Origin of the sequence: Desulfitobacterium chlororespirans DSM 11544, assembly GCF_900143285.1 — a bacterium.
Classification (GTDB): Bacteria; Bacillota; Desulfitobacteriia; order Desulfitobacteriales; family Desulfitobacteriaceae; genus Desulfitobacterium; species Desulfitobacterium chlororespirans.
The window spans coordinates 91,033-206,375 of record NZ_FRDN01000005.1 but is presented as its reverse complement, the minus strand read 5'-3'; the positions used below and the strand labels follow the sequence as shown (position 1 = coordinate 206,375).

The window sequence follows — 115,343 nt, the reverse complement described above, 5'->3', positions numbered from 1 at the left end:
GATGTAGAACTTATCCGAGACATCCCCTTCGAAGAAAAGGACCTGGCCCTTTTTATAACGTCGCCGTGTAATCAAGCCGCTGATCATCGCCAGCTGTTCATCGGCAAGCATAGAAAATATAGGAGCCTTCGCAGCGCAGAATTGCCCTTCAGAATGGCATCCACAGCTATGGCAAGCAGTACAAGATTTCATGGATATGCTCCCTTAATTCCATATTTAGATTCAATGCTATAATCCCTCGGTATGTTCTAATTATTCGCGAGACTAAGGCGATTCTCCTTTACTGCTTATTAAGCATGTGATCTTTTGCTTGCAGATTGCCATGCCCATAAGAAGCGCCGGCCCATGGGCCGGCGTTTCCATACTTTTCTTCTTAATGCAAGCCCAGCCCTTTGCGCTTCGCCACGATATGGGCCTCGATAGCATTGGCCACTTCCACAGGATCATCCCCTACCGCCACTTTGCCGCCAGTCAGTCCTTCCACATCTTCGGTCAGGAGCTTAACAAGCTGTGGAGCACCCGTTATAAAGGGTGTGGGGGAGAGATGGGTATAGGCTCCATAAGCTACGGCAAAGACACCGTCGATAGTCGCTTTTTGCTCCATCCATTCCGGAGCCGTGACAGCGATGGGAAGCTGGGGGATATCCACATCCAGATGATCCGCCAGGGCGGTAACCAGCATGCTGATTCGTCCCGTATCGGTACAGGTGCCAAAGCTCAGCACCGGAGGAATTTTTAAAGCGGAGCAAACCTCCTGCAGCCCGGAACCGGCTTCCTTAATGGCGTCCAAATTGCAAAGCCCGGCTACTTCCAGGGCGTGATTCCCGCATCCGCCGGCCACGACCAGAATATCCTTCTTGATCAGCTGTTTCGTCAGGTTAACCGTATTCCAATCCTGGGGACCATTCCTTAAGGTGGAACAGTTGGCCAGAGCCACCACGCCTTTGATCTTGCCGGCAGCAATCACCTCCACCAAGGGGTCCAGCTTATTCCCCAAGGCGCCCAGGACAGCTTCTGTGGAGAAGCCGGCAATGGCTTTCGCCTTATACTGAGGAACCTTGGGAGTGACTTTGCCTTTTCTTTTCTTGAAATTATCAATAGCTAAATCGATCAAAGCCTCCACGATTTTATCCGTTTCCGAAGGATCGTAAGGAAATTTATGCTGTAAGCCGGGGATATCGATGATGGTGCTGATAGAGGCCAGGGTGGCCTGGTATTTCTCCGCATACATATCGATAGCCGGAGGGGAGCAGTTTTCTTCCATAGCCAGGACATCCACTGTCCCGGTGGCCAGCAAGGGCTCAATGGCCATCCAGTTGCCCATCAAACCTACGAAGACATCATCCATCTCAAAGCGCTGCAGAAGCTCCTGCCCGGTTTCGATGGAACCCACCACACGCAGGCCTTTAGCACCCGCTGCCCTGGCCTTTTCCTGCACATCCGAAGAGCGGGCTCTTTCAATCATAGCCGCCCCAATCCAGGGTTGATGTCCATTAAAGACAATGTTAATATGCTCCGGGCACATGATCCCTAAGTCTACATCCACTTCATGGGGCTGAGGGGTGCCAAAGAGAATATCCTGGACCATTTCCAGCCCGATTTGGGAGTTGTAAATCGTCGCCAGACCCAAGCGCAGGGCCTTCAAGGCCAGGGAGGCATAGTTGCCGTCCACATTGGTGAGGCAGCTGGCCACGCAGTTTTGCTCTTCATGAACGGTTCCGGCAGGGTAAATATTTAAATCCCGCCAGACTTGTTTCCGTTTCTTCGGCGCAAAGGTTTCCACCATCAGGTTCTTCTCTTCTACTCCGATCTGCTGCTGATGCTCCAATAGATCGGCCAATTGAATAGCCATCTTATTCAGATCCTGATCAGTATCGATCCCCAGTTTTTCACACATCCATTGGAGTTTCTCCGGCTCCTTGATCTTAAAGGGGGTTTTTCCCTCCCCGGTAGCTTTCAGAGTGCGAAAAGCTTCATAAGCATGGTGGCTATATGTACCTGCTCCCATGATATTCTGCAGGAGCAGCTTGCGCATCGCCATAGCATCAGGACCAATGCCGCAAACGCCCCGATCCTGTTCCCCTTTTTCATTGATTCGGCAAGGGCCTTGGGAACATTGCTGGCAAGTTAAACCCTGCAGGCAAAATTTGCAGCGGATTTTTTCCTGGGCTTGATAGCGGTCAAAGACATTGGACATCCCGTCTTCACGAATTCTGACCAGCATCTCCTCCACAGAATCGTGATAACTCACCCGGCCTTCGGTTTTCTCCAGAACCGTTTCACTCATTGATTTCACTCCTTATCGAGGGGATGATACCTTGCTTCATCCTCTGTAACCTTCAACAAAGAGTTTGCTCCATTTCCCCTTTTCCTATGTATGGGAGCCGATATAGGTTTGTAATGTTACTCAATTTTTGTTAGAATGTGATTATGTTACATTCAGGAGGGCATGACCTGTGGAGTACGTCGATCCCATCAAAGATGTGGAGAGTATTAATGCGATTAAAAGAATATTGAGCAGTCACTCCCAACGGGATCTTTTACTTTTCGTTTTCGGTATTAATACCGGATTGAGAATCAGCGACTTGCTGGCTCTCAAACTCAGCGACGTGTGGGAGGATGGCCGGATTAAAGAGTTTTTACTGATTCAGGATGAAAAGAGCGGCGAAGAAAAAGCCTACTACATTAATAACCGGATTCAGGAAGAGTTATTGAAATACCTAGCCCTGGCCCGTTTGCGCGGAAGCGATTATCTCTTTAAATCCAAAAAAGACAACCTGCCCATTACCCGTCAGCAAGCCTATCGCATCATCAATCATGCCGCGCGGCAGGTAGGGATTCCCGGGAAGATCGGCACTCATACTTTAAGGAAGACCTTCGGCTATCATGCTTTCCGAGCCGGTGTAGCGGTTTCCCTATTGATGAAAGCCTTTCACCATCATTCTCCCTCGGAAACCTTAAAGTATATCGGCATCAATAAAGAAGAAACCCGCCTCATCAAAGTCAATGTCAATTTGTAAGCATTAAAAGCAAAAACTCCACTGTTTCCAGTGGAGTGTGTGTCAAAGGTCAGTCTTCATCATTCTCATTGGGTTCCATGTCTACATTGGTCAATTCGGTAACTATATCTTCAATGACCTGGACTTGTAAGGTTTCACCATCTTTAATGAGTTTGAAAATCCCGTTATTAAAGTCGGTGCCAAATTCTTTAAAAAAGATACCTTCATAGGCGATTTCTTTGGTGTGTTTAAAGACCAGCCGGAAATTTTCCCCTTCTTTCATAAGATAAGCCCGGATACCCTTTTCATAGTTGCAGTCCGGATCTTTAAGATAGCGGGCTACTGAGATGATGTGAAGATCCACGAAAGGGATTTCCTTTAAAAGCAAATTGACAATAGATTCTTTGGTAATCTGCTCCCAGCGGCTTTGAACGGTTTGCCCCATGATGATCTGGGTGGCTCTTTTTTCGCGGGCTGTTTCGGCGATCACCTTGTAGACGGGACGCTGCTCATTATCCTTGAGGATAAAACCGTCGGCTTCCACTTCCTTGGCCAGCTTTTTCCACTTGGTGATATACATGGATTTGTCCGCATCCAACTCATCAAACGGCTTGGCATCCACTGTCAATATATAGAGCGGGCAATCAAACATTTTCGCAATCTTGCTGCCACGTCGTATGAGTCGCTCACCGTTAGGGCCATAATAAAGACAAACCAGGAGCCCTTCGTCCATATGCTTTTTCTTTTTAAACATTTTGTACCACCTCAGAATCCAGCGACAGGAGTATGCTCCCTCTCACTGACTAACTTAAATATGACTATAGCTCATGAACCCTTTTCAGTCAACCACTATAAGAACATAAAAGAAAAGGAGGAGGATAGATGGTTTGGCTTTATCTTATTTTAGGGATACCCTTTCTGTTTGCTTTCCTGGTTCCGGTCTTACATAAGCGATTCACCCCCCGAATTCATACCGGCTGGTTCGTCCTTTGGATCCCCTTGCTGATTTTTGGCATTCTTTTATCTACGGTTCCCACTATATCTTCAGGAGGGATCATTGACCTAAGTCTGCCTTGGATTCCTGCCTATGATATTAATATCACCCTTTTCATAGATGGTTTATCCCTGATCTTTGGTCTGCTCATCAGCGGGGTAGGGTTTCTGGTGATTCTCTATTCTATCTATTATCTTTCCCAGCATAAAGAAGCCTTGCACAATTTCTATATCTATCTGCTCTTATTCATGGGGGCCATGCTGGGGGTTGTGCTTTCCGATAATATTTTTGCCCTTTATGTTTTTTGGGAAATGACCAGTATCTCTTCCTTTCTGTTGATTGCCTACTGGTTCGAACGGGAGAAGTCCCGCTCCGGTGCCCGTAAATCACTGCTGATTACGGTTTTTGGCGGCTTGGCCATGCTGGCAGGATTCATCCTGCTGACCATGATGACCGATACCTACAGCATTCGCGGGATGATCCATAATCTGGGCGGGATTCACTCTCATACCTTGTTCCTTCCGGCCATGGTTTTGATCCTGATCGGCGCCTTCACTAAATCTGCTCAATTTCCCTTCAGCATCTGGCTCCCTGATGCCATGGAAGCTCCCACTCCGGTGAGCGCCTATTTGCATTCGGCCACCATGGTGAAAGCAGGAATTTATCTGGTTGCCCGCCTTACCCCGATCTTCGGCGGGGGAGGAGTCTGGTTCTGGCTGGTTACAGGCATTGGTCTTGTGACCTTGTTCTATGGTTCTTTCAACGCCATAAGGCAGACCGATCTCAAAGCTTTATTAGCTTACTCCACGATCAGTCAGTTGGGGCTGATCATGAGCTTATTGGGACTGGGCTCGGCCGGGTTGGCCCCTGAGGCCGGGAATGCCCAGGCTGCCTATGCTCTCGCTATCTTTACGGCACTCTTTCATTTGGTGAATCACTCTACCTTTAAAGGCTGCCTCTTTATGGTGGTGGGGATTATCGACCATGAAACAGGCACCCGGGATATTCGGAAACTAGGCGGATTGATGCATATTATGCCCATCTCCTTTACTCTGGCTCTCATCGGCTGCTTATCCATGGCCGGGTTACCTCCTTTTAACGGTTTTTTAAGCAAGGAGCTGTTCTTTACTGCCGTATTGAATGCTTCAGAAATATCTGTCGTCATTCCTGTTGTGGCCTGGCTGGCCAGCGTCCTGACCTTTGTCTACTCCCTGATCATGGTCTTTAAGACCTTTACGGGCCAGCCGCGGGTCAAATCAGGGAAACAAGCCCATGAAGCTCCCCTGGGTATGTTGATCCCCCCTATGGTCTTAGCGGCATTGGTTGTGCTCCTGTTTTTCTTCCCCAATGTGCTGGTCCACTATGTATTGGCCCCGGCCTGGGCAGCGGTCCTGCCTTCTCTTGCCCAGGCAAATCTTTTAACCGTTCATGTCAGCCCCTGGCATGGGGTAACTCCCGAGCTGCTGATGACCCTTGGCGTAATTATCCTCGGCGGTACTCTCTACAAAACCTTGAAAAAATGGGTAAAGCTCTATCGCACTTATCCGCAAATCTTAACCTTGAACCATATCTATGAAACTGCTCTGGAACTCATGGAGTCCCTTTCCCTGTCTCTGACCAAACGGTATATGACAGGCTCCCTTCGGGACTACCTTATCTATATCCTCAGCTTTATCGTGGTGGCGGTGGGCGGAGCCCTGGTCCTGGCGCAGGGGATCGCTTTTGACCCTTCCCATGACGCTGCTTTGAGCATCTATGAGCTGGCTTTGCTGGCGGGCATGGTGGTGTGCGCCATCGCCGTTCTCCTGGCTGAAACACGCCTGGCTGCCGTGATTGCCGTGGGCGCTTTAGGCTTTCTTGTCGTCTTTTTCTTTGTCCTCTTCCGCGCTCCCGATTTGGCCCTAACCCAACTGGTGGTGGAGACCATTACCACCGTCTTATTTTTGCTTTGCTTTTACCATTTGCCCAAGTTGAAAAAAGAAACCACACCCCTTCCTTCTAAAGTGGTCAATGGTTTGCTTTCCCTGGCTGTCGGTCTGGTTATGACCTTAGTTGCTCTGTCAGCTAACGGCAATCCCCTCCCTGAATCCATTGCCGGTTATTACGAAAACGCCTATGAGCTGGCCGGAGCCAAAAATATCGTCAATGCCATTCTCGTGGATTTCCGGGGATTCGATACCATGTTGGAAATTTTGGTCCTGTCTATGGCCGGGTTAGGGGTCTATACACTGATCAAACTGCGTATGGCGGGAGGGAAAGAGAATGAAAGATCCTAATGATGTCATTTTACGGATGGTGACGAAAGTCGTCGTGATCATTATTCTGACCTTCGCCGTCAACCTTTTCGTTTCCGGCCATCACAACCCGGGCGGGGGCTTTATCGGCGGGCTGGCCTTTGTAGCGGCCATTGTCCTCCTCTTTCTCGTCTATGGAATCGAAAAAGTCCGCCAAAACTTCCCGGTGGATTTTAAAGCCCTGGCCGGAGCCGGCGTGTTGATTTCTGTCTTGACCGGAGCCCGGGGCATGTTCATAGGAGAGCCCTTTTTGACCCAGGCTTTTGGTTATGTTCACCTCCCTTTGTTCGGAAAGACCGAAATGGCCACCGCCGTGCTGTTCGATGTGGGAGTTGCCTTAGCGGTTATTGGCACGTCTTTAACCATTATTATGAGTATAGGTGATGATCGATAAATGGAAACATTGATGGCAATCGTGATCGGAATTTTATTTACTATCGGGACCTACTTAATCCTCTCCAAAACTCTGCTCCGCATTATTTTAGGAACCTCCATTATCGGACACGGAGTCAACCTGCTGATCCTGACCATGGGCGGATTGAAAAAGGGGGGACCCCCTCTGCTGGGTCTAAAAGAGAGTCTTTTCACCGATCCCCTTCCCCAAGCCCTTTTGCTGACGGCTATCGTGATTAACTTCGCCACCACGGCCCTCTTCTTAGTCTTGAGCTATCGCACCTATAAAGTGTTGGGGACCGATGATTTAGAAGAATTAAGGGGGTGTGATGATGAATAATTTAGTGATCCTGCCCCTTGTCCTGCCGGTTATGGCCGGAATGATCATGGTTATCCTGCGCAATCATATCCGCCTTCACCGCTTCCTGAGCCTCCTCACCACCACCCTGGTGGGGATCGTGGCCCTTGTGATTATGAGACAGATCCAGATAGCGGGCATCCAAACTCTGCAGCTGGGAGGGTGGGAAGCACCCTTCGGCATCAGCTTCGTAGCCGATATGACGGCGATTCTGCTGGTCTTGGTCACCGCCATCGTCACCTTTTGTTGTGTGTCTTATGCTTTCGCTTCCATCGGCAGCCAACGGGAACGGCATTATTTTTACCCCTTAATCCAATTTCTGATCGCCGGGGTCAACGGTTCCTTCCTGACCGGGGATATTTTTAACTTATTCGTGTGCTTCGAGGTCATGCTGGTTGCTTCCTATGTGCTGATTACCCTGGGGGGAACCAAGCTGCAGCTTAAAGAGTCCATTTCCTATATTCTGATCAATATGATCTCCTCCTTTCTCTTCCTGATCGCTCTGGCCTTTCTCTATCGCCTGACCGGAACCTTGAATTTAGCTCATTTGTCGGTACGGGTAGCGGAAGTCGGACAGGATGGCTTGATGACTGCGGTAGCTTTTTTGTTTTTGATTGTCTTCAGTCTCAAAGCCGGTCTTTTCCTTTTCTTCTGGGTTCCGGGGTCTTACAGCGCTCCCCCTGCAGCCATCGCCGCTCTGTTCGCCGCTTTATTGACCAAGGTGGGGATCTACTCCATCATGCGTTTGTTCTCCCTGGTCTTTTACCATGAACCGGAAGTTACTCATCTTCTCATCGGGGTTCTCGCCGCCGTGACCATGCTGCTGGGGGCTATGGGAGCTGTTGCTTTTGGCGATATCAAGAGCATCCTCACCTATAATGTGGTGGTTGGAGTCGGCTTTATTCTGGCAGGCTTTGCCTCCTTCACGGAAACGGGCCTGCGGGGTTCCATCTATTATCTGGCCCATGACATGATCGTCAAGGCTCTCCTTTTTCTTTTGGGAGGAACTATCCTGCATCTGACCGGCACGGGAAAACTTAAGGATATGAGCGGGCTCATCCGTTTACACCCTCAATTGGGCTGGATGTTCTTTGTCGCCGCTTTATCCATATCCGGCATCCCCCCCTTGAGCGGCTTCCTCGGCAAAATCTTTGTCACGGAAGGAACCTTTAGCGCCGGTTACTTCTGGCTTGGCGGCATCGGCCTGCTCACCAGTCTGATGGTCTTGTATTCCATGTTAAAATTGTTCATGAACGTCTTCTGGGGATACACCAACTTTACCGAGGAAACGGAAAAAGGAACCACCAAAGGACTGCTGCTTCCCATCGCCCTGCTTACCGCCTGTACCATCGCCTTAGGCCTGGGAGCAGAGGGTCTCCACGGGGTCGTGGATTTAGCGGCGGCAGGATTGCTGGATCCTCAGAGCTATATCGATGCCGTTCTCCAAGAGCAATACCGATAAGCGCTAACGAAGAAAAGAGGTGATTTCCAGTGCCAATGCAGGTATTAATCAATTTATTTATCGGGGTTTTATGGATGTTTCTTCAGGATGATTGGAGCATCCTATCCTTTGCCAGCGGGTATTTATTTGGCATATTGGTTCTCTTCATTCTGCGGCGCTTTCTTGACAGCAAATTCTACCTTTTTACCATGCACGCCGTTGTGCAGCTCTTTTTTCTCTTTATCTATGAGCTTTTCACCTCCAGCATCATGGTGATCCGGGAAATCATCAAACCGCAGATCGATATTAAGCCGGGAATTATATCCTTCGCAACCAGCCTGGAATCGGATCTGGAAGTCACCCTTCTGGCACTCCTCCTTACCTTAACCCCAGGCTCCGTGGTGATGGAGATTACTCCGGATAAGAAGCTGTTTTATATCCACGCCATGGATATTCCTGAGCTCAGTGATGCGGTAATCCGCTCTAAGGAAAAGTTCGAAGAAGCTATTAAGAAGGTGACGCGACCATGATCGAGGGAATCTTATTTTGGGTTATATTTTTATCCTTATGTTTCTCAACCCTTTCCATTCTGATAACGATTTACCGCTGCCTCAAAGGGCCCACGGCCTCTGACCGTGTGCAAGCCCTGGATGTGCTGGGCATTAATATTATTGCTGCGGTAGCCGTTTTTTCCGTGTTCCTCAGAACCACCGCTTTTTTTGAAGTGATTTTATTGATTGGAATTCTGTCTTTTATCGGAACCATCGCATTTGCACGCTTTATCGAGAGGGGGATTGTCATTGAACGGAAGCACCTTGATTGAGTTAGGTATCGGAATCATGATTTTAATGGGAACTATCTTTGGCTCCCTCAGTGCCATTGGCTTTATTCGCCTCCCGGACGTCTATAATCGTGCCCATGCCCTTGCCAAAAGCTCTACCTTGGGGGTATTATTTGTTCTGCTGGGGACCTTCCTCTTCTTCTTATTTGTGGAGGATTATTTCAGCATCAAATTATTCCTGGGCATTTTCTTTGTGTTCCTGACCTCTCCCGTTTCCTCCCATGTGATCTGCCGTTCTGCCTATCGTGCCCAGGTCCCTTTAGCCAAGGCAAGCGTTCGTGACGATTTGAAAGAGGTATTGGAGAAGGTTTAAATTTCTTATCGCTGAACATCTTGTTCAAAGCCTGAAAGGCAACCGCGGACCACTTAAACATTAATTAAGTGGAACCCAGGGTTGCTTTTTCTTTTCCCAGTTAAATAATTGAGAAAATATTTAAAAATTATGTATACTTATTCATTGCCTACTTATAAATCTCAATGTCTTATGCTATTATTATGTGTACTATAATAGTTTCATTATAGAGATAAACTTTTAAAATCGAGGAGAGTGATGTTGGAGTGGTTGCTTTTTCGGTCATTTTCTATATGGTCATGATGCTGGCCATCGGGTATTATTCTTACAAAAGAACTGCCAATCTATCCGATTACATGATTGGGGGACGGACCCTTGGCCCTGCGGTCACGGCTTTAAGCGCCGGTGCCTCGGATATGAGCGGCTGGCTCATGATGGGGCTGCCGGGGGCGATGTTTGTTTCGGGAATCAGCTCCGGCTGGATTGTCATCGGACTTACCGTCGGCGCCTATTTCAACTGGCTCTATGTAGCCCCCCGCCTGCGTTCTTACACAGAGATCGCCAGCAATTCCATCACCATTCCTTCTTTCCTTGGCCATCGTTTTCGTGATACGTCCCATATGATCCGTTTAGTTTCCGCACTTGTTATTATCATTTTCTTTACTTTCTATGTTTCTTCCGGTTTGGTTTCCGGCGCTGTTCTCTTCAATACTACCTTTGGCATCAGTTACCATACGGGGCTTTGGCTGATTCTACTGGTCATTGTGGGCTATACCCTGATCGGGGGATTCTTAGCGGTCAGCTTCACAGACTTCGTCCAGGGATTGATCATGGTCACCGCATTAGTCATGGTACCGGTTGTTACCCTCTGGCATAGTGGCGGCTTCGATGCCTTCACCACCATCCAGACCATTGATCCGGCGCTCTTGAATATCTTCACCGGAACCAGTGTCATCGGGATCATCTCTCTCCTGGCCTGGGGTTTAGGCTATTTCGGCCAGCCCCATATCATTGTCCGTTTCATGGCCATCTCTTCAGTGAGCGAAATCAAAAAATCCCGCCGTATCGGCATGAGCTGGATGGTCTTTTCTGAAGTAGGGGCTATGCTTACCGGTCTCCTGGGTATCGCTTACTTTGCCACCCATGGCCTGACCCTGGCCGACCCTGAGACGGTGTTTATCGAACTGGGGAAAATCCTCTTCCATCCCATCGTCACCGGCTTCCTGATCTCCGCTATTCTGGCCGCCATTATGAGTACAATTTCCTCACAGCTGCTGGTGACCTCCAGCTCCCTGACCGAAGATATTTACCGGGTTCTCTTCCATCGTGAGGCCAAAGATAAGGAATTGGTTTTCGTCAGCCGCCTCTGTGTTTTGCTTGTTGCTCTTTTAGCCACCTATCTGGCCTGGACCCAAAACGATACCATCCTCAATCTGGTAGGCTACGCCTGGGCCGGCTTTGGTTCCGCCTTTGGTCCCGTTATTCTCCTCAGCCTCTACTGGAAACGGATGAACAAATGGGGAGCTCTGGCCGGTATGGTTGTGGGCTCTGCCACCGTTATTCTTTGGGAACAATTCCCCGCCTTCGCTGCCGTCTATGAAATGATCCCCGGCTTTATCATGGGCTTGCTTTCGATCATTATCGTCAGTCTGCTGACTACTGAGCCCTCGCAAGAAATTTGGGATGAGTTCGAACGCTCTGCGGCGGAGACCAAAGTATTGTAAGAAACCTTAACGATGAACAATAAAAAGGGCTGATTGCGTCAATGGCAATCGGCCCTCTTTTTGTTGCTCTTTATTGTTTCTCTTCCAGAATATTTCGCGCGATCTTCACTCCGCAAGCCTCAGCCTGAGCCAGTCCCCGGGTAATTCCCGCTCCGTCTCCCCCGGCATAAAGTCCGGCAATCTCCGTCTCAAAGTTATTTTTCAACTTGGGACGGGAAGAGTAGAACTTGGCTTCCACGCCATAAAGCAAGGTGTGCTCAGAGGCTATACCAGGCGTCACTTTATCCAGCGCTTCAATCATCTCAATGATGCTCTTCATGGTGGAATAAGGCAGCACCAACCCTAAATTGCCGGGTACGGCTTCTTTTAGAGTGGGTTCCACAAAGCTTTCTTTGACCCGCTTCTCTGTAGAACGGCGGCCCTTCATGATGTCCCCAAAGGTCTGCAGCAGCACGCTGCCGTTGGATAAATCATTGGCCAGCCGGGAAATGTTCTTGGCATACTCCGTAGGCTTGTTGAAAGGATAGGAGAAGTTATGGGATACCAGCAGGGCAAAGTTAGTATTATTGCTGCCCAGATTCTTATCCCGATAAGCATGCCCATTGGCCAGCATAACCCCGGTATGATTCTCAATAACCACATGACCGGAAGGATTGCTGCAGAAGCTTCTCACCGTAGTCCCTACAGACGTTCGATAGAGGAATTTGCCTTCATACAAATTCTCGTTAATATCTTCCATGATGGTATCCAGGGTTTCTACACGAACCCCTACATCCACTTGGTTGCTGCTCATTTCCAGATTGTACTTCTTTAAGACATCCTTGAACCACTCTGAGCCATCCCGTCCGGGAACCACGACTACTTTAGGCGCATAGTACTCCTCTCCCTTATTGGTACGGATGCCTTTAACCTGCAGGTGTCCTTCCGCTTCAGCGGTCATAATATCGGCGACTTCCGTTTCGAACACCATGTCGATCTTTCCTTTGAGGTACTCATAAATATCCTTGAGGATTTCCAGGTTTAATTCTGTTCCCAGATGGCGGACTTGAGCCCGGAGCAGCTTTAAACCGGCTCCCAAGGCCTTTCTCTCAATCTCCTTTACCGTAGGGGTACTGGGATCCGTCAGTGAGCTGGTCGCCCCATGCTTTAAGTTAATCTGATCCACATAGTGAATGAGATTCAAAACCTCCGAAGGAGGCAAATACTCGGTGAGCCATCCGCCAAACTCGGTGGTGATATTGAATTTCCCATCAGAATAGGCTCCCGCACCGCCAAAACCGTTGGTAATAGAGCAGGCAGGAGTGCAGCTGGCAAACTCTCTCTGCTTATTGGGCGGCGGACATTTAGAAAGAGTCTTCTTCAAAATAGGACAACTGCGTTTATAGATATCCCGTCCCTTTTCAATCAAAAGAACAGCAGAGTCAGGAGCTTGCGTAGCTAATTCATAACTGGCAAAAATTCCGGCGGGGCCTGCCCCAACGATGATCACATCATACTTTTTCAAGGCTTATTCCTCCTCGGTTAAACTTAACGGCAGTCAAAACTTAACAGCAGCCAAACCCTAACAACTATACCTTATGCTCTTCAATAATTCAAGTCCAAAATCCGAACATTTTGTTGAAAAACTGACTTTTTGTTTGGATTTTAGGTTCTATTACCAAATCACTCACTTTAATTCGGTAATAGAGGTATTTTATGACAATAATAGAATATTTGTTTCTATTGATACAGAACATATATTCTATTATAATAGATAGCGCAGACCCTGGTCTCCCACTCCATTCACAAAGAGCGCTTCAATATGAATATGGTTTTTCTACATAGGTGGTGATTGGATCTTGAGCAAATCGATCATTTTTCATATTGATGTTAACTCAGCCTACCTTTCCTGGGAAGCCGTCTATCGCCTTCAGCAAGGAGATCCTCTGGATTTAAGGACTGTCCCTTCCGTAGTCGGCGGCGATCCTTTGACCCGGCACGGGATCGTTCTGGCCAAGTCGATCCCGGCTAAGAAATATGCTATTAAAACCGGGGAGACTTTATACTCCGCCCTCGCCAAATGTCCGGACCTGATCATCGCCAGGCCTAATTATCTCCTCTTCCGTCAGTGCAGCGAAGCTCTAAGTCTTATTTTAAGAGACTATTCTCCTCTAATCCAACAGTTTTCCGTGGACGAATATTTTCTGGACTTCACCGCCATGGACCTTCTCTTTGGCGATCCACTGGCTACCGCTTATAAAATCAAGGATCGAATCAGGAACGAGCTGGGCTTTACCGTAAATATCGGCATTTCCACCAATAAACTGTTGGCAAAGATGGCTTCCGAACTCCAAAAGCCCGACCAAGTCCATACCTTATTCCCTGAAGAGATTGCTGATAAAATGTGGCCCTTACCCGTCGGGGAACTCTTCATGGTCGGAAGGGCAACCACCCGCCAGCTGCTCTCCCGCAATATCAAAACCATCGGGGAGCTGGCACACACCGACCCTCGCCTTTTGAAAGCGATCATGAAAAGTCACGGCCTGCTGATTTGGAATTATGCTCACGGCATTGAAAACTCCCCCGTTCGCCGGGGCGGACGGGTAGCGGTCAAAGGCATGGGCAATTCCACCACCACATCCTTCGATGTGAAGAACCGCAGAGAGGCTCACCTGGTTCTCCTCTCCCTTGTGGAAACCGTCAGCGCCCGCTTAAGGCATGATCAATACTTTGCCCGGCTGATATCCATTTCCTTTCGAACCCATGAATTCCTCTCCTATTCCCATCAACGCCAACTCTCCCATGCTACCGACTGTACTAATGAGCTATGGGAGATTGCCTGCCAGCTCTTTGACGAATTATGGAAAGATCAGCCGCTGAGACATCTGGGAGTCCGGGCCTCTGAGCTTTGTCAAAACGATTTCCTGCAGTTTTCCTTTTTCACTAAAGATTACGAGCGGGATCGAAAAGTGGACCAGGCTGTCGATATAATTCGCCAGCGCTTTGGCTCTCAGGCTATTATGCGCTCCTCTTATCTCCACTCCGGCCTTAAGTCCATGACTGGGGGAGTCATCGCTGAAGAGGAGTATCCGGCCATGACCAGCCTGCTTTAGCTCTAAAAAGAAGGGAGCGCTTTTCGTGAAGGTAATGATGCAGCCCCTGGAGATGATCGCTCATTTCAATCAAGAGGGCATGCCCCGGCCCCTTAAATTCAAGGCTCACTTCGAAGATAGCCCTGTCGTCATTGCCGTCGACAAAATCATCTCGAAATCCGAAGAAAAACTGGCCGGCAATCCCATGCTTATTTTTCGCTGTCAAAGTATCAGCAACGGACTTCTTAAGATTTATGAGCTGAAGTATGAACTTCATACATGCAAATGGTTTTTATATAAAATGTGAGCAAGGGAGACCGGGAGCCGCCTTAACGCGCTCTCGATCCCCCTTGCTTAAGGTTCAATATTTTATTTTCAGGATCTTCTTCCTTTTTCCATCATGGGATCAGACTTCTTGAGGATGAGCCATACTCCGCCCGACGCTTTGAGCGATGGGCCGGAGCTCTGCGGCGAGCCGGCTAAACTGCTCCGGAGTCAGGGATTGCATCCCGTCGCTTTGGGCTTCCTCAGGATGGGGATGGACTTCAATCAGCAGCCCATCGGCTCCTACCGCTACAGCAGCCTTGGCTAAAGCAGGAATGATATCCACCCTCCCGGCCGCATGGCTGGGATCCACAATGACCGGCAGATGGGAAAGCACTTTCACCAGGCTCACCGCACTGAGGTCCAGGGTATTGCGGGTGCTGGGCTCAAAGGTGCGAATCCCCCGCTCGCAAAGAATCACCTGAGCATTCCCGCCGCTTAAGATATATTCTGCAGCTGAAAGCCATTCCTCTACCGTGGCCGCCAGGCCCCGCTTTAGAATCACCGGGTTTCTTATCTCCCCCAAAAGCTTAAGGAGATGGAAGTTTTGCATATTGCGAGACCCTACCTGCAGAATATCCACTTTATCCACCAGCACGTCCAGGCTGCGTTCATCCATAACCTCCGTTACGGTAAGAAGTCCATATTCTGCTGCAGCTTCCCGCAGATAGTCTATTCCTTCTTCCCCTAAGCCCTGGAAGCTATAGGGAGAAGTACGGGGCTTATAGACTCCCCCTCTTAAAATCTTGCCGCCGGCTGCTTTGACCCCTTGGGCAGCGGCCCGCATCTGTTCTCCGGATTCCACGGCACAGGGACCGGCCATCAGCACGATCTCACGGGCTCCGATAATCGTATCCCCCACCCTGATCATACTCCGTTCATCCTTTAACCCCACTAAAGGCAAATTCATAACTCCAAACCCCCTGATATAATAGTCCACAGCGCCCTCTTCCTGGGATGAAAGCCGTGGACTTTCTGTCTTACCGCTCACTGCGCAGAAAAATTTCTTTATATTATATCCCACAAACCATTGCCAATACAAGGTATCGCCAAGCTATCCCCTCTTAATAAGGAAGTCGTATCATTCCGAAAGGATCTGCTTCCAGGTCAAAGGCTTCTGCCTGACCGTTCCATTGTATACTGAAACTATGCTTGTCTTCAGCCTTTCCTACCAGACCGTTCCCTCTGCCCAGCCTGACCAGGCCATCAGGACTCAGAGTCTGCCGTGTTCCACTGTAACTGCCATAAGTCCCTTCAAGAGTATAGCTGAAAGATTTTATTTGCCCAGGGTCCCCCTTATACTTGGCTATGGCACTCGCTTCACTCCAGCTCTCATACCCCATACCATGGTCATCTTTATAAAATTGGCCAAAGCAGTCAAGCACTATCTCAACCATCCAGTATTGACCCTCTCCACGGAAAACCAGCGTCTTCCCGCCATTTAAGTCTCTCAGCACCAATTCCCTGATCGCTTTTGAGCGTTGTACATAGGAAGCATAGTCCGGCCCCATCGTCTTTAAGCTTTCTATGTACAGCAAAGGGCAGTAAACGATGAACATATTCTTCGCCGTCAGGGTCTGAAAAAACTGACTGTAAGGTAAAAACATCGCCATCATTTCATCGTTAAATCTCCAATAATGCCCGGCCAGCTGTTCCCGTTCCCTATGGGAGGAAAAGGGGTAGATCAATACTAAATCCTCAGAGCCATGGATGCGAAATATCTCAGGTTCAATGCCGAACAGCACCGTATCCTCAAATCCTTCTCCCGCCACCGCTTCAAGCTTAAGCCCTTTCTGAGCAAAAAGCTTTGTTACCTCGCTCAAGGTCAGGGGGCGATACTCCAGCTCTTCCTTGGTCATTCCTGAGGATAATCCTAGCGAACCGGCGATCATCAGAAAAGTCAAAGTGATGACAGCCAAGGATTGTACCGGTTTCGCACTGCTCATCATCATGCCCCTCCTCTTATCTTATTCCCAGGAAAAAATAAAGGAATTAACACTATTAACCAGTGTTAATTCCTTCTTCTATTTCAGAGCGGCAAAATCCTTTTTTAGTTCGATTCATTATTCGTGCTTACTTTGCGCTGGTTTCTCCCCTGCAGCCAATTCTTAATATAGGCATAAACAGCGGGAACAGCCGATATGCCAATGATCGCAAAGATCACCAAGGTAAAATTATCCTTTACAAAAGGCAGATTGCCAAAGAAATAACCTGCGCAAAGAGCTACCGTAACCCACAATAAGGCTCCTACGAAATTATAAGCCAAGAACCTCAGGTATTTCATGGTGCCAACACCTGCCACAAAGGGGGCGAAGGTGCGAATAATCGGCAGAAAGCGGGCAATGATAATGGTCTTACCCCCATGCTTTTCATAAAACCTTTGGGTCTTCATCAGATTCTCATGGTTAAGGAAACGCATTTCTTTGGAGAATACTTTCGGCCCTAAGAAACGGCCGACCTCATAATTCACCGTATCCCCGATGACAGCAGCCGCCAGCAGTAAGAAGAACAAAATCCACACATCCAAGGCACCGCTGGCTGCGAAAGTGCCTACCACAAAGATCAAAGAATCTCCGGGCAGAAATGGGGTCACGACCAACCCTGTTTCAGCAAAGATAATCAGAAAAAGAATGAGATATGTCCACACTCCATAAGAAGCTATGATTTCACCAATATGACTGTCCAAGTGAATAAAAAAGTCCAACACGGTCTGTAACACTTCCAAAGTTTAACCCCCTAAACCATCTCATAGAAAACCAATCTGTCAGCTAGTCCTCTCTTCCGAATTATCATAGCGTTTTATCGAAAAAAAATCAAATAAACTGCTCAAGATTTAAGAAAAGATTAATAAAAGAAAAAACCGCCTGAAAGAGACGGTTCAGCTTTGACAAGAGTTACCTCTTGTCTATATAAAAGGTAGGAGAAGAATGTCGTTACTTGTATACTATCACAACACCTTAAACTACAGGTGAAGAAACTGTAAACAAAATGTTAACATTATGTGAAAGAAATTGACAAATCCCCTTCACCTTCTCAACCTTCCTGGAATAAGACCGTGGAGAGATATCTTTCCCCCGTATCCGGGAGCAGAACAACGATATTCTTTCCTTTATTTTCCGGTCTCTTGGCGATTTGGGTGGCCGCATAAGCCGCCGCACCTGAGGAAATCCCAACCAGCAGACCTTCAGTCTTCGAAAGTTTTCGAGAGGTCTCAAAAGCTTCCTCATTTTTGACCTGGAAAATTTCATCGATGACTTCTGAGTTATAAACACCGGGTACAAATCCGGCGCCAATGCCCTGAATCTTATGAGCTCCGGGAGTTCCTCCCGACAGCACCGGTGAATCTGCCGGTTCCACAGCGATAACTTTTACCCCCGGTTTCTTCTTCTTTAAGGCCTCACCCACACCGGTTACCGTTCCGCCAGTGCCTACTCCGGCCACAAAGATGTCCACTTCTCCATCTGTATCTCTCCAGATTTCTTCAGCAGTGGTTGTCCTATGAATTTCCGGGTTAGCCGGATTGTTGAACTGTTGGGGTATAAAGGAATTCTGATATTCAGCAGCTAATTCCTCAGCTTTTTGAATAGCTCCTTTCATACCGGCCGGTCCTGGAGTCAGCACCAGCTCCGCTCCCAAAGCCTTGAGAAGGTTCCTTCTTTCCACGCTCATGGTTTCAGGCATGGTTAAAATCAAGCGATAGCCACGGGCAGCGGATACAAAAGCCAGGGCAATTCCTGTATTGCCACTGGTGGGCTCAATAATGACCGTATCTTTATTAAGCAATCCTTTCTCTTCCGCGTCTTTGATCATAGCGTAGCCAATTCTGTCTTTGACGCTGGAAAGAGGGTTAAAGTATTCAAGTTTTGCTATGACCTTAGCCTCTAATTCATGGGTCTTGTTATAATTGGAAAGTTCTAATAATGGGGTATTGCCAATTAGGTCAGTTAAACTCCTGGCGATTTTCGACATGTGGGTAACCTCCTTAAATATAAAATTAAGCTCTGCTTCCTGCACTGTTCCCTATACCGTCTCGTTATTCCTAGTATTCATATTTGTTTTGTTGTTTTTATTGTAATCCTTTACCTGGTCTGCTGTCAATATAAATTTAACTGAAGACTGTTCTCATGAGTATCCTGGCTGTAATGGCTTAATTCCATCAGAAAGGCCTCTGAAGCTTTCGTAAAATAAGTTTGCTGGCCTCTCGCAATAAGAAACTCCCGTGACAGGCGGGGCAAGTTTTCTTCCAGGGGTATAATGGCTATTTCTCCCGCCTTAATCTCTTTTTGAATAATCAGCTTTGATACTAAAGCGATTCCCAGCCCGCTCAGAACCGCTGCCTTAACCCCTGTGTTGCTGCTGAATCCATAAGAATGCTTTACCGGAATCTTTAGTGTTTCGATAAAGCGATCACTGAACTCACGGGTTCCGGAACCCGTTTCCCGTAAAATCCAAACCTGATCCTCAAGATCCTGAGCAGTGACCCCTTTTATTTTTGCCAAAGGGTGACTTGGCAGAGCAATCAAAACCATTTCATCCACCATAAAAGGCTCCAGAACAAACTCCTTACCGGTGATCTTACCCTCGACTAAAGCTACATCCAAACGGTTCTGCCTTAATCCTTGGGCAATCTCTTCCGTATTCCCGATGGTGACATTAATATTGAGATTGGGATACCTTCTGGCCGTTTGACTGACCAATTCCGGCAGAATATATTCCCCAATCGTAAAGCTCGCGCCAATGCGGAGATTTCCGGAAACAATGCTTTGAATCTGGTTAATTTTTTCTTTGGTCTCCTGGTATTGATTGATGATTCTGCAAGCCTGCTCATAGAGGATTTCTCCAGCCGGAGTCAGATCAACATGCTTTGAGGAACGGTAAATGAGCTTTGTTCCAAACTCATTCTCCAAATTGCGAATGTGTGAGCTGACGGCCGGTTGGGAAAGGAAGAGATCTTCGGCAGCTTTGGAAAAGCTTTTTTCTTCTGCTACTTTCCTGAAAATTTCTAAGGTTTCGATTATCAATGGGACTACCTCCTGTTTATAATCATTCGCTATGTATAGTATAACAAATCCGGATTGCGTTTAGTTCCTTGCCAAGGTTAAAGTAGAGATACGTTTTTTAATGCGTTTAAATATTTACCTTAGGAGGATACCATGGCCATCATAAATAATCCAGTCGAAAGAACAGAAAGAAAATTTCCCTCAGCTAAATTCCCGATCGCTCCCTTCCTGCCAGGACTACTTTTCACTATGGGAGTTGCTGCCTTTGCTACGGGAATAGCTAACCTACCCGGCATCAGCAAAATTGGCGCCATGCTTTGTGCGATTTTTATAGCCGTTCTTTATCGCAATACTTTAGGCTATCCAGAAAAATGCCGCCCCGGCATCCAGTTTACCGCTCAGAAAATTTTGCGCTTTGCAATTATCCTTTATGGCTTTCGCCTGAATATCCATCTGGTCCTGCAGCAAGGCCCCTCCCTTTTGTTTCAGGGGATCTTCACCATTGTCATCGCCGTCTTGACCACCCTTTTGGTGTCTAGGTGGCTTAAGGGTGATATGCAATTGTCCCTTCTCCTGGGCATTGGGACCGGTATCTGCGGGGCGGCGGCTATTGCCGCGGTTGCTCCTATCCTCAAAGCAAAGGACGAGGATACCGCGATCGGGGTGGGTATCATCGCCTTAATCGGTACCCTTTTTACCCTCGCCTATACCCTGCTTTATCCCTATCTGGGCTTAACCGCCCTCCAATACGGAACCTGGAGCGGGATCACCTTACATGAGATTGCTCATGCGGCGGCAGCAGCCAATTCAGTGGGAGCCGATGCCTTGACCGCCTCCTTACTGGCTAAATTGGCAAGAGTCTTCCTCCTTATTCCCGTAAGCTTCATTCTGCTTTGGTGGGTGCGCCGCCAAACCAAAGCAACTGAAGACTCCACCCAGGGAGCCTCCTTTCCCTGGTTTCTGTTAGGTTTCATCTTAACCAGCCTCATTGGCACCTATCTCCCTCTACCCACAGACGTCTTGAATGCCATTGCCTCCCTCTCCTCCTTTTTAATGGCTGCCGCCATGGTTGGATTGGGGCTTAATGTTCATTTAGCCAGCCTGCGTTCCAGAGCCCTGCGTCCCCTCCTCGCTATGCTCGTCGCTTCTGTCCTGGTTTCCGCCTTTTCTTATTTCACCCTGATACTTTAAATTCAGCATCATTGCCAATCATAAGGAACGCCCCTGTGTCTTTCTGAAAGGGTATATCTTCCTTTACAGATTTGCACAGGGGCAATTTCTTTCCTTATTCAAGAATCATGAAGAATACACTTCCTATGCTCAGCCGGCGGCTTTTCTTAGGGCCTGCTCGAGATCATAGATGAGATCCTCTGCATCTTCTATACCAATCGAGAGCCTGACCATATCCGGGGTAACTCCTGCCGCAACCAGATCCTCTTCCGATAACTGAGCATGAGTGGTGCTGGCAGGATGAATGACCAGGGACTTGGCATCGGCTACATTAGCCAGTAAGGAGAAGATTTCCAGGCTGTCAATGAACTTCTTACCGGCCTCGATCCCGCCTTTAATACCAAAGGTAAAGATGGAACCCGCACCTTTGGGGAGATATTTTTGAGCGAGTTCATAGTATTTACTCTCTTTAAGACTGGGATAGTTTACCCAGGCCACCTGGGGATGATCGCTTAAGAAATCCACGACTTTTTTCGTATTGGCCACATGCCTTTCCACCCGAAGGGAAAGGGTCTCCAGTCCTTGGAGGAACAAGAAGGAATTAAATGGACTCAAGGCTGCTCCCGTATCCCGTAAGAGCTGTACCCTGGCCTTAGTGATATAGGCTGCCGGTCCCAATGCTTCCGCATAGTTTAAGCCATGGTAGCTGGCATCCGGCTCAGTTAAGCCTGGGAATCGGCCGCTGCCGGCCCAATCAAATTTTCCTGAATCCACAATAACCCCACCGATGGAGGTTCCGTGTCCCCCGATGAACTTGGTAGCTGAGTGGACTACAATATCCGCCCCAAACTCAAACGGGCGAATCAGATAAGGTGTACCAAAGGTATTATCAACGATTAGGGGCACTCCATAATCATGAGCGATCTGAGCCACAGCCTCAATATCGATAAGATTAATACCTGGATTGCCTATGGTTTCAATATAGAGAGCCTTCGTCTTTTCAGTAACCGCTTTTCGAAAATTCTCCGGATCATCAGGATGGACGAACACCGTCTTGACCCCCAGCTTAGGCAAGGTTGTCGAAAAAAGATTGTAGGTTCCTCCATAAAGGGTACTGGCCGAGACAATCTCATCTCCCACTCCGGCAATATTTAAAATGGCATAGGTAACTGCAGCCGAACCCGAAGCGACGGCTAAGGCCCCAATTCCACCTTCCAAAGCCGCGATCCGCTGCTCGAAAACATCGGTAGTCGGATTCATAATCCGTGTATAGATATTTCCGGTTTCTTTTAAGCCAAATAAATTGGCCGCATGTTCCGCATTATCAAAGACGTAGGATGAAGTCTGGTAAATGGGTACAGCCCTTGAACCTGTGGTGGGATCGGCTGTTTGCCCCCCATGGACCTGTAGGGTATCAAATTTTAATTGTCTCTCGCTCATCATATCGCTCCTTTATCCTCAATCTGACGCATTCCCTAAAGTAATCTAATATGTTTACTATACTTTAAATAAAGTTTAAGTTCATTGACCCCTTTTGTCAATAGAAAAACCTGATGTATTATATAATTTTTTATTATTTATTTAATCTATATTCTAACAGTTTTCAAGAAAAGAATAAAGAACAACCTTCTGAAAAAGCTCAGAAGGCTGTTGCTTTAGATATAGTACATGATACCGCTATGGCCGCTCATCACATTATATTCGTGAACAAGATCCTCTAAGGTCAGCGAATCCACCAATTCATTAATGCGCTCAGTCATCTGATCCCACACCTTAACTTGAATACACTCCTGGATGCTTACCCCACCTTCTTGAGGCAGTTCTTCATTGGCAACGGATAAGTCTCCTTCCAGGACTCTGAGAATCGTGCCGACTTTAATCTCAGCCACTCTGTCCGCTAAGACATAACCGCCTTGAGCACCTTTCACACTATTAATGATCCCCGCCTTGCGCAATGCGGAAAAAACCTGCTCTAAATAGTTCTCAGAGATATTTTGTCGTTCAGCAATATTCGAAAGGGGCACATGTTCTCCTCGGGAATGAACGGCCAAATCCAGTAATGCCCGCAGCCCGTATCTGCCTTTTGTTGATATTTTCATTCCTTTAACACTCCAAGCTTAAGAATTCAGATGGGTTTAGTTTAAATGTAATACGGATTCCATACTTTGTCAAACCCTGCTCTGACAATAATAGGGCTTTCAGCTAAAGCCTGACGCTTCAGCTGAAAGCCCTTGCTCACATACTATGCCGGCAGCTACTGCCTTAATCCATAAGTCTGAGTCACATCGAGAACAAAAATGATCCCGTTCCCCGGTTCATTAATATGAAGTTCATTGCGTATAGCAGTGACAATAGCCTCTGTGGTTTTGCTTTCTGCTAAGATCATGACAATTTCTTTTTCCGGTTCGATAGCCATGGAGAACAAGGTATGGGTCTCGTGAATTCCTGAGCCGCGGGCATTGATGATGGTTCCGCCTCTTGAGCCGGCCTGCGTCGCTGCCTCCATGACTTCTTCAGCCTTACCTCTGTCCACTACGGTATAAATGGCGTGATACATAGGAATTTCTGCACCTCGACTTTCTTGTTCACTGCGAAAGGAAAACTGGCGGCCGACATAGCCCCTCACCATACATGTAAAGGCAATGCCGTGATTCGGTTTATGCAGCGCCAATTTTTCATTAATCACTTCTAAAGCGTACTCAGCTGTGCTTTTTTCTCCGAGCATCAGCACAATTTCTTTGCGGATATCCGTCAAATCCAAAAACTTTAGAATCGGATTATTGACCGTGCCTCGCCCTAAGAAAATCGTTCCTCCGGATATTCCACACTGTTTGGCAAGTTTGATTACTTTGCTGCCAACGCCAAAATTGACGACGAAGCAAATTAACTCAAATTCCTTTCCATCAGAGCTAAGCTTCATTTTCCTTTAATCCTTCCTTTACCGATTTCATTTTAAAAATAAAACCTAAAGTTTGTAAAGCGATAATCGGAGTCATGGCAACCATGGCAATTACTCCGAAACCATCCACCATGACATTAGCCCCTTCGATAGCCTCGGCTGCACCTTGAGCAAAAGCCAGGATAAAGGTTGCCGTCATGGGCCCGGAGGCGACTCCCCCCGCATCAAAAGCCATGCCCACAAATAATTTCGGCACGAAATACATCATAAGAATGGAGACCACATAACCCGGCAAAAGGAAATGCCACAGCTGAAGTCCTGGGATCAGGATTCGAATCATCGATAATGAAACCGCAAAAGCGACGCCAATGGAAAGTGCTATCAAAACAACCGGCCTCTTTACATATCCACTTGTAACATCTTCTATTTGATGTGTCAAGACATAAACTGCAGGCTCTGCCAAAATGACCACCAGGCCGAGAATAAAGCCGATAGCGATAATGATCCATTTATTATCTAAAAGGGCCACATTATAGCCAATTCTGCTGCCAACCTCCATAAAACCCGCATTAACCCCTGTCAGAAACAGAACCAAACCGACAAAAGTATACACCAACCCCTTTAATACTTTGCGGTAAGCCTTTGGCGATATTTTAAAGGAAACTTTTTGAAAAACAAAAAACAGCAGGATAATGGGCAGTAAGGCGACGAAGATTTCAAAAGCTATGACAGGAAGCTTGTCAATAAATGGCGCCAAAAGAGAGGATGAGGTCTGCACGGATTCCTGAAGGCTCCCTGTTATCTCATCCTGCTTGGAGAGGATGCTCATAATCATAACGGCAATGATGGCACCGGTTGAAGTAACGGCTACAAGACCGAAGCTGTCCTTTTCCGAAGCCTTGCCATCTTTTTTCAAGGACGAGACCCCCAAAGCCAGAGCCAGCATGAAAGGTACAGTCAAGGCACCGGTAGTTGCCCCGGAAGCATCAAAGGAAATGGCCAGAAATTCCGAGGACGTGAAAAAACTCAGGCCGAGGATGAATAAATAGAGAACCGTGAGTAATTTATACAGCGGAATATTATATATTATTCGGACTAAGCCGCTTGTGAGCATAACAGCAATGCCAATAGAAACCACAACAACAATACTCAGCTTTGATATAACCCCTGAAGTAACGATATCCACTTGCCCGGCAAGAATATGCAGATCAGGTTCAGCGATGGATATAAAAAATCCCAGGAGCAAGCCTGCCACCACAACAATCCACAATCTGTTGCTCTTTGTTAACGCTCCTCCCATCAGAGTACCTATTTTACTAATTCCTATATCCACCCCAAAAAGGAAAATAGCCAACCCCAAAACGATCAATAATGCCCCGAGAAGAAAGCGGAAGACCAATAAAGGTTCCATGGGAATAATTGTGAAATTTAGAACCAACACAAGAATGATAATCGGGACGACAGATATTAAGACTTCTTTTAATTTCTCTAAAAGTACATTCAAATAAACTTCACTACCCTTCTATCTATGTCTTATTGCGTCTTGGCACGCTTATAACGCAGATATTCAATAAACCTCTCCACCTCCTCAATTTCATTTTGCGAAAGATCTCCACAATCGATTTTTTGTGGATGACCTTCATTAAGTGAACTATCTTCCAGATACCCCGCTACTTTCATCAGTTCGTTATAGCTTAAATCCAGAGCGAGAGCAATCGATTTCAGTACGCAGGGTGAGGGATGCTTCCGCTCCCCATTTTCCAAACGATAAATCTCCGTATGGCTCAGCCGGGCAAGCTCCGCAAGTTTGCGCAGAGAGATTTTACGCGCCACTCGCTGAGCCCAGATATAATGGCCTAAATCGACCAATTTCAGCACCTCTTTTTGGTTGAATAAAGAAAATGTTTCTAATAATTAACTTAATAATTATATCACTCCCTGTATCCAATTGTCACCAAATCATACCAAAAAGGTGACAATCGAATATATATCAGGTCATTTTAAAGATTGATTATATTGAAACTATTCTATACAATTATTGACTACCTTGCAAAGATTAGGTATAATGGAAGAAACTCGTTAGTTCTTGTGGATGAAAACCTTCTCGATTGCCTGTGGCTTTGGGGAGCAGGACACTTCCCATACGACGGGTGGAATTTAAATCTTGGAGGTTTTTTTCAAATGTTTGAAGACAAAGTTCTATCCTGTAAAGATTGTGGCGCTGAATTCGTCTTCTCTGCTTCAGAGCAAGAATTCTACGCAGAAAAAGGCTTTACAAATGAGCCTGGCCGTTGCCCTTCCTGCCGCTCTGCCAGAAAAGCTCAAAGTCGTAACGGTGGTGGTGGATATTCTTCCCGCCCACAACGGGAAATGTTCCCAGCTACTTGTTCATCCTGCGGAAAAGAAACTACAGTTCCTTTTCAACCTACGGGTGACAAACCTGTATATTGCCGTGATTGCTACACCCCTCGTAAGCGCAACAACTGGTAATCTATAGCATACATCGTCAATGAAGAACTTTGAGCCATGACTCAGAGTTCTTTTTATATACGATCTCTTTTCCTTCGCCTTCGTTGCCTTTCAATCCGCCTATTCTTCTATTTAATTCTAATCTTTTATAAATTATTAAAAAGGGTTTATTCTAATTATAAAAAATAATATATTAATCTTTAGCTATATTAAATATTATTATTTATGCTATATAAAAAATAAATGTTAACTTTCTATGAATTTATTCACAAGTTACTTGCTTATGCAACAAAAAATAGGTATGATAGAGCCATAAGGAACAATATTGTGAGGTTTTATTATGCCAACGTTTCATGAATATACCGCAAGATCGTTCGGGTTTCATCTGAATAAGGCAGCACGTCTTATTGCACAGCGATTGAGTCACAACTTCAGAGAACATGATTTTGAAGTTACAATAGAACAATGGAGATTACTCCTCTATTTATGGCGCGAAGACGGCCAGACCCAAAACAGTTTAGCTCTGAGCAGCAATAAAGATGAGCCCAGCGTTTCCAGAATCATCAACACCATGGAGAAACATAACCTGGTGGTCAGAACCAGGCATCCTCATGATCGGCGGACGAATCTCATTTATCTTACGGAGACCGGAAGAAATCTTAAAGATGGACTTATGGCTATGGGAGACAAAACAAACGAAGAAACCACTCAAGGGATCGACCTCGAGGATTTAACAGTTTGTATCAAAGTCTTAGACAAGGTCATCGATAATCTTTCCACTCTTAACTAGTGAAATTAATCATTACTTACCCAAAAAGGGCTGACTTTAGGATCTTCCAATCCTGCAAGTCAGCCCTCTTTCTATGGTCTTCTTCATATATCAAACACACTTTAGCCCATCAACATAACGATATACCTCCAGGACTGCCCCAGGGGAAAGATTCTCATCAAGGATTCCGGCACTGCTGCCAAAGATATAGCTCCCAGGCAGGACCGTCCTTAGTAATTCATTCACCTTAGGGACTCCTCCGGCCTCAAACCAGTCCAGCCCATACCCGCCCATAAGACACATATCCCTGCCTACTGCCTCTCTTACTTCAGCAAGATCCATGACAGACTCCAAGGAATGAATCCCCTTAAAGCCCATTTCCTTTAAATCCTGGAGAATAAGCCGGATATCCCCATCTGAATGAAAGAAGATCGGCAGCTCTCTCCCTGCCAATTCCCGGGATGTGCGGCTCAAACTCTGCAGGAGTTCCTTAAGATACGGAAAAAATATCTCCCGCATAATCCGGGGGGAAATATATAGTCCATGGTTATAGGCGATATCATCTGCGATCAAAATCCCCTGAGCACCGGCAGCGATAGCCTCCCTGCCCAGCTCCAGACTCCTTTGCATCGACTCCTTGACAAGCTCTTCGATTTTTTCCTTATCCCTCACTGTATCCATTAGGAAAGCTGTAAAATCGGCATAACCATGTCCCACACCCTGAAAAGGACCGTCAAGCAAAGCAAAGAGGAAAAAATCACTTTCCTCTTGCCAATGTTGCAGTTCCGCCCATGGTTTACCCGGATTTTGGGGATCAGCCATAAAAACAAGGGCATCAAGGCCTAATAATTCACAGGCCTTAATCCTTGCCTCAAGGTCAAGGGGCGGCGGGCTTGGGAAGGATGACCGTTGAAGAAGTTCGGCAACCAGGCCATCCTCAACAAAAAACTCCCCCTTGGGAAGCTTATCCACCGCCTCCCCATCTATCATTGCTAAGACCCTTTCAATCTTCGTCATATTCCCTCCGAGCAACTAACACTCCGTATTATCTCACGTAGTTGGCAGGATTTACGGTATCGCCATTGACGATGATTTCAAAATGAAGGTGGGAACCTGTGGACCGGCCTGTGGAACCGACCAAACCAATGGTCTCACCCTGAGAAACGGATTGTCCCACATTAACCAGTATTTTGGAAGCATGAGCATAACGGGTTTGGATGCCATTACCATGGTCAACCAAAATGCAGTTCCCATAGTTGCCTTGCCTGCCTGCCGAGACGACTGTCCCGGCGGCCGCAGCCACAAAGGGATCACCGGTGGATCCTGCATAATCAATGCCCGTATGGAATTCGCTGCCACGGTATCCATAATAGGAACTGACATAGCCTCCGTAAGGTCTTACTAAGGCCGGCACTAAACCGCTACCCCGGGAAGCGCTGGCTACCTGAACACGTTGAGGTCCCTTAGTCACCACTTGGGATACCGCTTCCTTAGTCACTTTCTCATCCACAATAGTCCTTGTGACAATTTTATCATTCTTCTGCACATACGAGTATGTAACAACCTTTTCACCGTCGGCTCCGGCTTTGGTAACTTTCGATGTACCACTGGCTAATTTACTGTCGACCTTGGTCTCCACATCAAAGGGTATGGTTTCTGTAGCCGTCTTGGTTCCCTCAAAGACGACGGTAAGATAAGGGCTGACCTTCTCAATCGTGATCTTTTCTCCGGGCTTAATGATGGTATCGAGGGTTGCCCCGGGGTTAGCGGCAAGGACTTCCACGGTTTTCAAGTCATTCTTGCGGGCGATCAACCACCAGGAATCGTTTTCTTCCACCACATACTCTTCTTTTTGCACATTGCCCTGTTTCAGCACCTCCAAGGCTTCAGCCACGGTGGTAATCGCTTCAGGCAAAGCTTCTACATCTTGAATTTTAACCTCTTCTTCAAAGGTTACCGCCGTCAATTTATTGTTCTCATCTTCTTTGACGTACATTTCCTCGTAGGCTTTTAAAAGCTTATCCGCTTCCGTTTGGCTCGCTAAGGTGAACATGGGATGATCGGCGATTTTTAATTCCACCGCTTCAATAAAATAGGATAGTTTGCCTTTAAGCTCTTCTTTGGTTAAGGGAGTATAGCCATTATCAATTCGCGCCGTATTATATTCGATTTGATCATGGGTCTTGGCGATCTCTCCGACAGCCGCTCCTTCTTCTTCAAGGACTTGCTCCAGCAGCTTTTCTCCGCTGTTGACGCTTTCCACAATACCTACCGTTTCACCATTAACGACTACATAGGCCGCAGGAGCTGTGGTATTAAGATAATATCCTCCGCCTCCCAGAGCCAGTAGGACGGCTAAGGCTCCGCCAATCATTTTGGGAGACTTCCATGGTAATTTATTCAAGGATTCAATCCAGATTTTTGGCTCTAGCTTGATTTTCACAGGCCGCATACTTACCTCCTATTACACAAACAACTCAAAACCATTATACAGGATGGTTGTGATGATTTTGTGAAAATCTTTAAATTTTTTCTGTTTAACTCCTAAGAAATTATCTATTCCCACAATTCTCGACTTAATTCTTCAATTCTTTTTTTCCTTTTGGCCGTTTCGGAAGGGTCAATCTGATACTCTCCATTGCTTAAAATCAAAATGTCCCCTTCCTTCGCTTCTCTGGGCAGAACATGACGGGGAACATTGATGATAACCCGATCCTCTTGTTCAACCACCGCAAACTCACCTTCAAAACGATCGATAATTCCTTTCATTTTCAGGCAACTCCTTTCTCAGCTGCAAAGATCCTTCAGGCAGTTTTCTCTTGGCTTATTGAGCCTCATGGGTTGTTGTGGCAAATGTGAGTGTCGAACCATTGGAAGTCACTGTTATGGTCCCGACTTGATCGGTTCTGTAAATCCCAATCCCTGCATCGCTTAACCGTTTAAGAACAGTTTCTGTTGGGTGACCATAGCTGTTATCCTTCCCTACAGAGATAATAGCATGCTTGGGAGCTACAGCAGCGAGAAAATCTTTCGTCGTCGATGATTTACTGCCGTGATGACCTACTTTCAGGACATCAGCCTTTAGATTTACGCCAGAGGCCAGCATTTCTTTTTCCGAGACATCTTCCGCATCTCCTGTAAAGAGAAAGGCATGGGGTCCATAGACTAAGCGCAGGACGATGCTGTAATTGTTCATGTCCTCATATTTACCGGACATGGGGGCAAGGATTTCTGCTGAAACGGCAGGCATACCTTCCTCGGGCGGCCCTAAATCCAACTGGACTCCGGCCTTCCCTTCCTTGATTTTCAATCCTTTCTCCTGGACAGCCAGCAAAACATCCTCAAATGTCCTGGTAGTGCTGGTCACCTTGGGCATAATCACCTGCCCGATCTTAAACTCCTCTATAACCTTATCCAATCCTCCGATGTGATCCTCATGAGGATGAGTTCCAATCAGGATATGAATTTCCTCAATCCCCCGGTCTTGGAGATACTTGATTAAGAACTCCGCATCGGCATTATTGCCGGCATCGATCAGTATATTTTTGCCGTTGGGAATCTGAATCAGGGCCGAATCGGCTTGACCTACATCGATAAAGCTTACCTGCAAAGCCTTAGTATCCGCGTTATCTTTCCCCAAGGAACTTCCGGGGTTTTGCCTCTCTTTAACGCCATTCCTCTGATCCTGAGCGTTCTGAGGATTAGGATTCGCCAAGTCTGCGCAGCCTATTAACGATATTGCCAATAGGAGAACTAAAAGAAAGCTTCCTATCTTATAACCTTTCACAGCATCCCTCTTCTTCTATCTTTTGGAATAATTAAAACTCCACACCATTCACGAGCTTCTTACTTAAGCTTTCGGCCCTGCCTGGCGGATTTCTTCAGCAGTCTGAGCAAATTGCTCGAAGTTCTTTCGGAAGCGCTGAGCCAGTTCCCTGGCATTGATATCATAAGCCTCTTTATTCTGCCAGGTCAATCTTGGATTTAAAACCTCACTGGGCACCCCTTCCACATGGTCAGGAACCAGAACACCAAAATTCGGATCAGCGGTGAATTCAGCCTGCTCCAAGGTGCCTTGGAGGGCTGCCGTAATCATCGCCCGGGTATAGCCCAATTTAATACGCTTGCCCACTCCGTAAGCGCCACCGGACCAACCGGTATTGACCAGATAGACCCGCGTACCATAGGTGCTGATTCTCTCTCCCAGCATTTCCGCATACACTTGGGGCGCCAAAGGAAGGAAAGGCGCACCAAAGCAGGTGGAAAAAGTAGCCTGTGGCTCTGTAATTCCCCGCTCAGTTCCGGCCAGCTTGGAGGTATATCCGGATAAGAAATGATACATCGCTTGCTCCTTGGTGAGTTTGGCGATGGGAGGCAATACCCCAAAGGCGTCCGCAGTGAGGAAAACAATCACCTTAGGCTGTCCCCCTACACCAGGGATTACGGCTCCTTCGATGTAATCAATAGGATAAGCCGCCCGTGTATTCTCCGTCAGTGTAGCATCGTCATAATCGGCAATCCGGGTATCCGGATGAAGAACGACGTTCTCCAGAACCGTTCCAAAGCGAATGGCATGCCAAATCTGCGGTTCTTTTTCTTCCGATAGGTTGATGCATTTTGCATAGCAGCCCCCTTCAAAATTAAAGACACCGTTTTTTGACCAGCCATGCTCATCATCACCGATTAAACAGCGCTCCGGATCGGCGGAAAGAGTGGTCTTTCCCGTTCCAGATAAACCAAAGAACAGGGCTACATCCCCATCTGCACCGATATTGGCCGAACAATGCATGGGCATGACTTCCCTTAAGGGCAAATAGTAGTTCATGACGCTGAAGATGGATTTCTTCATCTCGCCGGCATAATGGGTCCCCCCAATCAATACCACCCGCTTTTCGAAGGAGCAAATGATAAAGGCCTCGGAATGGGTTCCATGGACTTCCGGATCGGCTTTAAAACTGGGGACAGCAATAATTGTAAACTGGGCTTGATGGTTATCTAATTCCTCTGGGGTCGGGCGAATAAAAAGTTGGTGTACAAAGAGATTCTGCCAGGCGAACTCATTGATGACCCGGATGGGAAGGCGGTATTCTTCATCTGCCCCGGCAAAACCATCAAAAACAAACACTTCTTCTTTAGCTTCTATATAGGCTTGGACTTCATCATAAAGCTTCTCAAAGTATTCCTGAGCAATAGGGCGATTCACTGAGCCCCAATCGATCCGATCATGGACCGAAGGTTCATCGACGATAAATTTATCGAGAGGGGAACGTCCTGTATATTTCCCCGTACTTACACGAAATGCTCCACTGGAAGCAAGAGTACCTTCTCCACGCTCAAGGGCCATGTCAACTAATTCTGATACCTCTAAATTATGATGAACAATTTGATCCATGATAACGCTGCTCCTTTTCCGTGATTAAAATATACAAAATACATGGGACGTGCAATACACATTCACCATTATAGCAGTAGAGCATTGAATTTGGCACCCATTTTTTCATTTTTGATGATTAATATACGAAAAAACTATGCAGTACGACTGGATTTCACCAGGCTCTGCATAGTTTTTTTATTATCTCATCGGAATGAGGCAGCTTCAGTTGGCGGCGTAGTAGTTAATAAGGCTTCCCTGGAGGATAATCTCTCTCTCGTCCTGAGTCAGCGGATTGAGCTGGAGCTTAACCTCTTTAACCCCATGAGCAGTAAACAGCTGCCCCGTGATAGTGGCTGCTTCATTGATGATGCTCTGGCGAATCCCCGGGACAAAAAGTACATCATCCACATGGAAGTCGATCTCAGGGTCACTATCCCAGGTAAAGGGCAGCATTCCCCAATTGATCAGGTTGCTCCGGTAACGCTTGGTAGCGTACTCCTGAGCGATATTCGCCCATCCTCCCAAGACCTTCTGACAGGATGCAGCCTGCTCCCGTGCCGAACCATCCCCAGGTTTCACCGCATAGATCACCGTGCCGATCCCAGTGGCGGCTAAGGCTTCCTGCAGATGAGTATAAGTAGGTGCTGCTTGGAGGATTTGCTCTGCCAATCCGCGCAAACCATCGCTTAGGTCGGCCAGGCCCTTGGCACCGGCCACCAGGCCGCGGCGTTCTTGCTCTAAAACTTGAACCTCTTTGGCACGGTCCACATAGTGAGGTTCTTTCCGGGAAAGGGTAAATTCCGCAAGCCGCAGAGGGTTGGAACGGTAAGAGGAGGTTTCTCCCGAAGGAATCAACTCATCTGTGGTGGTGACGGGATCGTGAATGACAGCCGCAAATTTCAGGAGAATATTCTCGGGGAGGGCAATCATCTCCGGCCAGTCGGCAATATTGGGGCCGAACTTCAATTCAGACTCAGGTATGGGTTTGCCGAAACCTTGATACACTCTCTTGGCATAGATATCAGCATTAAATTCATAATCGGCTTCTGCGGGGGTAAAATCAATCTCCGTCGCCGGGGTCAGCTGACCACCGCGAATCACTGTGGCGGCAATAGAACGTGCGTCCATCAGGGCAACTGAAGATATCTGCAGTTCTCCGGGTTTAGAGCCTTCCCGGTTAGGAAAGTTCCTTGTGGTATGACGAATGCTGAATTGACCGTTGGCAGGTACATCCCCGGCCCCAAAGCAGGGACCGCAGAAGGCTGTCTTAATCAGTGTCCCTGCCTGCATCAGCTTGCCGATAGCGCCTCGCTTAATGAGTTCGTAATAAATGGGCTGACTGGAAGGATAGACGCTGAAGGAGAGGTAGTCGTTCCCCACCGATTGGCTGTCCAGGATAGCGGCTACATCCATAATGTTTTCAAAGCTGCCGCCGGCACAGCCTGCCACGATGGCCTGATCCACATGGAGCCGGTCATTGACGATCCGCTCCGTCAGATTGAACTTAATCCGGGGATTATCCAGCTGTTTTCTTGCCTCTGCTTCCACCTGTTTAAGGATATCGTAAGGGTTCTCATTGAGCTCGGCAATGGTAAAGGTATTGCTGGGATGGAAAGGCATGGCGATCATGGGCACGATTTTGCTTAAGTCCACCACTACCATACCATCATAATAGGCCACTTCTCCCGGCTCCAGCTTGGCATAAGCTTCACTGCGGCCATGGATATCATAATACTTCTTCACTTGATCGTCGGTAGTCCAAATGGAGCTTAAGCAAGTGGTTTCTGTAGTCATGACATCAATACCACTGCGGAAGTCCACTGATAGATTCTCAATGCCGGGGCCCACAAATTCCATGACTTTATTTTTAACAAAGCCATTCTTAAAGACTGCTCCGATAATGGCCAGGGCCACGTCTTGGGGGCCTACGCCAGGACGGGGTTTGCCTTCCAGATAGATGGCCACGACACCGGGATATTTCACATCATAGGTTTTGCTGAGAAGCTGCTTAACCAGCTCCGGTCCGCCTTCCCCCACTCCCATAGTGCCAAAGGCACCGTAACGGGTATGGCTGTCCGAGCCCAGAATCATGCTGCCGCAGCCTGTCATCATCTCTCTCATATATTGATGGATGACCGCTTGATGGGCAGGAACATAGATACCGCCGTATTTTTGAGCTGCAGACAAACCGAAGACATGATCATCTTCGTTGATGGTTCCACCCACTGCCGACAAACTGTTATGACAGTTGGTCAACACATAGGGAATCGGGAATTCCTTCAAGCCGCTGGCCCGTGCCGTCTGCACAATCCCCACATAAGTGATATCATGAGAAGTTAAGGCATCAAAGCGAATCTTCAGATCATCCATGTTTCCGGAGGTATTATGCCGGGAGAGAATCTGATAAGCCATGGTATTTTTACGGGCCATTTCACGATCCGAGAATTCTTCCTTGAGAAGCTGCTCCGGATCAACGGTCTGACCATTAAGATCCCAAAGAACATTTGTATCTTTTACCTCTAAGGCTTGCTTACCTTGAATAAGGTATATACCGTTTTCAATTAAACGTATCATGTCCATCCTCCATACTCTAGGTTTTTCCTCCTGCTGAGGCATGGTTTTAATTTACCTACATTTCTTATAAGTATCAACCTTTTTACACCATGTATACAATATTTAACGCCTGATGAGCGTTATCTTGCTCTTTTTTGCCAAAACAAACTCTCGCTTATCGAATCGGCTTGCCTATATTTTTATCTATTCTCCATTGAGGAGCTGTACCATCATCACCCCAGTATTCGTCCAGGCCCTTTATTTTATCTTCGCTCATCTCAAAAAATGAAGCCACATGAAAGGAATCTTCTTTTGACCAAACACGTGTAACCGTAATCACACTATTGCCAACGTGTTCTATTCGTTCAACTTCGCCACTCCAGCTTCCAGGATAATCACAATTGGCTCTTAAAAATTCTTTGACATTAAATTGCTCATTTGTATTATGCCATCGTATACAGGCATCTTCATGAAAATACTTTGGTAATTCTTCTTCGTTCTGCGTAGCAATATGATTCCAGTACTGAGTTGCAAATTTGTTTATATCCATGAATATTCTCCTCCTAAAATTTTTGTTGTCTATATAATTTGGATTCAGTAAACGCTGAATCCATAATACTGCGCTTTACCCTATAAGAAAAGACATACCCTCCCCTTGTCGAGAAAGTATGTCCTTTGGGAACAATAGTGGAAAAGGATTTTTCGAGCTGATAATTATGCTTATTTTCTTACCGCAAGGCAATAATTTACATTGTCAAATGCCGTCATCGGATGCAAAGGGTTGGCCTGATTGTAGGCTTCAAAATATTGTCGTGTCACTTCCCCAGGTGTTAGATGCTCATATATCAAGAACCCATGGGAGGAAAATATATTTTCCATATCTTCATAAGAATAGCCGGCAAGCATTTTTTCATTGGCCGTCGCTGCCAACATCGCTTGTTTTTTTGCCCGTTCTCCCCCTTTGTCGGTGTAGCTGTTTTCATCAGGATAGTCAAATACAATAGAACTACCCACAGGTAAAAGCGCACTGAGCGCAGAAATCAGATCTACAAATGTTTGAACCGAAAGATAATAGGCAACTCCCAAAATGCTGCAAAAGCTGATTTGGTTTTTATTAAATTTAATGTTTTGAGTCAAGGCCGTCTGCCATTCTTGTTTCATAAAATCAGCCCCAATATATTGGACATTATCGGGTATTGTTATCCTGGAATTCTCCAGTTTCGCCCTTTTATCCTTTGCTGTCGCTGGGTGGTCAATCTCAAAAATTTGTATTCCCTTTGCCCAAGCAGGCTGGCGATAGGCAAAGCTGTCATACCCTGCACCCAAAATCAAATACTGTCTTGCGCCGCTCGACACAGCAGCTTGAAGTGCTTTTTCTGTAAATGCCGCTCTGCCAAGGGGTGAAGGGGATAGTTGATTATCCACTACCCATCTTAGAGCCTCATCCGGTGTCCCTTTAAAGGACGGATTAAAAAAACCAATACCTTCTGCCATATTCTTTGATATTTGTCCGTATTCTTCTTCGCTTAAGAATAGCCTTGCCATACTGTCATCAAAAATTTTCACTTCATTGTTCACTGCATGGTATGCCCTGGAAAATGTGCTAACCAGTGCCGTTACACTTTTCTGTTCCATTTTAATCACCTCATATACTTAATACACCTAAAGCCAGTTAAGTACAAGGCTTGAAATTTTTCTCATTTTATGGTATATTAAGTACAAGAAATCAAAGAAATTCACATTTCTGTCACATATATTGTGGCAGATTTTTTGTTTTTTACACAGGGAACAAAATGTCTAAGCTTTCTTTGATTTGCCTTATCACAGGAACCCCTCCCCTAAAATGAAAAAGACTCGCACCGACGAATTCCAGATAGTAATGTATGATACCAATTTTTCTCATACATAAGAAAAGACATACCTTCCTCTTGTAGAGAAGGTATGTCCCATCCTCATATCGCTTAGTGACAACTTTACCGGGCAATATGCTTTTCAAAGAACTCCGTCAGCTGCTGTCGCAACACGCCGGCTCCATACACAGCGTTCAAGCGGGCATCACCCAGCCGAAAAGAGGGTACGGAATCCAGAGCATTTTCCTGCCAAGCATATTGATTTAATGCCAGCTGTTTTTCCCTGTATGTTCCCGAAACCAACGCCTGACGGAACGCATCCACATCACCTCCGGCCAAAGCGGCACAATCGCTAAGCACATCTATGTTTTCAATATCTTTGCCATCGCGGAACACGGCGGAATATACTGCCTCATTGTAACGTATAATATCTGCCCCTTGCCCGTCCAGGAACAACAATCCCTGAATTGCCAGACTGGTGTAATTGCCGGGTTCAAAGGGGCGATGAATGGACAAGTCTGCTTGCTTTAGGCGAGGCCTCAGTTCAATGAGCCACAGGGAAGCTTCGTCCCAGTCCGACATCCGGGGTTCTGTCTGCGGATTGATTTCACATGGACGCCACTGTATTGTAAGCTCGGGATACTCTGGCAGAATTTGTTTCAGTTCATGGAAAGCTAAATAGCAGTAGGGACAAGTGTAATCAAAAAATACTTCCAGTTGCATCATGAAGTTCCTCCTGAATTTAAATTTACTTGTAGTTACAATCCTCTTACGATATAGACTTGCAGATGCCAATAGTCAATAGGTGGAGCCAGGACCACCACATCCGCAGCCATATATACAGGATATATTTTATCCATATCTTCCTTTTGCACACATGGGCTTCCGGGGCTTTGGAAACTTTTCCAGGACGAAACAGCAGAGACAGACCCCCGCGTCTGCCTCATCAAAAATACTGTTCCTAGTGCTTAATCACCGTCAAAAGCATTTTAAACCGTTTCCTGGCTTCCAAACCATGGGGAACATCAGAGGGCATGATCAGGGTCTCTCCCTCTTTCACGATCAGGACTTTATCTCCGATGGTGATTTCCGCTTCACCATCCAGAATTTGCACCATGGCATCTCCCGAAGTGGTATGAGTGCTGATGCCCTCTCCCTCATCCAGGGAAAATAAGGTAATGCTGACGATAGGAGTCTGAGCAAGGGTGCGGCTGATCACTTGTCCCTGTTGGTAAGTAATCAGCTCATTCAGGTCAAGAACTTGGGAAAACTCAATATTTTTCATAATTTGTGCCATGATAAAATCCCCCTTTTTCCTGCAGGCCATTTGCTTATGATTCAATCATTTGCTTATGACTTATTCTAACCTGAATTGCTCTAAAAAAATGTGATTGGAATCACCTTCCATTTTCCTTTTTCAGCAAAGGCCAATTTTAGTTGGATAGACTGGTTATGGGAGCAGGAATTCTGCCGCCCCGCCGGATAAATTCACGGGAAGAGAAGGGGTTCAGTTTAATCACCGGGGCGCTGCCCAGCAGTCCGCCGAACTCAACCCGCTCCCCCACCTTTTTGCCGATGGCCGGTATCACCCGCACAGCGGTTGTCTTCTTATTGATCATGCCGATAGCGGCTTCGTCGGCGATAATTCCGGCGATGGTTTCCGGCTCCACATCTCCGGGGATCGCGATCATGTCCAGCCCTACCGAGCAGACACAGGTCATGGCCTCCAGCTTCTCGATGCTCAGGGCGCCGACTTCCACAGCTTCGATCATGCCCGCATCTTCGGAGACAGGGATAAAGGCTCCACTTAAACCGCCCACATGGGAGGATGCCATAGCTCCTCCTTTTTTCACCGCATCATTAAGCAGGGCTAAAGCAGCCGTGGTCCCATGAGCACCGCAGCGTTCCAGACCCATGTTCTCAAGAATTTCCGCCACACTATCTCCCACAGCCGGAGTCGGGGCCAAGGAAAGATCCACAATGCCAAAGGGAACCTGCAAGGCCTGGGAAGCTTCTCTGCCAATCAATTCACCCATACGGGTAATCTTAAAGGAAGTTCGTTTAATGAGGTTGGCCAGTTCTCCCAAATCTGCCTGGGGGCTTTTCTTGACGGCATGAGCAACAACGCCGGGACCGCTGACCCCTACGTTGATCACCGCTTCCGGCTCTCCCACTCCGTGAAAGGCACCGGCCATGAAGGGATTATCCTCAGGTGCGTTGCAGAAGACCACGAGTTTGGCAGCAGCGATACCATCCTGAGCCGCTGTCCGCCGGGCGCTGTCCAGGATGACTTCCCCCATCTTCAGCACAGCATCCATATTGATACCCGATTTGGTGGAACCGATATTCACCGAGGAGCAGACAAACTCTGTCTCCGCCAAGGCCTGGGGAATCGCTTCGATCAAGGAGCTGTCCCCCTTGGTTAAGCCTTTTTGAACGAGGGCGGAAAAACCTCCCAGGAAGTTAATCCCCACCGTCTTGGCCGCTCTGTCTAAGGCTTTGGCCAGGCGGACCATTTCTTCGGGATTAAAGTTGGAACCCAAGAGGGCCACCGGAGTTACCGAGACTCTTTTATTGACAATAGGAATGCCGTAACGAGCAGCTAAGCCTTCCCCCACACTGACTAAATGCTCAGCCTGGCGGGTAATTTTATCGTAGATTTTTTGTTCCACCTGTTGTACATCATCTCCGGCACAGTCCAGCAGACTTATGCCCATCGTGATGGTACGGATGTCTAAATTCTCATTTTCCACCATTGCAATGGTTTGCAGTATTTCATGAGGAGCCAGATGCATTTTCACAGTAATTCCCCCTATACCCGATGCATAAATTCAAAAATATCTTCATGCTGAACATTGACCTTCAAGCCCCGGGCTTCTCCCTCGCTTTGCAATTGCTTGGTGAGCTCGGTTAAGGAGGAGGCCGTGGATTGAGTAACATCCACGATCATAATCATTGTGAAAAAACCCTGGAGAATGGTTTGACTAAGATCCAGAACATTGATGGATTTTTCCGCCAAGCGCCCGGTCAGCCAGGCGATAATTCCTATTTGATCCTTGCCTAAGATAGAAATAATCACGCGGTTGGACGTATCACGGGTTGGTTCTAGGCTCATGCTCTTTACCCCTTTTCTTTTTTGTTTCTCTTCGCTTTTTCTACCAATAAAAAAGAGCCAAATCCTAAATTTGACTCTGGTACACAAGAGCATTTGCGAACCCGCTTATCGGCAGTAATAGTATGCCTTAAGCATCATTCACAAACTATGCGCTCTGTCCTTTTGCCTGAGAGATTGAACAGCTTTGCTGCCTTGCCCCTTCGGCGTCCTTGCGGAACTCTCCAGAGTTCTGTCCGTTTTCAGTTCATCATGGTTAGCCTACCCTGTTCTCCTGAAAACCTCATCCAGTTATTCACTTCTTTTCAGTATTATAAACATCCTTGCCCATAATTGCAAACCTTTGTTTTTAAGACTCTCCCTAATATAATAGAAGTGAAAGCAAATCACTGCTCAATGAAGCAAACACATTAACATAAGGAGTTGAGGTATTACTATGAAGGTTATTGCTGTTAATGGCAGCCCCCGCAAGCAATGGAACACGGCTACATTATTGCATAAAGCTCTTGAAGGAGCGCAATCCGTAGGTGCCGAAACAGACATGGTTCATCTTTATGAGCTGAATTATAAAGGATGCATCAGCTGCTTTGGGTGCAAACGCAAGAACTCCAGCCCCATTGGGCATTGTGTCCTCAAAGATGAGCTGACCCCACTTTTGGAAGAGGTGCTGAAGTGCGATGTCCTGCTGCTGGGTTCGCCCATCTACTTTGGCAATGTCACTGGAGAAATGCGCTCCTTTCTGGAGCGGCTGTTTTTCTCCCTTCTTTCCTATAATGAAGGTCAGCGTACTGTTTTCCCAAGAAAAGTGGCCTCAGGTTTTATCTACACTATGAATGTTCCTGAGGATTTCCTGCCTCAGCTTGGCTACGAAGCGGTTTTTAAAGCCAATGCCCGCAGCCTCGAACTCCTTAATGGACCTTCCGAATATCTCCTGGCCGCAGATACCTATCAGTTTGACAATTACGCCAACTATGAAGCCTCCCAATTTAATGAGCGGCATAAAGCCCAGGTGCGCCAAGAGCGATTCCCTCAGGATTGCCGGCAAGCCTTTGACCTGGGAGCCCGGCTGTCTGGGCGTGATGCCGAATAGATCGTGAAAACTCTCTCTCCCGCCTATTTATAATATATTATAGTTTGGCGGGATTGGTTTCTAAACAAAACCCCATCCAAATTGCGGATGGGGTTTTGCCTGTTAATCGCCTTTAGTCCAAATATTGAGATTGGGTCAGCCTGATCAGCTCCACTTTAGAATCCGGCTTCACATTCGCATTGACCAATTGGTTATCTTCCCGATTATAGTCAAAGATCATGAGCTGACCATCCTCCAGCAGATAGAAGCCCTCCAAAGGTCCCTCACCATGCCTGCTTTCGAAGGGTTTGTATTTGTCAGCATACACATCCTTAATCTTTTCAGCGGTATCTCCTACCTTGGCACCGAGGTTGGTGGTGAAGTCCGCGGCAATGGCGTCAATCTCCAGCACTTTACCGGAATCTTTTCCGACAATGAGCCTGATGCCTTGCTTATACTCTCTGCTGTACCAGGCTTCAGGGAAATGCCCAGGCTCATCATAGAAAGTTTCTTGATAGTCCTTGCCTAAGATTTTCTCTGCCTGGCTAAAGGGATCGCCCAGATGTATGTTTCCCAGACTGGCATCTTCTTTCGGCTGACCTTGGTCCCCGACCGGCAAATCCGTCCCTACTTGTTGTCCTGGTTTATCCAGATCAGCATTTTGATCCTGGGGTGTCTGGGGCGCCTTGGCCGCACACCCCGCCAGTAAAAGTACTGAAGCCAAAACAATCAGGAATCGCTTAAACACTGTGCATCACCTCGGTAGTTCTTCTTAACAGAGAGTATCTCCATCCTCATTTCTTTTACTCTTTTCACTATGATTATTTTTTGCTCCGGGAAAGGGTGCGCTTGACTCCAAAAGCTCCTGCTCCCAGGACCACCACAGCACCTAATCCATAAAGAATGGCGTCGGAACCTTCTTCTTGGGCCCCGTCTCTTGCAGCAGAAGCATCCTTAGCCTGTGCCGCATTTCCTGCCTCCGCACCGGAAACAGCAAGAGGATCTACAGCCGGCTCGGCTCCGCCTGCAGCTGCAGCTAAAGGCGAGGCGAATTCTCCTTCAACCACTTTAACCTTTTCTTTGCCGAACAGGCCATACAGATATTGAGCATGTTCTTCGCTGTAAGGCTGGATGCCGATCTCCACATGATCACTCATAAGACCGGTATGGGTAACGGCAAACCCCTTGTCCCCAAACTCCCCCCGATGTTCCTCAAAGACAAATTGATAGATCACTTTATTCAGTTCCTGGAGGGCCGGATCAACCCCTTGCCCAGGTTCGGCAGGGCTTACCACCGGATCATTGGGTTCAACCGTCATGCTCGTCAAGGCAGGCCGGGTATCCGGAGCCTGTTCCACAGCTCTATCTTCGTTTGCCTGCACTGATCCGGAAGCGGCCAGTGTCAAGCACATTCCCAAAACCAAAGTCGTCGCAATTTTAAATTTAAACATAAAATCCCCTCCCATTCCAATACCGCGAAGCATCATATTCTGCTGCATCTGGTATATAAGACGAGAGGGGATGTTTGTTTCTGACGATTTTTCTCATCCATTTCCTGGATTTCAAATCATTAAAAACTAAAGGCTATAAACTCATTGGTCAGTTGTTCACTGATCTTTGTAACGCGATTCAAGGCTTCCGATATGGATTTTGCCTCCGTTTGATTGATTGTGGAGCTATTGAGTATTTTATTAATGATCTCATCCATGTCCTTAATTTCTCCGGCTAAGAAGTGGAGCAAAGGAACAGTGCGATGATTGGTTTGTTTTATATTGGCAACCAGCTGCTGGATAAATTGGATGGATTGCTTGCTTCTTTCCGCCAATTTTCTTACTTCATCGGCGACCACAGCGAAGCCTCTCCCCGCTTCTCCGGCACGGGCTGCTTCAATAGCTGCATTAAGAGCCAGCAGATTGGTTTGATCCGATATTTGTTTGATGGTATTAATCAGCTCATCAATCTTCTGGGTATTGGTGTTGAGATCATTGGTAACTTCAATGGTTTCATCGATCCGCTCCACTTGCTTCTGGATGCGGTCGTGGGCTTCATGGATACTTGAATTCGTATCCTGCATAAAGTTCACGATACCTTCCATCGAACTCATAACTTCCTGAATATGAGCATTTAAGTCAAAGCTGATACCCTGGGTATTGGACAGTATCTGATTAAAATTAAATTCGACAATCTTTTCGGTCAGATGCAGTATATCATCAGGTTTAATAGCCCGATTAAATCCGATAATAGATACCTTATGCTTATCAACGTATTGCCCGTATTGAGTCCAGAGAACTCCCTTAGCCTCTACATAGCCCTGCATGCCCACGATGTAATCAGCTTGCTGCAATATTTCCTTAGCCTGATCATTGGTCATCTCAGTAAATGCAAAAAGACTATAATTTACATGATTGACCTCATGCTCGTGAAGGTATTGCTCGATGGCTTTGGCCTGGGAACCGTTATTGTTAAAGATCACCACATTGGCTCCTGGGGAAATGCGGGCAACTCTTATGTAGAAAAGGTCTTCGGGAACGAGCTCCAGAGGGAATATCCGTTGTCTGGCCACATATTTAGAGGCTTCCTCCACCCTTGTAGGAAGCACAATATAAAGGTCGTCATTTAAATTGGCCGGAAGCTCTTTGATATAGTATTTATTTCTCATTTGGACTTTATGACCAAAGTATAGAGATGTGACCCGATATAATTCATCAGCGACGGCTTGGGAACTCCCGATAGTAGATATATTCATTAACCGATTATTCATTTTCCACCCCCATCATGTGAAAGTTACTACAATGACTAATGTATACACAATTTTGACATTTCTCAGCAAAAGTCCTCTATTCTTTCAATATGATTTTTTAATGCTAACGATTAAAATAAATGGGGTCACACCTTCCACGTAAAAAGGGGCTGCTGCTCAATGAAATAGTTCATTTCGCAACACACCCCCGATTCGTGTTCCCTAAAGATGCTGCCCCATATTGCCAAGTAAATCCCTGATAAATTTCTTCTTTACCTTCGATATGATACAAGTCCATGGGTTTAATCAGTTCCGGTGGAAACGGATTTTGCAATAAATTGATCTTCATGAGCAGTTCAGAAACAAATTGAGAACAGAAGTAGTGATTTTCTCTGCGCATAGGGATTCTCATGGCGGCGGTAAACAGCCCCAGGAAATTGTATCTTAAGAATTGATCAGCGGCTATAAACCGAGACAGTTCATTGATCAACATCGCATGTTGAATTTCATTGATTTTTATCCGGTAAACAATACATTCACAATTGCTCTTTTTTAAAAAAACACCCTTATTAAAATTTTCTCTAATAAAGCCGGCCGAAAATGGATTGTTGGGCGTAACCCGCCCAAAGGAATACATGGTTTTCAAATCATGGTCCAGGCTGATGGATGTATGGACATATTTTTCCCCAGTAAAAAGAGTCAGTACCCTGGAAAGCCATGTGCCTGTTTTCGAAAACACAAGATAAACATACAAGGTTGGAAACACCTCCGTAGTTACTATCTTTTACGGCGATCCGGTCCGGTCAAAATCAAAAACAGGAACACGCCAAAGCCGACGAGAAAAAATACCATCAGTGAAGCTATGGCAATAAACATTTCCCCTGTCGCAAATCCGGCAACTGCAGCTGAAAACATACCAAAGAGCAGCAGTCCCACCGACAAAGCATAAAGCCCTGCTCTTATCTTATTCATAGCATACTTTTGGCGGGTTTCTCTGGTCAATAGGCTGTAAGTCAGCAGGGCACCGCCGGCAACGATAAATATTCCTGACCCTGATATACTAACAGCATCCAGCTTCATGAAGTATAACATAGCGACATTAAAAAATCCAAACAAAATTATCAGCGCCCCTGCTATAGTTCCCGCGAGAGAAATTCTTGCCGTCATGGTGGAATAAACGGCTTGCTTTGCTTTATCCTGGCCGATCTGCCTCATCTCCGCCACCAAACCGCTCAAGTCCCCTAAGGACACGATAGCTTCCTTAAACGCCTGGTCTTCACTTATCCCTTTATTTTTATAGTCTAAGGTTTTCTCATTCAGATTGGTCGTTATTTCTTCCTTTAAATCAAAGAGCTGCTGGCTTGCCCCCACTCCGGCGAATAAAGCGTCGATATAGGCTGAGATTTTATGCTCCAACTCATGTTCAATCTTTCTCATAGCCACCAATTCCTCCCTGATCTATCCTATTAAGAACCAACTTATCCAATATCTTTTTCGCCAGGTACCAATCCTTGATATTTTTCTCGTAAGTTTCCAAACCTTTATCTGTAATCCGGTAATATTTTCTTCTTCCGCCATAGGTTTCGTCTCCCCAATAGGAAGCTATACACCCTTCTTGTTCCATGCGCCGGAAAGCTGTATAGAGAGTCGCCTCTTTCAGTTCATATTGATGGCCGCTGAGCTCAATAATCGTCTTATAGATCCCATAGCCATAACTATCCCCTTGGCGCAAAACATTTAAAATAACGGTATCCGTATGCCCACGAATAAGATCGGTAGAAATTATTGCTGCCATAGATTCTCACCTCTCGATATATAACGTATCACATATTGCTATGTGTGTCAAAGTAATATGACACACAATAATTTTCCACTTAATTTTTTTGCACTATTTTTGTTGTTAATATTTATATACGGTAGTATAATTTTAGTCATTAGAATAAAAATATACTACCGTATACTATTTTCAGGAAGGTTTGACAGAGACGTGATGAACAGAAGAGAGCGCAAAAAAGAAAAAACCAAATCAAGCATCATCCACTGTGCCCTGGAACTATTCAGGGCGAAAGGCTTCCCGGAAACTTCTATGGAAGAAATCGCCGCAAAAGCCGATATTTCCAAGGGCACATTGTACAACTACTTTGAAAATAAGGAGTCTATACTCAGTGCCTATGTTCAAGCCGCGATCATGGATTTCGGTGAGGAGATGGAGGCTCAACTCCAGGAGCACAAAGGAATCGCAGCGCAACTTCGGCTCTTGTTGGATTTCAGACATGATTTTTTCGGCAAAGATCCGGAGCTGACAGCCATTTACCTGAGTTTCAGGATGCAAACCCTTTTTAATATTCCCACAGCCAATCCCTTCAATCATCCCCACCGCAGTGGGTTAGAGAAGGTCATTCTCAACATGATTGCCGAAGCTCAGAAAAACGGGGAAGTGAGAAAGGACATCCCTACTCTGGTCTTGGCCAGAAATTTTCAGCTTATCACCGTAAATTATTTCATCTCCTGCCAGTTTCTTCAGGAACCTGCAGAGCTGGTGCAATTGCGGGAGCAGCTCATTGAAGTGCTTCTAAGTGGTGCTAAAGCGTAAGGAGGTCACATTATGGCAAAGCATTATACTTTATTCTTTAATGATATTGATCAAAAGGACTTGCCTCTCGTTGGCGGAAAAGGAGCAAACCTTGGGGAAATGACCAAAGCAGGCTTTCCTGTACCCGATGGATTTTGCGTAACCACCACAAGCTACCAGGAGTTCCTTAACATCAATAATCTCCATGAATATATAGCTGAAACCATTAAAGACGCCGACTTAGATACGATTAAGCCCATTGGCTCAGCCATTCGGGAAAGACTCAGGATGGCGGAGATTCCCCAGTCTGTCAAGGAAGCCGTTCTCCAGGCTCTGCAAAAATCAGGAACACAGCATTACTATGCCATCCGCTCCAGCGCCACCGCTGAGGATTTGGCTTTCGCTTCCTTTGCCGGTCAACAGGATACTTATCTGAATATCAAGGGTGAAGAAGAAGTTCTGGATGCTCTTCGCAATTGCTGGGCTTCGCTTTTTACGGATCGAGCCATCCTTTATCGTATGCAAAACGGCATTGACCAGGAAAAGGTCTATATGTCCGTGGTCATTCAAAGGATGATCTTCCCTGAAGTATCCGGAATCATGTTTACTGCCGACCCGGTGTCCGGACACCGGGGCCTTATCTCCATCGATGCCGGCTATGGCCTGGGGGAAGCTCTTGTCTCCGGACTTGTCTCACCGGATATCTATACTTTTAATAAAGCATCAGGCCAAATTCAGAGCAAATCCATCGCCGAGAAAAAGCTGGCTATCCTGCCCGTCCCGGGCGGCGGAACTGAAAAAGTGGCGATCACAGGGGAAAAAGCCACCCGCCAGGTTCTTGATGATACCCTGATTCAAGACTTGGCCGCACTTGGCAAAACTATCGAACAGCACTACGGCTGTCCCCAGGACATCGAGTGGTGCCTGAGTTCCGGGCTTTCTTCCCATGGTTCGCCGACTCTGAGCATCCTGCAGAGCCGGGCCATCACTTCCCTCTATCCTCTCCCCGCCCCCCTCCCTCAAGACAATGCCTTGCATGTCTATATTTCCTTAAATCATATTCAGGTTATGACCGATCCTATTTCCCCTCTCGGCATTGATATGCTGCGGCTGATGCTTCCCTTTGACAAAGGCGCCCGCAGTGCTGAAGAGTATCAGCGGGTCAAAGAGGCGGCCGGCAGGGTTTATATCGATATCAGTGAAATCCTGGCTCTTAAAACCGCCCGCAAAGTCTTCCCTCTCTTCTTTAAAAATGTGGACGCTCTGGCTGCCGAGGCCATGGCTGAATTGATCAACCGGCCCGGCTTTACCGACCGTATCAAAAAGAATGAAGAGACTGCCAGAGCGTTTAAACACTTTTTTAAACCTATTGTCCTTAAGGCTATCCAAAACATTCTTTTCAAAAAACCCGAGGGCGCCATCCAATCTGTCAATGAGTATATAGAACATCGGGTCAGGGATGCTGAAAAAGCTATAGAGCAAGCCAAACCGGGCACCGACCGGCTGGAGGCGATCAGGAGAACGGCAGATTTTACAGCCGATTTCAGAAATCTCTTGCCCAGGCTGATGCCGGCCATCGCCAGCTTCAAGGCTCTGGAGCATTGGGAGGAAAAACTGCTGGGAAGCCGGAACTACACCAATGTCCTTGTCACCGGACTGGAAGGGAATATCACTACGGAAATGGGCCTGCTCATAGGCGATTTGGCTGATCAGGTGCGCCGCTCTCCTGATTTAATTCATGAGTTTGAAAGTGAAGATTACGGCACCTTGTTCACTCGTATCCATAACCTCCCCGGGCACGAAGCCTTCAAGGAGTCTTTTCACTCTTTTATGATCAAATACGATATGCGGGCCGCCGGTGAGATCGATATGGCTAAGGACCGCTGGAGCGAGCATCCCGAGTCTTTAGTCAAATCCATTCTGGCCATCGTCCATTCCGCTCCAGAAGGCATTCACCGCCAGGAATACCAGCTTACCAAGGAAAAAGCCCTGCAGGCGGCGAACGAGCTGATTAAGGAGGTTGAACGTAAGCATGGTAAGTTGAAAACAAAAATTATGCGCAGGCTGATCAGGATAGCCCGCAACTACCTGCCTGTCCGTGAACATCCTAAATATTTAATCATGAAGCTGATCCTGCTTTGTAAGCGGGCCTTTTTAGCCGAAGCCAAACACCTGGCAGAAAAAGGTCTGCTGACAACCGAAAAAGATATTTTCTATGTGAGCTTTTGGGAACTCTATCAAGCCATACAGGATAACCGCAGTCTCATTGAGCTGGTGGAGAACAGGAAAGAAGAGTACCGCCACTTTAAGAAGCTCGGTGCCCCCCGCCTTTTAACCAGCGATGGTGAGGAGCCTAAGGCCAGCTACCAAAGAAAAGATCTCCCCGCAGGCTCCTTGATCGGCATGCCTGTGTCCTCGGGAATGATTGAGGGCATCGCCAGGGTAGTCACCGACCCTGCTGAAGCCTCTGTAAACAAAGGGGAGATCTTAGTCGCTCCCTTTACAGACCCCGGCTGGACTCCACTGTTTATCAACGCCTCCGGCCTGGTCATGGAAGTCGGCGGCCTGCTCACCCACGGAACCGTGGTGGCCAGAGAGTATGGCATCCCCGCTGTGGTGGGAATAGCGGATGCCACTAAAAAAATCAAAACAGGCCAGAAGATCCGCGTGGAGGGTAATGCGGGCTATGTCTTGATCCTTGAAGAATAGGAGGGGATGGTTATTCTTGGGTTTATAGGCTTGCTCTTTGGCATATTCGCCATTGGTATGATGCAGCTTATTTTGGCAACGGCTATGCCCTTTATTGTCAGTGAAATCGGGGGAAGCGCTCTGTACGACTGGGTTTTCTCCAGTTACATGCTGGCCTCCATCGCCACCATCCCCCTCTTCGCCAAGTTTGCCGATATCTATGGCAAGCGGAAATTCTTCATCCTGGGCATGTGCTTCTTTGCTCTAGGCAGCTTCTGCGGCGGTTTCGCCACCACTATGCCCTACTTCATAGGGGCAAGGGTCATTCAGGGTGTTGGAGCCGGAATCATCAGCCCCGTGGCCATGGCCATGGTATCCGATATGTTTCCGGCTGAGCAGAGGGGAAAAATGATCGGCCTGTTCGGCCTGGTTCAACTTCTCTCCAACCTCCTGAGCCCGCCTCTGGGCAGTTTCATCACCAGGGAATTAGGCTGGTCCTGGATCTTCTTTTTGAACCTGGGGATGATTGCCTTTTCTGTGCTCCTGGTGCTTCTGGGGAAAAAGTTGCAAGAGAGCAAAAGAGATATGGAGCTAAAAGAGATCGATATTCTGGGCGGTTTACTTTTTGGAGGCTTCTGTCTTCTCGCCGTCACCCTTGCCAATGCCCTCAGCCATCAGGGCCGGTTCAGCTTGATAGGCGCCGCCCTTCTCCCGGCTTTGGTCTTCACTGGGGCAATGCTGGTGATCAACGAAAGAAAACAAAAGAATCCCATCATCAAAATGGAATTCCTCAAAACCAAAATTATTCGCCGCTCCCTGATCAGTGCCGTGCTGTCGGGAGCCATCATGTACGGTCTGGCTGTTCTCCTGCCCCTCTGTGGAGTCATGCTCAGCCGGCAGGGCTTCCCGCTGGATGAAAGCAAAACCCTTCTAATCTTTATGGTCAGCCTCACCTCCGGACTCCTTGGGGGCAGTCGCCTGAGCAAGCTTCAGTTAGGGCAGGTCCCCAGATACCTGTGGCTTATTCTTTCCTTCAGCTCTACCTTCCTCTTGTACTCTCTTTATACCGTTAAGATCATTTCATTTTGCCTGTTCTTGATTCTGATGGGCTTATGTGCCGGCGGAATCATGGCCACCTTCCTGATCAATTCCCAGAACGCTGTAGAGAGTGAGGATAGAACGGTGCTCAGCGGCCTGGTCCAACTGGGACGGTATTTTGGCGCCTCCATCGGGGTAACCCTGCTGATCGGCATGCTGCCCGAAGTCAGCCTCATCAGCGGAACCGGAGAATTTATCAGGGCTTTCGGACTCTTGGTGATCCTCTGCTTCACGGGAATGCTCAACGAGATTCTCTAAGCAGTGAATCAGAAAGTTATTTAATTCTTGAATTGTCGCTTCAGCATGTATTTTTACCGTAATAATTAAGGATAAATTCTCGGAAAGCAGCTACATTGGGGGAAAGCGGCCGGTTCCGATAAGTCACTAAATAAAATAACCGCTCAAGCTCAAGGCCATCAATACTAAATGCTTGAAATGCTTCTGATTTCAGTTCATCACCCACACTGAGGGATGAGACCACCGCCACTCCCAAACCTTCACTTACAGCATGCTTGATGGCCTCTGTATTGTTCATCTCAGCCACAACTTTGAGCATGTCAGGATCAATGCCTTTTTTCTTAAGCGCCGTTTCAAATTCTTCTCTTGTCCCTGAACCCCTTTCGCGGAGGATAAATTGCTTCTTCAGCAAACTCTCTGCCGCTATACAGGACCTGTCTGCTGGCTCTATACAATCCCTGGCAGCAATGAGCACCAGGCGATCCTTGGTAAGGATCTCATAATCCAGTTTATCCTCGTCTGTGCGGGTACCGACAATCCCCACTTGATATTTCTTCTCCCGGATTTCTCTTATAACTTGATTGGTATCCCCTTGATGAATCAGGAACTTGATGTTAGGGTTTATTTTCTGAAAACCCATCATAATTTTAGGCAGCAAATACTGACAGGGAATAGTTGAAGCCGCGATCTCCAATCTCCCCTCAATCTGCCGATTATGCTGATTAAGGCTGGAAATGGCACAATCTCTGGTTTCTAACAGATTAACTGCATACTGATAAAAAATATCTCCTGTGTCCGTAGGCATAACCTCCCGACTGGAACGGTCAAATAACTTCACACCTAATTCAATCTCCAGATCGCTGATGTGATTGCTGATCGTCGGTTGGGTCAGAAACAGGGCTTTGCCTGCCCGGGAAAAGTTCCGTAAGCGATAGACGGAAACAAAGGCCTCAATTTGCCGAAAATCCATATCATTCTCCCAGTTTACATTATTTAATGAAATCTTCTTAGCTCTCCAACATATAATGTGTACTATCTAGTTCAATGGTTCTATAGGCTTAACCTTTGGTTGCCCGGCCTCCAGGAGCACTTTGCTGCCCAAGAGGAAAACGCTCTCCAGGACCATGATCACACCGGTGCCGATGAGCAGCACTTCTATGGCCATAACATCCGCTATCGGACCAAAAATGAGCATTCCCAGGGGCATCATGGTGCTGGAGATCATGGACAGAACCCCGAAAACCCGGCCCAGAAAATCAGGCTCTACTTTCTCCTGAAGCATTACTGTCGCGGGAGTATTAAAGATCGGCATGGCCACTCCTACACAGGCCATAAAAACCAGGTACAGCCAGAAAACAGGAATGACTCCCAGCGCAACGGTACAGACGCCAAAGCAAAGGGTTCCGAAGGCCATGGAATGAATCCTGTTTCTGAAGCCACCCCAAGTTGCCATCAGGATGCCACCGATCATCATGCCGACGGAAAAGGTCATTTCAATAGCGGTAAGACGCCATACATCATCCCCAAAGGTCCGGGCGACTTGAAGCGGCGTCAGAAAAGCCGCCGGTGCCGCCATAACCATGAACAAAGCACAAAAAATGAAGAAACTTTTTAGAAAAGCATGTTCCCTGATATACTTCAACCCTTGCTTCATATCTGCAAAGTAACTGACTGATGGCATTTCCTGTGCTTTACGGTGAGCAGGCACCTGTAAAAAGAACAACAAAACCGAAACACCCAGAGCGGCGGTAACAACATCAATGAAAAAGATAGCTTCAATGGTGGTAAAGGTAAGCAGTGCCCCGCTTAACATCGGTGATACCAGCATCACAGCTGATTGGATACTTCCGTTTATGCCATTTACCTTGATCAACTTATCCTCCGGCACCAGCTGAGGGATAAGAGCTCCCACCGCCGGCATTTGCACCGCTGCGCCAAGAGCACGGACGGCGGACATTACAAAAAGCAGCCACATCATTTTGTATCCGGCGAAAAATAACAGGGCCAGAATCAGGGTGGAAATGGCGATCATGGAATCAGCCAGCATAATCAGTATTTTACGGTTATAGCGATCGGCCCACACTCCGGCAAAGGGAGAGAGAAAGAAGGTGGGCAGAAAACCACAGATAATGGAGATGGTCATCATCATTCCTGACTGGGTCTCTAAGGTGATATACCACATGATGGCATATTGAACTAAGGATGAACCAAAGAGGGATATGGTCTGGCTGGTTAAAAAGAGTATAATATTCTTCTTCCACTCCGGCTTGTTATTCAGAACTATCCGCTCCAATCGTTTCTTTAAAAATCCTACTTCGTATTTTGTCTTTGTCTGCTGTCTATTATACTGCATGATATTCACCAGGTATATACTCACGGTTTTACCATGGAGGTATTTGTGCCGCTATGCCTGGTGAAATTCCCAAACGTTTGGGAATTTCACCAGGCATAGCGGCGATAACTATAATTAAAAGAGGCTGTTCACACACAGCCCCTCGCTTTTTACGGTTCCCGTAAGGTCAATTCAAAGCTCTCTTCTTCACCATTCCACTGAACAGAGAATTTTCCTGTTTCATTCTTATCGACTGTATGGGTTGTACCGCTATAGATTCCCCAGTACAAGGGCGAGCCTCTATAGAAACCCGTTTGTTCTTCATCGAAGTTGCCTTGATGGTAATCTTCCTCCGTCAGAGTTGATTTCCCATTAAGGTACTCAAAGCTATAGCTGATATCTTTTATCTCTTCCGAATTACCTTTGTAGTTTACCAAAGGAGTTTTCGTCATATAAAATTTAAACTTTTTATAGCCATCTTCACCTGTCCACCATTCTTCATAAGTGGATACCACGAGCTTGGCTTCCCAATCCTTTCCTTCACCATAAAGCACCCATTTTTCCCCTTGGTTCAAATCGTAAAAGATCGTTTTACCCAAGGCTTGAGTCATTGGAGCAATCTTATCATAATCACTTTGCCAATTCTCTTCAGAGATATTTAAGACTGCAACTATGACCATATTCTTTGCTGCATAAGCAACACTCGGAATTTGCGAACTTGTGAATGGATCATCTTCCATACTCTTAATGCTTTCGAGAATGTTTCTCCTGGCCAAAGTCGAATTGAACTCATAAATATATAATTGGCCAAGGCCTTCCTCATCTATACCATAAATCTTTGGCTGCACATCACCCAATACACATTCACTTGGATCGATGACTGGAGATGGGCTGGCTTTCAAGCTAAGTCCTGCCTTTTTCAATACCCTGACCACATCTTTGGTGCTGATCGTTTCTTTTTCGGCCACGGTTCCGGCTTTATAGCTCACCACACCGATCCCGACAGCTGCTAATATTAAGACGATCAGCCCCGCTATCGCACCTACTCTAAATCGTCTCAGCCACTTTTTAAAGGTATCCGGTTCCGGCAGATGTTCCGGAATATGATCCAGCACAGGCTCTTCATTCTTTAATTCCTGGAGAAAATCCCGGCAGGAGCCGCATTCTTCCAAATGCTTTTCTACCAGCTCCTTCGTCCCGGGATTGACATCCCCCTCCACATACAGGGGAAGAATATCCTGAACTACCTCACAAGGGAGAGATATTTGCTCTTTCATTCCTTTCCCTCCTTTTCTGCGTAGTTTTTACGGAATTGCAGTCTGGCCCGGTGCAAGGTAACTTTTACCCAGGGCACCGACTTCCCCATAATCACGGCGATCTGTTCATAGGCCAATTCATGCCATTCCCGCAGCCAGAACACTTCCCGATAGTTCTCGGGGAGTTCCTGGAGTACTTTCCCTGTCAGACTCAGCTTTTCTTTCAATTCCAGAACCGTGTCCGGTTCATAAGACGCCGGCCCCTTTAACAGCTCCGCTTCAGGCAGGGGGAAGCTTGCCTTCTGTTTCCTTTTCCACATGCTGTACACATTGCGCGCCACCTTGTACAGCCAGGTGGTCACCTGGGCTTCCCCCCGAAATCCGGAAAAAGTCCTCAGGACCTGAAAAAAGGTTTCCTGGGTCAATTCCTCGGCGAGATGGGTGTTGCCCGTCAGGCCGTAGAAGTAGTGGAAGATAGGCTTTTCATAGGTTTTATAGATTTCTTCCATGGTTTTCACTCTATCTTCCCTCCTCTACCCTATTAGTGCTGGCCAGGGCCGAAAAGTTACACCCGGATATAAGAAAATGGTGAACGGGATATGACTCCTTTGTTCACCATTTTCTTATACCTGTTTCTTATACCTGTATCTTACTCCATTTTTGCCAGATTTACCAACACTTCGGATGAAGATACAATCTCCTGTAAAGAGGATGTTATTTCTTCTGTAGCCGCTGCCTGAATCTGACTTGCCAAACTTATTTCATGAATTTGCTTGCTTATTTCATCTTCTGCCATTTTTATCTCCAGTAAAGTATTGGACACCTTTTGTGAGGATTCACCGCTGACCTGGGCCAGTTTTCTCATCTCCTCGGCGACAACGGAAAAACCCCTGCCCGACACCCCCGCCCTGGCCGCCTCAATCGCTGCATTGAGTGCCAGGAGATTGGATTGGCTGGAGATAGTCTTAATCGAGGAAACAATCGTATCCGTTTCCATTATTTTTTGGTAGTTTACTTCGCCCAGCCTTGTAATATTTTCTATTGAAGCTGCCAGCTTTTGTGAACTTGCGGCAATTTCCTCCAGGCTTGAATTTGTTTGCTGCAGGGACGTGAGAATGGTTTGGGACGCTTCGTCGATCCGGGCTTGATGTTCAAGGTTTCTGGCCATCGTCACCGCGCCGATAATCTGCCCCCTTTCATCCCGGATCGGAAAGCACCCGCCTTTGATCGTGATCCCAAAAAATTCTTTCGGCATGATGCCGGAAAACTCTCTCCCTGTATTAATCGTTTCCAGCACAGGGTCTCCCGGTGGTATTTGATCGCCAACCTTGATCTTTAAATCAAAATCCTGTGCGGGATAATAGGCAATAAACTTTGTCTTATCTGTCATGGCTAAAGCAATATCTTCATGAATTATACAGCGAATTAAAGGGAGCACTTCCTGAAGAGAATCAATGATAGACATAAGAGCCCTCCACCCTCCGCCCACCGGCGGAGATTATTTTAACAAAAAGCCTCTTTTCGCATGCATCAAAAAGAAGCTTTATTGTTACCAAAGGAATATGCAAACCAGAACAAGCTAAGTCAGAACATTTCTTTGCTCATTTTGTTGATCTCTTCCGTTCATCCAGCGCTTCCTGCACCAGACCGGGAATCAGTTTTGTTTTTCCCGCCTCCACCATTGCTTTAACTTCATTGATTTTTGCCATGTTCAATATCCTCCTTGTCATTTTTATAAGAGTTGATTTGTCCGATTCTTCCCACCGATTTTTTCCACGGGAATGTAATTGCCTGGACCGGGCAGCGATCCGCGCATTCCTTGCACTTGGTACACTCACTGATATCACTTGTACCGGGGAGCTGCTTAGGATCCAGATTAAAGCTGCACACACTCTGGCATTGGTGGCAATGGACCTGATTCGTTTCTTCCAAGCAAAGGGAGCTGTCCACCGTGGGTATAAGCCTGCGGTTGAAGCGGCTGAAGATACCGAGCAAAGCCCCTACCGGACACCATTTGCTGCACCATTTTTTCAGAAACACAAGTTCAACTATGATCACAATAGGAAAAATAAGCAGATCAAAGGTTGGTTCATTAAATTGGAAAAGGCGCATGAGGGCAAATAAAGTCGCAAAGATCAGCCCGATGGGACAGATGAGACAGAATACAGGAAAGCCAAAGACAGCAGAACTGGCCAGGGATGCTCCAAGCACAGATAATCCTGTGACAGAATTCTGATCAAGGGCGAGGCCGGCTTGAGTGCAGAACCCATCTGCAGTTTCTTTCTTTTTAAAAATCGCCGGCGCTGAACTTTCCCTGTCGTTGTCCGTTTCCGCCTCCTGACTTTCCTTTGCTCTATTCGTCAACCCGTAGCGCACCAGAGGAACAGGACAGATCCAGCCGCAGAAGACCTTGCCCAAGAGCACTGTGATCCCGGCGATAACCAGGAAGGAGATGAATAGATGGGGCATAAACGTCCGGCTGGCCAGGGTCGTTTCCAGGAAGCCCAGCGGGCAAATGGCTGAGATGCTCTTCACCCCAAAGGAAGATAATGTGCCTGTACCGGCACCCCAAACCCCGCCAATAACAATAAGGAGCACAACCACTGCCATCGTCGTCATTCTCAGGGTTCTTGTCCTATTTCCTTCCAAAGAGCTCTCCCCCTTTCCTGGCAATGACTTCAACTTCTATACCGCGTACTTTGCCTCCCCCATACGATCGCATTACCAGGGCCGGACAGACTTTCACGCATAGACCGCATCCGTTGCATTTTTCAGACTCAACTATAGGGCGGCGCTGCCCATCCAGTAGGATGGCATCGTAGGGGCATTCTTCCTGGCATATGGTGCAGCCAACCGAGTCCCAGGCTATGCAGATATCTTTTTTTACTTCCGCAAGTCCTATTTTTACAGTCTTCATGTCAAAAGACTTCAAAGCTTGAGTAGGACAGACTTCCACGCATTTGTTACAAAAATCACAGTAACCAAGATGGAATTTCATTACCGGGGTGCGGGCGTCCAACATGCTGTCCGACAAGTTCGCCAAACCGATCACAGAAGTAGGGCAGACACTTCGGCAGCGGTCGCATTTAATGCATCTGGAAATAAAATCAGTCTCGTCCTGTCCCCCCGGAGGCCGGAGCAGGTCTTCTCTTTTCAGCGTTTTGCCCGTCGCTCCAAGCCCGAGCATCGCTGCCAAAACTCCTCCGGTATATTTAAGAAAAGCACGCCGCGAGGAGCTAACGCCATAGTTCTCCCCGTTCCGTTCATCTTTATCGTTTTGTTCACTCATTTTAACCTCCTCACTCATCACTGCACTAATCCACCCTAAGGCCCCCGGCATCAATTTCCGCAACCAAATCTTCAAGGAGGATATGCTCCAGGCGTAAATAGCCCTCTGTAATCTGAGCGGTCCCTTTGTAAAAAGATGTTTCCGCATGCTTCTCCACATCAGCACAAAAAGCGGGAACCCAGTTCAAAAGGTGCTGCAAGAGAAAATCCAACTGTTCTTTCAGGCAGGCGGACACCGCTGACAGATCCTGTACAGCAAGAGCTTTTTGCACCTCCAGGCACAGGTGAGCCATAAATTCAAGCTCAAGAGAGATATGATCCTCCGGAAAATCCAGGGCAGCAGAGATATCAAGCCCTTTGCTCCGATATAACGCCACAACTTGATCCCGGGCATCCTGCATGACCAGCCTCTCCGGGCTTGTGTAAACCGATTCATAAGGATAGGCTGCGTAAGCGTTGCTTATACCGGCGCCCAGAAAAACCCTGGCAAAGTCCACAGCCAAATCTGTCACAGGATCTCCCCAGGGCTTGCGAAGATACTCTTCAAGCATTCGATATCCTTTACTGAGTTCAACATCGCTGCTCTCTCCGGGAAATGACATCCCCTGCATGTGGTTCAGTAAATCCCCATCCACTTCCACTCTGTAGAGACGCCCTAAAAATCGATACATATGTTCCCGGCCCACCATCAGGTCCGGGTATTCCGACAGTTTCTCCATTTGCATCTCCTCATTTCCAGCGTAGATTGAGGGGGAACAGAGACAATCGAGAGGTTCTTCCCCATTCCCCCATGCCGATTGTTTAATTTAAAATTACAAGAACTGCTTGATGCTGCTGCCAAGAGAAAACATCAACCCCCGGAAGAGCGCACTGGAAACCAAAACACAGACAAGGCCGAATGCTAAAGACGCAACGGGAGGTATCTGTTTCGCCTTCTTTTTGTTGAATGGCGATACCAGGGCGGCAGGAACCAATAAACCCAGGAGCACCAATCCTCCCCAGAATAAAACTGCCAGATCACCGGTCAAAACCCGGGTGGCAGAGCGGGTAATATCCGGATAAGGCGCAACCGCCAGATGGATCAAATAGAGTATGAGCAGCACAGCCTGAAATGCCACAGCAATGAGTGTTGCCCATTTTATCGTCCCTGCTGCCGATGGAGCCCCCTTTGCCGCTGCAATTTCTGCTGACGTTGTCCCAGGTGCCGAGCTGATATTGTTCGTAAACGCAATCAGCAGGCTGAGGCTGTAACACCCCATTAAACCTGCCGAGGCCAGATAAATGAGCGGTAAAATAAGGGTATTCCATGCAGGCCGGGCTGATAATACATAGGTGTAGCCAACGGCAAAGGCCAGAATAACCGCGGGAATTATCCCTACCGTGGAAATAATCCTGAGGGTACGGTCAGAAGCATTTCTCCGCATAGCCACCAGATAAACAATAATGTCCAAAGCCACCAACCCTAACATCGTCGACTCCATAAAGATTCCGGAAGTTGGATGACCCAGGGCGCCAAAGATTCTTTCCGGGTGACCCAGATGCAGGACGCTGGAAAAGCCGCCAATTGCCAAAGCTGCCAGTGCTGCCAGCGAACTCTTCGTCCTCACTTGCTTTGCCATACCGCCCCATTCGGTTAAGATGACGGAACAGACAAAGATTCCGCAGCCCAAGCCCACAAAAACTGTGAAAAAAACCAATGACCATTCGATACTCATATTAGCTCTCCTTCCATATAGCCGTCTTGCGGTGCATGATATAGCGGGAGGTAGGATGGTTCCCCACATCCGGCATACTATGCACACTGTCGCTGCCGGCTTTTTTGAGCGCCTTCGTTACGTCGCTGTCCGGATCGTCCAGGTCGCCGAAAAACCGGGCGCTGCCCACACAATTCTTGACGCAGGCAGGTTTCTCACCAATTGCCAATAGATGAACGCAAAGAGTGCATTTCTCTACAACCTTTTGTTCTTCATTGAAAGTGCGGGCCTCGTAGGGGCAGGCCATGATGCAGTAACGGCAGCCGATGCATTTTTCTTTATCGACCAGGACAATATTCTCTTCATTTATATAAGATGCTCCCGTGGGACAGACTTTGACGCATTCCGGACTGGAGCACTGCTGGCACATCACCGGGAGAAAATGCATCTGGAGATCCGGGTACTTCCCCCGCGGGCCAATCTGTTTTACCTTATTCCAATAAGATCCCAGGGTCACACCATTTTCCTGCTTGCACGCCACTTCGCAGGATTTACAGCCAATACAACGATCCAAGTCGACAACCAATGTTTTTTGCATGATTACACCTCCACATCTTTGGTGGGTTCAGATGGCTGAGGCAGCCAGGGCTTGAAATCCTCCGGTTTCAGCCAAACCCCCGGCGGCGGGCCATCCGCTTTGGAAACCTTTACGAGATAGCCCCGCAGTGTGTAAGTACCGACTACATCATTGAAAGGAGCATCCTCCTTGCTGAGCAGGTTGACATTCATTTCCTGCCAGCCGTGGGTTTCACTATCTAATGTTTCCGGAAACCAGAAACGCTCCATATACACCACACCGGGATTAATCCCTTCCGTCACGTTGGCTTTTCCTTTTGTTTTACCCCGCTTGGACTCGACCCAAACCCAGTCCCCATGCCCAACGCCATATTTTTCTGCGGCCTCCGGGTGAATCCAAAGCTCAGGAACAGGATAAATCTCCCTTAACCAAGGGATGTTTTTTAAGGTGTTGTGATGGAAGTAAGGCAACCTTCCATTGGTCATAACCAAGGGGAATTCCTTGGCCAGTTCACTGCCTTGAAGGGGGCTCTCCGCCGGTTCCATATAATAAGGCAGGGGATCGTAGTCTACCGAAGCCGGTGGCAAGGGATAAGGTGCAAAGGGAGCTCCGGTTCTTCCTAAAGTAATAAAACCTTCAGCATAGAGTTCGATTTTTTTGGAGGGGGTAGGAAAGCCCCCTGGCTTACCCGTCGCCGGATCAAGCTTTTGATAAACGTGGTACTCTTTCCAATCCTGTTTAGGCATATACTCAAAAGGAGCCTTTTCCGCAAACTCCTGCCAGGTCATGTTCACTGCGGAGGTCGTGAATATATTGAGAAGTTCCTCCATCGAATTCCAATAAGGTAAATCTCCACCCATAAATTCAGGATCAAACGCTCTCTGGCAATTTTCATGGCCCAGATCCGCACAGCGTTTGGCCAATTTAGACCAGAACAGGGTTTCATCCATTGTCTCCCACAAATGAGTGACAGCTTGGCGGGCAAAGACCATATTGAGCGATTCAACCGGCATATTGGTCTCCAGCCATTCCGTAGCCGGAATCAGAATATCGGCATAAGCAGAAAATGATGTGGGATACATGAACATATGGACAATAAAGTCCATTTGGTCAATGGCATCTTTCCATTTGGCTGCGTTGGCCACCGCCCCCATTTTATTGCCGGAGCGTTCGATCCACACCCGCGGCTTATAGGGTTTGCCGGTCAGAATTGCCTCCAGAATAGCGGTGGGCTGAGCGGCTGTCCACTGGAGAAGTCCCTTGTGCTCAATCGTACCCAGACGTTTTTTAAATTGCTCTTCTGAAATCAATTTGATGGCCGGCGGAACGATGTAGGTAAAAATCGGTGCAATACCGCTGGATTTAAAGCGCTGCATCAGCGCCCCCGGTTTTTCCACATTGCCCATCAGAGTGTTAAGGACAGTAATCCCCATAGCCGCCTGCACTGAATTGGGATTTTGGTCGGTAGCAACACCCAGGCTTATCCCTCCCGGGGAGTTAAGGGCATAAAGCTTGATCGCTTCTTCGATTTTATCGGCATCGAGCCAACATGTCTCCGCCGCCTTCTGAAGAGTGAAAGGTTCACACCGCTCTTTCAGCAGCTGGAATCCTGTCTTGCACTCTTCCCCATTCACGGTGTAAGTCCCCTCCAGTGCAGGCATAAGACTGTCGTTCCAGGGGTAAGCCAGAGGCTGGGCTGAATTGGTTTTGGTATCCCAAACCATAAAGGTCTCGGGACCTCCTGGGACAGCCGCTTCACCGGCACGCACCAGCATCTTTGTTTTGACATTCACGAGATAAGGCAAATTCGTCCATTTCATGATGAAATCCAGATCGTAGAGTTTCTTCTCCATAATATAGCGGGTCCAGGCCAGCATAAGGGCGACATCGCTTCCCGGCCGGATCGGCAGCCAGATATCCGCTTTGGCGGCATCGGGGGTTAGGCGCGGATCGATGACCACCGTACGGACTCCGCGGGCACGCAGTTCATTGACGGCATTTCCGCCACCGGCCGGGCAAGAGTTCGCAGGAGCTGTTCCCCACATGACCAGAGTCTTAATCGTTGTCTCTTCAAGATCGTAAATCTCCAGGCAATTGGAATCAGCGATACTGGTATCAGGACCGCCATACATCACGGCAGCCGTTAATGTGCGCGGCAAATAACACTGGGCACAACCGGGTTCAAACCAGTTGGGAGAATCGAAAGCACTGCAAAACCGTGTGATGCTCCAAAACTCCGGGTTGCCGCCGCCACCCGTGGAACAAACCAAGCTTTCCGCCCCGTATTTTTCACGGGCTTCCATCAGTTGCTTGGCAATAATGTCCAGAGCCTCATCCCAGGAAATGCGCTTCCACTTGTTTTCGCCACGGGCACCCACGCGCAGCATAGGATGTTTATTGCGATTAGGGTGATAAAGGGCCTGTATACCGGCCAGCCCTTTGGCGCACATTTTCCCATAGCTCATGGGATACTCCGGATTGCCTTCGAGCTTGATGACACGGCCATCTTTGACATGGGCCAGAACCCCACAGTTCGCAATACAAGCCCGGCAATTGGTCTTGACAATCTTTGTCGCAGCGGTTTCCGCCGCCTTGGCAGAGTCTTTCGATAAGGCCGTGACCAATAAGGGCCCGCCGAATGCTGCCGCAGCTCCGGTTATAGCTGTTGATTTAAGAAAATCCCTTCGATTCAGCATAAGTCGTTTCAATGATTTCCCTCCTCTTTCAATGCATCATAAGCAACGTTAAACCTTTCCAATAGCTCCTTAACACAGGCACGCGAAACAAGACACTAGGAATTTTATAGGGCAACCGAGGGGTACATGTTTATAGCGCTAACCCGACTATGCTCCCATAAAATTCCCGTGAACCAGTATCGCTATTTAATAATGCAAATTGCATGCCAAATAAAATTGAACATCCTCTCCCGGCTTAACCAAAGGGTTTCTGTATTATTTGAAATCCAAGCAGCCCTCTCTCTGCCTTAAATAAAGTTGATAAAGCGCCCAAAACTCAACCCCTGTTGAATAATTAAACATTGGCTGAGTTTTTCACGGAAATCTTGTTGATATTTACGACACTTTACATTGAAAGCGCTCTGAAAAATGCTAAAATAAGAGATAGAGAGAACAAGCACATGGTAAAGGAGAGGGTTCCATGAGCACTGTGGGCAGAGCTATTGGTGAAAATCAAATAGAAAACCTTACCTCCATATTGGATTCTATGTATCCGATGCGGGGGCAGATTGAATGTGCCTTGAACCGTTTTCTCACTTATGGCGAAGACCCCAGGGAATGCGGCTGTGTACGGCATGAAATAGCGATGTCCTGGCTCCGCTCCCGCAACTATGGCATTACCCAGGATGTTGATCTTTTGACCAAAAGAGTCAAGCCCTCAACATGGAAACGTGTCCTGAAGAACAGCGGAACATTATTAAGCGTTGCCAAAGAGGTGTTGCTCAAAGATTTATCTTTTGTAACCCGCCATTCAGACTTCAGCGCTTTTTTATTTGATGATAAAGGGATCACTTTATTGCCGGTTAACGGAGGCAAAACATTCAGTTCAGTCGTTTCCGGTTTGGACCTCTCTGAGGAATCCATCGGAACAAGCAGCCATTCTCTGTGCATTTACCATGATAGACCCACCTTTCTGGTCGCGCCGGAAAATTTCAATTGGACTATTCAGGATGTAAGCGCATCGGTCTCCGTGCCGATTCATTATGAGAGCGGAAGCCTGGCCGGTGTCTTAACCTTTACCTATAACCGTGACAATGATCTTTACTTGACCAGCCGGGAAATGCTCAGCGGAATGATCGCCTTTCAGTTTTCTTTAGCACAGAAGATCGAAAATTCCCTGAGAGGATTGGATCATAATTCCAAAACATCTTCAACCCAAACACAGAGCCATACACCATTTGATATCATCCGTTCCTTGACAGATGACAGTTTAGCAGCAGTGAACAAAAAAGGCGAATTCCTGCATCTTAACACAGGTGCCGAAAAACTGTTGCAGGCTACTCTCAAGCAGCTTAAAGGAACAACCCTTCTAACCTTAACCGGAAACGAACCGAGTCTGATCGGAGCACTTAAAAGCAGCAGGCCAACACCTGATTTTCCAATCCAACTATTGAACACCGGAAACCCAAAAGATTGCCTGATACGAGTGGTGCCTGTTAACGATGAGGAAATGATCATACGGTTTAAGCAGCTCAAACCCTCTAAACCCAATAATTCAGAACACCTCTCCGCCCTTTATACTTTTTCAGATATTGTCGGCGAAAGCCCTGAGCTGGCCAGAACCAAGCAGCTTGCTCAGAAATTTGCTTCAACTTCCCGTAACATTATCTTGTTCGGACGAAGCGGAACGGGCAAAGAGTTGTTTGCCCAGGCTATTCATAATGCCAGCCGCTCTCAGGGCCCTTTCATCAGCATTAACTGTGCTTCCCTGCCCAGAGGGCTGGTTGAAAGTGAATTTTTCGGGTATGAGGGAGGTAGTTTTACCGGAGCTGACCGCAAAGGGCGGGCAGGCAAACTGGAACTGGCCGACGGGGGCACTTTGTTTTTAGATGAAATCGGTGATATGCCGCTGGGTTTTCAACCGATTCTGCTGAGGGCACTTGAGAACAAACAGGTCATGCGCATAGGGGGCAGCCAGTATGTTCCCACCAATTTCCGGGTCATCGCTGCCACCAATAAGGATATCCCTGATTTGATTGCTAAAAATCTGTTCCGGGAAGACCTGTATTATCGGCTCTCCAGCCTGAAATTATTAATTCCTTCTTTAAAGGAACGGCGAAATGATATCCTGGTCTTGGCCCATTATTTTATCCGCAAACAATGTCAGGAGTATAATCTGCCCATACCAGCCCTGGAACCGGACGTCGAAAAGGCCCTCATCTCCTATGAGTGGCCCGGTAACATTCGTGAATTGCATAACTGTATCGGCACAGCTTTAACTTTGGCTGAAAATGATATAATTAGAGCAGAAGATCTTCCTCCGGAGATTCTTACTCAATCCTATGACGTCAATGAAACGTTTGGGCTAAAAAGCCTTGATGAAATGGAAGCCATGGCTATACGTGACGCTATGTTCAGAACGGGGCATAATGTGAGCAAGGCCGCCCGCTTCTTAGGAATAAACCGCACAACACTGTACCAAAAGCTAAAAAAACACCCTATTGACACTATGTAATAAGCCTCCGGATATAATTGCCCTACCACAGGCAGAGCCCTGGGATAGGCTCACTTTTCAAAAGGACCTATCGCAACACGTTGACCATAAACGTTTTGCGATAGGTCCTTACCCGATCATATCAGTATTTATAACATTTCAATGTACATGCCACTCATGCTGCTTGCAGAAGTCTTTAAACAAATGGACAGCAGGTTTTTCATTGTTGTTGCGCCATGCCAGGACAAAATCCTCATAAACTTTGTCACTGTCGATATCCACATAAGCTACGGACTGATGGCCGGCAATTTTAAACGACCTTGGAATAGGCGCGATTCCCATACCGGCAGAGGCCATGGCAATCGTTGTGTCATAATGATCGACCAGTCTGGCATTCTCCATGTCAAACCCAGCATCACTCAGGCGTTCAATAACTACTTTTAAGCTTTTAACGGCATATTTATTATTGCTCATAATAATCTTCTCGTTTTTAAGTGCTTCCGGTTTTATTTTTTTAAGTTGGGCTAAAGGGCTGGACTTCGAAACAGCTATGGCCACATAATCCCGGAATAAATATACGCTGTCCAGCATGGTGATATCGTCAATTTCCGATTGTTCGTTAAACATAACATCCAGCCTGCCATTGACTAAATCATGAGTTAAAGCCCCCCAGGTTGCCACGACCACATCGATTTCAATATGGGGAAATTTTTTGTGAAACTCCTGAACCAATTCATGGATATTAGCCCATTCAGTAGGGCCATGGTAACCGATACATAAATGATTATTTTGGGATTCGCTGATTTTTTTAGCTTGAACTTTTGCCTTCTCATAATACTCCAGAATATAGGCAAAGTCTTTTTGGGCAGATTCTCCTGCAGGTGTTAGCTCCACTTTATGGCGGGTCCGGTTGAACAATTTAACTCCGAAGTCTTCTTCAATCCCATTGATTTTAACACTCATAGAGGGTTGTGAGATAAACATTTCTTTCGCAGCAAGGGAAAGATTTAAATGTTTGGCAACACTTAAAAAGCACCTCAAATCAAATAAATCCACTGGCCTCACCTTATCCAAATTATTTTAGAGGTATTTGTGAAATTAATAATAAGCCAGGCGGCCTGCATTGTCAATTAAATCCGCTTGTGAAAGAAATTATTATATTTTTTATCTATAACCTTATTGATTATTCCAAAAACCATTGCCCCTCTGTCTATGGTAACTTATTTCCAGAAGGTTATGAAACAAATAGTATAAGGAGGCGCTTAATCCATGAGTTTTACGAGAAGGGATTTTCTCAAAGGAGCAACGTTTACGGCCGCAGGTGTTGCTATGACCGGTATTCTTGGAGGCTGCTCCAGTGCAGGCACGGCTAATACTCCCGCTGCCCCCGCCACTGACAATGCAAACACTGCAGCCCCCGGCAAGAGCACCAAATGGTATGATGAAGAGTATTTCAAAAAACCGGCCCCCATTACCGGCATTACCGAAACGATCGATGTGGATGTAGTGGTCATTGGTGCTGGAAACGGCGGCTGTATAGCAGCTGTCAGTGCCGCCGATCTGGGTGCAAAAGTCGCCTGGGTTGAACAAAATGCCGGAACCATTACCTGGGCCGGTGAAATTGCCGCTCTGAACTCCAAAGTGGCCAAGGAAAAATTCGGCGTATCCTATAGCGAAGAAGAAAAGAACAGGATTGTCAACGATATCTGCCGCTATGCCAGCTATGAAGTCGATCAGCGCTTGGTTAAGCTATGGGCGGATCATTCCGGCAGAACCATGGATTGGTTTGTTGATAAGATGGAAGCCAAAGGGATTCATATGTTCCTGGAAACAGACACATACAAGAGCAATGTCTACACAGTGCTTCCTGTGACACATACAGTGTATAAAGGCGAATTTATCGAACTGGGCCCCAATCAGATGGGGTCCCAATTGGCCAATCCCGCCTGGGCAGAATATGCCGAGGAAATGGGAGTAAAAAAACTTTTCGAGCATACCGCCCAGCAATTGGTTCAGGACAGCGGCGGCAAAGTGACCGGAATTATTGTGCAGCGCAAAAGCGACAAGGCTTATATCCAAATCAATACAGCCAAAGGAGTTATTCTCTCCACCGGGGGCTATTCAGGCAATACAGCGATGATGGATGCCTTGCGTTTTCGTGGCAAAGATTTTGTCGCCAATAATCTGGGGGGCGACGGACACAATGGGGACGGCATCAAGATGGCGCTCTGGGCCGGTGCCGCAATTGACCGCAATCAGTGCGGGAATGCCTTTAACCGGGCAGCCATTGATCTGGATCATCATGTTGGCGAACCGTTTACCAGCGGCTTGAATGATATCTGGTGGCCGGGAAGCCAGCCCTGGCTGAAAGTCAATACCCGGGGGGAGCGTTTTATGAATGAAGACGGCCCTTATGATTTTCAGATTTATGGCGGCGTCAGCCAGCCCGGGAAATTCTGGTTCCAGATCTTTGACTCCAACTATTGGGATGATGTCCAGGCCTTTCATACCACAATCTGCTCGCGGGTCGTGGCAGCTAAAGGGGCACGCAACTCTGAAGTACTGCCCGGAGTATTTCCCGCCAAAAGCAAAGAAGAATTTGACGGCGCTTTTATGGCGGCGGCTTTAAAAAGCGGCAAATTGAAAAAAGCAGATACTCTGGAGGATTTGGCAAGCCAGCTGGGCATTCCCGCCGGTGTTTTTGCGGAGACGGTTAAGCGTTATAACCAAAACGCGGCAAACGGGTTCGATGCGGATTTCGGCAAAAATCCGGCGAAAGTTCTGCCTGTAGACAAAGCCCCCTTCTACGGCATTGCCGTAGGCAGCTGGTTGTTATGCACGTTTAACGGAATCAAAATCAATACGAATCTGCAAGCCATCGATGAAAAAGGCGATCCTATCGAAGGCTTATATATCACAGGCAATGACAGCGGCGGTTTCTTTGCCAACAGCTACCCCGAATATTACGGCGGATTAGCCCATGGAAGAACCACCTGCTTCGCCCGTCTGGCAGCCTTGCATGCCGTCACCGGGTCCATTTATGAAAGCTGATTGACGATAGGCAAACGGTATTTTTTACAGCGGATAAGGCCATCGCAATTGTGCGGCTAACTATTAGAATAATAGAATTAGAGGGAGTTAACTTCATCATGAAACAATGGACTACACGTAAGATTGGAGCAGTGATTTTGAGCGTTGCTTGTCTGATACCCCTGGTGGGATGCAGTGCCGAAAGCGGTACGGCAAGCGGCTATAAAGATGGTAGCTATGAAGGGATAAGTCCCAACGGAATCCATGGGGAGATTGCCGTTGCAGTGGCCATAACGGGCGGCAAGATTACGGATATCAAAGTGACTTCCCACGGCGAAACCGAGGGCATTGGGTCACTGGCCGTCGAACAGCTCCCCGGGAAAATCATCGAAGCCCAATCCACAGAGGTTGACGGGGTTTCCGGAGCATCGGTATCCTCCGCTGCCATCAAAGAGGCTGTAAACGATGCCTTGACGAAAGCCAAATAAATCATCCTATCGCCTGTAAGAACGTGGTCATGTTGTATTGATTAAAATACACATGACCACGCCTCAACTCATCACTTCGAAATTTATCTCAAATCCAGATATCTCAAGGTTCTTGGCAAGCTCAATTCTTGTTTGTTCAAGCTGTTTTTCGTTAACAATCATAACCTCCATTATTTTATTACTCACGAAGGAGCCATGGACTGCCGATGAGCATCCTCAATCCATATAGTTGGTATCAAAGCCCAGGTAGGAAACGGCTAAAAAGAAAACATCATACAAGAACAGAAAGAGAACTTGACGCCAAACATCGGGCAGACTCATCCCCTTGGCTATATCCACCGTCATGCTGAGACCGATGAACAGGGCCGGCAGGAATAAGGGAAGTGAGACTATATTAGCCAATAACTCCCGCCCCTGACTTTTAAGGGAAAATAAAGAGACCAATAACCCAATGGCCACAAAGCCTACCGAGGCCAAAAGTGCCGGCACTAAGATCTGGATCATGGCCATGGGGAGGTTAAAAAACAGAATGATGAAAGGAAAGGTGATGAGCTCTACACTGATGACTAAAAGCAAGTTATACATAAATTTTCCTAAAAAAATGACTCGGGGCGAAACCGGACATAGGAACAGAGCGTCCCAACATCCTGCTTCATCCTCCATAGCAAGGGATCTGTTGAGAGTTTGAAAGAGCAGATAGACAAGAATCAGCCATAGAGTCAGGGCAGCCATCTCCGGTTTAGAGCTGGGGATCTTGGCCGAAACAAGACTGGCAAGAAAGATCAAGGTGAAGGATAGAAAAACCAGGGAAGTAAACAGCTTCTTCTTCCCTGCTTCAATCTGAAAATCTTTATACGCTAATGCTAAAGCTTGTCTAATCATTGCCCCACCTTCCACCGATAGAAGTCTTTAAAGGTCGCTACATTGTCTTGCCAAGGCTCATCAAATACTATAGCACCTTGGTTAAAAATGATAATCCTTTGTCCTTTCTCAATCTCAGCATTGAAATCATGGGTAGCTGTCACCATGGTCTTATCCTCCACTGAATCTAAAAAATGGGATAGATATTCAGAGGATTCCAAATCCAGCCCTGAGTAGGGTTCATCAAGGAGCAAGAGCTGTGGTTTATGGAGCAAAGCCTTGATGATCAGCAGCCGTTGTCTCATCCCTTTCGATAACTGTGAGACTTTACTGTCCAGCTTCATGCTCAGATTAAATTGAACCAGCAGCTCATGGATTCTTTCTGCCAATTCCGACTGATCAATACTGTACATTTTCCCATAAAATTCGAGATTCTGCTTTATGGTTAAAGATTCATATAAATGACCTGATTGGGGGGCAAAGCCGATACTGCCCAATAGTTTTGTACGCATGGCTGGTGGGTACCCCATGATCTTGATTGTTCCCGAAGACGGGGTGATCAGGCAGGCCAGAATTTTAAGAAAAGTGGTCTTCCCTGCTCCGTTAGGACCAAAGATAAGAATTTTTTCACCGCGGCTCACCTTAAGGGTTATATTCTGCAATGAGAAACCTGTATCAAATTCCTTACATACATTCTCCAAATGTATCATATCAACCCTCCACGTTGTGGTCCTTAAACAATGCAGGCCCATCGCGTATTCCTTATAAGTATACTACACATCTCTCCACCAGAACAAAAAGAGAAACCCGGCAAAACTCAATTGTCCGGGTTTCCTATATTTTTTACCTAGTCATCGTTCTAACAGGAGTTTGACTTACCCTGATCTTGACTTATCCTGATCAGGGTTTAACATATTCATCACTGACCAGCAGATCAGCTATGACCTCAGTGGGGATGATGAACTCCTGCATTCCCATAACCCCAGGGCCCACTTCATACTTATCGAAAGAAATCACCAGTTTGTAATCGGAGTTAATATAGAAGCTTTGCTCCGGGTTAATCTGGGTAAAGGGTTCAAAATAGTTTTCTTCGCCCTTATTCTCATCCGTAACAACCCAGTACATTAAATTGGAGTCGGCTTTCATCTTCGCCTTCATCTCATTCACGATATAGTCACTGATTACTTGAACATAGCTGTCATCTTTAAATAAGCTGGGCAGGGTAATCAAAACCTGATCCACCTTGTCAATGGTGTCATACTTAAATACAGTGGAAGAGGACCCCACAGTGTTGACCACATAACGCCCGATGGCTAATAACCGCTCATTATCCGTCTTGATTTCATAACCGCTGTCAACTCCCAAATGTCCATCGCCCAGAGCCTTCATTTCTTCGACATCAGCCATAAAGTCCTCATAGAGCTTTTTGTTTTCCTCTAAATACTTCTGATTTAAAGCCTGGCCCAGTCCGCTTTCCTCCAACCCGCTGATAGCGGGGACTTCGATATTGGCTTGGTGCCACCCATCATCATACTGATAATCCCGAAAAGTAAGCACTTCGACTATATTTTTCATTCCCGGCACATCGGCTATCACACTGGCCATGGTGGGACTTACATTAATTCCTCCTATAAAAACCACAACGGCGGCGGCGGCTGTTGCGACAATCTTGCGACCCATCATCAATCGACTCCTTTGCTGTTTTTTCTTACCATCCTCGATAGCTTTCTGAACAACCTGTTCCAGCTCCTTGGGGATCGGCATTTTATGATACTCATCCTTTAGTTGAGAAAGCTGCTTATCATCCATGTTTGATCTCCTCCATAGGTTCTTCCATTTGCACGCGAAGTTTTTTGAGGGTAGCATAGAGACGGGACTTTGTGGTGTTCACATTTTCCTGTAAAACCAAAGCTACTTCCTCAATTTTGAGATCCTCATAATACCGAAGAATGATGCGGCCGCGCTCAGCAGGAGGTAATTTCTCCAGAGCGGAAGCTAAATCCAGATCGGATCCTTCCTCATATCCGGCAGCAGGTTCATCGATATATGTACTGATTGTTTCAGAATCCACTACAACCAAGCGTTTTTGCTTACGCAGGAAATCGAGAGCTGTATTGATGACAATGCGATACACCCAGGACTTCATGCCTTGAGAGTCCCTTAAGGTGTTCACTGAGGAAATAGCTTTTATGATCGACTCCTGGACTACATCCAAAGCGTCCTCCGGATGTTTAACATAACTGTAGGCAAGCCTATAAATAGTTTCTTGATTCGCGATGAGATAGCTCTCAATCTCCCTTGTTAGCTCTTTCTGATCAAACATACCTGACTCCTTTTGAAGTGCACTTCATCTGAGAAGGTTTTTTCTCTCTCTACTATACAGACGCGGGAAAGATAAAAAAAGTTTAGCAAAACGTGACCTTTTCCTTTCCCGTCTCGTTTAAGTTATTGAGGAGGTGAACATGTGGAATCCAAAATTGGCCCCCCGGCCTCCACTATGGAGACCTGGTATCAAGAGACCGTAACCAAGCTGTATCGCTTTATTTACTCCCAACTACAAAATAAAGAAGAAACAGAAGACATTACTCAGGAAACCTACTTACGCTGTCTTAAACAAGCTCCAGACGCTCTCCCGCCTTATCCCTATCTCAAGCAAGTTGCCCGGAATCTTATGACCGATCGTTATCGCCACAAATTAGTAGCCCAAAGCCATCTTGAACATCTTCCGGAGCCTGAGCATCCTTCCCCCGAGGAAGAATGGCTGAGTCGAGCCACCATACAGGAACTGATGAATCAGCTCCCCTCTGATTATCGTCAGATTTTGGAGTACCGCATTATTCAGGGTTATTCCCGCAAGGAAACCGCCACCCTTATGGGACGCAGTGAAAGCTCCATTCGCGGACTGCAGTATAGAGCTTTACAGACCCTACGCTCCTACATCCACCTTTATCAACAGAAAGGAGGGGACTTGTGATGAACACCGATCATCCTAAAGGCCATCCCACACCCGAAGAGCTTCTCGACCATTATATCGACACTTTAAATGAAAACGGTTCTCCTGAGGACTATGATACCACAGAAGATGAACAGGGGCTCCATTCACTCGCCAAAAAGGTTAAAACTTTTGCTTCCGAACCCAGCCAGGAATTCATGGCAAGCCTCTGGCAAAAAATTGAACCGATGGCAGCAACGCCCCCTACTGCCAATGCTCCCTCCACTACCAAAAACACTTTAAGAAAGGACGGGAATTCTCTCAAAATGCCAAAAAAAATCTTCCCCTGGGCAGGCTTTGCCGCCAGCATCCTCGTCTTCCTGCTCCTCTTCTCTCCCTGGTCCGGCTCCAAGCAAACTATCGTCATGGCCATGGAGGAGTCCGTGAAGCAGCTGCAAAACTATCATGGCGTCCTGGAAAAGGTCAGTACCAATGCAGCCGGTGAGCGTCAGGTTCTGATCCGCACAGAAATCTGGTCTGACGGTGAAAACTATGCTACAAAAACACAAGACGGACTTCTTACCGTGAACAACGGGGAAAGTCGTTGGAGCACAAACCCTGCTGCCAAAGAAGTCTCCCTCCTCCCCGTTTACCTGGATCCCCACGATTTTGATCTTCAAAAAGAAGCCGCCAAGGCTTTACGTTATCCCCACCAAATTATTGGCGACGACACTATCGCCGGACGCGCTGCCACCCGTATTGAAATCCAACCTCCCGGCGGTCTCCCTTATTCCTTATGGATTGACCAGGAAACCCATCTACCTATACAGCTGCAAACCGCCATGCAAAAATCTCTGCAAACCACCTACACTTATATCAGTCTCGAAACCAACATCTCCCTGTCCACTGACATCTTTGCTTATAATCCACCCCAAGATTATAAGGTGATTGACAATAACCCGGATAAAGTTATGGCATCCTTGGCAGAAGCCCTCGCAGTCAGCGGCATCACTCCTGTCCAGCTTGCTGAAACTCCCCAACGGATGTTTGCTTCAGCAAATCGTCTGGTCTTTGACTTTGGCGATACCATCATCATGCAAACAAAAACCACGACACCCTTCATCCCCGATCTCCTTGCCACCCTGGGAAAAGCCGGGGATGGCCCTCTCGAAATCTTACCCAACAGCTTGCGCTGGCAGCAAGCTGATCTGGAAATCCTCGTTCAAGGAGAACGGGTAGAAGAATTGGCAAAGCAGCTCTCCACAAGCCTTGACTTTACACCACAAGTCGGACCCCTTCCCCAAGAGGGTGTGATTCCTGTGGAAGTTGACAGGGAAGTTGTAAAAAACAGCCAGCAGCAAGTGGATGCCGGAAGCAGCCCTTGGCAGCTTGATCCCACCCAAGTGGCCTTTACCTTCGTCGCCCTGAAGATCTCCCCGGAAGGAATCACCGGTGAACCCCCTCTGGACTACAATGCCCTTCAGCTGACTGATAATGATGGCAAAAAAGCCGTCGTCCAGGTCTCCGAAGGTCCGGTAAAAACCGTCTATCTGGAGCGCTTAATCCGTCAGGATGAGACAGGTATCTGGACCGTCACAGGCTATGTCCCCCGCTGACTCTGTGCTGGAGCTGTAGTCTATGAAAACCATAAAGGGAGCAAGCCTTGGCTATGTGCAAGGCTTGCTCCCTTTATGGTTCTTATAACTCTTATGGTTTTATGGCCTTTATGAGCTTAAGAATTGTTCTACACTATCCTTTTAAAGCGGGATAATCCTTATAAAGCTGCTCAATTTCAGCATTGATACCTTGCACATCCACCGACTCTTTCTGCCGGTCGGTCAGAGCATACTTCTCTTTCAGCTTTAAGACACGATAGACACTTTCATCGATCCGGTCTGCCGGAATTTCACCTGCCTGGGCAGCATTAAGGAGGGCCTTGAGTACAGCCTCTTCTTTAGCGAAATCATGGCAGACCAGGACAATATCGCTGCCGGCCAGGATGGATTTCACCGCGGCTTCACCGATATTATAATTCTCCACAATAGCCCCCATGGTCAGATCATCCGTAATCACGACCCCGTTATAGTTCATCTCTTTACGCAGGATATCACGGATAAGAACTTCTGAAAAGGATGCCGGATAATCCGGGTCAAGCTTCGGCAGCAAGATGTGAGCCAGCATAATAGCATCCACATCATTGGCAATGGCTTCTGCAAATGGCCTCAGCTCAAAATTCCTTAATCGTTCCAGGTCATAATCAACTCGGGGCAATCCCACATGGGAATCCACCGCAGTATCCCCATGGCCGGGAAAATGTTTAACCACAGAGATAATACCCTGCTCCTGGATTCCCCCCATAGCTTGTATGCCCACTTTGCTGACAAGCTCAGGGTTGCTGCCAAAAGCCCGATCACCGATCACCTTATTCTTGGGGTTGCTGAAAATATCGAGAACCGGAGCGAAATTCACATTCATCCCAAATTCCTTGACTTCCCGGCCCAGGATTTCTCCCATCTTCTTCCCTAATGTACCACTATTCTGGGCTCCGACCTGCTGACTGGAAGGCATCTTCTTGAATTCAGCAGGCATCCTGGATATCCTGCCCCCCTCTTCATCAAGGGCCAAGAATAAGGGAATTTTATTGACTCCATTGGTCCCTTTCAAGGTGTTGATTAGTTTTAACATCTGCCCGCTGTCCCTGACATTTTTCTTTAAGAGAACAAATCCGCCCACATGATAATTTTGAATCAACTGCTGAGCATTAGCGTTTATTTCATATCCGTCCACTCCCACCATCACCAGCTGCCCGACTTTCTCTTCTAAGGTCATAGCTTGGATCCGTTCCTGCAGGGGGTCAATCTCAGGGGGCTTTTCTTGGGGCTCAGCCGGATTATTGTTCCCCTGCTGATCTTGTTGACCTGGTATGGGAAAGTTACCCTCCTGGGGATTCAACCTATGGGATAAAAAGAGAAATCCTAAAACCAAAGCGGCAATAATGATTACGAATATTGCTATCGTTCTTTTGCCCATGTTACCTCTTACCTTTTCACACTATTTTGAAAGCCTGGCCTTTAGCGCGATTGCTATCTGATATAGCCAAGCTATTCTTAATCTTATTGTAAACCTATTTTCCTTATTCATGTATAGTTTACCGCTTGGCTACCGTGAACCCTTGGTCCAATAATTTTTCTTCCCACTCCATCAATAAGAGGGCAAGGTCATCGGTGTAATCGCTCTTGGTCTCATCCTTATCATATTCAAGCTGTTCAAGAACTTCAAAGGTAAAATTCTCTTCCCCTTGTTCCTGCCATTTCTTCATCAGCTCCCGACAAGGAAAGAAGCCTGTCTCCAGCTTAAACCGGATGCCATTAAGGGTCGCCCGCAGATTTCGGGTTCCCTCGATATAATACCATGCCTCTTTCCCGGAGCGAATCCCTACGATCCCCATATCAGGTCTCATCTGCTTATATTGCTCTTTGAGTTCCTTTTTTCTATCCATGACTTAATACCCCATCTCCTTAAGAATTGCTGAAAGAGTCCGCAAACGCTCTCCTAAGAGCTCATCATCATTACAGAGCGCTTGATTAAACAACTTGATATCTTCATTAATTTTCTCATTATCAGTACAGACAGCCACCGTCATAGCATCACCCTGCAGGCCAATTCTGTCAATAACCGGTTTTTCCGGGTCATAGAAATTATCATAACGATAAGCTTCTCTGAAATGAAGCTTGGTCCGGCAAACCAGAATCGCTAAATCAAGAACCCGATGAAGCGGCAGTTCTTCCGATTGTCTGGACCACTTTTCTCCGGTATATCTCCATACTTTAGCGGAAATATCTACTTTACCCCGATCATTCCACTGAGCTAATCCTAAAGAAAGGCCTTTGGCATCAGACTGATAGGCATACCGGCCATCCACGTTTTCATAGTTGTCAGATATGATCACCGGTTTGTGCTTTAAACTGGTTGGTATGTTCATGATTAAAAACCTCCATCACCAAAATAATGTTTGACCATGTCTACCCTATATCGGGCTATGCTTATTTAGTAATTTAGTAAATTACTAAATAAGCATAGCTGCCACACTACCTTTTGTCAACAAACCCCCTCCCCCCTATTCCCAGTGAGGCGAAGTCGTTGGTTCCCCTTATGCTTAGAAAGTATCGTGCGCACGTTTATACTTTCGGATAGTGCAAAAATAAACAGACCCCGATAACTCGGGGTCTGTCAAGCGATGGGCTGAATGACTGGCCGCGTCACTCTTTCCTTTCATTGCTCAAGGACTGTATTACACTGTCGAGACGGCTTCGTACAGTCGGGTATGAGATTCCTAATTCCTTTTCAACTTCTTTGATATTTCCCCGGCATTTAAGAAAAGTTTCCACAAAGAGAAGCTGATCATCAGGTAACTTGCAAAATTTACAGGTGTGAAATTCTCCTTCGAGAGTGGTAGAACAATGGGTACAAAACAATTTGGTCACGTGCATCTCATGCTTACAGATCGGACATTGATGAGGAACCTTATAATCCATCTTTGTCACCTCAATTTTTCATCACGGCTGCCATATGCTACGTTTCGAACCTCCTCTCTCCATGACTACCTACTCATATTTTAAATAATTTTATTAAAATTGTTAAGAAAAATAATTAAGAAATTTAGAAAAGTTAGGGCAAAACCCGCCTTTGCCCTAACTTAAATAACTTCTATAGCTCCAACATCTTTTTGAGCCGCTTTACTTCAGTTAAAATAGCATAATATTCTTTATCAAGATCTTCAACATTATCCTTTTTTCCTGGCATGGAAATTCTACCGACTACTTCCGTCAAACGATTCTGCAGGACAAAAATTTCTTTCTCGATCTCCTCTTTTGTCCTGTCGATATTTTTGTTTTGCTGGACCAGGTATTCTTCATAACTCCCTTTGAAAATTTTGATCTTGTGATTCTCAATAGTCATAATCTTATTGGCCACAGAGCTAATGAAGCGGCGATCGTGGGAAACAAACAACAGGGAGCGTTCATAGTTTTGCAGGGCATCCTCGATGACCTCCAGAGAATGGATATCAAGATAATTAGTCGGTTCATCAAGGATTAATAGGTTAAAGTCCTGACAGAGAATCTTGGCAAAGGAGGCCTTTACCCGCTCGCCTCCGCTCAGCACGTTCACTTTCTTATAGACTGCATCCCCTTTAAAAAGCAGCCGGGCCAGCAATTGCCTTGCAAAGCTCTCCTCATAGAGGCTTTCTTCCATTACATTGGTTAATATACTGGCCTCCTCCTCCAGTATCTTTAAATCCTGACTAAAGTAGCCGATTCTGGCACTGGGAGCAACCTTTATGGAATCTTCCCGGTTGATGATCATTTTAAGCAGGGTACTCTTTCCGCAGCCATTAGGCCCAATCAAAGCCACCTTGACCTCATTCTCAATACAGAATTCCGCATTTTCGAAGATGACTTTACCGGCAAAGGCTTTGTTGAGCCCCTTCCCTTCCATAATAACCTTACTATGCAGCTTCTGGGCATCAGCGATATCCAACTTGATCTTCGCGGTTTGCTTAGGTTTTTCCTTAACTTCCAGCTGCTCAATTCTCGTCTCCACACTTTTTTTGGCCCGGTCAAGATTAGCCTTGGCTTTTTGATTCCCCATCTTATGGAGCCTGGCCTCGGAATTTCCCATTCTCCGGGGAGTTTTACGCACCGATTTTGATTTTTCAGCGCTCTCAATCACGACTTTCTCCAGCCGCTTTTTTTCGGAAACGTATTGCTCATATTCAAACTGGGCTCTTTCTCTTTCCCTGGCCTTTTGCTCACTATAGCTGCTGTAATTGCCCGGGTAAATCTTAAGCCGCCCATCTTCCAGTTCCAGAATCTTAGTGCATAAACTGTCAAGGAGAGTACGATCATGAGAAATCAGGAATAATCCGCCGGAATACTTCGCAAAATAGTGCTCAATCAGTTCGATTCCCTCCAGATCCATATTGCTGGTGGGTTCATCAGCAAAGATCATGGCACTGTTTTGACCTAGGCAAGCGGCCAGCTTAAAGCGGGTCTTTTCCCCACCGCTCATACTCTCGCTGTAGGTTATGGGGATGTTAAATTTCGACGCCATTTCCTGACTGATCTCTTCATGCTCAGGCGGCTCCAGCTGAGAAATCGTCGAGGATTGGCCATAGACTTTCACCCATCCTTCATCAGGTGCTAGCTTCTGGCTGAGAAGGTTGAGCAAGGTGGTTTTACCCACTCCATTGATACCCACGATTCCGATTCTATCTTCAGAGTAAAAGCTTAATTTCTTAATATCAAGGATCAGCCGGTCTCCAAAGTATTTTTTTACATTGCTGCATTCAACTAATAAAATAAAAAACCCCTCCTAGTGTTACCGGAGAGGATAGTGTCATTTCAGATTACAACGCAATAAACCATACTTCTACCCATGTCTTAAGCCCCTTTTCGGTCATAAGGCACTTCAGAATATATAGTAAGGTGCAGTCGTATGAAAAGCTATCCACAGAGAATAATCACTATCCACTCACAGTCAAAAATGCATAGGTTGCAAAGCCGTTGCCACGACTTTTCTCAAAGCATATTTTCCTTGTTAAGTGAATTATTTGCGCATTTTCTGCAGATACCTTACCTTTCATTGGAATGAGTCTGTTGCAGACTTCCTTTTATATTATAAAGTCGCTCTACCCCGATGTCAATTCAGTGTATTTCCGGAGGTGTATTTTTGTCTACTTTTGTGACATTTTCCTATTGAATATCATCCAAAATATGTTATATTATTGGTAAGGTGGTGATCGAGTGGATCAGGAGATGCGCGAAATCCTTAATAAGATACTTCATGGCCAGACAGCGATGAGTGAAAATATTGATTTACTGCAGAAGGATGTCAGCTCCATGAAGAGCGATATCTCAATTCTGCAAAAAGACGTCGGTTCCTTGCAACAAGATGTCAGCTCTATGAAAGACAACATCTCGGCCCTGCAACAAGATGTCGGCTCCATGAAAGGCGACATCTCGGCCTTACAAAAAATGTCGGCTCCATGAAAGGTGATATCTCAGCCCTGCAGACTCAGGTGGCTAATAATACGCTCTTATTGGAAAGCACCCGGAAAGATATCCAAATCATCGCTGAAGTTCAACAAAGTCATTATGAGCAAAACCAACAGGAACATCAGGAAATACTCACTGTTTAGATACCCGATCAAGCACCATCGAATCAGCGGTTAAATCTATATCCTCTACCCTAGGTGAAATTCAGGAAGATAATCAATCCTTTGACGCAATAATCGGGCGGCATGCCCGAACTATAGAAACCATACAAAGAAAATTAGCAAAGGCACTCTAAACGAGTGCCTTTAGCATTTCTTATATAGTGTATTCCTCTCCTTTACTTCTTCATCCCGGTATAGATGAAGACTGCATCCCTAAGGAATTCCGCGGCTCCCGGCTGTTTCTCATCATAATAGGCCGTAAATCTCGGATCATCCACATACATCTGAGCCAGTCCGGCATGAGCCTCCTTAGAGTAGCTGGGCCAGGAGTAGGTGAGCCATTGGCGGTGAAGATCGGCAGTTTTTTGAGCCAGCTCCCCGGCAGGATCCCCGGTTTTGAAGGCTTCACTAAGGGTGGCCAGTACCTCTTCCCCAAGCTTGGTGAACTCATCATACTGTTCCTGGGTCATGTTCATAAGCTTCCGGTTGGATTCCTCGACGGTCTCTTCACCGTATTTTTCCCGGATTTCCTCACCGTATTTGGCTTCATTCTCCTTAATCATCTTGCGTTTAAATCCTTCAAACTTTTCTTTGTCGGACATAGTGATTCTCCCTTCTTTTTGAGCAATGGTTTTTTCAACATTGGCAATGAGCTGCTCCAATTGCTCTCTTTTTTCCAGAAGCTTCTCACGATGTTCCCGCAGTGCCTTTGCTCCATCAAAATCAGGAGAGGTTACCATATCTTTAATACCCTCCAAGCCCATCCCCAACTCCCTATAGAATAAAATTTGCTGCAAGCGGTCAACTTCTTGTTGTCCATAGATTCGATACCCTGAGGAAGAGATTCTGGCCGGCTTAAGAATCCCGATCTCATCATAGTATCTGAGGGTTCGCGAGCTGATTCCTGCTAAATGGGCCAATTTCTGCACTGTGTATTCCATGTGATCACCTCCTGACGAAATTAAGAATACACCTTAACGCAACGTCAATGTAAAGAGGGAAAATGAAAAAAGTTTATTAAAAATTATAACGATAATAATCAGCTTAAAATTCCCAGCAATTGTTCAAAGCTATCCATGGCTTCAGTATAATTTTCCACACAGCCAAAGCCATAGCTTGCATAGATAAAGGGAACCCCAGCCACTTGAGCCGCCTTGGCATCTCCCAGGGTATCCCCCACGTAAACCGGATTTTTCAGATGATTGCGCCTCATGATCAGCTGAATGTTTTCACCCTTAGTCAGACCTGTTCGGCCCGGATTTTCATAATCCGTAAAATACTTCTCCAGTTGATGAGCGAAGAAGAAGGTCTCAATATAACCCACCTGGCAATTGCTGACAATAAAAAGCTTATGCCTTTGGGCAAGAGTCGCCAACGTCTTCTCCACATGAGGATACAAAATCCCCCCCTGCTTCTTCAAATACTCGCATTCGATCTCACCGCCCCGCTCCATGATTTTATTCCGAGTCTCTTCTGAAAAAGAAGGGAAGAGCTTCCTCCCGATCTCGGGAATCTGAAGTCCCATCACTCCTTTGATTTGGTCGATGGACAGTTCAACTGTGGACAGCCTCTGCTCACGGCCATATTCTTTTAAGGCCTTGTTCCAGGACACCCGCACCGGCTCAGTGGCATCCCATAAGGTTCCGTCCAAATCGAAAATAATACCATCAATATCCTGCAGTTTTTCCATAGCGCACTCACTTTCCAGCCAAGCTATTAGGGTTGAAGGATCCGACGAATATCCTTGACAAAGGCAGCCACCGCTTCTTCTCCTGTCGCCCAGGATGCCACCAAACGAATTGCAGTGTGGCTCTCATCTACTTTGCCCCAAATTTCAAAATGACAGCTCTCTTTCAACTCTTGCACCACTTCGTTGGCGAAAATGGGGAAAATTTGATTGGAAGGCGACTCCGAAAGAAAACTAACCCCTGCTTCTTTTAAACCATCCCGCAGCTTATACGCCATACTATTGGCGTGGGCCGCCAAGTCAAAGTATAAATTATCCCGGAAAAGCTCCAGGAATTGAATCCCCAGGACTCTTCCTTTGGCCAGAAGAGCTCCTTTTTGCTTCATATGGTAGCGAAAATCCTGTTTTAATTCCTCATTGCACAGCACCAAGGCTTCGCCCAGCAGTGCCCCGTTTTTTGTCCCGCCGATATAAAAGGCATCCAGTAAATCGGGCAATTCGGATAAAGTCAGATCATTTCCGGCAGCGCACAAAGCTGAACCGAGTCTTGCTCCATCCATAAAGAGATAGAGCTTCTTCTCCCGGCAAAATTCACTGAGGAGCCGGAGCTCCTTTTTAGTGTAAATCGTTCCTACTTCCGTGGCGTTGGAGATATAAACCAGCTTAGGCTTCACCATATGTTCATCGTTATGAACATTCAGGATTGCCTCGACGTGAGCAGGGGTTAACTTGCCATCCTTCACCTCGGCTGTCAGAACCTTATGACCGGTGGCCTCGATGGCTCCCGTCTCATGGACAAAAATATGACCGGTATGGGCCGCGATAGCAGCCTCATGAGGCCTTAAAAAAGCGGCAATCGCGATCAGATTGGTTTGTGTGCCTCCAGCCAGAAAGTGAATATCCACTGCATTGTTCCCCAGTTTTTTACGGAGAATCTCTGCAGCCGCTTGGGAATAGCTGTCTTCGCCATATCCACTTTCCTGAACATAATTCGATGTCAACAAGGCCTCCAGAATTTGCGGATGGGCACCTTCGCTATAGTCGTTTTTAAAACTGATCATGATTTCTCCTCCATTGCTTTCCTAAATAATTGCGCTTCTTAAAATAATTAGCCCTGCTATTTATTACCTAGAACAATCTGGGCAGAGCTGCAACCAAACACTCCGGATCATCGAATTTTGGGGAGTTAACCCGGCTTGTCACCTCGTAAAGAGACATCTGGTCAGCCGGATAAGGGGTAAGAAGACTTTTTAAGAGCCGGCTGTCCGTCACATTAGGATCTAACCAGATAGATTCAGCTTCTCTGGACAGAATCACAGGCATCCGATCATGCAAAGGCTGGATCAGCTCATTAGCCGTGGTGGTAATGATCGTACAGGAATGGAGCATTTCCCCGTCCGGGGATTTCCATGTATCCCATAGACCGGCTAAGCCAAAGAGCTCATTGTTTTTCAAGGTAATCCGATAAGGGTACTTACGGCGTCCCTCTCTCTTCCACTCATAAAAACCATCCGCCACAACCAGACAACGCCTCCGCGGCAAACTGTATTTAAAGCTTGGCTTCTCATCCACAGTTTCCCCTCGGGCGTTGATCAATGTATTGCCTATGCTTATATCTTCAGCCCAGTAGGGTATAAGCCCCCATCTGTACATCACCAAATGATTCGAGCCATCGTTAATGATGACCGGAATATCCTGTGAAGGCGCCATATTATAGCGCGGGATCAGATTGGCTGCAGGGACTTGGAAACGCGCCAGAATATCCATAGGATTAATAAGAACCAAACGTCCGCACATAGTTCCGGTACTCCTTTAATTAAGTCCTACGGCTATTCTACCGTATCCTCCCTGACAGCAAAAGCATCAATTTGCTGTCAGTTAACGGTCAAGGGATATCCGGCACCTTCTAAACGCTGGATAATGCGCTTTTGATGTTCAAAGCTTTGGGTTTCCAGCAGCATATGAACACGGGCTGAGCGCAGAGGAACAGATAAATCATAGCGTGAGTGTTCGATGTTGATGATATTGGCCCTTTCCTGAGCTATAAGCTCGATCACCTTTTCCAAGTTGCCGGGTTGATCCGGCAAAAGAAGCTGACAGGCCATGGTACGACCGGAACGCCTAAGCCCCCGCTCGATGATCTGGGCCAGAAAATTCACATCAATATTACCCCCGCTCAGGATGAGAACCGTTTTCTGATCCTTAAGATCCAGCTTCCCCTGAAGCGCGGCCGCTACGGCAACGGCCCCGGCTCCTTCGGCAAGGGTCTTGGTGCGTTCCATCAACAGGAGAATAGCTTGACTTATCTCTTCTTCTTCAACTGTCACCATCTCATCCACATAATGGCGGACCGCTGCGAAGGTTAGGTCCCCTGCCCTTTTCACAGCAATGCCATCTGCCAAAGTGCTGGCCTGCCCTAATGGCTCGGGCCTGCCCATACTCAGAGCATGAGCCATGCTTGCCGCTCCGGCCGCCTGGACACCGATCAGGCGCACGGAGGGCTTGAGAGATTTCAAAGCCACCGCAATCCCTGCGATCAGCCCTCCTCCCCCGATGGGGACAAGAACTGTATCCACTTCAGGCAGCTCTTCAAAAACTTCCAAGCCGATGGTTCCCTGCCCCGCCATAACCTCCAGATCATCAAAAGCATGAATAAACGTGGCTCCTGTTTCCTTTTGGATCTCTACTGCCTTCTGATAAGCATCATCAAAAACCGCTCCGGACAGAATGACCTGAGCCCCGTACCCTTCCGTAGCAGACACTTTGGCTAAGGGGGCATTTTCCGGCATAACAATCGTTGCGGGAATACCGATACGGGCCGCCGCCATGGCTACCCCTTGGGCATGATTGCCGGCAGAAGCAGCCAGGATTCCTTTTTTCTTCTCCTTTTCGGAAAGCTTCAAGGCCTTATTCATAGCGCCCCGAACTTTAAAGGAACCGGTCTTCTGCATATTTTCCAACTTAAGGTAGATCTCCGTCCCGGCCAGGGCGCTTAGATTGCTTGAATGATCCAGAAGTGTCCGATGAATATAGGGCTGAATAGCTTGTTGTGCTTCTTGAATCTGTTCTAAAGTCAGTAGTGTAGGCATGATCAACGCTCCTTGATTTTCACAGTATGTAAAAACTTTCTATCGTTTAGTTATTATGGCACAAAAAGCAGGGCTGATAAAGCGCTCCAAACAAGTCTTCATTGCCCCCCTCCATAGACTTAGTATGTACAGAAAAAGTCTGCCCCACCCATTATCGCTCTGAATCGCTGCGTCTTGCATATAAAAATGACACTCCCGCAAAGGAGTGCCAAATCGTCTGGAGATATTAAGAAAACCTTTAAACAGCTTCTTTCTTAAACGGCTTTTTGCGTACAGGGAAAGCTTTTCCCACCGCTGATGCTGTCCAAAAACAGCTGATGAATTCTCCTGTCCTCGTTCAATTCCGGGTGAAAGGAAAGTCCGATTTGATTCCGATAACGGACCCCAACGATATCCCCATTAACTTTAGCAAGGATCTCCACGCCCTCCCCTACGGACTCAATATAGGGGGCACGAATAAAGGTCATCGGGACCTTGCCCAAATCCCCGAACTGCTCCTCGGTGTAAAAGCTGCCCAATTGTCTGCCGTAGGCATTGCGCTTGACCGTTACCGGTAAGGTGGCAAAGTAACGGGCCGGATCATTGGAAAGCTTCTCCGCCAGGAGAATGAGACCGGCACAGGTAGCCATAACGGGAAGGCCCGCCGCGATTTTTTCCCGCAGGGGTTCAAACATATCCAGTTCCCTGAGCAGCTTGCCCTGGGTGGTGCTCTCCCCGCCGGGGAGAATCAGCCCCTCAACATCCTGGCAGGCATCCTTGCCATTGCGCAGCTCAAGGCACTCTACCCCAAGACTCTCAAGAATCTTCTCATGCTCGATAAAGGCCCCTTGGACAGCCAGTACGCCTACCCTCATCTTACTTGCCCCGCTCTGCCATCAGCAGTTCAATTTCCTGCTCATTAATCCCCACCATAGCTTCACCCAGATCTTCGGAGAGCTCTGCCAGGACCTTGGGATCCTGATAATTGGTTACTGCTTTGACGATGGCTTGGGCTCTTTTTTCCGGATCTCCGGATTTAAAGATGCCGGAGCCGACAAAGACTCCTTCAGCCCCCAGCTGCATCATCAGGGCCGCATCCCCGGGAGTTGCCACACCACCGGCGGCGAAATTGACCACCGGCAGGCGTTTATGCTCATGAACATAAAGCACTAAATCATAAGGAACCTGCAGTTCTTTCGCTTCTTGGAAGAGCTCGTCTTCCCGCATACCGACAATGCGGTTGATTTGACGGTTGATCATCCGCATATGGCGCACCGCTTGAACGATATCTCCGGTACCCGGTTCCCCTTTGGTGCGAATCATGGCCGCTCCTTCGTTGATGCGGCGCAAAGCCTCTCCTAAATCCTTCGCTCCACAGACAAAAGGCACCTTGAATCTGGTCTTATCAATGTGGTAAACATCATCAGCCGGGGAAAGCACTTCACTCTCGTCAATATAATCGATTTCCACAGCCTCCAAAATCTGGGCCTCCACAAAATGACCAATGCGGCATTTCGCCATCACGGGAATCGAGACAGCTGCCATGATTCCTTTGATCATTTTCGGATCGCTCATGCGGGAAACCCCGCCGACCGCCCGGATATCCGCCGGAATCCTCTCCAGAGCCATCACCGCACAGGCGCCGGCCGCTTCTGCAATCTTAGCCTGCTCCGGGGTGGTCACATCCATAATCACGCCGCCCTTTAACATCTGAGCAAGCTCTTTGTTCAATTCATATCGTTTACGATCCATTGAAAACCCTCACTTTACATCTAAGATAGTATTGAGTATACTCAAAACTGGATATATTAAAATGTTCAATCAGAAATTAATTTATATAACCAATTTTAAAGAGAGGGGCCAATTATGCTCACCTATTCCTTTGAAACCATAGGGTCAGAAAGCATGTATGAATACCTCTATCACTGCATCAAAACCGATATTCTGCAAAAAAAATTAAAGGCTGATGAAAAACTCCCCTCCAAACGGGTTTTTGCCAAGAATCTGGGGGTCAGTGTGATCACTGTGGAAAACGCCTACGCTCAGCTTGCCGCCGAGGGCTATATTTATACCCAGCCCAAGCGTGGCTACTTCGTGGCTAACCTGGAAAAGCAAACCCTCCAGCCTTCTCTGGAAACATCGCGGGACGGTCTCCAACCCAAAAAAGAACCGGCCTATTATGCCGACTTCGTCAAAAATTCCGTAGCTCCGGACTCTTTTCCTTTTTCAATCTGGGCCAAACTGCTGCGGGATGTGATGGATACGGAAAGCCAGGCTTCCCTGCTTTCCGACACGTCTGTGGGCGGGGTCATGAAGCTCAGGCAAGCCATTGCCGAACATCTTTATCAGTTCCGGGGCCTGTCGGTAGAGCCGGAGCAGATTATCGTCGGGGCCGGAACCCAGTACCTTTACAGCGTTATTATTCAGCTCCTGGGCAGAAACCTCACCTACGCCGTGGAGGATCCCGGCTATACCCGGCTCTCTAAAATCTATGAAAGCAATGATGTGAAGTGCTGTCATATCCCCATGGATGACTTGGGGGTCATCCCGGAGTCCTTAAAAGACTGTGGAGCCCATATTCTTCACATTACCCCCTCTCATCACTTCCCCACCGGAGTCGTCATGCCGGTCAGCCGGCGCTATGAATTGTTAAGCTGGGCAGCCCAGGAGAAAGAACGCTATATCATTGAAGATGACTATGACTGCGAGTTCCGTCTCTTCGGCAAGCCCATTCCTACCCTGCAAAGCATCGACGTCATGGAGAAGGTCATTTACATCAATACCTTTTCCAAGAGCCTTGCCCCTACCTTCCGAATCAGCTACATGGTTCTTCCCAAGCCTCTGGTGAACCGTTTTTATAGCCAGTTAGGCTTTTACTCCTGCACTGTCTCTACCTTCGAACAGTTCACCTTAGCAAGATTTATTTCTGAAGGGTATTTTGAAAAGCATATTAACCGCATGCGGACCTATTATCGCAAGCAGCGGGATGCCATCCTGAAGACCCTCCGTCAAAGTATGCTAAGCCCCTATATCACCATTCAGGAAGAGGACTCAGGGTTGCACTTTTTGATGGAGGTGGACACGGAGGTGGATGACGTCCGGTTGATTGATGCCGCCAAAAAGTCCGGAGTTCGTATTTCCTGCGTCTCTCAGTATTACCACGGCACACCCGACCATAAAACCCATAAGATCATCATCAATTACTCAGGTTTAGAATCCGCAAAGATCGAAAACGCTGTCCAAAGGCTGAGCAAAAGCCTTGTGGAAGGAGTTTTATCAGTCTGAATCACGAAAGGGACCTTATCCTTCTTTTGCAGCAGGATAAGGTCTTTCCTTATTGTATGTCTCCACTTTTTAATTTTACTTAACATCCTATATTCGGCTAGACTTTCCCCATCTGAACCAACTTATCTGCCATTTTGGCCGGGAATGCGGAAACTGTCTCGGCAGATAATCGCACCCTTGCGTGGTCATCTCCATAACTTTAAAGTTTACTTAATCTCTCAGATCTCGCTCAGTTCCCGGGCCAAATGGTTGAATTCTTCGGACATTACACTCAATTGCTGCGTTGACTCGGCAATCTGGGAAATTGCGGTCGCAATCTGATCAATCATATTGGCGATTTGCACAACCTCTTTAAGTACCAACGTGTTGTCCTCCTGAACCGTTCGGATGATTTTTTCAACATTACCGATGGAATCTGACGTCATGCCTGACAGTTTGCGGATCTCGGTGGCGACAATGCCAAACCCTCTCCCCTGGTCGCCTACCCGGGCTGCTTCAATGGCTGCATTTAATCCCAGCAGGTTGCTTTGCTGGGCGATTGATTTGATTAAACCCAACACCTGATCGGTATTTTTTACGTTTTGCTTAAAACCATTGAAGGTTTCGGTAAGCACTCTGCTGGTGGAAGCAATTTCTTCGGTTTGGGCGGATATTTCTTCCGAACTGCTGGCAATACTGCTGATATTAATTCCGATTTGTGCCGATGCTTTCTTCATTATTTCATAGCGTTCCGTTGATTCTGAAATGGTGATTGCTCCGATTACGGTTTGCTTGGCATCCAAGATGGGATTTCCCACGCCCACATAGGGGACTCCGTATAAAGAACTATCCATCTGTATAACGACCCGGCGTTTCTCGTGTACCGCTCTGAATAAAGCGCTTCCGGATCTGATCCGATCCCCGGGTTTTACTTTTAGATCAAGGGTAAGCGCCGGCTTGTAAAAAAGAACTTCATCCAAATTACTTACACATACGCCGACGTCATACATCAGCATGTCGCTCAGATTTTTCAGGACACTGACATGGCTCGCTAATAAGGTATCCCCATCAGCATCTGGCATAGAATCAACATCCTTTCTACCTTTCAACCACCACGGCGATCCCCTGCCCGCCGCCGATACAGAGGGTAGCCAAGCCCCGTCGGGCCTGACGGCGCTTCATCTCATGTAGAAGGGTTACCAGGATTCTGGCTCCGGACGCTCCGATCGGGTGCCCCAGAGCGATGGCTCCGCCATTACTATTAGTCTTTTCGGGGTCCAGTCCCAATTGCCGGGAAACTTCCAGCGCCTGAGAGGCAAAAGCCTCATTGGCTTCGATCAAGTCGAGGTCCTCAACGCTTAAGCCGGCCTTGACCAGCGCTTTCTTGCTGGCTGGAATGGGACCTGTTCCCATAATGGAGGGTTCCACGCCGGCCGAAGCCCAGGCAATTATTTTCGCTAATGGCGTCACGCCAAGCTCTTGTGCTTTCTCCTTCGACATGAGCACCAATGCCGCCGCGCCGTCGTTGATGCCTGAAGCATTGCCCGCGGTAACGGTTCCGTTCTGCTTGAAGGCCGGCTTTAAACTTGCGAGCGTTTCCAGACTGGCGCCAAAACGCGGGAATTCATCCTGGCTTACGACGATCGGATCGCCTTTGCGCTGGGGAATCGCCACGGACACGATTTCTTCTGCAAATCTGCCCCCTTTGATCGCTGCTTCCGCCCGGTTCTGGCTCCTGACCGAAAATTCATCCTGCATGGTGCGGGATATAGCGGACTGCTCGGCGATATTCTCCGCAGTGATACCCATGTGGACCTGGTCAAAGGCATCGGTCAAACCGTCATGAACCATAGTGTCCACCAAAATGCCGTTGCCCATGCGGTAGCCGGACCGGGCTTTGGGCAGGGCATAAGCCGCCTGGCTCATGCTCTCCATCCCCCCGGCCACAATAATGCCGGCATCACCGGCCAGGATGGCCTGAGCGGCACAAACCACAGCCTTCAGCCCGGAGCCACAGACTTTATTGATAGTCATGGACGAGGCTTCCTTGGAAACCCCGGCCTTGATAGAGGCCTGACGGGCCGGGTTCTGGCCAAGAGCTGCAGACAGCACATTACCCATGATCACTTCCTCCACCTGCTCCGGCTTGATGCCGGCCCGCTGGACCGCCTCCCTGATGACCAGGGCACCCAAATCCACGGCAGCCATCTGGCTTAACGCGCCGTTTAAGGACCCAATCGGTGTGCGTACTGCGCTGACAATAACCACTTCTCTCTTCATACTGTTATCCTTTCCATTCAACAGATAAAAATCTAAATTAATGAATTCCCCTACCTCAGATTTCCATAACTTTCAGCTCGGGGCTGATGATAAGCTCCGCTTCGGTGGCCCGCTGAACATCCTCCACAGATAACCCCGGTGCTGTTTCCTTCAGGAGCAATCCTTCTTTAGTCACTTCGATGACCGCCATATTGGTGATGATGAGATCCACCTCCTGGCAGGCTGTCAAAGGCAAGGTGCAGGTATTGAGAATTTTGGGCTGACCGTCTTTGGCGGTGTGTTCCATAGCAATGATGACCTTCTTGGCGCCAACCACCAAATCCATGGCTCCGCCCATCCCCGGCACCAACTTGCCGGGAATCATCCAGTTGGCCAGATTGCCCTGCCGGTCCACCTGCAAAGCACCTAGGACGGTTTTATCGATATGCCCGCCCCGGATCATGGCAAAGGAAACGGAACTGTCAAAAAAAGCGCCGCCGGGTATGATCGTGGTGGGCCGGCCGCCGGCATCCACTAGGTTCCAGTCTTCCTGCCCGGCTTGAGGCTTGGCCCCCATCCCGATAAACCCGTGTTCTGCCTGCACCAGCACCGTGACCTCCGGCGGAATATAGTTGACCGCTAAGGTGGGCAGACCGATGCCCAGATTGATAATATCGTTATTTTTAAATTCTCTGGCCACCCGGCGGGCAATGAATTCTTTTGGCATCATTCTTCTGCTCCTCCCTGCACGACCACCGCATCAATAAAAATCCCCGGCAGCATGACTTCTTCCGGATGGATTGCGCCCGCTTCCACACACTCTTCCACTTCGGCGATCACATAATCCGCCGCCGTAGCCATGACCGGATTGAAATTCCTGGCGGACCCCCGGAAGATCAGATTGCCCCAGGTATCTCCCTTATAGGCCTTGATCAAGGCGACGTCAGCTTTAAGCGGCGTTTCCAGCAGATAGGTTTTATCTTCCACACTGACCTTGGGTTTACCTTGTTCAATCACCGTTCCCAGTCCGGTGGGCGTTAAGACTCCGCCCAACCCGGCTCCTCCGGCCCGGATGCGCTCCGCCAGAGTTCCCTGGGGGTTCAGCTCCACCTCCAGTTCTCCGGCGGTCATCTTGCGGCCGGTTTGAGGATTGGTGCCAATATGGGATGCAATCAGCTTCTTTATTTGTCCGGAGGCTACCAGCTTGCCTACCCCCACCCCTTCGAAATCCGTATCATTGCTGATCACCAGCAGGTTTTGCGCTCCGCTCTTCACCACTTCCTCCACCAGGCCTTTGGGACTTCCGCAGCCCATAAAGCCGCCGATCATGATGCTGCAGTTATCCCTGATCTCCCGGATTGCTTCCGCAGCTGTTTTCACTTTATTTACTTTCATGGTTTTTCTCCTCGTTCTCTTCGTTCAGGTTTCAGCCGTACCGGTAGGCAACGCCGTAGGAACCCTGGGGATAATTCCACTCCCTGATCAGGCCCTTCTTGCCTAAAACCCGGCAGGTTCCGCACTCCAGGCAGCCGGCATAATCAAAACGCAGGCTGTTGTCAGAGTTAAGCCCGTATAGGCCGGCCGGGCAGGCTTTGATCAGCTTTTGCGCCTCGGCCTCCTCCACCGTATCCTTGCCGGTTATGATATGAGGATTCCCTTCATCAAGAATGAATTTGTTGACGCCCAGTTTTTCTTCAATACTCACAGATTTCATAAGGCCTTCACTCCTCTCCAGACATCCTTCAGCACATTCCTGAAACCAACTTTTTTCAGATTGTCCGTGATCTTCGCTCTCAGTGGTTTAACAGGATCGCCGCTCACCCTGAACAGCTCCGCCAGAATATCGTCCGCCAGCTGCGGGTAATCCTGAAAAATCCGCTGATTTTCCATAAAGTGCGGAAACTTCCGGTACATCTGCAAATCCCGCATTACAAAGCTCTCATCCAGCAACTGCCGATACCTGCTTAAGCTTTGAGCGCTGAAGTCCCCCTTTTCCTGAGCGGCAATAACCGCCTGGCCAGCCGCTTCAGCGGAGGCGATGGCTAAATCCATGCCCCTGACCATATAGCCAATATTGATCACGAAACCGGCCGCATCACCGATCACCAGCACTCCGTCCCCACAGAGACGGGGAATCATGCCATACCCGGCCTCCGGAACCAGATGCCCCGAATATTCCAGGAGCTTTCCGCCTTTGATCAGAGGCTGGACAGCCGGATGCTGTTTAAAGTCCTCCAGCATTTGGCAGATCGTTTTTTCTCCCTTGGCGATATCCCCCAGGCTGCAGACGATTCCTAAAGAAAGGGAGTCCCGGTTGGTATAGATGAAACCGCCGCCAATCCTCCCGGCGGTGCAATCCCCGGCAAACAGCCAGGATGCTCCTTCACCTTCCTTCAGGTTAAACCGGTCTTCGATGACCTGGGTGGGAAGTCCGATCACTTCTTTGGCTCCTACAGCCACCTCCCCGGGCTCAAGCTCCTTTTTTAACCCTGCTTTTTGAGCCAGCAGGGAATTGACGCCATCCGCCAAAATAACCACACGGGCTTCGATTTCATCTGCGCCGGCGATTACACCGCAGACCCGGCCTTCCCGAATCATCAGGTCATCAACTCTGACTCCCTCCGCCATAACGGCTCCTGCTTCTTCCGCCTTTTGCCCCAGCCACTGATCGAATTCACTGCGCAAAAGGGTATAGGAATCCTGCCCCTGTTCACCCAGCCGCCGGGAATGGTAATCCAGGGTTACCGCGCTTGCCGCTGTCAGGAAGCTTACCTTTTCTTTAACCACCTGGCGTTCCACCGGAGCTTCCCTGGCAAAGCCGGGCATGATCTTTTCCAGGCTATGGCTGTATAGCCGCCCTCCCGTCATGTTTTTGCTGCCGGCCTTGTTTCCTCTTTCGATCAGCAGCACTTCCAGCCCCGCCCGGGCCAGAACATAGGCAGCGGTGCAGCCGGCCACCCCTGCCCCCACAATGATTGCGTCAAATTGTTCCGACATATTTTCCACTCCTGTATTAACTCTGATGATTTTTAAGTTCCGTCAGGAAGGCCGGCAGCACTTCCTCCAAATTCCCCACAACGTAATAATCCGAGACTTTAAAAATGGGGGCGTTTTCATTCTTGTCAATAGACACAATGGTTTTCGCCTCCCTGATCCCGAAAACATGCTGGACCTGTCCGGAGATCCCGGCGCAGAGGTATAAGTCCGGTTTAATCTGCCGGCCGGAGATTCCGATATACCGTTCTTCCGAAAGCCAGCCCAGATCTTCGGCAAGGGGCCGGGTGCAGCCGAGCTCCCCGCCCAGCAGCCGGGCCGTTTCTTCAAACCAAGCCAGGCCTGATTGATCGGTCAGCCCCCGGCCTACCCCGATCACGACTTTCGCTTCGGCCAGATTGACCTGGGAAGCTCCTTTAGCCTTCCGTTCCATCACTTGAACCCGGCTGTCCTTCTGAGCCAAAGGCAGGTTGACAATCTTTCCTTCCCGCGGGGCAGGCTCAGGTCGCTCAAAGGTATGAGGGGCAATGGTGACAACCAGGGGATAATCCGCACACTCCAGGTCCTGACTGGCCAGCCCGCCGTAAACAATGCGTTGTAAGAGCAGCCTTCCCGCCACACTCTCCAGTTTTTTGCAATCAGTGACACAAGGGCAGCCCAAACGGGCGGCCAGCTGGGCAGCCAAATCCTTGCCCCGGCTGCCGGCTTCCACGAGAATAAGCTCCGGCCGGGCAATCTCAGCCTCCGGAACCAGCACATTGACATAGTGTTCCCATACCGTGGTTGCCGGGATTTCCATTCGCTTCACCAGATCGGCCCCGCAGCGGATCGCTTGCTGGGCTGCTTCCTGGTCGCCGACCAGATAAACCGTCAGATGTTCTCCCAGGGCTCTGGCCTTTCCGGTCAGTTCATAGGCTGTTTCCGGGTTTTCGGCAATAATCCATATCTTATTCATCCCAATTCCCCCTCCTTAGCTCAAAACTCTGTCCGTCTGCAATTGCTTAATCAGCTTGGCTGCCGTTTCCTGAAGGGTCAGCCCGCCTTCGTTCACCTTAATCTGTTTGCGCTCCATCACAACAGCCCGGGTGCCGGTTACCTCAACGGGGCTGGCAAGCTCTTTGCCTGCCCAGCCTATTTCCGCCAAGGTCACTGCTGTGGAGGGCTTTTTCTTGGCAGCCAGAATGTGTTTAAGGCCGGGGATGCGGGGTTTATTGATTTCAGGCAAAACCGTAACCACCGCCGGCAGTTGGGTCTTGACAGTTTCCAGATCGCGGTCCAGCTTTCTTTCAACCATGATCTCCGAACCCTGCAGCTGAACGCCGGCAGCGTAGCTTAAGGACCCATAGCCCAATAAGGCTGCCAAACGGGGACCCACCTGCTGGGAATAAAAATCGCTGGAACCCTCTCCGCAAATCACCAGATCGATATCGCCGATTTTTTGAATCAGAGCCGCCAGCAGCTGAGCGGTCAGGAAGCTGTCCAAGGAAGCCAGATCGGGAGAGTCCAGATAAAAGACTTCTTCCGGTCCCCGGGACAGTACGTCACTGACGGATTCCTTTACGCCCTTTCCCACCGTGGCCGCCACTAAGCGGCAGCCGGTACTCCCCTGCAAAGCGGCCCCCAATTCCAGGGCATTGCGGTCATATTCGCTGATTTTTCCTTTGGCCCGGGTCAGATCCAGACTCCGGTCCTTCTCATCAACCACGATATCCCCCTCATCCAAAACCCATTTATAACAAACCAATATTTTCACCATGTTTCACTCCCTGCAGGCAATTTTTTATTTCTCCCTGAGGCTCCTCGCCCCGGCTTGAGCCACTCCCTGATGTTTAATCACTCAGGCTGTAATCTTTTGGGCGATGGTCAGGAGCAGAGGCTTTTCCGGCAGGTCCAGCAGGGTAATCCCTTTCATATCCCTGTACAATTGCTCCACCCCAAGCTCCGCGCTGTAGCCATATCCGCCATGAATCTGGACCGCCTCCAGACAGGCCTGCTCACCGGCCAGCTGGGCCAAATAGCGGGCAATTCCGGCTTCCAGTGCCAAATCTCCTTGCCGGGTGGGCAATCCGGCGGCCTGATATACCTGCAAACCGGCGGCGGCAATATTGGCCGCCATTTTAGCCACCATGACCTGTAACGCTTCAAAGCGGATAATCGGCCGGCCAAACTGAATCCGCTCCTTACCGTAGCTGATACTCCTGGCCAGGGCGCTGCGGGCGATCCCCAGGGCCAGAGCGGCCAAGGCGATCTGCTGCAAAGACAAAGTCTCCCGGTAAATCTCCATTCCCTGCCCGGGCCGGCCCAGCAGACTGGCTGCGGGTACCCGGACATCCTTCAGAATCAGATCCGCCATCGTGACGCCTTCCAAACCCATCTTGGGGTGAGCGGGGCCCAAAGAGAAGCCCGCGCTTTCACCTTCCACAATAAAGGCACTCATTTGCTCCCCTGCCGTTTTGGCAAAGACAATGAACAAATTCTCCTCTTTAGCGTTGACCACATAGGTTTTGCGCCCGTTCAGCAAATAACCGCCCTCATTTTTTTCAGCGGTCGTATTGATCGTCAGCCAATCGCTGCCGAGGCTGCCCTCCCCATAAGCCCAGCTTCCGATTCGTTTTCCCTGGCAAAGCTTTGTCAGGTACTGCTGTTTCTGCTCTTCTGTTCCCCATTGAGCAAGAGGATGCGCTCCCAGGCAGCAATGGCTGGCATAGATCAGGGCGGCTGAAGCCGAAGTTTGGGCCATTTCTTCCAGACACAGGACGAAGCTCATAAAATCTGCGCCGGCTCCGCCATATTGTTCGGGATAAAAAATGCCGAGAAAATCCAACTCAGCCAGATTCCTTACCACTTCTTCACTGTTGCGGTTTTGAGCGTTTTCAGCCGCATATTCCCGGATACTCTGCCGGATGAGAAGCTGTTCTTCAGATAATTGAAAATCCATTGTATCGTCCTCTCTTCCTCTTTTGCTTAAGAACGCAGGATCTGGTTGGCCGTCACGATCCGTTGAATTTGATTGGTTCCTTCATAAATCTGCATCACTTTGACGTCCCGCAGCAGCTTTTCAACCGGAGACTCTTTCAGGTAACCGTATATGCCCAACAGATCCACTGCTTCGGAGGTCACCTGCATGGCCGTATCCGTACAAAAAGTTTTGGCCATGGCCGCTTCTTTGCTGAAGGGTTTTCCTGAATCTTTCAGATAGCAGGCCTTATAAACCATGTTTCTGGCCGCCTCAACCGCTGTGCTGAGATCGGCGATTTTGAACTGAATATACTGAGAGGCGGCCAAAGGCCTGCCGCCCCTGGTCTGGCTCTTCACGAAATCCAGGCCGGCTTCCAGGGCTGCCTGAGCCAGTCCTACAGCCATGGCCGCCACATTGGTCCTGCCGGAATCCAGAGTTTTCATGGCCAGCTGAAAGCCCTCCCCTTCCTGGCCGATCAGATGGTTCCGGGGAATCCGGACATTATGGAAAGAGAGTTCTACGGTATTGGAAGCCCTGATCCCCATTTTGTTTTCATGCTTGCCCGGGGAGAGTCCCGGGCAATCTCCTTCCACCAGAAAAGCACTGAGCCCCTTGACTCCCGCCGCAGGGTTGGTGGAGGCAAAGACGGTGAAGGCCGCCGCATATTGCCCGGTTGTAATAAAGCATTTGGAACCGTTCAGCACATATTCTCCGCCTTCGGGGACCGCCGTTGTCCGGACTGCTCCGGCATCGGAGCCGGCGGCCGGTTCAGTTAAAGCAAAGCCTACCAGTTTCCCGTCTAAAAGGTATTGGAACCATTGGCGCTTCAATTCCTCATGAGCCGCCAGCAAAACCGGGTAGCTGGACAAACCGTTGCCGCCAATGGTAGTGGCCATCCCGGCACAGCCCCGGCTCAGTTCTTCCATGATAATGGCCATGGATAAGGCATCAAGGCCCGGACCACCGTATTGTCGGGGAACCACAGTTTTTAATAGTCCGGCTTTAGCCGCTTCTTCAACCACCGGGAGGGGAAAATCACCGGTTTCATCATAATGTTTGGCAACCGGGGTAATGTGCTTTGCCACAAAGTGCCGGACATCTTTTTTTAATTGCTGCTGCTCCGGCGTGAGTTCCATATCCAGCATGTTGAGGACACCTTCCTTTGCCTGTTTACTTTTTAATTAAGACTTCCCTTCCGGTGCTTTTTACAGACTTTCCTCCTGTACCTTAAACCCGTTCCAGGGAGGTATACCGTCATATTCCTTTGCCTGTTCCTGGCCGGCCAGAACTCTGAGCACACCATTGGCCAGGGCCTCCATCTCAAATTCACCGGGATAAACCATGACCGGCCCAATATAGCGGACCATCTCGCTGATCCTGCCCACCAGATCCTGATCCCTGGCGATCCCTCCGGTCAGCACAACCGCTGCCACTTCCCCATGGAGCACCGCGGCATAGGCGCCCACAGCTTTGCCAATTTGGTAGGCCAGCGCTTCGTAAATCAGGGCGGCCCGGGCATCTTCCTGCTGAATGCGTTCTTTCACTTCCAAAACATCGCTGGTTCCCAGATGATCCACCAAGCCGCCGTTTTTAACAATCAACTGCCCGATCTCCCGCTCTGTATACCGGCCAGAGTAACAAAGGGCAGCCAAATCCGCTGCCGGCAGCTGGCCGGCACGGGTGGGGGCCATAGGACCGTCACCGTTGATGGTGTCCGTGCTGTCCACTGCTTTCCCTTGCTTGTGGGCGGTAACGGAGATTCCGCCGCCCATATGAACAATAACGAGGTTGATCTCCTCATAGGCTTTACCCAGATCCGCCGCGGCCCGTCTGCCTACTTCTTTTTGGTTCAGGGCATGAAAGCGGCTTTGCCGGCAAACTGTTTTCAATCCGGTGATCCGGGCTACGGGCTCAAATTCATCCACATCCGGGGGATCGACGATATAGGCTTTTTTACCGTATTCGCCGGCCAATTCATGAGCCAGCACCGCTCCCAGGGCAGCCGGGTGCCTGGCGGTATGGCAGGTCCGGGCATGCTCCAGCAGCAGACCCTGAACCAGATAGGTGCCGCCCTGACAAGGATTCAACCCCCCGCCCCGGCCGACAAAGGCAGTAATTTGCTCCAGAGCTATTCCCCCTTCTCTCAGAGCCTGCAGAATCATGGTTTTCCGATAACCCAGCTGGTCGGGGATTTCCGGAAAGTCCTGCAGATCTTCAGCCGCGTGCACAATCGTGCGGCTGAAGATCTTCGTCTCATTTTCAAACACAGCTACCTTCGTGGAGGTTGAACCGGGATTGATTGCCAGAATAAACGTGTTCTGCTTGGACATGTCGCACCTCCTTCTTAGCGGCTGCCCACCAGGGCAGCCAAGGCTAAGGACATATATTTATCTTCTGCGGCGGCAGACCGCGAAGTGAGGACAATGGGCACTTTGGCCCCGACCACGATGCCCGCCGTCTTCGCCCTGCCGGAATAAACCAAGGCTTTGGCCAAAATATTGCCGGCAACAATGTCTGGTACAATCAACAAATCGGCATCTCCGGCCACAGGGCTTAGATAGCCCTTGATTTCCGCCGCTTCAGAATTAATCGCCAAATCATAAGAAATCGGACCTTCCACCGTACAACCGGAAATAAGACCTGCCTCGTTCATTTTCTTCAGACTCTCGGCGTCCAGTGTTTCCGGCATCTGGGGATTGACTTTTTCCACGGCCGCCAGCACCGCCACCTTGGGCTTGGCCACACCCAGAGCATGCAAGGCGTTCACGGCATTTTCCAGCAGCATTTTTTTCTGCTCCAAAGTTGGATACATCAGCAATCCCACATCGGAAACAGCGATCAGCTTGTGATAATGGGGGATCTCCATAAACGCCACCAGGGACATCAGCCGGCCGGTGGTCAGTTGGCTTTCCTTATTCACCAGGAGCTTCATCAGGCTCCCGGTCTCGATCTTCCCTTTCATAATGCAGTGGGCTTCGCCTCTCTGGACCAGCTCAACTGCCTTTTGGGCGCACTCCAGGGGATCCTCAATGTCCATGATGACCGGCTCAGGAGAATTTTTACCCAGGTCCCCGATCATTTTCCTGATTTCGTTTTCCTTTCCCAACAGGATCGGAACGACCAGATTGTTTTCCGCTGCGGCCAACACCGCTTCCAGAGTATGGGCGTCCTGGGCGGCAACAACGGCTACCTTTCTTTTTTGAGTCATGGTTTGCAATGCCGCAAGTATTTCAGCAAAATTGGCATATCCCATTGTTTTTCCTCCTCAGAGCACAGAACCGGGGGTACTCTGCCTCCCGTTTTTCTCTTTATCCTGCTATAACTTCCTTATACTTTCTCAAATACGGCAGCCGCACCCATTCCGCCGCCTACGCACATGCTGACCATTCCGTATTTACCTCCGGTACGCTCCAATTCATGGATCAGACTCACTGTCAGCTTAGCTCCCGTACAGCCCAGGGGATGACCCATGGCAATAGCTCCTCCGTTGGGATTGACCTTAGCCGAATCCAGCCCTAATTTGCGGATGCAATACAATGCCTGGGAAGCAAAAGCCTCATTCAGTTCAATGGTATCAATCTGGCCCAAAGTCAAGCCGGCTTTTTGCAGGGCTTTGGGAATAGCCACCACCGGGCCGATTCCCATCTCGTCCGGGTGAACACCGCCTACGGCAAAGGAGCGGAAAATGGCTAATGGCTTCAGGTTCAGCTGCCGGGCTTTGGCGGCGGACATCAGGATGACGGCAGCCGCTCCGTCACTGATCTGGGATGAGTTGCCGGCCGTGACGGTACCGTCGGCCCGGAAAGGGGTTTTAAGCCGGGCTAAATCCTCCATGGTTGTCTGGGGACGGATTCCCTCATCTTCAGCAAAAAGAATCTTCTCTTCCTTGGCCCCATCCTCTGCCGCCCCGGGGCGAATCACCGGGACCGGAACGATCTCTGCCCTGAACTTTCCTTCAGCCCTGGCCTTGGCTGCTTTCTGGTGACTGACCACAGCAAAGGCATCCTGTTCCTCCCGGCTTATCCCATAACGCGCAGCAACATTTTCCGCGGTTTCACCCATGGAAATATAGGCGGCCGGCATTTTCAGCAACAGCTCCGGATCAGGGGAAGGCTTGATGCCTCCAATGGGAACCATGCTCATGGACTCCACACCACCGGCAATAACAACCTCCGCGGCCCCCGCCATGATCTGCCAGGATGCCAAGGCGACCGCCTGAAGGCCGGAGGAGCAGAAACGGTTGAGGGTAAACCCGGGTACCGTCACCGGAAGTCCGGCTGCTAAAGCGATCATCCGGCCAATATTCAGGCCCTGCTCCCCCTCCGGGAAAGCGCAGCCGAAAATGACATCCTCAATTTCCCCTGGGCTAAGGCCAGGGGCTCTATCCAAAACTGCCTTGATCACTGTAGAACCCAGTAACTCCGGCCGGGTATCTTTTAAGGTTCCTTTAACGCCTTTACCAATGGGGGTTCTGGCCCCCGCTACGATGACGACTTCCTGCATTGTGAGTTCCTCCTGTCAAATTCAATTTCGATAAAAACAGATCTCCTTTTCCAATCCCAAATTGTGCTATAAATAATCCGGCCTTTATCTTGGAAAAGGAGACCCGACCATCTATCTGGAATGTAGTTTTATGGTTTTAAACCTTTATTTAGTTGACAGAGCCGGTGAATTATTGTCCGTTAGATCCTTTTTCCTGAATGTTTCAGGCAAAAAGAAAACTAATACTGCTCCTAACACATAGAGGATGCCGCAGACCACAATACTTGTTTGCAAACTATATGCTACAGCCAGGGCTCCCAAGGTGTAGGGCCCAATCGCTGATAAGGCCCGCCCGATATTGAACAAGAAGCCGACGCCCAAGCTCCGTATGTGAGTTGGATAGAATTCGGGATAATACGTGGCCATCAGCCCTGGGTAGGAAAAAATTGCGGCTATAAAAGGCCCTCCCCAGAATAGAACCTGCAAGTTGTGGCTTGATACATATAGAGGAATCAGAATTCCGCCCAGGATAAAAATCAAAATAAGTGTTTTCTTTCTGCCAATGGCATCGGCTATAACACCGGACAATGGAACTCCGATAATCTGGCCAATGGACTGAAAAGCAATGTATCCGCCGACCGCAGCCGGAGCCAGGCCCCGTTCGGCAATCAAAAACGTAGGCAGCCAATACATGAATCCCCAAAAAGACAATCCCGCTAAAAATGAAGCTCCGGTTCCCAATAAAGTGTTCTTACGCAATTTGCCGGAAAAGATCTCTTTTAAACCAACAGACAACGCAATCTTGTCTTTCTTCTGAGCTTTCATAGCTTTCCATGCTTCTGTTTCAGGAATAAAAATGGCAATGTATATTGCTACAATAATCCCGGTAAGAGCAAAGATGAATAAGGATCTCCATCCATACTTAGGCATTACATTCGCTACCAAAAATGAGGCAAGTATGACTCCGCATGAAGATGAAATCCAGACAATCGTGGTCGCTCTGCCTCTTAAGTGGGCAGGCCATGTCTCATTCATCAGTGTCCCTACCAGAGTAAAAATACCGCCAAGGGTGATACCTGCCAAAAGCCGCAGAACCAATATCTGTAAATATCCGCTCGCAAACCCAATACATGCGGTCAATAGGCTGAAAATGAGCACGGAGTATAATAATGTTGGCTTGCGTCCGAAGTTTTCAGAGCACCAGCCGATAATAAAGGCACTGAGTCCGCAGCCGATTAAGGTGGCCGTGCCTAACATTCCGGCTTCAGATAAAGTGAGGTCAAATTCTTTTACGATCAAAGCTAAAGCCATGGATAAAATCATCAAATCGTAAAACTCTATCATGTTACTGAAGAATGCGCCAACCGATGTATGAATCCTTACTTTTGTGCTTACCGTAGCTGAGTTGCTCAATTTCTCCATCTCCTTTTATCATTCAATTTGTTTTGGGGTTTTAATATTTTCTATTCTTCTTTCCTGGTCCGGCTTCACTTCCTTTCCACCTGCGGAAAACGTATCCCAATCATCTCCGGCAACACAACACATCAGGGCTGGGATACCGCTTCCCGCTCTTGATTCTGTTAAGGCAACAATGCTACCGGTCTGACCCAACCGCCACCGGCATCCTTGATTTTGATAGGAAAGCAAATTACTTTAAACCCTTTAGGCGGCAGCTTATCCAGATTGTTCATTTTTTCCATGTGATAATATTCTTTTTCCCGGCCGGCGAAATGCCCTTCCCAGATGATTTTGGTGTTTCCGGTTACGGCAAATTCTTGTCCGATTACGGATAGCGGCCTGTCCCAGCTCCAGGCATCTGTTCCGGTTACCTTGACACCGCGTTCCAGCAGCCAGAGGGTTGCTTCCCGGCCCAGGCCGCATCCTTTTGCCAAATATTGAGGCTGTCCCCAATATTGAATAGCGCCGGTCTGAATCAGCACAATATCCAAATGCTTAAGGGTATAGTCGATTTGGGCAAAAGCCTCCTCCAAATCCTGGACTGTTATCAGATAGCCATCGGGTTTATCCCGAAAATCAAGCATAATACCGTCGGAAAAACACCATTCCAGAGGCATCTGATCAATAGTCCGGGAACGCTCTCCTCCATTCATGGTCGGATAATAGTGCCAAGGCGCATCCATGTGGGTCCCGCTGTGACTGCACAATTTGATATCCTCCACTGCCCATCCCAGTCCATCCGGCAAATCAGCCTCCGTAATTGAAGGAAAAAAAGCCAGCATCTCTTTGGCACCCTGGGTATGATCCATATACTCAATGGTCTGCCGGATCGGCGGCGGGTCACTGGGTACCTGATGTTCAATGGCAATACTTAAGTCGATAAATTCCATGCTAATCTCCTTTTGCTGTTTTCTTAGTTCAACCCCAAAATTCTTCTGGCCTCACTCACTGTGGCGACAGGGCGTTCAAACTCCTCAGCCAGACGAACAATCCGCTCCACAAATTCTGCATTGGATTTAGCCAGAACGCCTTTTTTCAAGTAGACATTGTCCTCCATCCCTACCCGTACATGGCCTCCCATATGAATAGCCATACAGGAAAGGGGTAAATGGGATCTGCCAATCCCTACCACAGACCAGGTAGAACCGGCTGGAATGCTTTCCACAAGGTGGAGCAAATTTTTCGGTGTGCCGGCCATGCCGCCGGGAACTCCCAGAACAAATTGAAAGTGGAGAGGTTCCTTGATTAGCCCCTTCTTAGCTATCCTCAGGGCATTGTCGATCATGCCGGATTCAAAAACCTCGATCTCGGGTTTCACTCCGCTTTTCTGCATGGCCGCCGCCAGCTTCTCCAGAAATGACGGTGAGTTAGCAAACACGATTGGCCCTAAATTCAAGGAACCTGCGTCAAAGGAGGCCAGCTCCGGCTTTAATTCCACCGGTTTAATCCTGACGTCCTCCGAGAAAGGTCCACCGGCTGTGGTGAGATTGATGATGATATCGCACCTTTCTTTGATCAGCTTGACCGTTTCCCGGTAAACATCCAAATCCATGGTCGTTCCACCCTGACTATCCCGCACATGGATGTGGGCAATGCTCGCTCCCGCTTTCCATGAAGCATAGACCTCATCGGCAATTTCCTGTGGCGAATAGGGAATATGTGGCGTTTCCTCCCGTGATGTTACCGCACCGGTGGTGGCTACAGTGATAATTAACTTTTCCAATTCTTGTACTTCCTTTCTGTAAAATTTAAACCTTGGCAATGTCTTATTGAGCAAAAACCGTGCCAACTCGCAATTAATATATAAAAAAGAGAAAACCTCTTGTTTCAAGCACCTTTTCGGGCTAATAACAACAGGTTTTCTCTTTTTAAATTGATATGATTAAAAGCTCTATGCTGCCAAAAGTTTACACATCATCACGGGGAAATCCGGACTCTCCGGCCCGGAAACCCCTTTTTCGGGCCATTTGTAAGCCAAAGTTGACTGTTACTTTTTGTTTACACATAAAAGCTGCCCGCAGGTTTCTAAGCTCAATCGATTCAGAACAAACTGTATTTTTTAAGTTTCTTATAAAAACTCGTGCGTGAAATATTCAGGAGGCGGGCCGCCTGAGCCTTGTTGCCCTGGCATATCTTCAGTGCTTCTTCAACCGCTTCTTTCTCCGTTTGAGTTTTTTTCTCCCGCAAAGATTCCCCCACCACGACATCTTTACGCAGGTTTCTCGACGCCCCTCCTTGATGATCCCTAAACCAGCTAAAATGGCTGATCTCCAATACTTCTCCCCAGGCAATATTCATGGCTCTTTCCAACACATTCTGTAATTCCCGTATATTGCCGGGCCAGTTGTAGCTCACTAAAAGTTCCATGACTTCAGACGAAATTTCCTTTACATTCAGCCCCAATTGAAAATTCAACCGTTTCAGCAATTCCTGGGCCAGCAACGGGATATCTTCCTTCCTTTCCCGCAGCGGCGGTATGCTGATCCTGACCACATTAAGACGATAAAACAAATCGCTCCGGAACTTTTTTTCTTGAACAAGCCTCTCCAACGAAACATTGCTGGCGGCAATTACTCTTACATTCACAGGTATACTGCCGTGACCGCCAATACGCTCGATTTCTTTCTCCTGTAAGACTCTCAACAATTTCGGTTGTAAAACCAACGGCATCTGATTGACTTCATCCAGAAACAAGCTTCCGTTATGGGCCATCTCAAATTTACCTTTGCGCCCGCCTTTTTTAGCCCCTGTGAAAGCACCTTCTTCATAACCGAAAAACTCCGATTCCAGCAAGTCCTCCGGAATGGCGGCACAGTTAATCTTAATAAAATTATAAACATTGCGCTGGCCGGAATCATGAATGGCATGCGCTACCAGCTCCTTACCAGTCCCCGTCTCTCCTTCAATCAGTACTGTTGATGTTGAGCGGGCGGCCTGGTAGATTTGCTCTTTCAAATGTAAAACGGCTTTGCTGTTTCCGATAATATTGTCCACCGTATAACGGGAACCCCGGATTTTCCGCAGTTCTTCCTTAAAGTATTCCAATTCCCGGGACAAATGCTCTACTTTTTTCTTGAATTCCAAAGCGACTTTCATATCTTCAAAAATGGCAAATATCAATCCTGCAAACAGTTCATTATCCTTAAAGACCGGCAAATAGTTGATGATTCCTACCGGATCTTTTTCTATTTCATTATTATAGAATATCTCCCCGATAATCGGTCTGCGGGTTTTTAAAACCAGATCGATTTTGGTCTGGGGATATATTTCTTTAACATATTTTCCAAGCACTTCTTCCGGCTGCTTATTCATTCTTTTTACCCATTTGTCATTGACATAGATATATCTGCCTTCCTTATCTGTAATAGCGACTCCATCCATCTGCTCAATAATCAACCGTGCCAATTCAGAATCGACCTTCATGAACATGCCCCCCAAACCGGAATATTTTTTATTCTATCTTAAAATCCCTAAAATATAGATATTTTTTATTTTTCTTCATTTTTCTCATCATATCATTTTTTGTGAAATTTATCTTTATTCTTTTATACTTTTGAATACATTTAAGCTCATTCAAATAACTCATTCAAACATTTCCCTGTAAAAAAAGAGCCCATTAATTAGGCTCTTTTTCAAAGGATTAGTGTTCTCATTTTCTATGCATAAATAAAGGCTCTCCAAGCGGTAAAACGATTTTCTGCATTGCACCATTGATCAAATTGGCAATCCCTGAATAAATCAACCAAACTGCCATAATCATCAATCCCCAGACACCTATTTTTCCAAACATCGGCCCTAGTCCAAGATTTGTGGCCGCCAAAGACAGAAACCCCAGCGCTGCTGCCCATACTGAAAATGCACCCCATTTGGTTTCATGCCCCAACAAGTAACCCATGGAAAGCAATATGATCCCGGAACACAGGAAAGCCATCCCATCAACCGTATATCCTCCCGTTATTATTTCTTGAGAAGGTGTCTTTCCATTCACCAAAAATACCAGATCGATAATTCCTTTTACAAAATTATGCCCCAGCAGAACTGCTCCCAGCAAGCCGCTGGCGGTTGCCCCAACAAAATCGCCATTTCTGAGCTGAACTACCACCACGATCAGCAATATGGCAAAACCCGTCGAGAGCCAAGGGACCACAGCGATCTTCGTTAAAGGATCTACCTTTCCGAAAAGCAGAAACGCTTGGGCCAAGATCAATAATCCAATGGTTAAATCACCTAAAGCGTTTGGATTTCCCCACTTTTGTTCACTCATATGTTGCCTCCTTATAAAGCTGCCGGGTCTGTCGCTGTTACGATGGATATCATTATTTCGTGAATTTCTCTCCCTTTTCCATAATGTTAACCCGGTGCCCTCTACCATAAAGCAAATTCCATGCCAAGCACCTGTCAAAAAAGCAGCCAGTCAAAAGGCCGTAAATTCAGGCTTCTTTTCTACTCCGAAAACATCAGGCATTTCCAATCAGAAACCTACCTGTAAAGAAAAGTTTACATGTATCCGCCAAAACCCAGTTAACATGCGGCATTAGCCAGCTGTAAACTAAATTGTACTGTTTACAGTGGCCAATCCCAATTCTTAAACCAATAGGTAGTCGCTGCATAGCCTAATTGTAATTTTTGAATTTAATCGCCATGCATGTGTACACACAAACAGGGGCAGCATGCGCTGCCCCCATTGAACCTTCTTTATCTTCTCTTTATCTTATTTGCTTTTTCCCTTCAAAGCTCTCTAATAACTTTATCTATACTTGCTCAGCTGTTTATTCATAAACTCAGGAAGAGAAAAACAGCTTACTATAATTTCCTCATTGACATACAAGGCATCAAGCTCTTTCATCTGAACAGCATTCGGTATAACATACCCCTTTGACCCTAAGGTAAAGCTCCACAATCCACCGGGATAGGTAGGCACTACAGCTGTAAACATCTTCGTCTTTGGAAAAATATCATGAACCCGTTCGAAGATCTGTTCCATAACTTCTCCATGAAAAATCGGAGACTGGCTTTGGCAAGCCATCAGGCCGTCGTCCTCCAGAGCATTGAATATACTCCGGTAAAAGCTCATTTCAATCAAGACTTCCGCGGGCCCTATGGGATCCGAGGAATCTACAATGACAATATCATACTTGGTCGAAGCGTTTTGGACATATTTTACACCATCATCAAAAATGAAGTTTACCCGGGGATCCGCTAACCCTCCGGAGACCTCAGGCAGATGTTTCAGACAAACCTCCACCACCATGGAATCGATTTCTACCACATCAATTTGCTCAACACTGGAATATTTGCACACTTCTTTGGCCACGCCACAATCTCCGCCGCCAATAATCAATACCTTCTTCGGGTTGGGATGAATGCTTAAGGGTACATGGGAAATCGTTTCATTGTAGATATGACCATCCAGAGAAGTCGTTTGCACGACTCCATCCAATACCAACATGCGCCCGAAACTGTAGGAGTCGAGAATCATCACATGCTGAATGGTTGATTGGGCTTCAACTATGATCTCTTTAATCCGATAATCAATCTTCAGGTTTTCCCGTTCATCTTCCGTCATCCATAACCCATGCTCGTTTTCAGATAAAAAAGTCGGCAATTTCCTAGTCATTTTTTCCTCCATTCAAAAAAACATTTTAATAACAGTCGCCTGTTATTTCCTTTATTATACCATGTGACAAGGAAAAACTCGCCCCTTGGCCATTTACGAGATAAGCTTTAAGCCGATAACCGAACCTAAAATCATGGTTATAAACACTACTCTTCGCCAATCCTTTGATTCATGATAACGAATCATGCCAATCAGGGTACCGCCTACCACACCGATACCAGTCCAAACGGCATATGCTGTCCCCATCGGCAGGAATCGCAACGAATAGCCCAATAAAGCAAGACTCGCTCCAAATCCCATAATCAAGAGACCGACAGTTTTCCAAGTGCGGCTTATCTGCAATTGATTGATCATAGCCACCCCAAATGCTTCAAGCAAACCTGCTAAACATAAAGTGAACCAAGCTATTACGCATCAACTCCTTCTTTGCTCTGATCCGCTGTGACCGCTTTTAAACCCAATACTCCTGTTAATAGAATTAAAATCAGCAGGACTTTTGCCCATTGAAAGGGCTCTTCAAAAAAGAAAATTTCTGAAATGACCGTACCGGCTGTGCCCAATCCTACAAAAACAGCGTAGACTGTCCCGGCAGGGAGCACCTGCCCTGCCGTAATCATTAAATAATTGCTCACAATCAGGGCAATTACCGTACCGGCCCATGTCCACGCATCATAGGAATGGGCTAAGCCAATCACCCAGAACACTTCCAAGAAAGCAGCAACAAAGACTTTATACCAATGTTTATTCATAGAACATCTTCCTCCACTTTAAGTTTTTTCCAAATTAAAAAGCCTGAGAGATACTGTTCATCAGTCTCTCCCAGGCTTTTATCCCTCCGTGACACAGCCAAGCTGTGAGTTTTCTCTCGGACCAGCCAACAAAGAGTGTTGCGGAACCCTAGAAAACATTTGATTTATAAAATTTATGGTGCGCCACCACGGATTCGAACCGTGGACCTGCCGATTAAGAGTCGGATGCTCTACCAGCTGAGCTAGTGGCGCAAGCACTTTATTATAATATACCTATCGGTAAAGTTTTGCAACAGAAATTTCGTCGAAAATCACGAAAATCATCTGTCCCCTTTACTACGGTCCCGATACTCCATGATTAAAGCGGTAATAATACCAAAAAAAGCGGCGGCAAAAAGAAATACGGCCAGTATAAATTTCCCCAAATCTTCAAACCCCTCGCCAGCCCGAACAAACCTTGCCAAGTAATAATAGTAAATGGATAAGCACAGGCATAAAGCCCCTGGCAAATATTTCAGAAATCTTATTCTTGATGCCATTTTTCCCAGAAGAACAGTTGTCCCAATTGAAATCAGACCAACTGCCAGTATAATGAGTACTAATCGGTCCATAGGCAAAAACCCTCTCTTTCCTTATCCCTAGTTTATCCGCACCAATTTAAAATAATAAGCCATCTCATACTATCACGAATAACTTAAAAAGAACTGACCTCAGTCAAAAATTACAAAAAAATATTGGGTTATATTTTATTAATAAGGTACAATATTAAGGGTAAACCTAATATGCGTTAAAAGGAGAGAAAACTATGCTTACTGGTGCTGAAAAAATTACTGATGTTGTAGAAAAATACCCACAGTCGGTAGAAGTCTTCCAAAAATACGGCATGCATTGCTTTGGCTGCATGGCAGCCCGTTTTGAAAATGTTGAACAAGGCGCTATGGCCCATGGGATCGATGTCCCCAGCCTTATCAAGGATTTAAATAAGGCCATCGGAAATCAATCGTAGATTGAAATAAGTGGAGAACACAACGGCTGACACGGTTCATTGGAACGTGTTCAGCCGTTTTTACATTAATGATTAACCTGTTATACTATTATTGGATCTTTTTTATGATAGCATTTTTAATTATAGCATGTTCATAAAATCATCATAAAATATTCAGCTTCTTTTCAGTTTCTGATCAGGTTTGACTCAGAGTAATGTCTTATACTTAGGTCATTAAGAGAAATCTTTGTTCAGCGATTTTATACACAAGGGGGTTCAATTTATGAATGAGAAAAAAAACCGGCTACTTCCTTTAGCAGCTTTATGTATTATCAGTGCTCTTCTCGGCGGAGTCTCATCAGTATCGCTTCTCCAATATGTCTATCCGCAGACCCTTAGCGCTATCGAGGCGCAAGCCAATCTAAATTCCCCAGGCACCGCCAGCCCCGTGACCCTTCTCGCCAATACCCAAACGGATGAATCCAATTCTCCTGTGGTTCAAGTAGCCAAAGACGTAGGCCCAGCAGTAGTGGGCGTCTCGAATTACCAAACCGTTTCCAATGCCTATAGGTACGGATTTGGCTTAGGCTCCAGAGATAATACCCAGAGCTCCGAGCTGGTGGAAGCAGGAACTGGTTCCGGATTTATCATTGATGCACAGAATGGTTATATCGTAACCAACTATCATGTGATTGAAAAGGCTCAAAAAATCACGGTCAGCCTCAGTGATGGCCGCAACCTTGAGGCCAAGCTAATCGGCTCAGACGCTCGCACTGATTTAGCCGTCCTGCAGATCTCCGATACCAGCAATCTCACTGAAGTAAAACTGGGGGACTCTTCCCAAATTGAAGTAGGGGAGTTTGTCGTCGCCATCGGAAATCCGGGAGGAAACAAGTTTGCCCGTTCCGTAACAGCAGGCGTTATCTCCGCCACCAACCGTACTCTCCAGATGTCCGGCGAATCCACCCTCTACAATATGCTGCAAACGGATGCCGCTATCAATCCTGGCAACAGCGGCGGCCCCCTGGTCAATTACTCCGGGGAAATCATCGGCATTAACTCAGCCAAATATGCTGAAAGTGGATTTGAAGGTATGGGCTTTGCTATTCCTATCACTGAAGCCACTTCCATCATCACCCAACTTATTGAAAATGGCGCAGCAAAACATCCTGCTCTCTCAGTCTCGGTCAGCGATCAATATCTTCTTTATGCCAAAGAGCAAAATCTACCCCTGGGGGCCTATATCTATGAAGTCAATCCTGAAGGACCCGCCGGAAAAGCGGGAATTCAGGAAGGCGATGTGATTACTCATGTGAATGATGTCAAAGTTGAAAACTCCACTGAACTGATTGGGGAGATTTATAAGCACAATGTAGGGGATAAAGTGACACTGACCTTTATTCGCGACGGACAGACAAAAGCGGTACAAGTCACCCTTGGGGAAATAACTTCATAATAACCGAGAGCGCCCTTTTCACCACAGAAGTGGGATAAGGGCGCTTTTTTGCTCAGCTTTCCTGATGGAAATATAGACTACAGTACATCATTACCTTTCTCACCCGTGCGGATCCGAATCGCTTCCTCCACTGGGTAAATAAAGATTTTTCCGTCCCCTACTTCACCTGTGCGGGCAGCTTCTATAATGATCGAAACCACTTGGTCAACATCCTGATCTGTAACGACTACTTCGATCTTCACCTTGGGAAGCAGATATACCTTATACTCTACCCCTCGATAGACCTGGGTATGGCCCTTTTGGTTACCGCATCCTAACACCTGAGTTACGGTCAATCCACTGACGCCAAAGTCATCCAATGCCGATTGAACATCATCCAGTTTACCCGGGCGAACGATTGCTTCAATTTTCTTCATTAGGATCTCCTCCTTTTATAGAATAAGTATTCACTTAGCAACTGCTGAAATCCTCCACGTTTAAACTTCATTGAACAGAAATTTCCGCACTGGCTTAGATTGTTTCACAGATTAGGGCTGACCAATTCTTCCCCTGATAAGCATTATAGCCTCTGGTATGGGCATAACCATAAATCTTCGTACTCTTCTGACCGTTATTCTCAAAGAGAAATCCATAGGTCTCTCCGTCAATAGCCCGTCTGGCAGCCTCCAAATGTTTAAGATTATCTTTGAGAATTCCTTGGCGATTGCGGCTGGCTATCACATAGCCTTCCTTGTTTAGGACATAAACTTCTCCATTTTTTCCAATCCGGGCACTGTCGATGATATCGTAGATAAAATCCCAATTAAAACGGGTGGAGAAATAGCCTAAAACCTCTCCCTCGTCACTGACAATCGGGCATGTGTAGGCTACTGTATAGCGGTTTTCCAAAGGGGATAAATAGAGATCGCTTACAGAAATAGCATTGGCAGCCTTGGCTTCAATAAACCAAGGTTTATCGGCGAAATTCTTGCCAATGAGTTCTGTATGGACTCCTGCCGATACAATGGTTCCTTCCGGATCCAATACATAAAGATCTATGTAAACTTCATAAATCTCGACAAGGGATTTCAATAAAGTATTGCATGCGGCGATCCGCTGAGGATCGTCTGCAAGAAAACAATGCTTGACCTTATCAAATCTTGCCCAGGCTTGGGCATCACAATTTCGCTCGAATAGATTGCGATCGATTTTGTCTATGGTATCATAGGCCACATCGGCAGTCCGCACTGCCATAACTTCATTGGCCTTAATCTGGATATTCTCGACGATTTGAGTACTTTCCTTAGTTGAGGCTAAACTTCGGGTAGCCAGCTTCTTAATCTCATCAGCCACCACACGGAATCCTCGCCCTGCTTCTCCTGCTCTGGCCGCTTCTATGGCAGAATTTAAAGACAGAAGGTTGGTATGCTTAGCAACCTCTTGGATGGATTCAATCACTTTACCCATGTTTTGGTTTGCTTCTTTCAATTCGGCCAATAGAACTGAGGCATCGATGCTTAATTCATTTACTTTCAAAAAATCGCCTCCCTTTGCATATTTTTCCATACACAAAAGGCGCTTATAAAGATAGAGTCTTTATAAGCGCCTTTGCTTCCCTTATTAATTTATGCATAGCTTTATTTTACACGGTATCGACAAACTGGCAATTGCTTTGTGAATAAAATATTGTATTCATTGAAAGCACCTGCGCGACAGCTTATTAAACTGAATCAACAAAAAGGAGGCCGGCGAGAACAATCTCTTCCGGCCTCTAAGCGGAGTGTTTTTGGGTGAGGGGAAATAAAAGCCTATAAGACACTTTCTCCTATCTCACCGGTGCGGATACGGATAGCTCCTTCAACAGGATAAATAAAGATTTTCCCATCTCCCACTTCGCCGCTGCGGGCTTCATCAGAAATGATTTTGACCACTTCATCCACTGCCTGATCGTTAACTACAACTTCAATTTTTACCTTGGGGAGAAGAAAAACTTTATACTCTACCCCTCTGTAAACCTGGGTATGGCCCTTTTGCTTGCCGCAGCCAATGACATGGGTTACAGTCAGCCCGCTTACACCAAAACGATCCAGAGCACTTTGTACCTCATCCAGTTTGCTCGGTCTGATAATCGCTTCGATCTTTTTCATAGAATTCCCTCCTTTATAATTAGGTGCATATCTATCTTCGATACACGCTATCTCAGCGCTCAATTCTTATTTTCCCGGTTGACCGCTGGGTGCAGAGACCCCTACTGCTTTGGCAGCCGAAACAATCGTAGGAAGATAACCACTGCCGATAAAGTCTGGGTAAGCTTCTTCTCCGTGCAGGGAGATATCCAAGCCCGTTTCTTCTTCCTCAGCAGTAACACGCAAAGGTGTGAAGATCCCGACCAGCTTCATAATCACAAATGTGGCAACGACTGCTAACACAATGGTTACGGCAACACCGATGGCCTGAATTCCTACTTGAGCCGCGTTTCCATACAACAGGCCGTCAGTTCCCCCCACAGAAGCCGAGGCGAAAATACCCGTGGCTAAAGCTCCCCAGATTCCGCCGATTCCATGACAACCGAAAGCATCCAAGGAATCATCATAGCCAAGTTTAGCTTTAAGAACACTAACACCGAAGTAACAAATGGCACCGCCAACGAGACCAATAATTAAAGATGACATAGGTGTGACGAACCCTGCTCCTGGGGTAATCGCCACAAGCCCTGCAATAGCACCACTGGCTGCACCCAAAATGGTGGGCTTGCCGCGATGAATCCATTCGGTAGCCATCCAGGCTAAAGCACCGGCAGCGGCAGAAGTATTGGTCGTGACCAGAGCCATGGCCGCTAACCCATTGGCACCCAAGGCACTGCCAGCATTAAAGCCAAACCAGCCAAACCAGAGCAGACCTGCCCCTAAAACCGTCATAGGCAATTGATGAGGAGCCATAGGTTCTTTGCCATGCCCTTTGCGTTTGCCCAGGATTAAAGCAGCGACTAAGCCGGTAACCCCTGAGCTGATATGCACAACAGTTCCGCCAGCAAAGTCCAATGCTCCCATTTCACGCAGGAAACCACCGACACCCCATACCGAGTGAGCCAAGGGATAATAAACAACCAACAGCCACAGAACCATAAATCCCAGAAAGGCCGGGAACCGCATGCGTTCAGCAACAGAACCCGAGATAATTGCCGGAGTAATGATGGTGAACATCATTTGAAAGGCCATGAATAAGAGGAAGGGGATGGTTGAGGAGTAATCCCCATTAGGTTCCATACCGACACCGCTGAGGCCAATCCACTCTAAACTTCCGATAATACCGGCATGGTCTGTACCAAAGGCCAAACTAAAGCCGATCAACACCCAAAGTACGGAAGATACACCCATGAGAATAAAACTATGCATCACCGTACTTAAAACATTCTTCTTACGAACCATACCGCCATAGAATAAGGCTAGTCCGGGGGTCATGAGAAAGACAAGTGCCGCCGACAAAATAATAAAACTGGTGTCCCCTGTGTCCACCACCGCACCATCTTCCGCCAAAACCGAAACAGGCAGAGCCAACATGCTTATAATTGCTAGTAATAATACCCATGCTCTTTTCATTTGAATTCCTCCTTGCTATTTCAATTAAATTTTTAATATTCACCGTTGCCAAGATTAAGCAACATCTTTAAATGAATCTTCATGCCATCACCTCCTAAAAAACCAGAAGTTTCTTTTAATAATTAGATAGAGCTTTGACTCCGCCTGGGATTATAATCACAGCGGATAAAAATTGCTTTTTAATTGTATAAAAAAGAAGAGAGATCCCCCGAATATTCCTCAACCTGGGTTTTCTCTCTTACACTTACACACTTACCAAGTCCTCGACCTGGCACCCGAAAACTATGAAATTATAGATGCATATACCCTAAACCCACTCGGCAATGCTCTGATAGAGCATGTATGGATGAACGACCAAATATGGCGATGGCGATCCAGTCCTGATCACAGGCAATCCCCACTTTCAGGGCATAACTGGCATTGCTGTTGGTATGAACAAAGATCCCATTGCTTGCTTCCAAGGTCGCATGCACAACAGCGTGTATGGCCTTCGGTTCCTTTTGAATGGCACCTGTGTTGATTGCTGCCGATATTACAGAATGGGTTAATTTCCCGGTGGGTTGTAACGCGGAATACGTTCCTCCTAATTCAGTCACTGCACAATAGACGTTTTGGGAAAGCATCAACTTTTTCAACTCATTCTCTTTTTCACGGGTTTCCGTTAACGCTAAGGCCAATGCAGTTCGTTCAAGAGAAGGCTTTTCATGGTCCTGGCTTTTTCCCGGCATTTTCAGCCTCCCTCCTTATAAAAAACCTGACTTCGCCACCAAAGCACTCACATCATTCATCTTAGGCCGCCATGTGGCTGGCGCTTATCCCAACTATAGATCTTTAACAGCTAAAACAAGAAAGCGCCGTTGCAAGTAATCTGTCTTAGATTCTTGTAACGGCGCCATTGCCTTATTGATTTGATGTTTATAATTTACAGGAATTCAATCAAAATAACAAGTGTTTTTTCCGAAGAACACTGTATACTTCTTGATAAATAATCAGAAAAGTTCAGATGGTTTTTTCGTCCCAGCTGAACTTTTATCGCTTAGCCAATAGTTCTATTGCAGTTATATCAAGGGTTTCCGCCACTCTCTCCTCTCCTTTGCCACAGTTTAACTTTATGGTTATCATAACCCAAGCAATCTGATTGTTCGAATTTTGTCCTAAGCATTACGCAGTTGATTGAGACTTCTCGCCAGACTTAAGACATCTTCAGCCTGCAAAGGAATCTTTTTTATGCTGCTGTGCAGTCTCACCCGGATCAAAAGCTCTGTCAGCTGATCTTGAGTGTAAGGCACTCTTTCTTCTTCCAGCAGTCTTACGAGCTCCCTTATTCCTGAGTATTTGCCAAAAACCATGGCGTGCTTTCTGGAGATGCTTTCCGGCGGAAAGGGCTGATAATTTTCCACATCCTTGCGAATTCCGTCCAAATGAACCGCTGAAGTATGAGTAAAGACATCGGACCCCACAACTGGCTTAGAGCGGGGAATCTCCCGCTGGGTAATGTCACTGACCAAAAGGGAAATATCATTGACCTTCTGAATATTAAAAGCGGTGGGACGCTGCAAAATATGATGAATAGCCACCGAGATTTCTTCCAGGGGGGCATTGCCCGCTCTTTC

At 47.5% G+C, this 115,343-nt stretch carries 114 protein-coding genes, 1 tRNA gene, 2 pseudogenes and 2 riboswitches (2 of these 119 only partly in view); of the genes and pseudogenes, 28 read left to right on the top strand and 89 right to left on the bottom strand.

The features are described 5' to 3' along the window. Positions 1-192, bottom strand: partial view of a Crp/Fnr family transcriptional regulator gene (locus BUA14_RS06875; protein ID WP_072771927.1) — the 5' portion only. Its footprint begins 528 nt before the window's first position; 192 of the gene's 720 nt are visible here — the first part of the coding sequence; the start codon lies at positions 190-192; its stop codon lies off the left edge, out of view. A gap of 181 nt (positions 193-373) precedes the next feature. Continuing rightward, the gene (gene cooS, locus BUA14_RS06870) at positions 374-2,287 is read right to left on the bottom strand and encodes an anaerobic carbon-monoxide dehydrogenase catalytic subunit (protein WP_072771926.1); all 1,914 of its coding nucleotides are present in this window, start codon (positions 2,285-2,287) and stop codon (positions 374-376) included. A 169-nt stretch (positions 2,288-2,456) separates the two neighbouring features. On the opposite strand from cooS, the gene BUA14_RS06865 reads away from it, so the two are divergent. Continuing rightward, the gene (locus tag BUA14_RS06865; RefSeq protein WP_072771925.1) at positions 2,457-3,020 is read left to right on the top strand and encodes a tyrosine-type recombinase/integrase; all 564 of its coding nucleotides are present in this window, start codon (positions 2,457-2,459) and stop codon (positions 3,018-3,020) included. 49 nt (positions 3,021-3,069) lie between these two features. Here BUA14_RS06865 and BUA14_RS06860 read toward each other — a convergent pair whose 3' ends face one another. Beyond that, positions 3,070-3,753 (bottom strand): adenine nucleotide alpha hydrolase family protein, encoded by a 684-nt coding sequence (locus BUA14_RS06860; protein ID WP_072771924.1) that lies wholly within the window; start codon positions 3,751-3,753, stop codon positions 3,070-3,072. Positions 3,754-3,881: 128 nt separating this feature from the next. Here BUA14_RS06860 and BUA14_RS06855 point away from each other — a divergent pair, with 128 nt between their 5' ends. The 8 genes from BUA14_RS06855 (at position 3,882) to putP (ending at position 11,336) form a co-directional block, all read left to right on the top strand. Next, on the top strand, positions 3,882-6,269 hold the full coding sequence (locus BUA14_RS06855; protein ID WP_072771923.1) for a Na+/H+ antiporter subunit A: 2,388 nt from the start codon (positions 3,882-3,884) through the stop codon (positions 6,267-6,269). Beyond that, positions 6,256-6,681: a Na(+)/H(+) antiporter subunit B gene (locus tag BUA14_RS06850; RefSeq protein ID WP_072771922.1), complete on the top strand. Its 426-nt coding sequence runs from the start codon at positions 6,256-6,258 to the stop codon at positions 6,679-6,681. The genes BUA14_RS06855 and BUA14_RS06850 overlap by 14 nt, the downstream gene beginning before the upstream one ends. Next, positions 6,682-7,020, top strand: coding sequence for a Na(+)/H(+) antiporter subunit C (locus BUA14_RS06845; protein ID WP_072771921.1), 339 nt, complete (start codon positions 6,682-6,684; stop codon positions 7,018-7,020). Next, positions 7,013-8,500 (top strand): Na+/H+ antiporter subunit D, encoded by a 1,488-nt coding sequence (locus BUA14_RS06840; RefSeq protein ID WP_072771920.1) that lies wholly within the window; start codon positions 7,013-7,015, stop codon positions 8,498-8,500. The genes BUA14_RS06845 and BUA14_RS06840 overlap by 8 nt, the downstream gene beginning before the upstream one ends. A 35-nt stretch (positions 8,501-8,535) precedes the next feature. Next, the gene (locus BUA14_RS06835) at positions 8,536-9,009 is read left to right on the top strand and encodes a Na+/H+ antiporter subunit E (RefSeq protein ID WP_072771919.1); all 474 of its coding nucleotides are present in this window, start codon (positions 8,536-8,538) and stop codon (positions 9,007-9,009) included. Further along, positions 9,006-9,302 (top strand): Na(+)/H(+) antiporter subunit F1, encoded by a 297-nt coding sequence (locus tag BUA14_RS06830; RefSeq protein ID WP_072771918.1) that lies wholly within the window; start codon positions 9,006-9,008, stop codon positions 9,300-9,302. The genes BUA14_RS06835 and BUA14_RS06830 overlap by 4 nt, the downstream gene beginning before the upstream one ends. Beyond that, positions 9,274-9,633 (top strand): monovalent cation/H(+) antiporter subunit G, encoded by a 360-nt coding sequence (mnhG, locus tag BUA14_RS06825; protein ID WP_178371645.1) that lies wholly within the window; start codon positions 9,274-9,276, stop codon positions 9,631-9,633. Before BUA14_RS06830 ends, mnhG begins: the two co-directional genes overlap by 29 nt. Before the next feature lie 245 nt (positions 9,634-9,878). After that, positions 9,879-11,336 (top strand): sodium/proline symporter PutP, encoded by a 1,458-nt coding sequence (gene putP, locus BUA14_RS06820; protein WP_072771916.1) that lies wholly within the window; start codon positions 9,879-9,881, stop codon positions 11,334-11,336. 70 nt (positions 11,337-11,406) lie between these two features. Here the strand turns inward: putP and BUA14_RS06815 are convergent, their stop codons facing one another. Beyond that, the gene (locus BUA14_RS06815) at positions 11,407-12,840 is read right to left on the bottom strand and encodes an NAD(P)/FAD-dependent oxidoreductase (RefSeq protein WP_072771915.1); all 1,434 of its coding nucleotides are present in this window, start codon (positions 12,838-12,840) and stop codon (positions 11,407-11,409) included. Between the two features lie 334 nt (positions 12,841-13,174). Here BUA14_RS06815 and BUA14_RS06810 point away from each other — a divergent pair, with 334 nt between their 5' ends. Both BUA14_RS06810 and BUA14_RS06805 read left to right on the top strand, forming a co-directional pair. Beyond that, the gene (locus BUA14_RS06810) at positions 13,175-14,428 is read left to right on the top strand and encodes a DNA polymerase Y family protein (protein WP_072771914.1); all 1,254 of its coding nucleotides are present in this window, start codon (positions 13,175-13,177) and stop codon (positions 14,426-14,428) included. 25 nt (positions 14,429-14,453) lie between these two features. After that, a complete protein-coding gene (locus BUA14_RS06805) occupies positions 14,454-14,714 on the top strand; it encodes a hypothetical protein (RefSeq protein ID WP_072771913.1) in 261 nt (86 codons plus the stop codon). Positions 14,715-14,813: 99 nt separating this feature from the next. On the opposite strand, the gene aroF is transcribed toward BUA14_RS06805, so the two are convergent. The 5 genes from aroF to BUA14_RS06780 form a co-directional block, all read right to left on the bottom strand. Then, the gene (gene aroF / locus BUA14_RS06800) at positions 14,814-15,773 is read right to left on the bottom strand and encodes a 3-deoxy-7-phosphoheptulonate synthase (protein WP_072771912.1); all 960 of its coding nucleotides are present in this window, start codon (positions 15,771-15,773) and stop codon (positions 14,814-14,816) included. Positions 15,774-15,795: 22 nt separating this feature from the next. Next, positions 15,796-16,683: a hypothetical protein gene (locus BUA14_RS06795; RefSeq protein ID WP_143153437.1), complete on the bottom strand. Its 888-nt coding sequence runs from the start codon at positions 16,681-16,683 to the stop codon at positions 15,796-15,798. Positions 16,684-16,781: 98 nt separating this feature from the next. Further along, positions 16,782-17,456 carry a DedA family protein gene (locus BUA14_RS06790; RefSeq protein ID WP_072771911.1) on the bottom strand — a complete coding sequence of 225 codons (675 nt, stop codon included), beginning with the start codon at positions 17,454-17,456 and terminating at the stop codon, positions 16,782-16,784. A gap of 308 nt (positions 17,457-17,764) precedes the next feature. Further along, entirely contained in the window at positions 17,765-18,700 is a 936-nt protein-coding gene (gene cysK / locus BUA14_RS06785) for a cysteine synthase A (RefSeq protein ID WP_072771910.1), read from the bottom strand. 125 nt (positions 18,701-18,825) lie between these two features. Next, complete coding sequence (locus BUA14_RS06780; RefSeq protein WP_072771909.1) at positions 18,826-19,752, bottom strand: LysR family transcriptional regulator; 927 nt, start codon at positions 19,750-19,752, stop codon at positions 18,826-18,828. A 132-nt stretch (positions 19,753-19,884) separates the two neighbouring features. Here BUA14_RS06780 and BUA14_RS06775 point away from each other — a divergent pair, with 132 nt between their 5' ends. After that, positions 19,885-20,922, top strand: a complete 1,038-nt coding sequence (locus tag BUA14_RS06775) for a YeiH family protein (protein ID WP_072771908.1) — start codon at positions 19,885-19,887, stop codon at positions 20,920-20,922. Positions 20,923-21,051: 129 nt separating this feature from the next. Here BUA14_RS06775 and BUA14_RS06770 read toward each other — a convergent pair whose 3' ends face one another. The 5 genes from BUA14_RS06770 to BUA14_RS06750 form a co-directional block, all read right to left on the bottom strand. Further along, the gene (locus tag BUA14_RS06770) at positions 21,052-22,341 is read right to left on the bottom strand and encodes a homocysteine synthase (protein ID WP_072771907.1); all 1,290 of its coding nucleotides are present in this window, start codon (positions 22,339-22,341) and stop codon (positions 21,052-21,054) included. 215 nt (positions 22,342-22,556) lie between these two features. Then, positions 22,557-23,000: an RrF2 family transcriptional regulator gene (locus BUA14_RS06765; protein ID WP_072771906.1), complete on the bottom strand. Its 444-nt coding sequence runs from the start codon at positions 22,998-23,000 to the stop codon at positions 22,557-22,559. 155 nt (positions 23,001-23,155) lie between these two features. Next, positions 23,156-23,821 carry a P-II family nitrogen regulator gene (locus BUA14_RS06760; RefSeq protein ID WP_072771905.1) on the bottom strand — a complete coding sequence of 222 codons (666 nt, stop codon included), beginning with the start codon at positions 23,819-23,821 and terminating at the stop codon, positions 23,156-23,158. Next, on the bottom strand, positions 23,811-25,304 hold the full coding sequence (locus tag BUA14_RS06755) for a DUF1538 domain-containing protein (RefSeq protein WP_072771904.1): 1,494 nt from the start codon (positions 25,302-25,304) through the stop codon (positions 23,811-23,813). Before BUA14_RS06755 ends, BUA14_RS06760 begins: the two co-directional genes overlap by 11 nt. 29 nt (positions 25,305-25,333) lie before the next feature. Further along, complete coding sequence (locus BUA14_RS06750; RefSeq protein WP_072771903.1) at positions 25,334-25,669, bottom strand: helix-turn-helix domain-containing protein; 336 nt, start codon at positions 25,667-25,669, stop codon at positions 25,334-25,336. Positions 25,670-25,981: 312 nt separating this feature from the next. Here BUA14_RS06750 and BUA14_RS06745 point away from each other — a divergent pair, with 312 nt between their 5' ends. Beyond that, the gene (locus BUA14_RS06745) at positions 25,982-26,290 is read left to right on the top strand and encodes a zinc-ribbon domain containing protein (protein WP_072771902.1); all 309 of its coding nucleotides are present in this window, start codon (positions 25,982-25,984) and stop codon (positions 26,288-26,290) included. A gap of 319 nt (positions 26,291-26,609) precedes the next feature. After that, complete coding sequence (locus BUA14_RS06740; protein WP_072771901.1) at positions 26,610-27,059, top strand: MarR family winged helix-turn-helix transcriptional regulator; 450 nt, start codon at positions 26,610-26,612, stop codon at positions 27,057-27,059. A 90-nt stretch (positions 27,060-27,149) separates the two neighbouring features. Here BUA14_RS06740 and BUA14_RS06735 read toward each other — a convergent pair whose 3' ends face one another. From BUA14_RS06735 to BUA14_RS06675, 12 genes are all read right to left on the bottom strand, one after another. Then, positions 27,150-28,055 (bottom strand): uroporphyrinogen decarboxylase family protein, encoded by a 906-nt coding sequence (locus tag BUA14_RS06735; RefSeq protein WP_072771900.1) that lies wholly within the window; start codon positions 28,053-28,055, stop codon positions 27,150-27,152. A 28-nt stretch (positions 28,056-28,083) separates the two neighbouring features. Then, positions 28,084-29,490, bottom strand: a complete 1,407-nt coding sequence (locus BUA14_RS06730) for a peptidoglycan DD-metalloendopeptidase family protein (RefSeq protein ID WP_072771899.1) — start codon at positions 29,488-29,490, stop codon at positions 28,084-28,086. Positions 29,491-29,594: 104 nt separating this feature from the next. Further along, positions 29,595-29,807 carry a DUF3006 domain-containing protein gene (locus tag BUA14_RS06725; protein ID WP_072771898.1) on the bottom strand — a complete coding sequence of 71 codons (213 nt, stop codon included), beginning with the start codon at positions 29,805-29,807 and terminating at the stop codon, positions 29,595-29,597. Between the two features lie 55 nt (positions 29,808-29,862). Then, positions 29,863-30,825 (bottom strand): ComEC/Rec2 family competence protein, encoded by a 963-nt coding sequence (locus tag BUA14_RS06720; protein ID WP_072771897.1) that lies wholly within the window; start codon positions 30,823-30,825, stop codon positions 29,863-29,865. Positions 30,826-30,888: 63 nt separating this feature from the next. Next, positions 30,889-32,430: a phosphoenolpyruvate carboxykinase (ATP) gene (gene pckA / locus BUA14_RS06715; RefSeq protein ID WP_072771896.1), complete on the bottom strand. Its 1,542-nt coding sequence runs from the start codon at positions 32,428-32,430 to the stop codon at positions 30,889-30,891. Positions 32,431-32,634: 204 nt separating this feature from the next. Continuing rightward, the gene (locus BUA14_RS06710) at positions 32,635-34,986 is read right to left on the bottom strand and encodes a hydratase (RefSeq protein WP_072771895.1); all 2,352 of its coding nucleotides are present in this window, start codon (positions 34,984-34,986) and stop codon (positions 32,635-32,637) included. Positions 34,987-35,140: 154 nt separating this feature from the next. Then, positions 35,141-35,515 (bottom strand): nuclear transport factor 2 family protein, encoded by a 375-nt coding sequence (locus tag BUA14_RS06705; RefSeq protein WP_072771894.1) that lies wholly within the window; start codon positions 35,513-35,515, stop codon positions 35,141-35,143. Between the two features lie 170 nt (positions 35,516-35,685). Continuing rightward, the gene (locus BUA14_RS06700; RefSeq protein WP_072771893.1) at positions 35,686-36,600 is read right to left on the bottom strand and encodes a class I SAM-dependent methyltransferase; all 915 of its coding nucleotides are present in this window, start codon (positions 36,598-36,600) and stop codon (positions 35,686-35,688) included. A 338-nt stretch (positions 36,601-36,938) separates the two neighbouring features. After that, positions 36,939-37,541 (bottom strand): DsbA family oxidoreductase, encoded by a 603-nt coding sequence (locus tag BUA14_RS06695; RefSeq protein ID WP_072771892.1) that lies wholly within the window; start codon positions 37,539-37,541, stop codon positions 36,939-36,941. A gap of 235 nt (positions 37,542-37,776) precedes the next feature. Beyond that, entirely contained in the window at positions 37,777-38,112 is a 336-nt protein-coding gene (locus BUA14_RS06685; protein ID WP_072771891.1) for a cupin domain-containing protein, read from the bottom strand. Between the two features lie 136 nt (positions 38,113-38,248). Beyond that, complete coding sequence (locus BUA14_RS06680) at positions 38,249-39,616, bottom strand: PFL family protein (RefSeq protein ID WP_084078482.1); 1,368 nt, start codon at positions 39,614-39,616, stop codon at positions 38,249-38,251. Between the two features lie 11 nt (positions 39,617-39,627). Then, on the bottom strand, positions 39,628-39,930 hold the full coding sequence (locus tag BUA14_RS06675; protein ID WP_011461681.1) for an ACT domain-containing protein: 303 nt from the start codon (positions 39,928-39,930) through the stop codon (positions 39,628-39,630). 144 nt (positions 39,931-40,074) lie between these two features. Next, positions 40,075-40,165: riboswitch (glycine riboswitch) on the bottom strand. Between the two features lie 198 nt (positions 40,166-40,363). On the opposite strand from BUA14_RS06675, the gene BUA14_RS06670 reads away from it, so the two are divergent. Further along, positions 40,364-41,017, top strand: coding sequence for a flavodoxin family protein (locus BUA14_RS06670; protein WP_072771890.1), 654 nt, complete (start codon positions 40,364-40,366; stop codon positions 41,015-41,017). 112 nt (positions 41,018-41,129) lie between these two features. Here the strand turns inward: BUA14_RS06670 and BUA14_RS06665 are convergent, their stop codons facing one another. From BUA14_RS06665 to BUA14_RS06640, 6 genes are all read right to left on the bottom strand, one after another. Beyond that, complete coding sequence (locus BUA14_RS06665; RefSeq protein ID WP_072771889.1) at positions 41,130-41,744, bottom strand: hypothetical protein; 615 nt, start codon at positions 41,742-41,744, stop codon at positions 41,130-41,132. Positions 41,745-41,817: 73 nt separating this feature from the next. Continuing rightward, positions 41,818-42,447 (bottom strand): hypothetical protein, encoded by a 630-nt coding sequence (locus BUA14_RS06660; protein WP_072771888.1) that lies wholly within the window; start codon positions 42,445-42,447, stop codon positions 41,818-41,820. Between the two features lie 119 nt (positions 42,448-42,566). After that, on the bottom strand, positions 42,567-43,070 hold the full coding sequence (locus BUA14_RS28965) for a methyl-accepting chemotaxis protein (protein WP_242954599.1): 504 nt from the start codon (positions 43,068-43,070) through the stop codon (positions 42,567-42,569). Positions 43,071-43,926: 856 nt separating this feature from the next. Then, positions 43,927-44,490: a hypothetical protein gene (locus BUA14_RS06650; RefSeq protein WP_072771886.1), complete on the bottom strand. Its 564-nt coding sequence runs from the start codon at positions 44,488-44,490 to the stop codon at positions 43,927-43,929. 23 nt (positions 44,491-44,513) lie between these two features. Further along, positions 44,514-45,173, bottom strand: coding sequence for a permease prefix domain 1-containing protein (locus BUA14_RS06645; protein WP_072771885.1), 660 nt, complete (start codon positions 45,171-45,173; stop codon positions 44,514-44,516). Beyond that, the gene (locus BUA14_RS06640; RefSeq protein ID WP_072771884.1) at positions 45,160-45,531 is read right to left on the bottom strand and encodes a PadR family transcriptional regulator; all 372 of its coding nucleotides are present in this window, start codon (positions 45,529-45,531) and stop codon (positions 45,160-45,162) included. The genes BUA14_RS06645 and BUA14_RS06640 overlap by 14 nt, the downstream gene beginning before the upstream one ends. 195 nt (positions 45,532-45,726) lie before the next feature. On the opposite strand from BUA14_RS06640, the gene BUA14_RS06635 reads away from it, so the two are divergent. The 3 genes from BUA14_RS06635 to BUA14_RS06625 are packed head-to-tail and all read left to right on the top strand — an operon-like array spanning position 45,727 to position 50,352. Next, positions 45,727-46,329: a TetR/AcrR family transcriptional regulator gene (locus BUA14_RS06635; RefSeq protein ID WP_242954598.1), complete on the top strand. Its 603-nt coding sequence runs from the start codon at positions 45,727-45,729 to the stop codon at positions 46,327-46,329. A 12-nt stretch (positions 46,330-46,341) separates the two neighbouring features. Next, positions 46,342-49,017 carry a phosphoenolpyruvate synthase gene (locus BUA14_RS06630; RefSeq protein WP_072771882.1) on the top strand — a complete coding sequence of 892 codons (2,676 nt, stop codon included), beginning with the start codon at positions 46,342-46,344 and terminating at the stop codon, positions 49,015-49,017. Between the two features lie 6 nt (positions 49,018-49,023). Then, positions 49,024-50,352 (top strand): MFS transporter, encoded by a 1,329-nt coding sequence (locus BUA14_RS06625; protein WP_072771881.1) that lies wholly within the window; start codon positions 49,024-49,026, stop codon positions 50,350-50,352. Between the two features lie 40 nt (positions 50,353-50,392). Here the strand turns inward: BUA14_RS06625 and BUA14_RS06620 are convergent, their stop codons facing one another. The 12 genes and pseudogenes from BUA14_RS06620 to BUA14_RS06570 all read right to left on the bottom strand — a co-directional run bounded on the left by BUA14_RS06620 (position 50,393) and on the right by BUA14_RS06570 (position 62,186). Then, a complete protein-coding gene (locus BUA14_RS06620) occupies positions 50,393-51,301 on the bottom strand; it encodes a selenium metabolism-associated LysR family transcriptional regulator (RefSeq protein ID WP_072771880.1) in 909 nt (302 codons plus the stop codon). A 66-nt stretch (positions 51,302-51,367) separates the two neighbouring features. After that, entirely contained in the window at positions 51,368-52,624 is a 1,257-nt protein-coding gene (locus tag BUA14_RS06615) for an MFS transporter (protein ID WP_072772155.1), read from the bottom strand. Positions 52,625-52,833: 209 nt separating this feature from the next. After that, entirely contained in the window at positions 52,834-53,940 is a 1,107-nt protein-coding gene (locus BUA14_RS06610; RefSeq protein ID WP_072771879.1) for a DUF2275 domain-containing protein, read from the bottom strand. Continuing rightward, the gene (locus tag BUA14_RS06605) at positions 53,937-54,428 is read right to left on the bottom strand and encodes an RNA polymerase sigma factor (protein WP_242954597.1); all 492 of its coding nucleotides are present in this window, start codon (positions 54,426-54,428) and stop codon (positions 53,937-53,939) included. The genes BUA14_RS06610 and BUA14_RS06605 overlap by 4 nt, the downstream gene beginning before the upstream one ends. A 140-nt stretch (positions 54,429-54,568) precedes the next feature. Further along, positions 54,569-54,874, bottom strand: a pseudogene (locus BUA14_RS28960) (methyl-accepting chemotaxis protein); the annotation flags it as partial. Positions 54,875-55,541: 667 nt separating this feature from the next. After that, positions 55,542-55,628, bottom strand: a pseudogene (locus tag BUA14_RS27430) (cobalamin-binding protein); the annotation flags it as partial. Further along, entirely contained in the window at positions 55,612-56,568 is a 957-nt protein-coding gene (locus BUA14_RS06595; protein WP_072771876.1) for a 4Fe-4S binding protein, read from the bottom strand. The gene BUA14_RS06595 and the pseudogene BUA14_RS27430, both read right to left, overlap by 17 nt. Then, on the bottom strand, positions 56,555-57,208 hold the full coding sequence (locus BUA14_RS06590; protein ID WP_072771875.1) for a 4Fe-4S dicluster domain-containing protein: 654 nt from the start codon (positions 57,206-57,208) through the stop codon (positions 56,555-56,557). Before BUA14_RS06590 ends, BUA14_RS06595 begins: the two co-directional genes overlap by 14 nt. A gap of 25 nt (positions 57,209-57,233) precedes the next feature. After that, on the bottom strand, positions 57,234-57,926 hold the full coding sequence (locus BUA14_RS06585; RefSeq protein WP_084078480.1) for a TorD/DmsD family molecular chaperone: 693 nt from the start codon (positions 57,924-57,926) through the stop codon (positions 57,234-57,236). 93 nt (positions 57,927-58,019) lie between these two features. Further along, the gene (locus BUA14_RS06580; protein WP_072771874.1) at positions 58,020-58,922 is read right to left on the bottom strand and encodes a dimethyl sulfoxide reductase anchor subunit family protein; all 903 of its coding nucleotides are present in this window, start codon (positions 58,920-58,922) and stop codon (positions 58,020-58,022) included. A gap of 1 nt (position 58,923) precedes the next feature. After that, complete coding sequence (locus BUA14_RS06575) at positions 58,924-59,499, bottom strand: 4Fe-4S dicluster domain-containing protein (protein WP_072771873.1); 576 nt, start codon at positions 59,497-59,499, stop codon at positions 58,924-58,926. Between the two features lie 2 nt (positions 59,500-59,501). After that, positions 59,502-62,186, bottom strand: a complete 2,685-nt coding sequence (locus BUA14_RS06570) for a molybdopterin-containing oxidoreductase family protein (RefSeq protein WP_072771872.1) — start codon at positions 62,184-62,186, stop codon at positions 59,502-59,504. 448 nt (positions 62,187-62,634) lie between these two features. Here BUA14_RS06570 and BUA14_RS06565 point away from each other — a divergent pair, with 448 nt between their 5' ends. Then, positions 62,635-64,668, top strand: coding sequence for a sigma-54 interaction domain-containing protein (locus tag BUA14_RS06565; protein WP_072771871.1), 2,034 nt, complete (start codon positions 62,635-62,637; stop codon positions 64,666-64,668). A 138-nt stretch (positions 64,669-64,806) separates the two neighbouring features. On the opposite strand, the gene BUA14_RS06560 is transcribed toward BUA14_RS06565, so the two are convergent. Beyond that, positions 64,807-65,703 (bottom strand): LysR family transcriptional regulator, encoded by an 897-nt coding sequence (locus BUA14_RS06560; RefSeq protein WP_242954583.1) that lies wholly within the window; start codon positions 65,701-65,703, stop codon positions 64,807-64,809. 213 nt (positions 65,704-65,916) lie between these two features. Between BUA14_RS06560 and BUA14_RS06555 the strand changes: the two genes are divergently transcribed. Both BUA14_RS06555 and BUA14_RS06550 read left to right on the top strand, forming a co-directional pair. Then, entirely contained in the window at positions 65,917-67,698 is a 1,782-nt protein-coding gene (locus tag BUA14_RS06555) for an FAD-dependent oxidoreductase (RefSeq protein WP_072771869.1), read from the top strand. A gap of 98 nt (positions 67,699-67,796) precedes the next feature. Then, a complete protein-coding gene (locus BUA14_RS06550; protein ID WP_072771868.1) occupies positions 67,797-68,165 on the top strand; it encodes an FMN-binding protein in 369 nt (122 codons plus the stop codon). A 216-nt stretch (positions 68,166-68,381) separates the two neighbouring features. On the opposite strand, the gene BUA14_RS06545 is transcribed toward BUA14_RS06550, so the two are convergent. From BUA14_RS06545 to sigV, 4 genes are all read right to left on the bottom strand, one after another. Further along, positions 68,382-69,047: a heme exporter protein CcmB gene (locus BUA14_RS06545; protein WP_072771867.1), complete on the bottom strand. Its 666-nt coding sequence runs from the start codon at positions 69,045-69,047 to the stop codon at positions 68,382-68,384. Then, positions 69,044-69,736: an ABC transporter ATP-binding protein gene (locus BUA14_RS06540; RefSeq protein ID WP_072771866.1), complete on the bottom strand. Its 693-nt coding sequence runs from the start codon at positions 69,734-69,736 to the stop codon at positions 69,044-69,046. The genes BUA14_RS06545 and BUA14_RS06540 overlap by 4 nt, the downstream gene beginning before the upstream one ends. Positions 69,737-69,926: 190 nt before the next feature. Beyond that, complete coding sequence (rsiV, locus tag BUA14_RS06535; RefSeq protein WP_072771865.1) at positions 69,927-70,835, bottom strand: anti-sigma-V factor RsiV; 909 nt, start codon at positions 70,833-70,835, stop codon at positions 69,927-69,929. Continuing rightward, positions 70,828-71,349 (bottom strand): RNA polymerase sigma factor SigV, encoded by a 522-nt coding sequence (gene sigV, locus BUA14_RS06530; protein WP_072771864.1) that lies wholly within the window; start codon positions 71,347-71,349, stop codon positions 70,828-70,830. The genes rsiV and sigV overlap by 8 nt, the downstream gene beginning before the upstream one ends. A gap of 141 nt (positions 71,350-71,490) precedes the next feature. On the opposite strand from sigV, the gene BUA14_RS06525 reads away from it, so the two are divergent. Together BUA14_RS06525 and BUA14_RS06520 are read left to right on the top strand one after the other, a co-directional pair. Continuing rightward, a complete protein-coding gene (locus tag BUA14_RS06525; RefSeq protein ID WP_072771863.1) occupies positions 71,491-72,000 on the top strand; it encodes an RNA polymerase sigma factor in 510 nt (169 codons plus the stop codon). Continuing rightward, on the top strand, positions 72,000-73,574 hold the full coding sequence (locus BUA14_RS06520; protein WP_072771862.1) for a LolA family protein: 1,575 nt from the start codon (positions 72,000-72,002) through the stop codon (positions 73,572-73,574). The genes BUA14_RS06525 and BUA14_RS06520 overlap by 1 nt, the downstream gene beginning before the upstream one ends. A gap of 133 nt (positions 73,575-73,707) precedes the next feature. On the opposite strand, the gene nagZ is transcribed toward BUA14_RS06520, so the two are convergent. The 5 genes from nagZ to abc-f all read right to left on the bottom strand — a co-directional run bounded on the left by nagZ (position 73,708) and on the right by abc-f (position 78,318). Further along, positions 73,708-74,988 carry a beta-N-acetylhexosaminidase gene (gene nagZ, locus BUA14_RS06515; protein ID WP_072771861.1) on the bottom strand — a complete coding sequence of 427 codons (1,281 nt, stop codon included), beginning with the start codon at positions 74,986-74,988 and terminating at the stop codon, positions 73,708-73,710. Between the two features lie 118 nt (positions 74,989-75,106). Beyond that, positions 75,107-75,457: a GIY-YIG nuclease family protein gene (locus BUA14_RS06510; protein ID WP_072771860.1), complete on the bottom strand. Its 351-nt coding sequence runs from the start codon at positions 75,455-75,457 to the stop codon at positions 75,107-75,109. A gap of 3 nt (positions 75,458-75,460) precedes the next feature. After that, entirely contained in the window at positions 75,461-75,940 is a 480-nt protein-coding gene (locus tag BUA14_RS06505; RefSeq protein WP_072771859.1) for a DUF6530 family protein, read from the bottom strand. Between the two features lie 277 nt (positions 75,941-76,217). Then, complete coding sequence (locus tag BUA14_RS06500; RefSeq protein WP_015943188.1) at positions 76,218-76,493, bottom strand: DUF2089 domain-containing protein; 276 nt, start codon at positions 76,491-76,493, stop codon at positions 76,218-76,220. 172 nt (positions 76,494-76,665) lie between these two features. After that, positions 76,666-78,318: a ribosomal protection-like ABC-F family protein gene (gene abc-f / locus BUA14_RS06495; protein WP_072771858.1), complete on the bottom strand. Its 1,653-nt coding sequence runs from the start codon at positions 78,316-78,318 to the stop codon at positions 76,666-76,668. 443 nt (positions 78,319-78,761) lie between these two features. Between abc-f and BUA14_RS28455 the strand changes: the two genes are divergently transcribed. Both BUA14_RS28455 and BUA14_RS28450 read left to right on the top strand, forming a co-directional pair. Beyond that, complete coding sequence (locus BUA14_RS28455; protein ID WP_242954582.1) at positions 78,762-79,007, top strand: hypothetical protein; 246 nt, start codon at positions 78,762-78,764, stop codon at positions 79,005-79,007. Then, positions 79,004-79,156 (top strand): hypothetical protein, encoded by a 153-nt coding sequence (locus BUA14_RS28450; protein ID WP_242954581.1) that lies wholly within the window; start codon positions 79,004-79,006, stop codon positions 79,154-79,156. Before BUA14_RS28455 ends, BUA14_RS28450 begins: the two co-directional genes overlap by 4 nt. A gap of 194 nt (positions 79,157-79,350) precedes the next feature. Here BUA14_RS28450 and BUA14_RS06485 read toward each other — a convergent pair whose 3' ends face one another. The 7 genes from BUA14_RS06485 to pdxS form a co-directional block, all read right to left on the bottom strand. Continuing rightward, on the bottom strand, positions 79,351-80,115 hold the full coding sequence (locus BUA14_RS06485; protein ID WP_072771857.1) for a MerR family transcriptional regulator: 765 nt from the start codon (positions 80,113-80,115) through the stop codon (positions 79,351-79,353). Between the two features lie 98 nt (positions 80,116-80,213). Beyond that, the gene (locus BUA14_RS06480; RefSeq protein WP_178371651.1) at positions 80,214-80,891 is read right to left on the bottom strand and encodes an HAD family hydrolase; all 678 of its coding nucleotides are present in this window, start codon (positions 80,889-80,891) and stop codon (positions 80,214-80,216) included. Continuing rightward, positions 80,891-81,922, bottom strand: coding sequence for a threonine aldolase family protein (locus BUA14_RS06475; protein WP_072771855.1), 1,032 nt, complete (start codon positions 81,920-81,922; stop codon positions 80,891-80,893). The genes BUA14_RS06480 and BUA14_RS06475 overlap by 1 nt, the downstream gene beginning before the upstream one ends. A gap of 67 nt (positions 81,923-81,989) precedes the next feature. Then, positions 81,990-82,658, bottom strand: coding sequence for an SOS response-associated peptidase (locus BUA14_RS06470; protein WP_072771854.1), 669 nt, complete (start codon positions 82,656-82,658; stop codon positions 81,990-81,992). Positions 82,659-82,735: 77 nt separating this feature from the next. Beyond that, the gene (ilvA, locus tag BUA14_RS06465) at positions 82,736-83,950 is read right to left on the bottom strand and encodes a threonine ammonia-lyase (RefSeq protein WP_072771853.1); all 1,215 of its coding nucleotides are present in this window, start codon (positions 83,948-83,950) and stop codon (positions 82,736-82,738) included. A gap of 254 nt (positions 83,951-84,204) precedes the next feature. Beyond that, positions 84,205-84,804, bottom strand: a complete 600-nt coding sequence (gene pdxT / locus BUA14_RS06460; protein WP_072771852.1) for a pyridoxal 5'-phosphate synthase glutaminase subunit PdxT — start codon at positions 84,802-84,804, stop codon at positions 84,205-84,207. Between the two features lies 1 nt (position 84,805). Continuing rightward, the gene (gene pdxS / locus BUA14_RS06455) at positions 84,806-85,681 is read right to left on the bottom strand and encodes a pyridoxal 5'-phosphate synthase lyase subunit PdxS (protein ID WP_072771851.1); all 876 of its coding nucleotides are present in this window, start codon (positions 85,679-85,681) and stop codon (positions 84,806-84,808) included. Between the two features lie 114 nt (positions 85,682-85,795). Here pdxS and pdxR point away from each other — a divergent pair, with 114 nt between their 5' ends. Further along, complete coding sequence (gene pdxR, locus BUA14_RS06450; protein ID WP_072771850.1) at positions 85,796-87,214, top strand: MocR-like pyridoxine biosynthesis transcription factor PdxR; 1,419 nt, start codon at positions 85,796-85,798, stop codon at positions 87,212-87,214. Between the two features lie 218 nt (positions 87,215-87,432). Here pdxR and BUA14_RS06445 read toward each other — a convergent pair whose 3' ends face one another. From BUA14_RS06445 to BUA14_RS06335, 22 genes are all read right to left on the bottom strand, one after another. Next, a complete protein-coding gene (locus BUA14_RS06445; RefSeq protein ID WP_072771849.1) occupies positions 87,433-88,275 on the bottom strand; it encodes a methyl-accepting chemotaxis protein in 843 nt (280 codons plus the stop codon). A gap of 16 nt (positions 88,276-88,291) precedes the next feature. After that, the gene (locus BUA14_RS06440; RefSeq protein WP_072771848.1) at positions 88,292-89,473 is read right to left on the bottom strand and encodes an acetyl-CoA C-acetyltransferase; all 1,182 of its coding nucleotides are present in this window, start codon (positions 89,471-89,473) and stop codon (positions 88,292-88,294) included. A gap of 55 nt (positions 89,474-89,528) precedes the next feature. Next, the gene (locus BUA14_RS06435; protein WP_178371643.1) at positions 89,529-90,182 is read right to left on the bottom strand and encodes a 3-oxoacid CoA-transferase subunit B; all 654 of its coding nucleotides are present in this window, start codon (positions 90,180-90,182) and stop codon (positions 89,529-89,531) included. Continuing rightward, entirely contained in the window at positions 90,179-90,847 is a 669-nt protein-coding gene (locus tag BUA14_RS06430; protein WP_072771847.1) for a CoA transferase subunit A, read from the bottom strand. The genes BUA14_RS06435 and BUA14_RS06430 overlap by 4 nt, the downstream gene beginning before the upstream one ends. A gap of 31 nt (positions 90,848-90,878) precedes the next feature. Then, a complete protein-coding gene (locus BUA14_RS06425) occupies positions 90,879-91,166 on the bottom strand; it encodes a ferredoxin family protein (RefSeq protein ID WP_072771846.1) in 288 nt (95 codons plus the stop codon). Next, positions 91,163-92,449, bottom strand: a complete 1,287-nt coding sequence (locus BUA14_RS06420; RefSeq protein ID WP_072771845.1) for an FAD-dependent oxidoreductase — start codon at positions 92,447-92,449, stop codon at positions 91,163-91,165. Before BUA14_RS06420 ends, BUA14_RS06425 begins: the two co-directional genes overlap by 4 nt. Positions 92,450-92,465: 16 nt before the next feature. Continuing rightward, positions 92,466-93,401 carry an electron transfer flavoprotein subunit alpha/FixB family protein gene (locus tag BUA14_RS06415; protein WP_072771844.1) on the bottom strand — a complete coding sequence of 312 codons (936 nt, stop codon included), beginning with the start codon at positions 93,399-93,401 and terminating at the stop codon, positions 92,466-92,468. A gap of 15 nt (positions 93,402-93,416) precedes the next feature. Continuing rightward, a complete protein-coding gene (locus BUA14_RS06410) occupies positions 93,417-94,202 on the bottom strand; it encodes an electron transfer flavoprotein subunit beta/FixA family protein (protein ID WP_242954580.1) in 786 nt (261 codons plus the stop codon). Between the two features lie 81 nt (positions 94,203-94,283). Then, positions 94,284-95,384, bottom strand: coding sequence for an acyl-CoA dehydrogenase family protein (locus BUA14_RS06405; protein WP_072771843.1), 1,101 nt, complete (start codon positions 95,382-95,384; stop codon positions 94,284-94,286). A 26-nt stretch (positions 95,385-95,410) separates the two neighbouring features. Beyond that, complete coding sequence (locus BUA14_RS06400) at positions 95,411-96,550, bottom strand: acyl-CoA dehydrogenase family protein (RefSeq protein WP_072771842.1); 1,140 nt, start codon at positions 96,548-96,550, stop codon at positions 95,411-95,413. 60 nt (positions 96,551-96,610) lie between these two features. Beyond that, positions 96,611-97,735, bottom strand: a complete 1,125-nt coding sequence (gene buk / locus BUA14_RS06395) for a butyrate kinase (protein WP_072771841.1) — start codon at positions 97,733-97,735, stop codon at positions 96,611-96,613. Between the two features lie 14 nt (positions 97,736-97,749). Next, positions 97,750-98,658 carry a bifunctional enoyl-CoA hydratase/phosphate acetyltransferase gene (locus tag BUA14_RS06390; RefSeq protein ID WP_072771840.1) on the bottom strand — a complete coding sequence of 303 codons (909 nt, stop codon included), beginning with the start codon at positions 98,656-98,658 and terminating at the stop codon, positions 97,750-97,752. A gap of 74 nt (positions 98,659-98,732) precedes the next feature. Beyond that, positions 98,733-99,908 carry a thiolase family protein gene (locus BUA14_RS06385; RefSeq protein ID WP_072771839.1) on the bottom strand — a complete coding sequence of 392 codons (1,176 nt, stop codon included), beginning with the start codon at positions 99,906-99,908 and terminating at the stop codon, positions 98,733-98,735. 144 nt (positions 99,909-100,052) lie between these two features. After that, positions 100,053-101,300 carry an MFS transporter gene (locus tag BUA14_RS06380; protein ID WP_072771838.1) on the bottom strand — a complete coding sequence of 416 codons (1,248 nt, stop codon included), beginning with the start codon at positions 101,298-101,300 and terminating at the stop codon, positions 100,053-100,055. Positions 101,301-101,467: 167 nt separating this feature from the next. Further along, the gene (locus tag BUA14_RS06370; RefSeq protein WP_072771836.1) at positions 101,468-102,235 is read right to left on the bottom strand and encodes a cyclase family protein; all 768 of its coding nucleotides are present in this window, start codon (positions 102,233-102,235) and stop codon (positions 101,468-101,470) included. Positions 102,236-102,258: 23 nt separating this feature from the next. Beyond that, a complete protein-coding gene (locus tag BUA14_RS06365) occupies positions 102,259-103,068 on the bottom strand; it encodes a beta-keto acid cleavage family enzyme (RefSeq protein ID WP_072771835.1) in 810 nt (269 codons plus the stop codon). A 317-nt stretch (positions 103,069-103,385) separates the two neighbouring features. Further along, positions 103,386-104,768 carry a sigma-54 interaction domain-containing protein gene (locus BUA14_RS06360; protein ID WP_072771834.1) on the bottom strand — a complete coding sequence of 461 codons (1,383 nt, stop codon included), beginning with the start codon at positions 104,766-104,768 and terminating at the stop codon, positions 103,386-103,388. A gap of 226 nt (positions 104,769-104,994) precedes the next feature. Further along, positions 104,995-105,609, bottom strand: coding sequence for a hypothetical protein (locus BUA14_RS06355; protein ID WP_072771833.1), 615 nt, complete (start codon positions 105,607-105,609; stop codon positions 104,995-104,997). 483 nt (positions 105,610-106,092) lie between these two features. Beyond that, entirely contained in the window at positions 106,093-106,962 is an 870-nt protein-coding gene (gene speE / locus BUA14_RS06350) for a polyamine aminopropyltransferase (protein ID WP_072771832.1), read from the bottom strand. Between the two features lie 93 nt (positions 106,963-107,055). Next, complete coding sequence (locus BUA14_RS06345; protein ID WP_005813576.1) at positions 107,056-107,370, bottom strand: DMT family transporter; 315 nt, start codon at positions 107,368-107,370, stop codon at positions 107,056-107,058. Beyond that, positions 107,370-107,711 carry a DMT family transporter gene (locus BUA14_RS06340; RefSeq protein ID WP_072771831.1) on the bottom strand — a complete coding sequence of 114 codons (342 nt, stop codon included), beginning with the start codon at positions 107,709-107,711 and terminating at the stop codon, positions 107,370-107,372. The genes BUA14_RS06345 and BUA14_RS06340 overlap by 1 nt, the downstream gene beginning before the upstream one ends. Positions 107,712-107,776: 65 nt before the next feature. Continuing rightward, a riboswitch (guanidine-I (ykkC/yxkD leader) is annotated at positions 107,777-107,874 on the bottom strand. A gap of 13 nt (positions 107,875-107,887) precedes the next feature. Then, a tRNA-Lys gene (locus tag BUA14_RS06335) sits at positions 107,888-107,963 on the bottom strand. Between the two features lie 553 nt (positions 107,964-108,516). Between BUA14_RS06335 and BUA14_RS06325 the strand changes: the two genes are divergently transcribed. Both BUA14_RS06325 and BUA14_RS06320 read left to right on the top strand, forming a co-directional pair. After that, positions 108,517-108,717, top strand: a complete 201-nt coding sequence (locus tag BUA14_RS06325) for a DUF1858 domain-containing protein (RefSeq protein WP_005813569.1) — start codon at positions 108,517-108,519, stop codon at positions 108,715-108,717. Positions 108,718-108,979: 262 nt separating this feature from the next. Beyond that, positions 108,980-110,152, top strand: a complete 1,173-nt coding sequence (locus tag BUA14_RS06320; protein WP_072771829.1) for a S1C family serine protease — start codon at positions 108,980-108,982, stop codon at positions 110,150-110,152. A gap of 77 nt (positions 110,153-110,229) precedes the next feature. Here the strand turns inward: BUA14_RS06320 and BUA14_RS06315 are convergent, their stop codons facing one another. From BUA14_RS06315 to BUA14_RS06290, 6 genes are all read right to left on the bottom strand, one after another. Beyond that, the gene (locus BUA14_RS06315) at positions 110,230-110,568 is read right to left on the bottom strand and encodes a P-II family nitrogen regulator (protein WP_072771828.1); all 339 of its coding nucleotides are present in this window, start codon (positions 110,566-110,568) and stop codon (positions 110,230-110,232) included. A gap of 94 nt (positions 110,569-110,662) precedes the next feature. Continuing rightward, complete coding sequence (locus BUA14_RS06310; protein WP_072771827.1) at positions 110,663-111,697, bottom strand: methyl-accepting chemotaxis protein; 1,035 nt, start codon at positions 111,695-111,697, stop codon at positions 110,663-110,665. A gap of 242 nt (positions 111,698-111,939) precedes the next feature. Continuing rightward, positions 111,940-112,278 (bottom strand): P-II family nitrogen regulator, encoded by a 339-nt coding sequence (locus BUA14_RS06305; RefSeq protein ID WP_072771826.1) that lies wholly within the window; start codon positions 112,276-112,278, stop codon positions 111,940-111,942. Positions 112,279-112,344: 66 nt separating this feature from the next. Continuing rightward, positions 112,345-113,730 carry an ammonium transporter gene (locus BUA14_RS06300; RefSeq protein WP_072771825.1) on the bottom strand — a complete coding sequence of 462 codons (1,386 nt, stop codon included), beginning with the start codon at positions 113,728-113,730 and terminating at the stop codon, positions 112,345-112,347. Between the two features lie 290 nt (positions 113,731-114,020). Continuing rightward, complete coding sequence (locus tag BUA14_RS06295) at positions 114,021-114,458, bottom strand: HutP family protein (protein WP_072771824.1); 438 nt, start codon at positions 114,456-114,458, stop codon at positions 114,021-114,023. 426 nt (positions 114,459-114,884) lie between these two features. Further along, positions 114,885-115,343 carry the 3' end of a homocitrate synthase/isopropylmalate synthase family protein gene (locus BUA14_RS06290; protein WP_072771823.1) on the bottom strand. Its footprint extends 675 nt past the window's final position, so the window shows 459 of its 1,134 coding nt (coding positions 676-1,134); the start codon falls outside the window, past its right edge; the stop codon is at positions 114,885-114,887.

What these genes read in the sequence shown, in the direction of transcription:
- cooS (WP_072771926.1), bottom strand. Translation starts at nt 2,287, where the DNA reads ATGAGTGAAACGGTTCTGGAGAAAACCGAAGGCCGGGTGAGTTATCAC.
- BUA14_RS06860 (WP_072771924.1), bottom strand. Translation starts at nt 3,753, where the DNA reads ATGTTTAAAAAGAAAAAGCATATGGACGAAGGGCTCCTGGTTTGTCTT.
- BUA14_RS06855 (WP_072771923.1), top strand. Translation starts at nt 3,882, where the DNA reads ATGGTTTGGCTTTATCTTATTTTAGGGATACCCTTTCTGTTTGCTTTC.
- BUA14_RS06850 (WP_072771922.1), top strand. Translation starts at nt 6,256, where the DNA reads ATGAAAGATCCTAATGATGTCATTTTACGGATGGTGACGAAAGTCGTC.
- BUA14_RS06845 (WP_072771921.1), top strand. Translation starts at nt 6,682, where the DNA reads ATGGAAACATTGATGGCAATCGTGATCGGAATTTTATTTACTATCGGG.
- BUA14_RS06840 (WP_072771920.1), top strand. Translation starts at nt 7,013, where the DNA reads ATGAATAATTTAGTGATCCTGCCCCTTGTCCTGCCGGTTATGGCCGGA.
- BUA14_RS06835 (WP_072771919.1), top strand. Translation starts at nt 8,536, where the DNA reads ATGCAGGTATTAATCAATTTATTTATCGGGGTTTTATGGATGTTTCTT.
- BUA14_RS06830 (WP_072771918.1), top strand. Translation starts at nt 9,006, where the DNA reads ATGATCGAGGGAATCTTATTTTGGGTTATATTTTTATCCTTATGTTTC.
- BUA14_RS06795 (WP_143153437.1), bottom strand. Translation starts at nt 16,683, where the DNA reads ATGATGATGAGCAGTGCGAAACCGGTACAATCCTTGGCTGTCATCACT.
- cysK (WP_072771910.1), bottom strand. Translation starts at nt 18,700, where the DNA reads ATGTCGAAAATCGCCAGGAGTTTAACTGACCTAATTGGCAATACCCCA.
- BUA14_RS06775 (WP_072771908.1), top strand. Translation starts at nt 19,885, where the DNA reads ATGGCCATCATAAATAATCCAGTCGAAAGAACAGAAAGAAAATTTCCC.
- BUA14_RS06770 (WP_072771907.1), bottom strand. Translation starts at nt 22,341, where the DNA reads ATGAGCGAGAGACAATTAAAATTTGATACCCTACAGGTCCATGGGGGG.
- BUA14_RS06765 (WP_072771906.1), bottom strand. Translation starts at nt 23,000, where the DNA reads ATGAAAATATCAACAAAAGGCAGATACGGGCTGCGGGCATTACTGGAT.
- BUA14_RS06760 (WP_072771905.1), bottom strand. Translation starts at nt 23,821, where the DNA reads ATGAAGCTTAGCTCTGATGGAAAGGAATTTGAGTTAATTTGCTTCGTC.
- BUA14_RS06745 (WP_072771902.1), top strand. Translation starts at nt 25,982, where the DNA reads ATGTTTGAAGACAAAGTTCTATCCTGTAAAGATTGTGGCGCTGAATTC.
- BUA14_RS06740 (WP_072771901.1), top strand. Translation starts at nt 26,610, where the DNA reads ATGCCAACGTTTCATGAATATACCGCAAGATCGTTCGGGTTTCATCTG.
- BUA14_RS06735 (WP_072771900.1), bottom strand. Translation starts at nt 28,055, where the DNA reads ATGACGAAGATTGAAAGGGTCTTAGCAATGATAGATGGGGAGGCGGTG.
- BUA14_RS06730 (WP_072771899.1), bottom strand. Translation starts at nt 29,490, where the DNA reads ATGCGGCCTGTGAAAATCAAGCTAGAGCCAAAAATCTGGATTGAATCC.
- BUA14_RS06725 (WP_072771898.1), bottom strand. Translation starts at nt 29,807, where the DNA reads ATGAAAGGAATTATCGATCGTTTTGAAGGTGAGTTTGCGGTGGTTGAA.
- pckA (WP_072771896.1), bottom strand. Translation starts at nt 32,430, where the DNA reads ATGGATCAAATTGTTCATCATAATTTAGAGGTATCAGAATTAGTTGAC.
- BUA14_RS06710 (WP_072771895.1), bottom strand. Translation starts at nt 34,986, where the DNA reads ATGATACGTTTAATTGAAAACGGTATATACCTTATTCAAGGTAAGCAA.
- BUA14_RS06705 (WP_072771894.1), bottom strand. Translation starts at nt 35,515, where the DNA reads ATGGATATAAACAAATTTGCAACTCAGTACTGGAATCATATTGCTACG.
- BUA14_RS06700 (WP_072771893.1), bottom strand. Translation starts at nt 36,600, where the DNA reads ATGGAACAGAAAAGTGTAACGGCACTGGTTAGCACATTTTCCAGGGCA.
- BUA14_RS06695 (WP_072771892.1), bottom strand. Translation starts at nt 37,541, where the DNA reads ATGATGCAACTGGAAGTATTTTTTGATTACACTTGTCCCTACTGCTAT.
- BUA14_RS06685 (WP_072771891.1), bottom strand. Translation starts at nt 38,112, where the DNA reads ATGGCACAAATTATGAAAAATATTGAGTTTTCCCAAGTTCTTGACCTG.
- BUA14_RS06675 (WP_011461681.1), bottom strand. Translation starts at nt 39,930, where the DNA reads ATGAGCCTAGAACCAACCCGTGATACGTCCAACCGCGTGATTATTTCT.
- BUA14_RS06670 (WP_072771890.1), top strand. Translation starts at nt 40,364, where the DNA reads ATGAAGGTTATTGCTGTTAATGGCAGCCCCCGCAAGCAATGGAACACG.
- BUA14_RS06660 (WP_072771888.1), bottom strand. Translation starts at nt 42,447, where the DNA reads ATGTTTAAATTTAAAATTGCGACGACTTTGGTTTTGGGAATGTGCTTG.
- BUA14_RS28965 (WP_242954599.1), bottom strand. Translation starts at nt 43,070, where the DNA reads ATGCAGGATACGAATTCAAGTATCCATGAAGCCCACGACCGCATCCAG.
- BUA14_RS06645 (WP_072771885.1), bottom strand. Translation starts at nt 45,173, where the DNA reads ATGAGAAAGATTGAACATGAGTTGGAGCATAAAATCTCAGCCTATATC.
- BUA14_RS06640 (WP_072771884.1), bottom strand. Translation starts at nt 45,531, where the DNA reads ATGGCAGCAATAATTTCTACCGATCTTATTCGTGGGCATACGGATACC.
- BUA14_RS06635 (WP_242954598.1), top strand. Translation starts at nt 45,727, where the DNA reads ATGAACAGAAGAGAGCGCAAAAAAGAAAAAACCAAATCAAGCATCATC.
- BUA14_RS06630 (WP_072771882.1), top strand. Translation starts at nt 46,342, where the DNA reads ATGGCAAAGCATTATACTTTATTCTTTAATGATATTGATCAAAAGGAC.
- BUA14_RS06625 (WP_072771881.1), top strand. Translation starts at nt 49,024, where the DNA reads ATGGTTATTCTTGGGTTTATAGGCTTGCTCTTTGGCATATTCGCCATT.
- BUA14_RS06620 (WP_072771880.1), bottom strand. Translation starts at nt 51,301, where the DNA reads ATGGATTTTCGGCAAATTGAGGCCTTTGTTTCCGTCTATCGCTTACGG.
- BUA14_RS06610 (WP_072771879.1), bottom strand. Translation starts at nt 53,940, where the DNA reads ATGAAAGAGCAAATATCTCTCCCTTGTGAGGTAGTTCAGGATATTCTT.
- BUA14_RS06605 (WP_242954597.1), bottom strand. Translation starts at nt 54,428, where the DNA reads ATGGAAGAAATCTATAAAACCTATGAAAAGCCTATCTTCCACTACTTC.
- BUA14_RS06590 (WP_072771875.1), bottom strand. Translation starts at nt 57,208, where the DNA reads ATGAGTGAACAAAACGATAAAGATGAACGGAACGGGGAGAACTATGGC.
- BUA14_RS06585 (WP_084078480.1), bottom strand. Translation starts at nt 57,926, where the DNA reads ATGGAGAAACTGTCGGAATACCCGGACCTGATGGTGGGCCGGGAACAT.
- BUA14_RS06580 (WP_072771874.1), bottom strand. Translation starts at nt 58,922, where the DNA reads ATGAGTATCGAATGGTCATTGGTTTTTTTCACAGTTTTTGTGGGCTTG.
- BUA14_RS06575 (WP_072771873.1), bottom strand. Translation starts at nt 59,499, where the DNA reads ATGCAAAAAACATTGGTTGTCGACTTGGATCGTTGTATTGGCTGTAAA.
- BUA14_RS06565 (WP_072771871.1), top strand. Translation starts at nt 62,635, where the DNA reads ATGAGCACTGTGGGCAGAGCTATTGGTGAAAATCAAATAGAAAACCTT.
- BUA14_RS06555 (WP_072771869.1), top strand. Translation starts at nt 65,917, where the DNA reads ATGAGTTTTACGAGAAGGGATTTTCTCAAAGGAGCAACGTTTACGGCC.
- BUA14_RS06550 (WP_072771868.1), top strand. Translation starts at nt 67,797, where the DNA reads ATGAAACAATGGACTACACGTAAGATTGGAGCAGTGATTTTGAGCGTT.
- BUA14_RS06545 (WP_072771867.1), bottom strand. Translation starts at nt 69,047, where the DNA reads ATGATTAGACAAGCTTTAGCATTAGCGTATAAAGATTTTCAGATTGAA.
- BUA14_RS06540 (WP_072771866.1), bottom strand. Translation starts at nt 69,736, where the DNA reads ATGATACATTTGGAGAATGTATGTAAGGAATTTGATACAGGTTTCTCA.
- rsiV (WP_072771865.1), bottom strand. Translation starts at nt 70,835, where the DNA reads ATGGATGATAAGCAGCTTTCTCAACTAAAGGATGAGTATCATAAAATG.
- sigV (WP_072771864.1), bottom strand. Translation starts at nt 71,349, where the DNA reads ATGTTTGATCAGAAAGAGCTAACAAGGGAGATTGAGAGCTATCTCATC.
- BUA14_RS06520 (WP_072771862.1), top strand. Translation starts at nt 72,000, where the DNA reads ATGAACACCGATCATCCTAAAGGCCATCCCACACCCGAAGAGCTTCTC.
- nagZ (WP_072771861.1), bottom strand. Translation starts at nt 74,988, where the DNA reads ATGGGCAAAAGAACGATAGCAATATTCGTAATCATTATTGCCGCTTTG.
- BUA14_RS06510 (WP_072771860.1), bottom strand. Translation starts at nt 75,457, where the DNA reads ATGGATAGAAAAAAGGAACTCAAAGAGCAATATAAGCAGATGAGACCT.
- BUA14_RS06505 (WP_072771859.1), bottom strand. Translation starts at nt 75,940, where the DNA reads ATGAACATACCAACCAGTTTAAAGCACAAACCGGTGATCATATCTGAC.
- BUA14_RS06500 (WP_015943188.1), bottom strand. Translation starts at nt 76,493, where the DNA reads ATGGATTATAAGGTTCCTCATCAATGTCCGATCTGTAAGCATGAGATG.
- BUA14_RS28450 (WP_242954581.1), top strand. Translation starts at nt 79,004, where the DNA reads ATGAAAGGTGATATCTCAGCCCTGCAGACTCAGGTGGCTAATAATACG.
- BUA14_RS06485 (WP_072771857.1), bottom strand. Translation starts at nt 80,115, where the DNA reads ATGGAATACACAGTGCAGAAATTGGCCCATTTAGCAGGAATCAGCTCG.
- BUA14_RS06475 (WP_072771855.1), bottom strand. Translation starts at nt 81,922, where the DNA reads ATGATCAGTTTTAAAAACGACTATAGCGAAGGTGCCCATCCGCAAATT.
- BUA14_RS06470 (WP_072771854.1), bottom strand. Translation starts at nt 82,658, where the DNA reads ATGTGCGGACGTTTGGTTCTTATTAATCCTATGGATATTCTGGCGCGT.
- ilvA (WP_072771853.1), bottom strand. Translation starts at nt 83,950, where the DNA reads ATGCCTACACTACTGACTTTAGAACAGATTCAAGAAGCACAACAAGCT.
- pdxT (WP_072771852.1), bottom strand. Translation starts at nt 84,804, where the DNA reads ATGAGGGTAGGCGTACTGGCTGTCCAAGGGGCCTTTATCGAGCATGAG.
- pdxS (WP_072771851.1), bottom strand. Translation starts at nt 85,681, where the DNA reads ATGGATCGTAAACGATATGAATTGAACAAAGAGCTTGCTCAGATGTTA.
- pdxR (WP_072771850.1), top strand. Translation starts at nt 85,796, where the DNA reads ATGCTCACCTATTCCTTTGAAACCATAGGGTCAGAAAGCATGTATGAA.
- BUA14_RS06445 (WP_072771849.1), bottom strand. Translation starts at nt 88,275, where the DNA reads ATGCCAGATGCTGATGGGGATACCTTATTAGCGAGCCATGTCAGTGTC.
- BUA14_RS06440 (WP_072771848.1), bottom strand. Translation starts at nt 89,473, where the DNA reads ATGAAGAGAGAAGTGGTTATTGTCAGCGCAGTACGCACACCGATTGGG.
- BUA14_RS06435 (WP_178371643.1), bottom strand. Translation starts at nt 90,182, where the DNA reads ATGATGCCAAAAGAATTCATTGCCCGCCGGGTGGCCAGAGAATTTAAA.
- BUA14_RS06430 (WP_072771847.1), bottom strand. Translation starts at nt 90,847, where the DNA reads ATGAAAGTAAATAAAGTGAAAACAGCTGCGGAAGCAATCCGGGAGATC.
- BUA14_RS06425 (WP_072771846.1), bottom strand. Translation starts at nt 91,166, where the DNA reads ATGAAATCTGTGAGTATTGAAGAAAAACTGGGCGTCAACAAATTCATT.
- BUA14_RS06420 (WP_072771845.1), bottom strand. Translation starts at nt 92,449, where the DNA reads ATGTCGGAACAATTTGACGCAATCATTGTGGGGGCAGGGGTGGCCGGC.
- BUA14_RS06415 (WP_072771844.1), bottom strand. Translation starts at nt 93,401, where the DNA reads ATGAATAAGATATGGATTATTGCCGAAAACCCGGAAACAGCCTATGAA.
- BUA14_RS06410 (WP_242954580.1), bottom strand. Translation starts at nt 94,202, where the DNA reads ATGGTGAAAATATTGGTTTGTTATAAATGGGTTTTGGATGAGGGGGAT.
- BUA14_RS06405 (WP_072771843.1), bottom strand. Translation starts at nt 95,384, where the DNA reads ATGGATTTTCAATTATCTGAAGAACAGCTTCTCATCCGGCAGAGTATC.
- BUA14_RS06400 (WP_072771842.1), bottom strand. Translation starts at nt 96,550, where the DNA reads ATGCTGGATATGGAACTCACGCCGGAGCAGCAGCAATTAAAAAAAGAT.
- buk (WP_072771841.1), bottom strand. Translation starts at nt 97,735, where the DNA reads ATGTCCAAGCAGAACACGTTTATTCTGGCAATCAATCCCGGTTCAACC.
- BUA14_RS06390 (WP_072771840.1), bottom strand. Translation starts at nt 98,658, where the DNA reads ATGGGATATGCCAATTTTGCTGAAATACTTGCGGCATTGCAAACCATG.
- BUA14_RS06385 (WP_072771839.1), bottom strand. Translation starts at nt 99,908, where the DNA reads ATGCAGGAAGTCGTCATCGTAGCGGGGGCCAGAACCCCCATTGGTAAA.
- BUA14_RS06370 (WP_072771836.1), bottom strand. Translation starts at nt 102,235, where the DNA reads ATGGAATTTATCGACTTAAGTATTGCCATTGAACATCAGGTACCCAGT.
- BUA14_RS06360 (WP_072771834.1), bottom strand. Translation starts at nt 104,768, where the DNA reads ATGAAGGTCGATTCTGAATTGGCACGGTTGATTATTGAGCAGATGGAT.
- BUA14_RS06355 (WP_072771833.1), bottom strand. Translation starts at nt 105,609, where the DNA reads ATGAGTGAACAAAAGTGGGGAAATCCAAACGCTTTAGGTGATTTAACC.
- speE (WP_072771832.1), bottom strand. Translation starts at nt 106,962, where the DNA reads ATGACTAGGAAATTGCCGACTTTTTTATCTGAAAACGAGCATGGGTTA.
- BUA14_RS06340 (WP_072771831.1), bottom strand. Translation starts at nt 107,711, where the DNA reads ATGAATAAACATTGGTATAAAGTCTTTGTTGCTGCTTTCTTGGAAGTG.
- BUA14_RS06325 (WP_005813569.1), top strand. Translation starts at nt 108,517, where the DNA reads ATGCTTACTGGTGCTGAAAAAATTACTGATGTTGTAGAAAAATACCCA.
- BUA14_RS06320 (WP_072771829.1), top strand. Translation starts at nt 108,980, where the DNA reads ATGAATGAGAAAAAAAACCGGCTACTTCCTTTAGCAGCTTTATGTATT.
- BUA14_RS06315 (WP_072771828.1), bottom strand. Translation starts at nt 110,568, where the DNA reads ATGAAGAAAATTGAAGCAATCGTTCGCCCGGGTAAACTGGATGATGTT.
- BUA14_RS06310 (WP_072771827.1), bottom strand. Translation starts at nt 111,697, where the DNA reads ATGGAAAAATATGCAAAGGGAGGCGATTTTTTGAAAGTAAATGAATTA.
- BUA14_RS06305 (WP_072771826.1), bottom strand. Translation starts at nt 112,278, where the DNA reads ATGAAAAAGATCGAAGCGATTATCAGACCGAGCAAACTGGATGAGGTA.
- BUA14_RS06300 (WP_072771825.1), bottom strand. Translation starts at nt 113,730, where the DNA reads ATGAAAAGAGCATGGGTATTATTACTAGCAATTATAAGCATGTTGGCT.
- BUA14_RS06295 (WP_072771824.1), bottom strand. Translation starts at nt 114,458, where the DNA reads ATGCCGGGAAAAAGCCAGGACCATGAAAAGCCTTCTCTTGAACGAACT.